The sequence below is a fragment of the Sphingomonas sp. PP-F2F-A104-K0414 genome, assembly GCF_004340945.1.
Lineage (GTDB): Bacteria > Pseudomonadota > Alphaproteobacteria > Sphingomonadales > Sphingomonadaceae > Sphingomonas.
Map to the genome: position 1 here is coordinate 338,933 of NZ_SLYD01000003.1, position 113,034 is coordinate 451,966.

General features: G+C 66.3%; 106 protein-coding genes and 1 pseudogene (2 of these 107 only partly in view). 47 read left to right on the forward strand and 60 right to left on the reverse strand.

Features of this window, described 5'->3' with window-relative positions:
* The 6 genes from C8J46_RS08745 to C8J46_RS08770 all read left to right on the forward strand — a co-directional run.
* Positions 1-85 carry the end of a F0F1 ATP synthase subunit A gene (locus tag C8J46_RS08745; protein ID WP_132738253.1) on the forward strand. It extends 674 nt beyond the left edge of the window, so only the last 85 of its 759 coding nucleotides appear in the window; its start codon lies beyond the left edge, outside the window; the stop codon is at positions 83-85.
* A 58-nt stretch (positions 86-143) separates the two neighbouring features.
* Positions 144-371, forward strand: a complete 228-nt coding sequence (locus C8J46_RS08750) for a F0F1 ATP synthase subunit C (protein ID WP_055873230.1) — start codon at positions 144-146, stop codon at positions 369-371.
* A gap of 54 nt (positions 372-425) precedes the next feature.
* Complete coding sequence (locus C8J46_RS08755; RefSeq protein ID WP_132737615.1) at positions 426-920, forward strand: ATPase; 495 nt, start codon at positions 426-428, stop codon at positions 918-920.
* Positions 913-1,530 carry a hypothetical protein gene (locus C8J46_RS08760; protein ID WP_132737618.1) on the forward strand — a complete coding sequence of 206 codons (618 nt, stop codon included), beginning with the start codon at positions 913-915 and terminating at the stop codon, positions 1,528-1,530. Before C8J46_RS08755 ends, C8J46_RS08760 begins: the two co-directional genes overlap by 8 nt.
* Before the next feature lie 210 nt (positions 1,531-1,740).
* A complete protein-coding gene (locus C8J46_RS08765; protein ID WP_132737620.1) occupies positions 1,741-2,061 on the forward strand; it encodes an SMR family transporter in 321 nt (106 codons plus the stop codon).
* A 428-nt stretch (positions 2,062-2,489) separates the two neighbouring features.
* Entirely contained in the window at positions 2,490-5,306 is a 2,817-nt protein-coding gene (locus tag C8J46_RS08770) for a TonB-dependent receptor (protein ID WP_132737623.1), read from the forward strand.
* A gap of 185 nt (positions 5,307-5,491) precedes the next feature.
* Here the strand turns inward: C8J46_RS08770 and C8J46_RS08775 are convergent, their stop codons facing one another.
* Positions 5,492-8,239, reverse strand: coding sequence for a [protein-PII] uridylyltransferase (locus C8J46_RS08775; RefSeq protein ID WP_132738256.1), 2,748 nt, complete (start codon positions 8,237-8,239; stop codon positions 5,492-5,494).
* A gap of 91 nt (positions 8,240-8,330) precedes the next feature.
* On the opposite strand from C8J46_RS08775, the gene C8J46_RS08780 reads away from it, so the two are divergent.
* Complete coding sequence (locus tag C8J46_RS08780) at positions 8,331-9,620, forward strand: homoserine dehydrogenase (RefSeq protein WP_132737625.1); 1,290 nt, start codon at positions 8,331-8,333, stop codon at positions 9,618-9,620.
* Positions 9,621-9,878: 258 nt separating this feature from the next.
* Here C8J46_RS08780 and C8J46_RS08785 read toward each other — a convergent pair whose 3' ends face one another.
* From C8J46_RS08785 to C8J46_RS08805, 5 genes are all read right to left on the reverse strand, one after another.
* Positions 9,879-10,349, reverse strand: coding sequence for a hypothetical protein (locus C8J46_RS08785; RefSeq protein ID WP_132737627.1), 471 nt, complete (start codon positions 10,347-10,349; stop codon positions 9,879-9,881).
* Positions 10,350-10,375: 26 nt separating this feature from the next.
* Complete coding sequence (locus C8J46_RS08790; RefSeq protein ID WP_132737630.1) at positions 10,376-10,795, reverse strand: hypothetical protein; 420 nt, start codon at positions 10,793-10,795, stop codon at positions 10,376-10,378.
* Positions 10,796-10,823: 28 nt separating this feature from the next.
* Entirely contained in the window at positions 10,824-11,159 is a 336-nt protein-coding gene (locus C8J46_RS08795; RefSeq protein ID WP_132896124.1) for a hypothetical protein, read from the reverse strand.
* A gap of 55 nt (positions 11,160-11,214) precedes the next feature.
* On the reverse strand, positions 11,215-11,646 hold the full coding sequence (locus tag C8J46_RS08800) for a CoA-binding protein (RefSeq protein ID WP_132737632.1): 432 nt from the start codon (positions 11,644-11,646) through the stop codon (positions 11,215-11,217).
* Between the two features lie 98 nt (positions 11,647-11,744).
* The gene (locus C8J46_RS08805; protein ID WP_132737635.1) at positions 11,745-12,695 is read right to left on the reverse strand and encodes an Mrp/NBP35 family ATP-binding protein; all 951 of its coding nucleotides are present in this window, start codon (positions 12,693-12,695) and stop codon (positions 11,745-11,747) included.
* Positions 12,696-12,765: 70 nt separating this feature from the next.
* Here C8J46_RS08805 and C8J46_RS08810 point away from each other — a divergent pair, with 70 nt between their 5' ends.
* The 5 genes from C8J46_RS08810 to C8J46_RS08830 all read left to right on the forward strand — a co-directional run bounded on the left by C8J46_RS08810 (position 12,766) and on the right by C8J46_RS08830 (position 19,595).
* Entirely contained in the window at positions 12,766-13,902 is a 1,137-nt protein-coding gene (locus tag C8J46_RS08810) for a protease modulator HflK (RefSeq protein WP_132737638.1), read from the forward strand.
* Positions 13,899-14,765, forward strand: a complete 867-nt coding sequence (locus C8J46_RS08815; RefSeq protein WP_243643288.1) for a protease modulator HflC — start codon at positions 13,899-13,901, stop codon at positions 14,763-14,765. Before C8J46_RS08810 ends, C8J46_RS08815 begins: the two co-directional genes overlap by 4 nt.
* Positions 14,766-14,867: 102 nt before the next feature.
* Positions 14,868-16,424, forward strand: coding sequence for a Do family serine endopeptidase (locus tag C8J46_RS08820; RefSeq protein WP_132737640.1), 1,557 nt, complete (start codon positions 14,868-14,870; stop codon positions 16,422-16,424).
* Positions 16,425-16,535: 111 nt separating this feature from the next.
* Positions 16,536-18,179, forward strand: a complete 1,644-nt coding sequence (locus C8J46_RS08825; protein ID WP_132737643.1) for a helicase HerA-like domain-containing protein — start codon at positions 16,536-16,538, stop codon at positions 18,177-18,179.
* Positions 18,180-18,350: 171 nt separating this feature from the next.
* Positions 18,351-19,595, forward strand: coding sequence for a M20 family metallopeptidase (locus tag C8J46_RS08830; protein ID WP_132737645.1), 1,245 nt, complete (start codon positions 18,351-18,353; stop codon positions 19,593-19,595).
* A 150-nt stretch (positions 19,596-19,745) separates the two neighbouring features.
* On the opposite strand, the gene C8J46_RS08835 is transcribed toward C8J46_RS08830, so the two are convergent.
* From C8J46_RS08835 to C8J46_RS08845, 3 genes are all read right to left on the reverse strand, one after another.
* Entirely contained in the window at positions 19,746-20,828 is a 1,083-nt protein-coding gene (locus C8J46_RS08835) for a serine hydrolase (protein WP_243643289.1), read from the reverse strand.
* Positions 20,829-20,976: 148 nt separating this feature from the next.
* Positions 20,977-22,554, reverse strand: coding sequence for an L-aspartate oxidase (gene nadB, locus C8J46_RS08840; RefSeq protein ID WP_132737647.1), 1,578 nt, complete (start codon positions 22,552-22,554; stop codon positions 20,977-20,979).
* Positions 22,551-23,489: an ABC transporter ATP-binding protein gene (locus C8J46_RS08845; protein ID WP_132737650.1), complete on the reverse strand. Its 939-nt coding sequence runs from the start codon at positions 23,487-23,489 to the stop codon at positions 22,551-22,553. The genes nadB and C8J46_RS08845 overlap by 4 nt, the downstream gene beginning before the upstream one ends.
* 273 nt (positions 23,490-23,762) lie before the next feature.
* On the opposite strand from C8J46_RS08845, the gene C8J46_RS08850 reads away from it, so the two are divergent.
* Both C8J46_RS08850 and tldD read left to right on the forward strand, forming a co-directional pair.
* Positions 23,763-23,996 (forward strand): zinc-finger domain-containing protein, encoded by a 234-nt coding sequence (locus C8J46_RS08850; protein ID WP_031393477.1) that lies wholly within the window; start codon positions 23,763-23,765, stop codon positions 23,994-23,996.
* 18 nt (positions 23,997-24,014) lie between these two features.
* Positions 24,015-25,442, forward strand: a complete 1,428-nt coding sequence (gene tldD, locus C8J46_RS08855) for a metalloprotease TldD (protein WP_132737652.1) — start codon at positions 24,015-24,017, stop codon at positions 25,440-25,442.
* Here tldD and C8J46_RS08860 read toward each other — a convergent pair.
* Entirely contained in the window at positions 25,439-25,729 is a 291-nt protein-coding gene (locus tag C8J46_RS08860; RefSeq protein WP_060523792.1) for a CcdB family protein, read from the reverse strand. The genes tldD and C8J46_RS08860 overlap by 4 nt on opposite strands.
* Positions 25,730-25,975, reverse strand: coding sequence for a type II toxin-antitoxin system CcdA family antitoxin (locus C8J46_RS08865; protein ID WP_132737655.1), 246 nt, complete (start codon positions 25,973-25,975; stop codon positions 25,730-25,732).
* 49 nt (positions 25,976-26,024) lie between these two features.
* Here C8J46_RS08865 and C8J46_RS08870 point away from each other — a divergent pair.
* Both C8J46_RS08870 and C8J46_RS08875 read left to right on the forward strand, forming a co-directional pair.
* A pseudogene (locus tag C8J46_RS08870) lies at positions 26,025-26,586 on the forward strand (pyridoxamine 5'-phosphate oxidase family protein).
* A complete protein-coding gene (locus tag C8J46_RS08875) occupies positions 26,583-26,780 on the forward strand; it encodes a DUF2007 domain-containing protein (protein ID WP_132737658.1) in 198 nt (65 codons plus the stop codon). Before C8J46_RS08870 ends, C8J46_RS08875 begins: the two are co-directional and overlap by 4 nt.
* A 207-nt stretch (positions 26,781-26,987) precedes the next feature.
* Here C8J46_RS08875 and C8J46_RS08880 read toward each other — a convergent pair whose 3' ends face one another.
* The 15 genes from C8J46_RS08880 to C8J46_RS08950 form a co-directional block, all read right to left on the reverse strand.
* Positions 26,988-28,316: a sorbosone dehydrogenase family protein gene (locus tag C8J46_RS08880; protein WP_132737660.1), complete on the reverse strand. Its 1,329-nt coding sequence runs from the start codon at positions 28,314-28,316 to the stop codon at positions 26,988-26,990.
* A gap of 289 nt (positions 28,317-28,605) precedes the next feature.
* Positions 28,606-29,199 carry an outer membrane beta-barrel protein gene (locus C8J46_RS08885; RefSeq protein WP_132737663.1) on the reverse strand — a complete coding sequence of 198 codons (594 nt, stop codon included), beginning with the start codon at positions 29,197-29,199 and terminating at the stop codon, positions 28,606-28,608.
* Positions 29,200-29,274: 75 nt separating this feature from the next.
* Entirely contained in the window at positions 29,275-30,171 is an 897-nt protein-coding gene (locus tag C8J46_RS08890; RefSeq protein WP_132737665.1) for a hemolysin family protein, read from the reverse strand.
* Between the two features lie 8 nt (positions 30,172-30,179).
* Positions 30,180-30,689: an rRNA maturation RNase YbeY gene (gene ybeY, locus C8J46_RS08895; RefSeq protein WP_132737668.1), complete on the reverse strand. Its 510-nt coding sequence runs from the start codon at positions 30,687-30,689 to the stop codon at positions 30,180-30,182.
* A gap of 9 nt (positions 30,690-30,698) precedes the next feature.
* Entirely contained in the window at positions 30,699-31,094 is a 396-nt protein-coding gene (locus C8J46_RS08900) for a type II toxin-antitoxin system VapC family toxin (RefSeq protein WP_132737671.1), read from the reverse strand.
* Positions 31,091-31,345 (reverse strand): type II toxin-antitoxin system VapB family antitoxin, encoded by a 255-nt coding sequence (locus tag C8J46_RS08905; RefSeq protein WP_132737674.1) that lies wholly within the window; start codon positions 31,343-31,345, stop codon positions 31,091-31,093. Before C8J46_RS08905 ends, C8J46_RS08900 begins: the two co-directional genes overlap by 4 nt.
* 50 nt (positions 31,346-31,395) lie before the next feature.
* The gene (locus tag C8J46_RS08910) at positions 31,396-32,400 is read right to left on the reverse strand and encodes a PhoH family protein (protein WP_132737677.1); all 1,005 of its coding nucleotides are present in this window, start codon (positions 32,398-32,400) and stop codon (positions 31,396-31,398) included.
* Positions 32,401-32,780: 380 nt separating this feature from the next.
* Entirely contained in the window at positions 32,781-34,097 is a 1,317-nt protein-coding gene (miaB, locus tag C8J46_RS08915; RefSeq protein WP_132737680.1) for a tRNA (N6-isopentenyl adenosine(37)-C2)-methylthiotransferase MiaB, read from the reverse strand.
* 298 nt (positions 34,098-34,395) lie between these two features.
* Complete coding sequence (locus C8J46_RS08920; RefSeq protein WP_243643290.1) at positions 34,396-35,100, reverse strand: lysophospholipid acyltransferase family protein; 705 nt, start codon at positions 35,098-35,100, stop codon at positions 34,396-34,398.
* A 13-nt stretch (positions 35,101-35,113) separates the two neighbouring features.
* On the reverse strand, positions 35,114-35,536 hold the full coding sequence (locus C8J46_RS08925; RefSeq protein ID WP_055873135.1) for a Fur family transcriptional regulator: 423 nt from the start codon (positions 35,534-35,536) through the stop codon (positions 35,114-35,116).
* 74 nt (positions 35,537-35,610) lie between these two features.
* Entirely contained in the window at positions 35,611-36,099 is a 489-nt protein-coding gene (locus C8J46_RS08930) for a GNAT family N-acetyltransferase (RefSeq protein WP_132737686.1), read from the reverse strand.
* The gene (tsaB, locus tag C8J46_RS08935) at positions 36,099-36,728 is read right to left on the reverse strand and encodes a tRNA (adenosine(37)-N6)-threonylcarbamoyltransferase complex dimerization subunit type 1 TsaB (RefSeq protein ID WP_132737689.1); all 630 of its coding nucleotides are present in this window, start codon (positions 36,726-36,728) and stop codon (positions 36,099-36,101) included. Before tsaB ends, C8J46_RS08930 begins: the two co-directional genes overlap by 1 nt.
* Before the next feature lie 149 nt (positions 36,729-36,877).
* Complete coding sequence (locus tag C8J46_RS08940) at positions 36,878-37,471, reverse strand: malonic semialdehyde reductase (RefSeq protein ID WP_132737692.1); 594 nt, start codon at positions 37,469-37,471, stop codon at positions 36,878-36,880.
* A complete protein-coding gene (locus C8J46_RS08945) occupies positions 37,471-38,043 on the reverse strand; it encodes a NifU family protein (RefSeq protein WP_056050182.1) in 573 nt (190 codons plus the stop codon). Before C8J46_RS08945 ends, C8J46_RS08940 begins: the two co-directional genes overlap by 1 nt.
* Positions 38,044-38,326: 283 nt before the next feature.
* Positions 38,327-39,214 carry an aspartyl/asparaginyl beta-hydroxylase domain-containing protein gene (locus C8J46_RS08950; protein WP_243643291.1) on the reverse strand — a complete coding sequence of 296 codons (888 nt, stop codon included), beginning with the start codon at positions 39,212-39,214 and terminating at the stop codon, positions 38,327-38,329.
* 148 nt (positions 39,215-39,362) lie between these two features.
* Here C8J46_RS08950 and C8J46_RS08955 point away from each other — a divergent pair, with 148 nt between their 5' ends.
* Positions 39,363-42,269 (forward strand): M16 family metallopeptidase, encoded by a 2,907-nt coding sequence (locus tag C8J46_RS08955; RefSeq protein ID WP_132737695.1) that lies wholly within the window; start codon positions 39,363-39,365, stop codon positions 42,267-42,269.
* 155 nt (positions 42,270-42,424) lie between these two features.
* On the opposite strand, the gene C8J46_RS08960 is transcribed toward C8J46_RS08955, so the two are convergent.
* Both C8J46_RS08960 and trmB read right to left on the reverse strand, forming a co-directional pair.
* Positions 42,425-44,209 carry an AMP-dependent synthetase/ligase gene (locus tag C8J46_RS08960; RefSeq protein ID WP_132737698.1) on the reverse strand — a complete coding sequence of 595 codons (1,785 nt, stop codon included), beginning with the start codon at positions 44,207-44,209 and terminating at the stop codon, positions 42,425-42,427.
* Positions 44,210-44,343: 134 nt separating this feature from the next.
* Positions 44,344-45,024, reverse strand: coding sequence for a tRNA (guanosine(46)-N7)-methyltransferase TrmB (trmB, locus tag C8J46_RS08965; protein WP_132737701.1), 681 nt, complete (start codon positions 45,022-45,024; stop codon positions 44,344-44,346).
* A gap of 162 nt (positions 45,025-45,186) precedes the next feature.
* On the opposite strand from trmB, the gene C8J46_RS08970 reads away from it, so the two are divergent.
* Positions 45,187-45,468: a hypothetical protein gene (locus tag C8J46_RS08970; protein WP_132737704.1), complete on the forward strand. Its 282-nt coding sequence runs from the start codon at positions 45,187-45,189 to the stop codon at positions 45,466-45,468.
* Here C8J46_RS08970 and C8J46_RS08975 read toward each other — a convergent pair.
* The 4 genes from C8J46_RS08975 to C8J46_RS08990 all read right to left on the reverse strand — a co-directional run bounded on the left by C8J46_RS08975 (position 45,465) and on the right by C8J46_RS08990 (position 49,100).
* Complete coding sequence (locus C8J46_RS08975) at positions 45,465-45,734, reverse strand: hypothetical protein (protein ID WP_132737707.1); 270 nt, start codon at positions 45,732-45,734, stop codon at positions 45,465-45,467. The genes C8J46_RS08970 and C8J46_RS08975 overlap by 4 nt on opposite strands.
* Positions 45,735-45,788: 54 nt before the next feature.
* On the reverse strand, positions 45,789-46,649 hold the full coding sequence (locus tag C8J46_RS08980) for a helix-turn-helix domain-containing protein (RefSeq protein ID WP_165886496.1): 861 nt from the start codon (positions 46,647-46,649) through the stop codon (positions 45,789-45,791).
* A 199-nt stretch (positions 46,650-46,848) separates the two neighbouring features.
* Complete coding sequence (locus C8J46_RS08985) at positions 46,849-47,439, reverse strand: response regulator (RefSeq protein ID WP_132737713.1); 591 nt, start codon at positions 47,437-47,439, stop codon at positions 46,849-46,851.
* Entirely contained in the window at positions 47,436-49,100 is a 1,665-nt protein-coding gene (locus C8J46_RS08990; protein ID WP_243643292.1) for an ATP-binding protein, read from the reverse strand. Before C8J46_RS08990 ends, C8J46_RS08985 begins: the two co-directional genes overlap by 4 nt.
* Before the next feature lie 180 nt (positions 49,101-49,280).
* Between C8J46_RS08990 and C8J46_RS08995 the strand changes: the two genes are divergently transcribed.
* The 4 genes from C8J46_RS08995 (at position 49,281) to C8J46_RS09010 (ending at position 54,106) form a co-directional block, all read left to right on the forward strand.
* The gene (locus tag C8J46_RS08995; protein ID WP_132737715.1) at positions 49,281-50,087 is read left to right on the forward strand and encodes a hypothetical protein; all 807 of its coding nucleotides are present in this window, start codon (positions 49,281-49,283) and stop codon (positions 50,085-50,087) included.
* Positions 50,088-50,237: 150 nt separating this feature from the next.
* Positions 50,238-50,750 carry a sigma-70 family RNA polymerase sigma factor gene (locus C8J46_RS09000; RefSeq protein WP_132737718.1) on the forward strand — a complete coding sequence of 171 codons (513 nt, stop codon included), beginning with the start codon at positions 50,238-50,240 and terminating at the stop codon, positions 50,748-50,750.
* Positions 50,751-50,801: 51 nt separating this feature from the next.
* Entirely contained in the window at positions 50,802-51,734 is a 933-nt protein-coding gene (locus C8J46_RS09005; RefSeq protein ID WP_165886497.1) for a FecR domain-containing protein, read from the forward strand.
* A gap of 2 nt (positions 51,735-51,736) precedes the next feature.
* On the forward strand, positions 51,737-54,106 hold the full coding sequence (locus tag C8J46_RS09010) for a TonB-dependent receptor (protein ID WP_132737724.1): 2,370 nt from the start codon (positions 51,737-51,739) through the stop codon (positions 54,104-54,106).
* A gap of 142 nt (positions 54,107-54,248) precedes the next feature.
* Here the strand turns inward: C8J46_RS09010 and C8J46_RS09015 are convergent, their stop codons facing one another.
* Positions 54,249-54,734: a hypothetical protein gene (locus tag C8J46_RS09015; protein ID WP_132737727.1), complete on the reverse strand. Its 486-nt coding sequence runs from the start codon at positions 54,732-54,734 to the stop codon at positions 54,249-54,251.
* Between the two features lie 136 nt (positions 54,735-54,870).
* Between C8J46_RS09015 and C8J46_RS09020 the strand changes: the two genes are divergently transcribed.
* Positions 54,871-58,077 (forward strand): autotransporter outer membrane beta-barrel domain-containing protein, encoded by a 3,207-nt coding sequence (locus C8J46_RS09020; protein WP_132737730.1) that lies wholly within the window; start codon positions 54,871-54,873, stop codon positions 58,075-58,077.
* Positions 58,078-58,190: 113 nt separating this feature from the next.
* On the opposite strand, the gene C8J46_RS09025 is transcribed toward C8J46_RS09020, so the two are convergent.
* The 5 genes from C8J46_RS09025 to C8J46_RS09045 form a co-directional block, all read right to left on the reverse strand.
* Positions 58,191-59,591 carry an efflux transporter outer membrane subunit gene (locus tag C8J46_RS09025; RefSeq protein WP_132737733.1) on the reverse strand — a complete coding sequence of 467 codons (1,401 nt, stop codon included), beginning with the start codon at positions 59,589-59,591 and terminating at the stop codon, positions 58,191-58,193.
* 10 nt (positions 59,592-59,601) lie between these two features.
* Complete coding sequence (locus C8J46_RS09030) at positions 59,602-62,778, reverse strand: multidrug efflux RND transporter permease subunit (RefSeq protein ID WP_132737736.1); 3,177 nt, start codon at positions 62,776-62,778, stop codon at positions 59,602-59,604.
* Positions 62,779-62,913: 135 nt separating this feature from the next.
* Entirely contained in the window at positions 62,914-64,092 is a 1,179-nt protein-coding gene (locus C8J46_RS09035; RefSeq protein WP_132738273.1) for an efflux RND transporter periplasmic adaptor subunit, read from the reverse strand.
* Positions 64,093-64,187: 95 nt separating this feature from the next.
* Complete coding sequence (locus tag C8J46_RS09040) at positions 64,188-64,586, reverse strand: hypothetical protein (RefSeq protein WP_132737739.1); 399 nt, start codon at positions 64,584-64,586, stop codon at positions 64,188-64,190.
* Positions 64,587-64,898: 312 nt separating this feature from the next.
* Positions 64,899-65,513, reverse strand: coding sequence for a TetR/AcrR family transcriptional regulator (locus C8J46_RS09045; RefSeq protein WP_132737742.1), 615 nt, complete (start codon positions 65,511-65,513; stop codon positions 64,899-64,901).
* A gap of 144 nt (positions 65,514-65,657) precedes the next feature.
* Between C8J46_RS09045 and C8J46_RS09050 the strand changes: the two genes are divergently transcribed.
* On the forward strand, positions 65,658-67,565 hold the full coding sequence (locus C8J46_RS09050; protein WP_132737745.1) for a gamma-glutamyltransferase family protein: 1,908 nt from the start codon (positions 65,658-65,660) through the stop codon (positions 67,563-67,565).
* A 78-nt stretch (positions 67,566-67,643) separates the two neighbouring features.
* On the opposite strand, the gene C8J46_RS09055 is transcribed toward C8J46_RS09050, so the two are convergent.
* Complete coding sequence (locus C8J46_RS09055) at positions 67,644-68,945, reverse strand: UDP-glucose/GDP-mannose dehydrogenase family protein (RefSeq protein ID WP_132737748.1); 1,302 nt, start codon at positions 68,943-68,945, stop codon at positions 67,644-67,646.
* A gap of 259 nt (positions 68,946-69,204) precedes the next feature.
* On the opposite strand from C8J46_RS09055, the gene C8J46_RS09060 reads away from it, so the two are divergent.
* Both C8J46_RS09060 and C8J46_RS09065 read left to right on the forward strand, forming a co-directional pair.
* Positions 69,205-69,651, forward strand: a complete 447-nt coding sequence (locus C8J46_RS09060; protein ID WP_243643293.1) for a phasin family protein — start codon at positions 69,205-69,207, stop codon at positions 69,649-69,651.
* 254 nt (positions 69,652-69,905) lie between these two features.
* Entirely contained in the window at positions 69,906-70,217 is a 312-nt protein-coding gene (locus C8J46_RS09065) for a PilZ domain-containing protein (protein ID WP_165886498.1), read from the forward strand.
* 275 nt (positions 70,218-70,492) lie between these two features.
* Here the strand turns inward: C8J46_RS09065 and C8J46_RS09070 are convergent, their stop codons facing one another.
* From C8J46_RS09070 to C8J46_RS09110, 9 genes are all read right to left on the reverse strand, one after another.
* Positions 70,493-71,392, reverse strand: coding sequence for an SDR family NAD(P)-dependent oxidoreductase (locus C8J46_RS09070; protein ID WP_132737754.1), 900 nt, complete (start codon positions 71,390-71,392; stop codon positions 70,493-70,495).
* A 97-nt stretch (positions 71,393-71,489) separates the two neighbouring features.
* Positions 71,490-71,837: a hypothetical protein gene (locus C8J46_RS09075; protein WP_132737757.1), complete on the reverse strand. Its 348-nt coding sequence runs from the start codon at positions 71,835-71,837 to the stop codon at positions 71,490-71,492.
* A 128-nt stretch (positions 71,838-71,965) separates the two neighbouring features.
* Positions 71,966-72,658 carry a phosphate regulon transcriptional regulator PhoB gene (gene phoB / locus C8J46_RS09080; RefSeq protein ID WP_055873047.1) on the reverse strand — a complete coding sequence of 231 codons (693 nt, stop codon included), beginning with the start codon at positions 72,656-72,658 and terminating at the stop codon, positions 71,966-71,968.
* Positions 72,658-73,347: a phosphate signaling complex protein PhoU gene (gene phoU / locus C8J46_RS09085; protein ID WP_056489018.1), complete on the reverse strand. Its 690-nt coding sequence runs from the start codon at positions 73,345-73,347 to the stop codon at positions 72,658-72,660. Before phoU ends, phoB begins: the two co-directional genes overlap by 1 nt.
* Positions 73,348-73,362: 15 nt before the next feature.
* Entirely contained in the window at positions 73,363-74,142 is a 780-nt protein-coding gene (gene pstB / locus C8J46_RS09090; RefSeq protein ID WP_132738279.1) for a phosphate ABC transporter ATP-binding protein PstB, read from the reverse strand.
* Positions 74,142-75,440, reverse strand: coding sequence for a phosphate ABC transporter permease PstA (pstA, locus tag C8J46_RS09095; protein WP_132737760.1), 1,299 nt, complete (start codon positions 75,438-75,440; stop codon positions 74,142-74,144). The genes pstB and pstA overlap by 1 nt, the downstream gene beginning before the upstream one ends.
* Positions 75,433-76,809: a phosphate ABC transporter permease subunit PstC gene (pstC, locus tag C8J46_RS09100; RefSeq protein WP_132737763.1), complete on the reverse strand. Its 1,377-nt coding sequence runs from the start codon at positions 76,807-76,809 to the stop codon at positions 75,433-75,435. The genes pstA and pstC overlap by 8 nt, the downstream gene beginning before the upstream one ends.
* 328 nt (positions 76,810-77,137) lie before the next feature.
* Positions 77,138-78,208, reverse strand: a complete 1,071-nt coding sequence (locus C8J46_RS09105; protein WP_132737766.1) for a substrate-binding domain-containing protein — start codon at positions 78,206-78,208, stop codon at positions 77,138-77,140.
* Between the two features lie 46 nt (positions 78,209-78,254).
* Positions 78,255-79,481 carry an ATP-binding protein gene (locus C8J46_RS09110; RefSeq protein ID WP_132737769.1) on the reverse strand — a complete coding sequence of 409 codons (1,227 nt, stop codon included), beginning with the start codon at positions 79,479-79,481 and terminating at the stop codon, positions 78,255-78,257.
* 116 nt (positions 79,482-79,597) lie between these two features.
* Between C8J46_RS09110 and C8J46_RS09115 the strand changes: the two genes are divergently transcribed.
* From C8J46_RS09115 to C8J46_RS09130, 4 genes are read left to right on the forward strand one after another with little or no spacing between them, the layout of a single operon-like run.
* Complete coding sequence (locus C8J46_RS09115) at positions 79,598-80,026, forward strand: hypothetical protein (RefSeq protein ID WP_132737772.1); 429 nt, start codon at positions 79,598-79,600, stop codon at positions 80,024-80,026.
* A gap of 4 nt (positions 80,027-80,030) precedes the next feature.
* The gene (locus C8J46_RS09120) at positions 80,031-80,306 is read left to right on the forward strand and encodes an HPr-rel-A system PqqD family peptide chaperone (protein WP_243643294.1); all 276 of its coding nucleotides are present in this window, start codon (positions 80,031-80,033) and stop codon (positions 80,304-80,306) included.
* The gene (locus C8J46_RS09125) at positions 80,303-81,163 is read left to right on the forward strand and encodes an HprK-related kinase A (RefSeq protein ID WP_132737778.1); all 861 of its coding nucleotides are present in this window, start codon (positions 80,303-80,305) and stop codon (positions 81,161-81,163) included. Before C8J46_RS09120 ends, C8J46_RS09125 begins: the two co-directional genes overlap by 4 nt.
* Positions 81,148-82,137, forward strand: coding sequence for a nucleotidyltransferase family protein (locus C8J46_RS09130; protein ID WP_132737781.1), 990 nt, complete (start codon positions 81,148-81,150; stop codon positions 82,135-82,137). The genes C8J46_RS09125 and C8J46_RS09130 overlap by 16 nt, the downstream gene beginning before the upstream one ends.
* Before the next feature lie 186 nt (positions 82,138-82,323).
* Here the strand turns inward: C8J46_RS09130 and C8J46_RS09135 are convergent, their stop codons facing one another.
* Positions 82,324-82,683, reverse strand: coding sequence for a hypothetical protein (locus tag C8J46_RS09135; protein WP_132737783.1), 360 nt, complete (start codon positions 82,681-82,683; stop codon positions 82,324-82,326).
* Positions 82,680-83,348, reverse strand: coding sequence for an HAD family hydrolase (locus C8J46_RS09140; RefSeq protein WP_132737785.1), 669 nt, complete (start codon positions 83,346-83,348; stop codon positions 82,680-82,682). Before C8J46_RS09140 ends, C8J46_RS09135 begins: the two co-directional genes overlap by 4 nt.
* Before the next feature lie 62 nt (positions 83,349-83,410).
* Here C8J46_RS09140 and glmU point away from each other — a divergent pair, with 62 nt between their 5' ends.
* From glmU to glmS, 3 genes are read left to right on the forward strand one after another with little or no spacing between them, the layout of a single operon-like run.
* A complete protein-coding gene (gene glmU / locus C8J46_RS09145; protein ID WP_132737787.1) occupies positions 83,411-84,790 on the forward strand; it encodes a bifunctional UDP-N-acetylglucosamine diphosphorylase/glucosamine-1-phosphate N-acetyltransferase GlmU in 1,380 nt (459 codons plus the stop codon).
* Complete coding sequence (locus C8J46_RS09150; RefSeq protein WP_132737789.1) at positions 84,787-85,221, forward strand: hypothetical protein; 435 nt, start codon at positions 84,787-84,789, stop codon at positions 85,219-85,221. Before glmU ends, C8J46_RS09150 begins: the two co-directional genes overlap by 4 nt.
* 19 nt (positions 85,222-85,240) lie before the next feature.
* Positions 85,241-87,064, forward strand: a complete 1,824-nt coding sequence (gene glmS / locus C8J46_RS09155) for a glutamine--fructose-6-phosphate transaminase (isomerizing) (RefSeq protein ID WP_132737791.1) — start codon at positions 85,241-85,243, stop codon at positions 87,062-87,064.
* Between the two features lie 155 nt (positions 87,065-87,219).
* Here glmS and C8J46_RS09160 read toward each other — a convergent pair whose 3' ends face one another.
* Positions 87,220-87,822, reverse strand: a complete 603-nt coding sequence (locus C8J46_RS09160) for a DNA starvation/stationary phase protection protein (protein ID WP_132737793.1) — start codon at positions 87,820-87,822, stop codon at positions 87,220-87,222.
* A 188-nt stretch (positions 87,823-88,010) separates the two neighbouring features.
* On the opposite strand from C8J46_RS09160, the gene C8J46_RS09165 reads away from it, so the two are divergent.
* The 3 genes from C8J46_RS09165 to C8J46_RS09175 all read left to right on the forward strand — a co-directional run bounded on the left by C8J46_RS09165 (position 88,011) and on the right by C8J46_RS09175 (position 92,801).
* Positions 88,011-88,925, forward strand: a complete 915-nt coding sequence (locus C8J46_RS09165) for an ROK family protein (RefSeq protein WP_132737796.1) — start codon at positions 88,011-88,013, stop codon at positions 88,923-88,925.
* A gap of 91 nt (positions 88,926-89,016) precedes the next feature.
* Positions 89,017-90,918 (forward strand): GGDEF and EAL domain-containing protein, encoded by a 1,902-nt coding sequence (locus tag C8J46_RS09170; protein WP_132737799.1) that lies wholly within the window; start codon positions 89,017-89,019, stop codon positions 90,916-90,918.
* Positions 90,918-92,801, forward strand: coding sequence for a CHASE4 domain-containing protein (locus C8J46_RS09175; RefSeq protein ID WP_243643295.1), 1,884 nt, complete (start codon positions 90,918-90,920; stop codon positions 92,799-92,801). The genes C8J46_RS09170 and C8J46_RS09175 overlap by 1 nt, the downstream gene beginning before the upstream one ends.
* Positions 92,802-92,821: 20 nt before the next feature.
* Here C8J46_RS09175 and dinB read toward each other — a convergent pair whose 3' ends face one another.
* Positions 92,822-93,904, reverse strand: coding sequence for a DNA polymerase IV (gene dinB, locus C8J46_RS09180; RefSeq protein WP_132737802.1), 1,083 nt, complete (start codon positions 93,902-93,904; stop codon positions 92,822-92,824).
* A 100-nt stretch (positions 93,905-94,004) separates the two neighbouring features.
* Here dinB and C8J46_RS09185 point away from each other — a divergent pair, with 100 nt between their 5' ends.
* On the forward strand, positions 94,005-95,432 hold the full coding sequence (locus tag C8J46_RS09185) for a phospholipase D-like domain-containing protein (RefSeq protein ID WP_132737805.1): 1,428 nt from the start codon (positions 94,005-94,007) through the stop codon (positions 95,430-95,432).
* Positions 95,433-95,653: 221 nt separating this feature from the next.
* On the opposite strand, the gene C8J46_RS09190 is transcribed toward C8J46_RS09185, so the two are convergent.
* The 3 genes from C8J46_RS09190 to C8J46_RS09200 all read right to left on the reverse strand — a co-directional run bounded on the left by C8J46_RS09190 (position 95,654) and on the right by C8J46_RS09200 (position 97,883).
* Positions 95,654-96,355 carry a response regulator transcription factor CtrA gene (locus C8J46_RS09190; RefSeq protein ID WP_055872989.1) on the reverse strand — a complete coding sequence of 234 codons (702 nt, stop codon included), beginning with the start codon at positions 96,353-96,355 and terminating at the stop codon, positions 95,654-95,656.
* A gap of 265 nt (positions 96,356-96,620) precedes the next feature.
* Positions 96,621-96,878: a hypothetical protein gene (locus C8J46_RS09195; RefSeq protein ID WP_132737808.1), complete on the reverse strand. Its 258-nt coding sequence runs from the start codon at positions 96,876-96,878 to the stop codon at positions 96,621-96,623.
* A 111-nt stretch (positions 96,879-96,989) separates the two neighbouring features.
* A complete protein-coding gene (locus C8J46_RS09200) occupies positions 96,990-97,883 on the reverse strand; it encodes a LysR family transcriptional regulator (RefSeq protein ID WP_132737811.1) in 894 nt (297 codons plus the stop codon).
* A gap of 240 nt (positions 97,884-98,123) precedes the next feature.
* On the opposite strand from C8J46_RS09200, the gene C8J46_RS09205 reads away from it, so the two are divergent.
* Both C8J46_RS09205 and wrbA read left to right on the forward strand, forming a co-directional pair.
* The gene (locus C8J46_RS09205; protein WP_132737814.1) at positions 98,124-98,843 is read left to right on the forward strand and encodes a pirin family protein; all 720 of its coding nucleotides are present in this window, start codon (positions 98,124-98,126) and stop codon (positions 98,841-98,843) included.
* Between the two features lie 122 nt (positions 98,844-98,965).
* The gene (gene wrbA, locus C8J46_RS09210) at positions 98,966-99,568 is read left to right on the forward strand and encodes an NAD(P)H:quinone oxidoreductase (RefSeq protein WP_132737817.1); all 603 of its coding nucleotides are present in this window, start codon (positions 98,966-98,968) and stop codon (positions 99,566-99,568) included.
* Positions 99,569-99,617: 49 nt separating this feature from the next.
* On the opposite strand, the gene C8J46_RS09215 is transcribed toward wrbA, so the two are convergent.
* Complete coding sequence (locus C8J46_RS09215; protein WP_132738285.1) at positions 99,618-100,868, reverse strand: arsenic transporter; 1,251 nt, start codon at positions 100,866-100,868, stop codon at positions 99,618-99,620.
* Positions 100,869-100,947: 79 nt separating this feature from the next.
* Entirely contained in the window at positions 100,948-102,096 is a 1,149-nt protein-coding gene (locus C8J46_RS09220) for a metallophosphoesterase (RefSeq protein ID WP_132737820.1), read from the reverse strand.
* A gap of 227 nt (positions 102,097-102,323) precedes the next feature.
* Here C8J46_RS09220 and C8J46_RS09225 point away from each other — a divergent pair, with 227 nt between their 5' ends.
* Positions 102,324-103,604 (forward strand): MFS transporter, encoded by a 1,281-nt coding sequence (locus C8J46_RS09225; RefSeq protein ID WP_132737823.1) that lies wholly within the window; start codon positions 102,324-102,326, stop codon positions 103,602-103,604.
* Between the two features lie 80 nt (positions 103,605-103,684).
* On the opposite strand, the gene C8J46_RS09230 is transcribed toward C8J46_RS09225, so the two are convergent.
* Both C8J46_RS09230 and C8J46_RS09235 read right to left on the reverse strand, forming a co-directional pair.
* The gene (locus C8J46_RS09230; RefSeq protein WP_132737826.1) at positions 103,685-104,380 is read right to left on the reverse strand and encodes an HD domain-containing protein; all 696 of its coding nucleotides are present in this window, start codon (positions 104,378-104,380) and stop codon (positions 103,685-103,687) included.
* A gap of 96 nt (positions 104,381-104,476) precedes the next feature.
* Positions 104,477-105,304: an alpha/beta hydrolase gene (locus C8J46_RS09235; RefSeq protein ID WP_132737829.1), complete on the reverse strand. Its 828-nt coding sequence runs from the start codon at positions 105,302-105,304 to the stop codon at positions 104,477-104,479.
* Between the two features lie 264 nt (positions 105,305-105,568).
* On the opposite strand from C8J46_RS09235, the gene C8J46_RS09240 reads away from it, so the two are divergent.
* The gene (locus C8J46_RS09240; protein ID WP_132737832.1) at positions 105,569-106,597 is read left to right on the forward strand and encodes a helix-turn-helix domain-containing protein; all 1,029 of its coding nucleotides are present in this window, start codon (positions 105,569-105,571) and stop codon (positions 106,595-106,597) included.
* Positions 106,598-106,649: 52 nt separating this feature from the next.
* Here C8J46_RS09240 and C8J46_RS09245 read toward each other — a convergent pair whose 3' ends face one another.
* Positions 106,650-107,528: a LysR family transcriptional regulator gene (locus tag C8J46_RS09245; protein ID WP_132737835.1), complete on the reverse strand. Its 879-nt coding sequence runs from the start codon at positions 107,526-107,528 to the stop codon at positions 106,650-106,652.
* A gap of 93 nt (positions 107,529-107,621) precedes the next feature.
* On the opposite strand from C8J46_RS09245, the gene C8J46_RS09250 reads away from it, so the two are divergent.
* The 6 genes in view from C8J46_RS09250 to C8J46_RS09275 are tightly spaced (at most 5 nt apart) and all read left to right on the forward strand, a layout consistent with a single transcriptional unit that may run on beyond the window.
* Positions 107,622-108,791: an isovaleryl-CoA dehydrogenase gene (locus C8J46_RS09250; RefSeq protein ID WP_207894141.1), complete on the forward strand. Its 1,170-nt coding sequence runs from the start codon at positions 107,622-107,624 to the stop codon at positions 108,789-108,791.
* A complete protein-coding gene (locus tag C8J46_RS09255) occupies positions 108,791-110,386 on the forward strand; it encodes a carboxyl transferase domain-containing protein (RefSeq protein ID WP_132737841.1) in 1,596 nt (531 codons plus the stop codon). Before C8J46_RS09250 ends, C8J46_RS09255 begins: the two co-directional genes overlap by 1 nt.
* Before the next feature lie 5 nt (positions 110,387-110,391).
* Positions 110,392-110,667 (forward strand): barstar family protein, encoded by a 276-nt coding sequence (locus C8J46_RS09260; RefSeq protein WP_165886499.1) that lies wholly within the window; start codon positions 110,392-110,394, stop codon positions 110,665-110,667.
* 2 nt (positions 110,668-110,669) lie between these two features.
* Positions 110,670-112,541 carry a biotin carboxylase N-terminal domain-containing protein gene (locus C8J46_RS09265; protein WP_132737847.1) on the forward strand — a complete coding sequence of 624 codons (1,872 nt, stop codon included), beginning with the start codon at positions 110,670-110,672 and terminating at the stop codon, positions 112,539-112,541.
* Positions 112,541-112,993, forward strand: a complete 453-nt coding sequence (locus C8J46_RS09270; RefSeq protein WP_132737850.1) for a MaoC family dehydratase — start codon at positions 112,541-112,543, stop codon at positions 112,991-112,993. The genes C8J46_RS09265 and C8J46_RS09270 overlap by 1 nt, the downstream gene beginning before the upstream one ends.
* Positions 112,990-113,034: the 5' portion of a CoA ester lyase gene (locus tag C8J46_RS09275; protein WP_132737852.1), read on the forward strand. It continues 798 nt past the right edge of the window; only the first 45 of its 843 coding nucleotides appear in the window; its start codon is at positions 112,990-112,992; the stop codon falls past the right edge of the window. The genes C8J46_RS09270 and C8J46_RS09275 overlap by 4 nt, the downstream gene beginning before the upstream one ends.

Here is a 113,034-nt window from a genome sequence, read left to right on the forward strand (position 1 = left end):
CGAGCTGCTGGTCGCCGCGATCCAGGCCTATGTGTTCGCGTTGCTGACGTCGGTCTATCTGAACGACGCGGTCAATCTCCACTAAGTGGGGCAGCCTTCACCAAGTTTTCCAATACCTAACTGATTTTCAAGGGAGTTTTATCATGGACGCACAAGCAGCAAAGATGATCGGTGCCGGCCTCGCAGCGATCGGCATGGGCCTCGCAGCACTCGGCGTGGGCAACGTGTTCGCACAGTTCCTCGCCGGCGCTCTCCGCAACCCGGGCGCAGCCGACAGCCAGCAGGGCCGTCTGTTCATCGGTTTCGCGGCAGCCGAGCTTCTCGGTCTGCTCGCCTTCGTCACGATGATCATCCTCGTGTTCGTCGCCTAACCACTCGCTGAATTGGCCGGGCGACCGCGCCCGGCCGTTTCACGAAGGACCGACATGCCCCAGATTTCCCAGATAGCCGCTACCTACGCCTCGCAGATCTTCTGGCTGCTCCTAACCTTCGGCATCCTGTATTTCGGGATCGGCAAGGGAATGGTGCCAAAGATCGTGTCCAACGTGGACTCGCGCGAAGGCAAGATCGCCGGCGATCTGGCGGCGGCGGTCGCTGCCCGTGCGCAAGCCGATACGGTCCAGGCGAACTGGCAGGCCGAAATGGACGCGGCGCGCGTCGCGGCGCAGGCCGAGACCGCGGCAGCAGCCAAGCGTGCGGCGACCGCGTTCGAGCAGCAGGTCCACGCGGCCGACGCCGAACTCGCCGAGCGTCTGGGTCATCACGATCTGGCGGTAGCCAACGCCAAGGCCGAGGCACTCTCGAACTTGCAGGGTGTCGCCGCCGAAGCAGCACAGCAATTGGCCGCCAAGGTCGCCGGCCTCCAGGTCAGCCTGGACGCGGCAACCGACGCGGTACGCAGGACGACGGCGCATGGCTAATCCAGATTCGGCCGCAAAGGTCATCCACGGCGAGGGCATGGCGCCCGAGGGTGCGATCGACAACCAGGGCCTCCAGGGTCACACCACTGCGCCCGGCGGCGTCGAGCATGTGCCCGACCCGACCGCGCTCGGCCTGACCTCGACCGGCTGGGTCGCGGTGGCGATGATCGTCGTCATCCTGCTGATGGTCTGGAAGAAGGTTCCGGGCATGATCGGCAAGATGCTCGACACGCGCATCGCCGGCATCCGCACGCAGCTCGACGAAGCCAAGGCGCTCCGTGCCGAAGCCGAAGCGATCCGCACCGAGTACGAGGCGAAGGCCAATACCGCGCACGTCGAAGCCGAAGCCATGAAGGCCCACGCACATCACGAAGCCGCGGCGATCATCGCCAAGGCGAAGGCTGGCGCCGAAGACTTGATGGCCCGCCGCGCGAAAATGGCCGAGGACAAGATCGCCGCCGCCGAACGCGCCGCAATCGCCGAAGTCCGTGCCCGGGCGGCGGATGCCGCGGCGAAGGCTGCCGGTATCCTGATTGCCGAGCACCACGACGCCGCCGCCGACCGCATGATGGTCGACCGCTCGATCTCGGGCCTTAGCCGCCTGAACTAAGCGAGCTAGGGCGGCGATCTGCTCACCTGCTGTTCCCCCGCGAAGGCGGGGGGCCAGGGTTACAAGCGTAATCCTATGGGATCCTGGACCCCCGCCTCCGCGGGGGAACGAAAAAGCGCCTAGCGCGCTAAACCTCTCCAATATTGACGGCCGTCTCTTCCCGGGTTTCCGGCGGCCGAGTCTCCAATCTGAGCCCGTTGGAGAACAACCATGTCCTGGCTCATCCTTGCGGTCGCCGTTGTCACTGAAATCTGCTGGGCGCTCAGCCTCAAATGGGCCGCCACCATCGCCACGTGGCAGGCCTCCAGCGTCCCGATCGTCCTTAGCTTCGTCAACATGGGCCTGCTCGCGCTTGCGATGCGCGGCCTACCCGCCGGCACCGCCTATGCGATCTGGACCGGCGCTGGCGCGATCGGCGTCATCATCGGCGGCGTCATCCTGTTCGGCGACAAGGTCAGCGGCATCCAAGCCTGCTTCATGGCGCTGACCGTGGTCGGCATCATCGGCACCAAGGTCTTCGCGCAGGCCTGACATACCGCGGGGGCGCCCAGGAAGGCCTTCTGCCTGTCCATCTGTCTGGGCCGCCACTGCAGTACGCAAGGCGGCCTTGCGGCTATCCCACACGACTCGACGAGGTGCGTCCACCGAGCGAAGCGGCGGCGGTCGGATAATGCTGCCTGCAAGACTCGGCGCTGGGCCTGCGTAAGATTCGTCGGGGGCGGCCGTTCGAGAGCGATCAACGTCCTGGTCTTCCCATCAGCGCATGCCGACTCATCCACCTGAACAGTTGCGATTTGAAACTAGGGTTTGCTGTCTGCCACTATGTGGCGGTTTGGAGACACAATGTTCAAAAATCGGTTTCCGTATGCGGAAATTGCTAGACGCGAACAGCGTAAGGCCTCTACCTAACGTCCAAACCATAAGTTCGAAAACATTCGAACACTCAGGAGAGAATGCCGATGCGTATGATCGCATATCTGTTGTCCGCCGCAGCAACCACGGCGATCGTCGCCCCGGCATTCGCGCAGGACGTCCCGACCTCGCAGCCCGAAGCGCAGGCGACCGCGACGACGACGTCGGGCACGGCGGCTGGGTCGGTTGATGCGGGGCAAACCCCGGTCGCCGCGGCGCCAGTCTATTCGGGTAACGCCAGCGACATCGTCATCACCGCCACCCGTCGTTCCGAGCGGCTGTCGAACGTGCCGATCGCGGTTTCCGCGGTCGGTTCGGCAGCGCTGGAGAATACCGGCGCGAATGACATCCGTCAGGCCACCCAGCTTGTCCCCTCTCTGCTGATTTCCTCGACTGGCAGCGAGGCCAACGCGTCCGCCCGCGTTCGCGGTATCGGCACGGTCGGCGACAACCCGGGCCTTGAGAGCTCGGTCGCGGTATTCATCGATGGCGTCTATCGCAGCCGCACCGGCTCGGGTCTCAACGACCTCGGCGAAGTCGATCGTATCGAGGTTCTGCGCGGTCCGCAGGGTACGTTGTCGGGCCGCAACGCCACGGCAGGTTCGATCAACATCCTGACGAAGCTACCGTCGTACAAATTCGGTGGCTATGCCGAGGCGACCTACGGCAACTACAACAACGTTCGTATAGCCGGCGGGCTGACCGGCCCAATCATCGCAGACAAGCTCGCGTTTCGCCTCGACGGCGTGTTCGGCAAGCGCGACGGCTATTATTACGACGTCGTCAACAAGACCGATTACAACGATCGCAATCGCTATTTCGTCCGCGGGCAGTTGCTGTTCGAGCCCTCGTCCGACGTTACCGTCCGCCTGATCGGCGACTACACGCACCGCGACGAGAAGTGCTGCGGCGCGGTCTACATCAACACCCAGGAAAAGATCGATCCGACCCCGGGCGTCCCCGGCGATTTCGCTATCAATCCCGCGGGCAACCGCATCGTCCAGGTCATGCAGAGCATGGGTGCGGTTTTCCCGAGCGCGGGCGATCCGTATAATCGCCGCATCGCCAACTCGCCCGGCCGCGCCTATTCGAACGTCACGACCGATTACGGCGGCTCGGGCCAGATCGACATCAACCTCGGCGGCGCCTCGCTCACCTCGATCACGGCATACCGCGAATACAAATCGGGTGGCGCGGGGGATATCGACTACGGCAATCTCGACATTGCCTATCGGCCCGATGACGGTAACAGCTTCCGCCAGTTCCACACCTTCAGCCAGGAAGTCCGCCTGAACGGCTCGCTGTTCAACGACAAGCTCGACTGGCTGGTCGGTGGCTATTACTCGAAGGAAGACCTTGTCGTTGCCGACAATCTGAAGTTCGGCACGCAATATGGCGCGTTCGCCGCTTGCCGCATCGTCGCGACGATCAATCCTGCTGCGGCACTGCGTAACCCGGCCAACCCGGGTTGCCTCAGCGCAGCCGGTCGCGCGGTGTTGTCAGGCCAGGTGCCCGGCACGACGCCAGCCTTCGGTGCGCTGACCAACACGGTGCTCGCCGGCATCGATCGCCTCAGTACCGTCAACAATGTCGGCGACGTCCGTTCGACCTATTATCAGGACAGCGAGAACTACGCGTTCTTCACGCACAATATCTTCAAGCTAACCGACAAGCTGTCGATCACCGGTGGCCTGCGCTACACGCATGAGGCGAAGGATTTCCACGGCGACTTCAACAACAACAACGCAGTCTGCCCGGTCCAGCAAGCCAATCTCAGCCCGCTGCTCGCCAGTGCGGCGGTCCCGGCGGCGGTCAAGACGCTCGTCGGCGGCATCGTCACGCTTACCTGCACAGGCAACTCGACGACTGCGCTCAATGGCCTCGATCTCAATAATGGCTTCAAGGAAGGTGAGTTCACCGGCACCGGCGTGATCTCGTATAAGCCGCGGACCGACACGTTGCTGTATGCGTCCTACTCGCGAGGCTACAAGGCGGGCGGCTATAATCTCGATCGTTCGGATTTGACGGCCAACGTATTCTCGTCGCCGACCAATGCCAGCGCCGCCAATTTGCGGTTCGATCCTGAGACCGTGAACGCGTACGAGGTCGGCCTGAAGTTCACGTCGAAGGATTTCACCTTCAACGTCGCGGGCTTCCGTCAGGAGTTCAAGAACTTCCAGCTGAACACCTTCAACGGCACCAACTTCATCGTCCAGAACATCAGCACCTGCGATACGAGCCTGAACGGTGCGGATCAGGATGCGAGCTCGACGACCGGTGCTTGCACGGGGAAGACGAATTACGGCGTAATCTCGCAAGGTTTCGAGCTTGAAGCCGGGCTGTTCCCGGCGCCGAACTACTCGGTGAACCTCGGCTACACCTACACGAACACGCGCTTCCGCAACAATCTGGTTGGTACCGAAAGCGGCCAGCCGCTCGATGCCGCGCTGTTCCTGCTCTCGGGCAGCAACCTGTCCAATGCGCCGAAGCACACCGTGACCGCGTCGACGGCATGGACACCGGATATCGGCCATACCGGGCTAACCGCGTTGTTCTACGTCGATGGCCGTATGACCAGCGACTACAACACGGGGTCGGACCTGTTCCCGGAAAAGGCACAGGACGGCTTTTTCCTGATGAACGCCCGCGTCGGCATCCGTGGGCCGCAGCAGAAGTGGGCACTCGAGGTCTGGGCGCAGAACCTGCTCGACACCAACTACCAGCAGGTTGCGTTCAACGCACCGTTCCAGGGGGCGGGCAGCCAGGCGCAGACCCAGGCGTTCGGCACGACCGCAAACCAGATCTTCACGTCGTATCTGGCCGAACCCCGCACCTACGGCCTGACGCTCCGCTCGCGCTTCTGATCGGAGGGTTAGGGTAGGAAAAAGCCGGTCCGCACATAGATGCAGGTCGGCTTTTTCATGTCTGTTTCCTCCCCTGCAAGGGGGGGCAGCGCGTAGCGCTGACGGAGGGGGCGCTGCGCTCGATAGCACGATACCCTTCCGTCGCTTGGCGCCACCTCCCCTTGCAGGGGAGGATGAGAAACGCCCTACGCCGCCAAATCTATCTCTTCCCCCGCCGCTGCTGCCAGCAACCTGCGCTCCAAGGTTCTCAACCGAGCAGGCTGGGTGATCCGGTCTCCCGTGAGGTCGGTGATATAAAACGTATCCACAGCCCGCTCGCCATAGGTCGCGACATGCGCTGAGTGGATCGTCACCTTCGACTGGAACAGCGCATTGGCGAGCTGGTTGAGCAAAGCTGGCCGATCGCGTGCATTGACCTCGACTACCGTGAACCGGTTCGACGCCTTGTTGTCGACCAGCGCATTGGGAACGATGTCGAACGCCTCGGCGCGCGTCCGGGGCAGGGGTTTTGCCACTAGCCGATCGGCGAGCTTGCCGCGATTGGCGAGCGCGTCCTCGATCGCGGTCTTCAGGCGCGACAACTGGCCGGTTTCGTCGAACGGCCGCCCGAACGGATCCTGCACGAGGAAATTGTCTACCGCCATCCCGTCGCGCGTGGTATGGATTCTCGCGTCGATGATGTTGCCGCCAGCGACATGGATGGCCCCGGCGATACGGTAAAACAGCCCGGGATGATCGGCCGCGTAGATCGTCACCAGCGTCGCGCCGCGCCCCGGATAGACGTGCGCGTCGATCGCGAGTTGCGCCTCGCCGGTGTTGGCGAGGAAACGCGCATTGTGCGCGAGCACGTCCTCGGGTTCGGCGATCCAGTACGCTTCGGGGAGACGGTGGACGAGCGTTGCAAACGTCGCTTCGTCCCAGCCGAGCGCATCGCGCAGATGCTCCTGCTTGGCGGCGATGCGCTCGGCACGCCCCTTCTGCTTGTGACCGAGGCGAAGGACCTCTTCCGCCGCTTCGTACAGATCGCCGAGCAACTGGCGCTTCCAACCGTTCCACACGCCTGGCCCAACCGCGCGGATGTCGACGATTGTAAGGGTGAGTAGCAGCCGCAGCCGCTCCGGGCTCTGCACCACGTCGCAGAAATCGAGGATCGTCTTGAAGTCGCTGAGATCGCGCTTGAACGCGGTCGCCGACATCAGCAGATGCCAGCGCACCAGCCACGCGACCGTCTCGGTCTCGGCGGGCGTGAGGCCGAAGCGCGGACATAGCCGCTGGGCCACCTCCGCGCCCAAGATCGAGTGATCGCCGCCACGTCCCTTGGCGATGTCGTGCAGCAGGACCGCGACATACAAGGCGCGCCGCGACACGATCTGTTCGAAGATCGCGCTGGCGAGCGGATGCTCCTCCTTCAGCGCACCGCTCTCGATCCGCGCGAGCAGGCCGATCGCGCGGATGGTGTGCTCGTCGACCGTATAGTGGTGGTACATGTCGAACTGCATCTGCGCGACGACGCGTGCGAAATCGGGCACGAACCGGCCGAACACCCCCGCCTCGTTCATCCAGCGCAGCACGAGTTCGGGATCGCGCGGGCTCGTCAGCACGTCGAGAAACAGCGCATTGGCGGTCGGGCTGGTGCGCACGTCGTCGACCAACTTGGCATCCCGCGCCGCGGCGCGCATCGCCAGCGGATGGATCTCGACGCCGTGCTTGTCGGCTAGCTGGAAGATTTCGATCAGGCGTTCCGGATTGGCCTGGAAGAAGTCGTCGCTCGGCAGCGCCAACCGTCCGCGATCGAGCACGAAGCCATTGAGCTTCCGCGGCGAACGGCGGATTGTCGGCAATCCGAAGCGCCGGCCTCGCGCTGCGAACTTCTCGTCGAGATGCGCGAGGAATACGCCGCTGAGCGTGCCGACCGTCTTTGCCTGCAGGAAATAGAACTGCATGAACCGCTCGACCTTCGACTTGCCCGGCCGGTCGGAGAACCGCATCCGGTCGGCGATTTCGCGTTGCAGGTCGAACGTCAGCCGATCCTCGGCGCGACCGGTGATGCTGTGCAGGTGGCAGCGTACCGCCTGGAAGAAATTGTCGGCGCGGTGGAACAGCCGGTATTCGGCCTTGGTGAACAGCCCAACCTCGACCAGTTCGGCGGCGCGTTGGACGTCGTAGATGTATTTGCCGATCCAAAACAAAGCGTGAAGATCGCGCAGGCCGCCTTTGCCCTCTTTGACATTGGGTTCAACGACATAGCGGGTGTCGCCCATCTTGCGGTGGCGCGCGTCGCGTTCGGCGAGCTTGTCGGCGATGAAGGTGCGCGCGGTGTCGGCCTGGACTTCGGTCTTGAACCGGTGCGACGCCTGTTCGTACAGCTCGGTGTCGCCGCAGACGTAGCGCGCTTCGAGCAGCGCGGTGCGGACGGTGACGTCGGCCTTCGCCTGGCGGACCATCTCGTCGAGCGAGCGGCTCGACTGGCCAAGCTTCAGCCCAAGATCCCATAGCGCGTACAGCATCGACTCGATCACGCGCTCAGCCCAGGGCGTCTGCTTGCCGGGGGTGAGAAAGCCGATGTCGACGTCCGAATGCGGCGCCATTTCCGCACGGCCATAGCCGCCGACCGCGATCAGCGTCAGGCGCTCGCCGATCGTCGGGTTGGGCAGGGGGTAGAGCCGCTGCGTGGTGAAATCGAACAGGATGCGGAGCAGCGCGTCGATCAGATACGCCTGCGCGCTCGACGCTTCCAACCCGCGCGACGGATGTTCCACGAGGCGGCGTTCGACCTCGACCCGGCCTTTCTCGAGTGCGGCCTTCAGCAGCGTCGTCGCGTCGCGGCGGAGCGCAGTTGCGTCGACGCCTTCCAGCGCAGCGATGGTTTCGGCGACGGCGCGGCGATCGATGATCGTGCGACGGTTGGGGAGGTGATCGAAGCGGCCGGACATGACGCCCAGATAGGGGCGCAACGCCGATGCGTCATCAGGATTGCGCAAAACGTCTGTGAAACGTAACCGGACGCGCGAGTGGAGGACGAAAATGAGCGAACCATTGCGCGTGGCCCTTGCGGGTCTGGGAACCGTTGGCGGCGGTGTGATCCGATTGCTGGATGCCAACCGCGAGTTGATTGCGCGGCGGGCAGGTCGCGAGATCGAGATCGTCGCGGTCTCTGCGCGCGATCGCGGCAAGGATCGCGGCGTCGATCTGTCGCGGTTTGCCTGGGTCGACGACACGACCGCGCTGGCGAAACAGCCGGGCGCGGATGTCGTAGTCGAGCTGATCGGGGGATCGGACGGACCGGCGCTGACTCTCGCGCGCAGCACGCTGGGGGCGGGGCGGAGTTTCGTCACCGCGAACAAGGCGATGATCGCGCATCACGGGCTCGAACTCGCGCAGGCTGCGGAAACGGCCGGGGTCGCGCTGAAGTTCGAGGCGGCGGTCGCGGGGGGCATCCCGGTTATCAAGGGGCTTCGCGAAGGCGCCGCGGCAAACGAGATCGCCCGCGTGTATGGGATTCTCAACGGGACGTGCAATTTCATCCTGTCGAAGATGGAATCGGAGGGTCGCGACTTTGCCGAGGTGCTTGCCGAGGCACAGGCGCTCGGGTTTGCCGAATCCGATCCGAGCTTCGACATCGACGGTGTCGATGCGGCGCACAAATTGTCGATCCTGGCGGCCGTCGCGTTCGGGACGCAGCCGGCGTTCGACGACGTTGCGATCAGCGGCATCCGGCATCTGCTGGGCGCGGATATCGCCGAGGCGGCGGCCTTGGGCTATCGCGTGCGACTGCTCGGTCTGGCCGAGGCAGGCGCGGACGGGTTGTTCCAGCGCGTGCATCCGCATCTCGTGCCGATCGATCATCCGCTCGCGCACGTGACCGGATCGCTTAATGCCGTCGTCGCGGAAGGCAATTTCGTCGGTCGCCTGCTGTTCCAGGGTGCGGGCGCGGGTGATGGCCCGACCGCGAGCGCGGTGGTGGCCGACCTGATCGACATCGCGCGCGGGGAGTTCGGCCCGCCATTCGCGATGCCGGTGGTGTCGCTTACGGCGGCGCCGAAGGCGGACAGCGGCGAGCGGCGGGGGCGTGCGTATTTGCGGTTCACCGTCGCGGACCGGGTCGGGGTGCTGGCGGAAATCGCGGCGGCGATGCGCGATGCGGGGGTCTCGATCGAGAGCCTGATCCAGCGGGGGGCGATTGCCGATGGCAGCGTGCTGGTGGCGATCGTGACGCATGAGAGCCCGGAGCGGTCGATCGCGCAGGCGCTGGAGAAGCTGCGCGGGTCGCAGAGTCTCGTGGGGCAGCCGATGTGGATGCATATTCTGGATTGAAGGGGCGGTAATGACTGCCACTCCCGTCTAAAAGCGACCACCCCGGCGAAGGCCGGGGCCCAGTTGGAAAGGTCGCAGTAACGGCGCGTGCGCTTCGTTAGCTTCGTCCCCTAACTGGGCCCCGGCCTTCGCCGGGGTGGTGGATAGCAAAGCAGCCTCCACCTTGTTCTCCGCGAAGGCGGGAGTCCAGACTCGGTCCCCGCCTTCGCGGGGAAACACGTGGAGGTCGGTCGTGCTGAAGTGACGCGCTGCGCTACCTTACTTCACCGGCTCATCCAGCACGATCGGCACGCGGTTCGACTTGTCTGGCTTCTTTCGAAACTGCCGCCCGACGTCGCGCACCAGCGCCATGGCGTCCTTGCCCTCGTTATTCTCGCAGCAGCTATGCGGATCGATCAGCGCGCCGATGCCGCGGATCAGCACGACCGGGACCGTGAACAGGTCGACGCCCGTGCATCCGCCCGGCGGACACACCGGCCCGCTATTGTCGAGCGCCGCGCGCGGATCGCCGGTCGGCTGGCGCGGGCGATCCTGCGGCGGGCGTTCGCCGGGCAGTGGCAGACGCTGCTCGGATGTGCCCTTGCCGCCGCAGACGATCACCTCGGTCGGACTCGAACCGGGGCAGGCGGGCGGATTGAGGATCGACCAGCTCTGCGGCGGCGGCGCGACGATCGGTCTCGCCGGGGGTGCCGATGCGGCGACTTGCAGCAGTACCAACAGCAGGATCATTGTGCGCCCCCGTTACGTCGCTTCACCTAGTTCACGGTGCCGACGGGGCCGTCGAGATCGATCGGCACGCGGCCGGTCTTGTCGGGCTTTTTCGCCAGCGCGCTCTTGATCAATCCTACCGCAGCCTTCGCGATCGGGGCGATCGGTGGACCGAAGCCGACCTGGCATCCTCCCTGTCGGGCGGCGCACGGTGTATCTGACAACTCCAGCGCGCGGACGGCGGTGAGGTTGGGGTTCGAGGCAACCGCGTGGTCGGGCGGGCCGCGATCATCGCGCATCGGCAGGCGAGGGGTCGTCGTCGCGGACTTGCCGCAGACGACCACTTCATTGCCGTCCTGCGTCTGCGTGGCGCACGGATCGACGAGGATCGAGAAACGCTCGGGCACGGGCGGCGCAACCGGGGCCGCGGCCACCTGAAGCAGGGCAGATAGAAGTACGGCGATCATACTGGATTCCTATGGCGCGGCGCGGGCCTTACGGCGCGGGCTTGCGGAACGATGTGCCGCCTTCGCCGCCGACCGTCATGGTGACGCCTGCCATCCCGCCGCCGACCTGGAAGGGGCTGAGATCGGCGAGCGGCGAGGTGCGGTGGAGCAGGCGGGTGCGTTCGTCCCTGAGGCTTTCATGCTTGGGATCACCCGCGTCATGGACGACGAACGGCACGCGAAATCGATCGGCGGTCCGCATGCCGCAGACCGTTATGTCTGTCGCATCGACACTGGTCGGGCAGGGGCGCTCGGCGGCCATACGCGCCTTCGCGGTCGCCATCAGCGGGTCTTCGATCAGTATCGATAGCAGCATGACCAGCATCGGCATCTCCCGGACTGACACGCAGACTGGCCGCGATCGTCCGAAGGAGCAAGCGTCATTGCTCGATCTTGGCGACTCCGAGTCGGGGAATGTCGATCGCCGGGCAGCGGTCCATCACAACTTGCAGCCCTGCAGCTTCGGCGCGCGCTGCCGCTTCTTCGTTGATGACGCCGAGTTGCATCCACACGGCCTTTGCACCCGCCGCAATCGCCTGGTCGACCGCTTCACCGGCTGCTGCCGAGTTACGGAAGATGTCGACGATGTCGATCGGGTCGCCCAGCTGCGACAGGTCGCGGAAGACGAACTCGCCGTGGACATGCTCGCCGGTGATCTGCGGATTGACCGGGATCACGCGGTAGCCGTGCGCCTGAAGCTTGGCCATGACACCGTAGGACGGGCGATCGGGGCGGTCGGAGGCGCCGATCATCGCGATCGTCCTAGCACCTTCGAGCAAGGCCTTGATATCGGCATCGGCGGTCAAGGGCATCGATGCCTCCAATGAGGGAAACCTGGTCCGCTCGTACCGTGGCAGAAGGCCACTCGGTACGACCGGTAATCACACAACGTAGATCAGGCCCGCGAGTTTCACAGTTTTCCGAGCCATGCGACGACCTGAGCCGCAATCGGCATGAACACCGTATCGTTGGGATTCGAAGCCGGCGGCGTGCCCGCGTCAGACGCCGTGCGGATCGAGATCGTCAGCGGCACGCGGCCGAGGAACGGGATGCCCAGTTCGCGCGCCGCCGCCTCGGCGCCGCCATTGCCGAACGGGTCCGACGCTTCGCCGCAATGCGGGCAGATATAGCCGGCCATGTTCTCGACCAGACCGATGATCGGGATGCCAGCCTTCTCGAACAGGTCGATCGCGCGGCGTGCGTCGATCAGCGCGAGATCCTGCGGGGTCGAGACGATCACTGCCCCCGCCGGCCGGTATTTCTGGACCATCGTCAGCTGGACGTCGCCGGTGCCGGGCGGGAGATCGAGCACCAGCGTATCGGTCACGCCCCAGTCCGCCTCGACCAGTTGGCCGAGCGCGCCCGCCGCCATCGGCCCGCGCCACGCGATCGCCTTGCCCGGCTCGACGAGCTGGCCCATCGACAGCAGCGGCACGCCGTACGGGGTCGGGACCGGGTCGAGGACCTTGTCCTTCGCGGTTGGGCGCGTGCCCTCGACGTTCATCAGCCGCGGCTGCGATGGCCCGTAGATATCGGCGTCGACCAGCCCGACGCGACGACCCGCGCGCGACATCGCGATCGCGAGGTTGGCGGCGAGCGTCGATTTGCCGACGCCGCCCTTGCCGCTGGCGACCGCGATCAGCCGGCGCGTCGAGCGTTCCGCGGTCACCGCGATCCGCACTTCGGACACACCGGGTTGCGTCGCCGCCATCCGCACGGTCGCCTCCAGCGCATCGCGCGCCTGCGGGTCGAGCCCGGTCGCATCGATGATGATGCCGGCTCGCGCGCCTTCCATCCGGACGGTTGCCCGCTTGCCTGCCACTGCGGCAACCGCCGCCTTTACGCCTTCGATGTCGATCATGCGGGCCAGATAGGGCCGCTAAGGCCGCTTGGCACTGTTTTTCCGCCGCCGCACACCTATAAAGGTTGGTATGACGATCTTCTCGCGCTGGTTCCGGCGCCCCGATATCCTCGCCACCGAAACACCGAAAGGCCCCTGGGGCGGCTCGGGCGACGACGGTAATAGCGGCCCTCGCAATCCCTGGGCGCAACCTCCGGGTGGCCGCAGGCCTGCTGCCAAACCGACCGCGCTCGACGAGTTTCTGCGCAAAGCACGCGGATCGGGCGGCGGCGGTAGCGGCGGCAATGGCGGCTTCGGCGGCTTGCCGTCGGGCGCCAACGCCCGCGCGCTGTGGGCGATCGGCGTCGCGATCATCGCGGTCGTCTGGATCCTGTTCACTTCGGTCCACCAGATCGGTCCGCAACAGCGCGGCGTCGTCACTTATTTCGGTAAATACGCCGGTACGCTCGATCCGGGCGTTCGCCTGACGATGCCCGCACCGATCGCCGACGTGACGGTGGTCGACGTGCAGAAGATCCGCACCGACAATTTTCCCGTCGGGGATGGCGAGAACCTGACGCTGACCGGCGACCAGAACATCATCGATCTGGCGTATTCGGTCCGCTGGGATATTTCCGACCCGCGCGATTACGTGTTCCAGCTTGCCGAGCCGAACGACACCGTCCGCGCCGCTGCCGAGAGCGCGATGCGCGCGGTGGTTGCTACGACGACGCTCGATCAGGCGATCGGTACCGGTCGTACCACGATCGAACAGCGCGTCGCCGAACTGACTCAGCAGATCCTCAACGACTATAAGTCGGGCGTCCGTATCCAGGGTGTTGCGATCAAGCAGGCCGCAGCACCTGCGCGGATCGTCGAGGACTTCAACGCGGTCACCGCCGCGCAGCAGGAGGCGATCGCCAATCTCAACCAGTCGCGCTCCTATGCGCAACAGGTCGTGGCACGCGCGCAGGGCGAGGCCGCGTCGTTCGACAAGGTGTATGAGCAGTACAAGCTCGCGCCCGAAGTGACGCGTCGCCGCATGTATTACGAGACGATGGAGGCGGTGCTCGCCAAGAGCGACAAGACGATCGTCGAGACGCCGGGCGGGGTGGTGCCGTATCTGCCGCTGTCGAACGCCAAGCGCTTGCCAAACCCGGAGGCTGTCCAGTCTACGCCAGCTCCTGCCGCGGCGGCGGCTGCCCCCCAGTCTGGAGCCGATCAGTGAACGCCGTGAGTTTCCGCAATCCGATCGTCGCCGGCATCGTCGCGCTGCTGCTGGTGATCCTCGCCGCATCGACCTTCGCGATCGTCCCCGAGACCAAGCAGGCGGTAATCCTGCGCTTCGGCCAGCCGATCCGCACGGTCAACGCGTGGCAGCCCAACACCGCGTTCGGCCAGACCGGTGCGGGCCTGATCGCGCGCATTCCGTTCGTCGACCGGATCGTCTGGATCGACAAGCGTGTGCAGGATCTCGAACTCGACAACACGCTGGTGCTGTCGACCGACCAGCTTCGGCTCGAGGTCGATGCCTATGCGCGTTACCGGATCGTCGATCCGCGGAAGATGCGGAATGCGGTCGGCAGCGAGGATCGGATTCCCGATCAGCTGCGCCCGATCCTTGGTTCAGCCTTGCGCAACGAACTCGGCAAGCGGCGCTTCGTCGAACTGCTCAGCCCTGAGCGGTCCGAGCTGATGGACAACATCCAGAGGGGTCTCCAGCGCGTCGCCAGCCAGTATGGCGTCGAGATCGTCGATGTCCGCATCAAGCAGGCGAACCTCCCCGTCGGTCTGCCGCTCGAAAGCGCGCTCAAGCGCATGTCGAGCGCACGTCAGCAGGAGGCGATCACGATCCGTGCCGAAGGCCAGAAGCAGGCGCAGATCGTCCGTGCGCAGGCCGATGCGGATTCGGCGAAGATCTATGCCGAGAGCTTCGGCAAGGACGCCGACTTCTACGACTTCTACCGCGCGATGCAGTCGTATCGGCACACGTTCGGCGCGGATGGCGGTACGCCACCGACTGGTTCGACGTCGATCATTCTTTCGCCGAACAACAGCTATCTACGGGAATTCGAGGGCCGCGGGCGTTGAGCCTGCGGAACCTTTGAACCCCTGTTCATATTCAAGCATCATTCAGGACGGTGTGGCTAAGCGCCACCTGTTTCGATTGATGAAACGAGAGGACAACATCTAGTGCGTTACGCCTACGCCATTACCAGTGCTCTTCTCCTCGGCGGCGCGACCGCGACGCTCGCGCTCCAGCCGAGCGGTGCGCAGGTCGCGCAGAACGAACCCGGTGCGATCCAGGCTGTTTCGCCGAAACCCGGCGCGCCGATGAGCTTCGCCGACATGGTCGCGCGGCTCCAGCCTGCGGTCGTCAACATCTCGACCAAGCAGACGATCGTTCAGAAGCAGCAGGCCAATCCGTTCGCGGGTACGCCGTTCGGCGACCTGTTCGGCGGCATGGGCGGCGGCGGCCAGGGCGGCGCGCCGGTGAAGCGCGAAGGCGCCTCGCTCGGCTCGGGCTTCCTGATCTCGCCCGACGGCTATGTCGTCACCAATAACCACGTGATCTCGCCGGGGGCGCAGGGCGCCACGGTCGATTCGATCACCGTGACGCTCAGCGACAAGAAGGAATATGTCGCCAAGGTCATCGGCAAGGATCAGGAATCGGATCTCGCGCTGCTGAAGATCGACGCGGCCAACCTGCCGTTCGTGAAGTTCGGTGATTCGAACGGCGCCCGCGTCGGCGACTGGGTCGTCGCGATCGGCGAGCCGTTCGGCCTCGGCGGCACCGTGACCGCGGGTATCGTCTCGGCGATCAACCGCGTCACCGGCCAGGGCGGCGCGTATGACCGGTTCATCCAGACCGACGCCTCGATCAACCAGGGCAACTCGGGTGGCCCGATGTTCGACCTCAACGGCAACGTGATCGGCGTGAACTCGCAGATCTTCAGCCAGTCGGGCGGCAATATCGGCATCGGCTTCGCGATCCCCGCCGCCGTCGCCAAGCCGATCATCGCGACCTTCATGAAGGGCGGTACGATTGAGCGCGGCTATATCGGTGTCCAGCTCCAGCCGGGTGGCACGATCAATGAAGATACCGCCGCGGCCCTCGGCATCGCCAAGAACCAGGGCGAGCTGATCAACGACGTCACCGCAGGCGGCCCGGCGGCGAAGGCCGGCGTGCGCGCAGGCGACGTCGTGACCAAGGTCAACGGCCAGGTCGTTACCGTCGACCAGTCGCTGTCCTACCTCGTCTCGAACGTGAAGCCCGGCCAGACCGCGCGTCTCGATATCCTCCGCAACGGCAAGCCGGTGGTCGCCAACGTGGTCGTCGTACCGCGTCCGAGCGCCGACAAGCTGGCCGCGACGCTGGGTGGCGATGCGCAGGGCTTCGGCACCGACGACGGTGATGACGGCGACGATTCCGCCACCCCCGCCGCACCGACGGCAGGTGCAGCGCTCGGGATCGGCGTCCAGCCGCTGACCCCGGCGATCGCGCAGGCTGTCGGTGTCGAGACGAACACGCAGGGCGTCGTGATCGCCGTGGTCGCACCGACCAGCGATGCGTTCGGCAAGCTCAAGCGCGGCGACGTCATCATCTCGGTCAACGGCACGCCCGTCCGCACTGCGGTCGACGTCCAGAACGCGGTCAACGTCGCCAAGGCCGCTGGTCGTCCGCAGGTCCTGTTGCAGGTCAAGCGTGGCCGCAGCCCGGCGCAGTTCCTGCCGGTCAAGATCAAGTAATCCACGACCGACACGACTGATGTGAAAGGACCGTCGCTCACCCGAGCGGCGGTCCTTTTTCTTTGCGGCGCGCGGGGTTAGGGTCTGCGCCGGATACAGAGGACGAGACCCATGACCGACGGCATCTTCATCGGCGCGAGCGTGGACGGCAAGCCGCAGACGCTGGAGTTGAAGCGCGCCAACCGCCACGGCCTGATCGCGGGCGCGACCGGCACCGGCAAGACGGTGACGTTGCAGGGGATCATCGAGGGCTTCTCGGCGAACGGCGTGCCGTGCTTCGTCGCCGACGTGAAGGGCGACCTGTCGGGGCTCGCGATGGCTGGTTCGCCGACCGCGAAAACGCATGCGAGCTTCGCCGAGCGCGCCAAGGCGATCGGAGACGATAGCTGGGCCTATGCCGACAATCCGGTGCAGTTCTGGGACCTGTTCGGCGAGCAGGGCCATCCGATCCGCACCACGATCAGCGAGATGGGGCCGCTGTTGCTGTCGCGATTGATGGACCTGAACGAAGTGCAGGAAGGCGTGCTGACGATCGCCTTTCACGTCGCGGACAAGGAGGGGCTGCTGCTGATCGACCTCGACGATCTCCAGGCGATGCTGACCGAATGCGCCGGCCGCGCGGACGAGCTGACGGTGACGTACGGAAACGTTTCGAAGCAGTCGATCGGCGCCATCCAGCGGTCGTTGCTCCAGTTGCGCACGCAGGGTGCGGAGAATTTCTTCGGTGAGCCTGCGCTGGAGATGAACGATTTCATCGGCGTGGATGACCGGGGCAGGGGCATCGTCAACATCCTCGCCGCCGACAAGCTGATGGCCTCGCCGAAGCTCTACGCGACGTTCCTGCTGTGGCTGATGAGCGAGCTGTTCGAGCATCTCCCCGAGGTCGGCGATCCGGACAAGCCGGTGCTCTGCTTCTTCTTCGACGAGGCGCACCTGCTGTTCGACGAGGCGCCGAAGGCACTGTTGGAAAAGATCGAACAGGTGGTTCGCCTGATCCGCTCGAAGGGCGTGGGCGTGTACTTCATCACGCAGAACCCGATCGATATTCCCGACACGGTCGCGGGACAGCTTGGCAACCGGGTGCAGCATGCGTTGCGCGCGTTCACCCCGCGCGATCAGGCGGCGGTGCGCTCGGCGGCTGAGACGTTCCGGGCGAACCCCGGCGTCGACGTTGCGACGATCATCACCGAGCTTAAGGTGGGCGAGGCGCTGGTGTCGCTGCTTCAGGCGGATGGCGCACCGACCCCGGTCGAGCGCACGTTGATCAAGCCGCCCGCGTCGCGCGTCGGCCCGATCACGCCGGCGGAGCGGAAGGTGATGATCGAGACCGACGCGGTCGGCGCCAAATACGATACGCTGGTCGATCGGGAGTCGGCGGAGGAGTTGCTGGCCGCGAAGACGCAGGAGGCGAGTGCTGCTGCCGCTGAGGCCAAGGCGACGACCGAAGCGGAGAAGGCTGCGGCCGTGCAGGCAAAGCTCGATGCGAAGGGGGCGAAAGAGGCGGAACGCGCGCGCATCGCGGACCAGCGCGAGGCGGATCGCCAGCAACGTGAGGCCGACCGCGAGGCGGCCAATTCGCCCTGGACCAAGATGGCATCGTCGGCGACGCGCGCCGCCAGCTCGTCGATCGGCCGTCAGGTCGCCAACGAGATCGGCAAGCAGGTCTTCGGCACCAAGTCGCGCCGGTCGTCGTCGAGCGGTGGTCTGGTCGGCACCGTCCTGCGCGGGGTGTTAGGCGGCCTCTTCCGGGGCTAGACTGCCAGCATGATCGGGGGGCTGCCCCCCCAAACGAACACCACCCCGGCGAAGGCCGGGGCCCAGTTGGCAAGGTTGCTGTAACGGAGCGTCGTCCAACGTTACCGCTGTTCCCCAACTGGGCCCCGGCCTCCGCCGGGGTGGGGCTCAAATGCTAGACAGGAGTTCCCAATGTCCCTCGATTTCGAATCCACCACCGACTGGGCCCCGACCGACTGGACTGCCGTCGGCGAGGACAGCCTCGACGACGCGATTACGCTCCGCCGCGCGATCCACGCCGATCCCGAAGTCGGCCTCCACTGCCCGCGCACGTCGGACAAGGTGAAGGCAGCGCTCGCCGGCCTCCCGCTCGAGATCCGCGAAGGCATCTCCACCACCGGCTTCGTCGCGATCCTGCGCGGTGGCCGCGCGGGCAATGCCGGCGGCAACGGCCGCACCGTCCTGCTCCGCGGCGACATGGATGCGCTGCCGATGCAGGAGGAGACCGGTCTCCCGTTCGCGTCAAAAATCGATGGCGCGATGCACGCCTGCGGGCACGACTCGCATACCGCGATGCTGGTCGGCGCGGCCAAGGCGCTGTGCGCTCGACGCGACGAGCTTCCCGGCACGGTCGTCTTCATGTTCCAGCCCGGCGAGGAGGGCCATCACGGCGCCCGCCATATGATCGCCGATGGCCTGCTCGACTCGCCGTTGCCCGAGGCGGGCTTCGCGCTGCACATCTCGCCCAACATGCCGATGGGCCATGTCGTCAGCCGCGCGGGCACGTTGATGGCCTCGACCGACACGCTGCGCGCTACGATCACCGGGCGTGGTGGTCACGCGGCTATGCCGCACGACTGCCTCGATCCGCTGCCGATCGCCTGTGAGATCGTTACCGCCTTGCAGACCTACGTCGCGCGCCAAGTGGCGGTCACCGACCCGGCGGTGCTGTCGATCACCAAGCTCAACGCCGGCAGCGCGCACAACGTCATCCCGTCGACGGTCGAGATGCTCGGCACGATGCGGACGCTGTCTGAGCGCACGCGCGAACAGGTTCGCGCCGCGTTCATCCGCATGGTCGAGGGCATCGCCGCCGCGCACGGCGCCGTCGGTACGCCGACGATCGAGGAAGGCTATCCGGTCACTGTCAACGACGAACGCGCCACCGACCTGCTGAAGGCGTGCGCGACCGCGATCGGTGGCGAGGGCGCGTATCAGGTGATGCCGCCGATGATGGGCGCGGAGGACTTTTCGTACGTCCTCCAGAAGCTGCCCGGCGCGATGGCGTTCATCGGCGCGGCGCCCGAGGGCAGCGATCCGCGTACCAACCCGCCGCTGCATAATACCAAGATGACGATCGACGAGCGTGTGATGGCGCATGGGATCGCGATGCACTGCGCGGTGGCGGAGCGTTTTCTGGCGAACGGGTTCGACTGAGGGCGGTCCTGTGGGGACGAATGCTCGTCTTACGTCATCCTGACGACAGTCAGGACCCAGAGCTGGATACGGTATCGCCCGTCATCCTGGGTCCTGACTTTCGTCAGGATGACGGTAGGGTGGAGTTCATCCGCCCCGATACCGTTGATCTCAGTTCGAAGGCCGCGTGGTCCCCGCATAATTCGCCACCGCCGCCGCAACCGCCTGGATCAGCCGCTGCCGCTCCGGCATTGGCCTGATCGTATCCCCGATCATCACCGCGATCGCATACCGTCGCCCATCTGGCGCAGTGAGCAGCCCGACGTCGTTGAAGCCGGCATTGCGGCGACCCAGGTCCTGCCCGGTGCCGGTCTTGTGCGCGATCTCCCAGCCGCCGGGGAGCGCCGCACGAAGCCGGGCGCGACCGGTGACCGAACGCCCCATCGTGTCGAGGAGGATCTTGGTCGAGGTCTCCGACAAGATATCCCCCTTCGCCAGCCGCGCAATCGCATCGGCGATCGCGATCGGCGCCGCACCGTCAGGCGGATTGCGGACATACGCATTCAGCGCGGCCTCGCGCACCGCCGGGGACAATCGGTTGCGTGCGGTCATGAAGCCGCCGTTGACGGCGTAGGACGGCTGCCAGACGAGCCCAGCGGTGCCGCTCTGCAACAGCCGCTCGCCGGGCCCGAACCGGATTGCGCCGAGCTGCTTCCGCGCGATCATCGACCGCACCGCCGACGGCCCGCCGACCCGCGCCAGCAACCGGTCGTTCGCGGTATTGTCGCTGTGCGTCAGCGCACGCGTCAGCAGGTCGTTGATCGTGGTGTGATACCCGTCGCCTTTCACCAGCATCGCGATCGGCTGGTGGAACAGCGTCAGATCCTGCGGCCGCACCACGATCGGTTCGTCGAGACGCAGTTTGCCCTGGTCGCGCAGGTCCATCACGGTCATCGCGACCCACAGCTTGCTGACGGATTGCTGTGGCAACAACTGGCGCCCACCTGCCTCGACCGTCCAGCCGTCGTCGACCGCACGCACCGCGATCCCCGCCTTGCCCTGGAATCCGCTCTGCAATTCGGAGATCGCGTTGACCAGGCTCGCCGGCGCGGGACGCAACGCGCGCGGTAGCGGCGGCGGTACCGGGATCGACACGAACCCCTCGGCCTGATGCACCGGCCCGACTGCGGGCGGGCTTGGCCGCGACGCCGATCCGCATCCGGCGAGCGCCATGCCGAACAGGGTCGTGGTCAAAAGACGCTTGAACGCACTCGCGGATGTCATGATCGATGGAACGCCCTGCACTGAAGCATCGACCCTTATCCGTTGATCTGGCGCGCGAAACAGCGGCCAGGCGGCGCTGCGACGAAGCGCGCCGACGGTGCGCCCAATCGCGCGGCGATCAGGGAACGAGAACCGTATCGACCGCCTCCGGCAGCGTCTCGGGATAATCGAGCGTGAAATGCAGCCCGCGGCTTTCGTGCCGGTGCAGCGCGGACCGGACGATCAACTCGGCGGTCTGGAGCAGGTTGCGCAGTTCGATCAGGTCGGGCGTGACGCGGAAATGCTGGTAATATTCGGCGACCTCTTCGTTGAGTAGCTTGATCCGGTGTTGGGCGCGTTCGAGGCGTTTCGTCGTGCGGACGATGCCGACGTAATTCCACATGAAACGGCGGATTTCGGTCCAAGTCTGCTTGATCACGACCTCTTCATCGGAGTCGGTGACGCGGCTTTCGTCCCACGGGCGGATCGGCGGGGGCGGGGGGAGCGTGTCCCAGTTCGCGGCGATGCTGTCCGCCGCCGCTTCGCCGAACACGAAGCATTCGAGCAGCGAGTTGGACGCGAGGCGATTGGCGCCGTGCAGGCCGGACTCGGTGCACTCGCCTGCCGCATACAGGCCGGGAAGATCGGTCTTGCCGTGTTCGTCGATGACGATGCCGCCGCACGTGTAGTGCTGCGCGGGGACGACCGGGATCGGCTGCGTCGTCATGTCGATGCCGAGACCGAGCAGCTTTTCGTGGATGTTTGGGAAATGGTGTCGGATGAACTCGGCCGGCATGTGACTGATGTCGAGATGGACGTAGTCGAGCCCGTAGCGCTTGATCTCGGCGTCGATCGCGCGCGCGACGATATCGCGGGGGGCGAGCTCCATCCGCGCGGGGTCGTAATAGGTCATGAAGCGCTTGCCGGTCGACGGGTTGATCAACCGCCCGCCTTCGCCGCGGACCGCCTCGGTGATCAGGAAATTCTTGACCTCCAGATTGTAGAGGCAGGTCGGGTGGAACTGCATCATCTCCATGTTGGAGACGCGGGCGCCTGCGCGCCACGCCATCGCGATACCGTCACCAGTCGCACCGCGTGGGGCGGTCGAGAACAGGTATGTGCGGCCTGCGCCGCCGGTCGCAAGGATCGTCGCGCGCGCGGTGTAGAGCGCGACGCGTTCGGTCTTGCGGTCGACCGCGTAGACCCCCCAGACGTTGCCCGCGCCCGAATAGCGTTGCTCGTGACGACCGGTAGCGAGATCGATCGCGATCTGGTCGGGGACGAGGGTGATGTTCGGATGTGCTTCGGCGGCCTTCTGCAACGCTTCCTGCACCGCCCATCCGGTCGCGTCGGCGACGTGGACGATGCGGCGGTGCGAGTGGCCGCCTTCGCGCGTGAGGTGCAGCGCGTTGCCTTCGGTCTCGAACGGGACGCCGAGCCGCGTCAGGCGCTCGATCGCGGCGGGTGCGCCCTCGACGACCATCTCGACGATCGCGCGGTCGTTGAGCCCGGCGCCGGCGACCATCGTGTCCTCGACATGGTTCTCGAACGTGTCGCCGGGTTCGAGCACGGCGGCGATCCCACCCTGCGCCCAGGCTGTCGAGCCCTCGTTGAGCGCGCCCTTGGCCAGCACGGTGACCTTGAAGCGGTCGGCGAGATTGAGCGCGGCGGTGAGACCTGCGGCGCCCGAGCCGACGATCAGGATGTCGCTCGTCATGCGTTGGCGGCGCGAGTCAGGCTGAGGAAGACGTCCTCAAGATCGGGTTCCTTGGTCGAGACGTCGACGATGCCGAAGCCGCTGCCTTGGATCGCGGCGAGGACTTCGCCGGCGTTCACGCGGTCCTTCTTGTAGGTGATTTCGAGGGTGCGCGTGCCCTTGAGCGCGATCTTCTGGAAGCAGGCGTTGGCGGGGATGTCGGTCACGTCGCGATCGACGGTGACGGCGACGATCTTCTCCTGCGCCTTGCCGACGAGTTCGCGCGTCGGTTCGTTCGCGATCAGGCGGCCGTTGTTGATGATCGCGATCCGGTCGCAGAGTTCCTCGGCTTCCTCGAGATAATGCGTGGTGAGGACCACCGTCACGCCGGCCTGGTTGAGGCTGCGGACATAGGTCCAGAGTTGTTGGCGGAGTTCGATGTCGACGCCGGCGGTCGGCTCATCGAGGACGAGGACGGGGGGCGAGTGGACCATCGCTTTCGCCACCATCAGGCGGCGCTTCATCCCGCCCGACAGCGTGCGCGCATAGGCGTGCGCCTTGTCCTCCAGATGCACCGCGCGGAGCAGTTCCATCGTGCGGCGCTTTGCCTTGGGCACGCCGTAGAGGCCGGCCTGGATCTCCAGCGTCTCGAACGGCGAGAAGAACGGGTCGAACAGGATCTCCTGGTTGACGATCCCGATCGACGCCTTGGCGTTGCGCGGGTGCTCGTCGATGTCGAACCCCCAGATCGCCGCGCTACCGTCGGTCTTGTTGACGAGCCCGGCGAGGATGTTGATCAGCGTCGACTTGCCCGCGCCGTTGGGGCCGAGCAGGCCGAAGATCTGGCCGCGGGGAACGTCGAACGTCACGTCGTCGAGCGCCCGCTTCGGCGGCGCGGTGCCGACGGGGGCGTAGGTCTTGCAGAGGTTCTTGATAGCGATCGCGGCTTCGGTCATGCCAGCGGCATAGCGGCGCTGGCGGGGCTGGTCATCCCCTCGGGCGTTGCAAAGAAGATTTGTTCACGCGGAGACGCGGAGACGCGGAGGTGTTGCATCCAGCCTGTCGGTCGGCAGACGCAACTATCTGTTCCGCCGTTAGATGATCGGAAGGTCGCTTCGCGACAAGCGCAACACCTCCGCGTCTCCGCGCCTCCGCGTGAACCCATTCTTCCTTCTGGATCACGGGAAGAAGCAATTGCCCGGCCCGCGCACCCTTGCTATCGACCGCGCATGCATCCGCCGCTTGAAACCACCCGCGTCACCCACGCCCGCGTCGCCTGCGACGGCGCCACCGATATTCCCGGCGGTGCAGCGCTCGGCCACCCGCGCGTCTGGTTGCAGATCGACGAGACCGGCTATGTCGATTGCGGCTATTGCGACCGGCGCTTCATCCTGGTTGGCGGCGCTGCCGATGGCGCGGACCAGTCGACATTGCGCGATCACGGGGATGGCGCAGGGCGCTAAGCCGCTTATATCTATCGGATGACGATAGCAGCAGACCCCCGTTCGTTCCTCTACCGCGATACGCTCGACCCCGAGCAGGCGCAGGCGCTGACCGCCAAGGCGCTCGGCAAGGCCGACGACGGCGAGCTGTATCTCCAGTATCGCAAAGCCGAGGCGTTCGGCTTTGACGACGGCAGGCTGAAGACCGCGTCCTACGATACGAGTTCCGGCTTCGGCCTGCGCGCAGTGTCGGGCGAGATGACCGCGTTCGCGCATTCGAACGAGATGACCCCCGCCGCAATCCGGCGCGCAGCCGAGACGATGGCGCTGATCGAACCCGGCGTCGCCGCGAAGGCCGGCCCGCCACAGGGCACCAACCGCCACCGCTACACCGCCGCCGACCCGCTCGACCTCGTACCATTCGCCGACAAGGTAAATTTGTGCCAAACGATCGACGCCGCCGCACGGGCGCGAGATCCGCGCGTCGCGCAGGTGTCGGTCAGCCTGTCGGGAACATGGTCGGTCGTCGAAATCGTCCGGGCAGACGGCTTCGTTGCGACCGACGTGCGGCCGCTGGTGCGTCTCAACGTCTCGATCGTCGCCGAGCAGAATGGGCGACGCGAGACCGGCAGCTACGGCATCGGCGGCCGCTATCTCTACAATGATTTGTTCGAGCCCGAGACCTACAACCGCGCGATCGACGAAGCCTTGTCGCAGGCGCTGGTAAACCTCGACTCGATCGAGGCGCCGGCGGGCGAGATGACGGTGCTGCTCGGCAATGGCTGGCCCGGCATCCTGCTGCACGAGGCGATCGGTCATGGGCTCGAAGGTGATTTCAACCGCAAGGGCACGTCGGCGTTCTCCGGGCGGATCGGCGAGCGCGTCGCGGCTGAGGGCGTCACCGTGGTCGACGATGGCTCGCTCCAGGACCGCCGCGGATCGCTGACGATCGACGATGAGGGCACGCCGACGCGCGAGACTGTGCTGATCGAGGACGGTATCCTCAAGGGCTATATGCAGGACCGCCTCAACGCGCGACTCATGGGCGTCGAGGCGACCGGCAACGGCCGCCGCGAAAGCTACGCGCACGCACCGATGCCGCGGATGACCAACACCTTCATGAAGGCCGGCAACGACGATCCCGCCGAGCTTCTGTCGCGCGTGAAGAAGGGCATCTTCGCCAAGGCGTTCGGCGGCGGGCAGGTCGATATCGTCTCGGGCAAGTTCGTGTTCAGCTGCACCGAGGCGTATCTGATCGAGGATGGCAAGCTCGGCGCCCCGATCAAGGGCGCGACGCTGATCGGCGATGGCCCGAGTTCGCTGACCAAGGTCCGCGGGATCGGCAACGACTTCGCGCTGGACGAAGGCATCGGCATCTGCGGCAAGGGCGGGCAGTCGGTGCCGGCTGGAGTCGGGCAGCCGACGTTGCTGGTCGATGGGCTTACGGTCGGTGGGACGGCGGCCTAAAACCCGGAGATCAACATATCGAGCGCGGCCTTGATCTCGAACTGTGCTGCGTCGAGTGTCGTGACGGTATCTTCGATATCGCGGACATCGATCGCGCGCGCTAGCGGCGTGATCATGGTCAGTGCCGTGCCGTCGATAACGAAGGTTGGCGTAAGCCTCTTGAGTGCGACGGTGTCGGTCGGGCGAAGCGGCACCACGAAGCGGGTCGGCAAATCAGCCAGAAGATCAGACTGGCAATCGATCACCAGAACGTTGCCGCGGACGCGGTAGACGTCGAACTGTGCCATTCAGAGCGACCGCAAATGCGCGAGCGGATCGCCGTTCTTTTCGTACCAGTGGTTCCAGCCCTCGATCGCCTCGCGATTTTCTTCCTTCCAGCGCCGCTCCTGTTCGACTTTCGTTGCCTGCCTGATAGCGTGTTCGCTGATCTGGGAGAGGTTGAGCCCTGCCTCCCGTGCCGCCGCTACGATGCCGGTATCGAGCGACATATTGACCGATTTGCGCTTGCCGGTTGCGATGGGATCATGTTTCATGAGCATAGAGTATGCGCGTCAACGATGCGCGTCAATTCGGAGCCAAACGATGGACTTCTTCCCCGCGCTCACCGACGATCATCGCGCGTTCGTTGCGCGGCAGCCGGTATTTTTCGTTGCGACAGCCGCGGAAGGCGCGAGGATCAATCTCAGTCCCAAGGGCATGGAAAGTTTTTCGCGTACTCGATCCGAAGACGGTCGCGTATCTCGATGTCGGCGGGTCGGGAAACGAGACCAACGCGCATCTGGGTGCGGACGGGCGTATCACGATCATGTTCTGCGCGTTCGACCAGCCCGCGCTGATCTTCCGCATCTATGGCAAGGGGCGTGCGGTGTTGCCGCAGGATGACGGCTGGGCCGAGCTTTACGCGCGGTTCACGCCATTGCCGGGTACGCGGCAGATCTTCGTGATCGATGTCGACGAGGTGCAGACGAGTTGCGGTTGGGGCGTGCCGTTCATGACTTTGGACCGCGAGCGCCAGACGCTGTCGACATATCACGCAGCGCAGACGGGGACCGAGCGGCTGGCGAAATGGGCGGGGCGGACCACGAGCATCGACGGGCTGCCGGTGCGAGTCGCGACCGTGTTGCCGGACTGTGCCGGAGAATGAGCCTCGTCGAACTGGGGCGGTACGGCCGCAACGAGGCGCATATCATCGTCGGGCGGCTCGAGAGCGAAGGCATCCCGGCGATCGCGTTCGATGGTGGGATGTCGATCATGGAGGGTAGCTGGTTGCTGATCCCGGTTCGCGTGATGGTCGACGACGACGATCTGGACGAGGCTAGGGGGATTTTAGCGGGGTGAGCGAGTGCGTTAGGCGTCAGTAAATTGGCGCCAGATTAAGCGAACACTTCTGCGCTCTCCAATAACCGACGGTATCCGTCATGCCGGGCTTGTTCCGGCATCCACGGTTCAGCAAGCTACGTGGGTTCGCGTTTGCGGAACGGTGGACCCCGGAACACGTCCGGGGTGACGGAAAAGGGCAAGACCTTTGCCCGCCTTCCGCCGAGATCAGCCCCCCGCGCTGACCCGCCAGATCGCATTGCCGACATCGTCCGCCACCAACAGGCCACCAGTCTTGTCGGTGATGACGCCGACCGGGCGGCCCTGTGCGTCGCCGTCCTTGTTCAGGAACCCGCTCAGCACGTCGGTTGGCTTGGCATTCGCTGCCGGGAAGCCGGTATCGCCGAACGGCACGTACACGACCTTGTAGCCTGACACCGGCTTGCGGTTCCACGAGCCATGCTCGCCGACGAAGGCGCCATTGGCGAAGCGATCGCCGAGCTTCGCATCCGCGGAGAAGGTCAGGCCGAGCGCGGCGACGTGCGGTCCGAGCGCATAATCGGGGCGCTTCGCATATTGCTGGAGCGCGGGGTTCTTCGGCTCGACGCGGCTGTCGGGATAGCCGCCCCAGTAATACCAGGGCCAGCCGAAGTGATCGCCGAACTCGACCTGCGTCAGGTAATCGGGGGCGAGATCGGAGCCGAGCATGTCGCGCTCGTTGACGACGGTCCACAGCCCGCCCGACTTGGGGTTGATCGCCATGCCGTTGGGGTTGCGCAGGCCCGCGGCGTAGATTCGCCAGTTCTTGTCCTTGGGCCATACCTGCAGGATGTTGGCGCGGTATTTCTCGGCGTCCATGCCGTTCTCGGCGATGTTCGAGGAGGAGCCGACGCCGACGTACAGCGTCTTGCCGTCGGCGGCCGCGATGACGTTGCGCGCCCAGTGATTGCCGCCGGGGTTGAGCTTGATGACGAGCTCGGGTTTGGCGGTGATCTTGGTCGCACCGTCGGTGTAGGGGACGCGGACCAGTGCGTCGGTGTTGCCGATGTAGAGCTGTCCGTCGAGCAATGTCATGCCGAACGGCGAGTTGAGCCCGGCCATGAACACCGACTTCGTTTCCGCAACGCCGTCACCGTTTGCATCGCGGAGCAGCGTGATGCGGTTCGCGGACGGCACGCCGGCGCCGGCGCGGCCCATCAGAACCTTCATCACCGAGCCGGTGATCCCGCCGCCCTCGCGCGGCGGCGAGTTGGTTTCCGCTACCAGCACGTCGCCATTGGGCAGGCGGTACATCCAGCGCGGGTGATCGAGCCCGGTCGCGAACGGCTGGACCTTTAGGCCCGCGGCGGGCGTCGGCATCGCGCCGTTCTGCCAGCCGACAACCTTGGCGACCTTGACGGTCGGGATCGTCTGGATGCGCGGATCGGTGATCTTGGGCAGCTTGCCCGCGACCTGGTCGACCGACAGTTCCGCTGTGTCAGGCCAGGCGACATAGGTGACGCCCGCCGCGATCACTAGCAGGATCAGGCCAAGGACGATAAGGATGTGTTTGCGCATACGGGGAGATTAGGGGGGCGAGGGGGTTGGGGCAATGGTTACGGCAACCTCCCCGTCGCCCCAACGCTCGCCGCGTCCGTCATCCCAACGAAAGCTGGGATATTCATGAGGGAGGTGCGGTGGCCCGAACCGGGAGTTCCCAGCTTTGGCTCGAATGACGGGTGAGGGGGGCTTCCACGGGCGATGCGCTCACAGTGAGCCCCCTCCACCCCGCCGCTGTGCGTCGCGGTCCCCCTCCCCGTGCCGGGGAGGAATAAAAGGCCGCCGGCAATCTCGAACAGGACGGGGATCAGAACCGGATCGGCATGCCCACGAACGCTTGCCACGTCTGGTTGTCGACGTGCTTGACGTCGAAGCGGACCCCGTAACGGCGATCGAGACGGTATTCCGCGCCAACGCCGACGACGAAGCTGCTGCCCCACTTATTCGTGTCGCCGATACCGAGCGCGTCGCGAATACGGTATCTGTTGCCGCCATAGCCGACCGATCCGTACGCCATGAGGCGCGGTGTCAGGACGTAGCCGGCACGCGCCGTGCCCCGAACACCGAACTGGGGCCGTTGTTCGTAGACCAGCGTCTCGAACGTCGCCCTGTTGTCCCGGCCTCCCGTGGTACCCGCAATCTCAAGGCCGAGCCGCCAGTTGCGGGATGCGGCGATGTCATAGCCGGCGAACACGCCGCCACCAAAGCCGCTGGCCTTGTAATAACGATCATAGCTGGCGACGAGCGTGTCGTTCTCGTAGTTCTCGAACTGAAGCACGAAATGGTGTTCGAGTAGTCCTGCCTCGACACCCACCGACGGACCGGTGAAGGGAAGCTCCACTTCCTGAGCCGACACTGGGCTCACTACCATCATCGCTGCCATCACGCCTGCATACTTCATCGCTGATCCCCTTTTTCGAGAAGGAGATCATTGGCCAGCCGCAATGAACCACCGTTTACAGGATAGCGAGATTGATCAGTCTTCGACCAATTCGATCACCGGTGGATGCAGGCGCAGCCGGTTGATGCGGCGCTCGTCCGCGTCGGTGATCTCCAGCTTCCACCCGCTCGGATGATCGACGCACTCGCCGATCTGGGGCACGTGGCCGGCCAACAACGCTGCCAATCCACCTAGCGTGTCGATGTCGCCGTCGACTTCTGCCAGACGCGGATCGATCAACTCCGCCGCATCCTCAAGCTCAGCGCGCGCGTCGGCATCCCAAGCCCCGCCTTCGATCGGCGTCATGAGCACCTGCGGTGCCTCGTCATGCTCGTCCTCGACCTCGCCGACGATTTCCTCGATCAGGTCCTCGAACGTGACGAGGCCTTCAGTGCCCGAATATTCGTCGAGCACGATCGTCAGGTGGACGTGCTTCTGCCGCATGTCGGCGAGCAGATCGAGCGCACCGCGCGACATCGGCGCGTACAGCGGCTCGCGGATCAGCCCCGTGATCGACGTGGGATGCTCGGCACCGGTCGCGAGGATATTGAAGACGTCCTTGATGTGGACCATGCCGATGATCGTATCGAGGTTGTCGCGGTACACCGGCAGGCGGCTGTGCCCCGCCTCGGCGAACAGCTTCACCAAGTCCGCGAACGGCGTGTCTTCCTCCACGGCGATGATGTCCGCGCGCGGCACGCCGACGTCGCCTGCGTCGCGCTCGCTGAAGTGGAGCAGGTTGCGGACCATCTGGCGCTCGAGCGGGGTAAGATCGCCCTTGGCATCGGGGGCGGGATCGCCCTCGTGCCGGTCGATCGCATCCTCGAGCTGGTCGCGAAGGGATTCGTCTTGAGCACCGAAGATCAGGCCCTTGAGCCCGCGCCAGATACTGTCGCTACTATCGCCGTTACCGGCATTGGGGCCATCGGCCATCGTGGTCGTCAGTCCTCTGTTATCAGATAGGGGTCGTGGAGGCCGAGAGCGGCGAGCGCATCGCGTTCGATCTGCTCCATGCCCTCGGCCTCGTCGTCGTCGATATGGTCATAGCCTAGCAGATGCAGCGTGCCGTGCACCATCAGATGCATCGCATGATCCTCGACCGAGATACCGCGCTCGGCCGCTTCCGCGACGCAGACACCGTGCGCGAGGATGATGTCGCCGAGCAGGACTTCGCCATCGTCCGAATTCTGGCTGATCGTGGCGAGCAGATCGGGCTGGACCATCGGGAAGGACAGGACGTTGGTCGGCTTGTCCTTCTGGCGGTACTGCTTGTTGAGGGTGTGGACCTCGTCGTCCGATGCGAGGCGGATCGAGATCTCGACCGTCGCGGTGCTGGTCAGCAACTCGCTATGCGGAGTTCGCTCGATCGCTGCCGTCGCCGCGCGGAGGGCGAGCGCGTCCCAGTCGTGGTCCGGCCAGGGGGCGTCGGAAGAGAGCGCGATTTCGAGCATGCAGGTCCTTCAGGCGAGATCGGTTTGGGCGAAATCATTACCCTTGTAGAGAAGTTCCGCACCATGGGTTTTCGCGCAGGCATAGGCGAAACAATCGCCCATGTTGAGCTTCGCGGGGTGGTTCCCTTTGCCGTAGCGTTCGTGAGCCATGATGGCCTCCCGGGTCTCGATCTCGCCGATCGGGACGAGGCGGAGTGCAAAGTCGACCCTGAACGTCTCGACTTCGGCGTGCGCGACGGCAACGGGAACCTTGCGCTTGCGTGCTACGGCGCGGACCGTTTCCCATAGCGACATCGCCGAGCACAGCACCGCGTCAGCCTGACCGTACCGCTTCTCGAGGGAGAAGGCTTCAGGCTCGCCCGTCATGATCGCAACCATTGCGGATGCGTCCAGGAATGCGATCAATCGTCATCTTCGTCGTTGAGCGAATCGTAGAAGGCCTTGTCCGCTTCCAACCCCGTCGGTTCGCCTAGCGGATGAGCCGCTCGCCAAGCCGCGAATCGATCATGGATACTCGCAAGCTTATCCGTTTCGAGCATACGCTTGCGGTGCAGGAGAGCGTCGTGGACCGCTGCCGTCTTGCTGGTGCCGAGCAGCCCAGCGACCTCACGCGCAAGATCGGCGGTATCGGCGTTCTTGATATAGAGCGATGCCATCGTCCGACTCCGGGGATATCCTGAAGATGTACTCCAGGATATCCCGTGCATCAAGCATCGGTGCCTTCGTAGGCCGCGACGACGCGACCGACGATGGGGTGGCGGACGACGTCGCCGACGGTGAAGCGGCACATCGAGATGCTCTCCACGCCCTCCAGCCGGGTGACGGCGTCCGCGAGACCCGAGGCTGCGACGCCGCCGGGTATGTCGACCTGCTTGGGATCGCCGCAGATCACCATGCGGCTGTTCTGGCCGAAGCGGGTGAGGAACATCTTCATCTGGGCGGGCGTAGTGTTCTGCGCTTCGTCGAGGATCACGAACGCGTCGGCCAGTGTGCGGCCGCGCATGAAGGCGATTGGGGCGACCTCGATCTCGCCGCTCGCGATGCGGCGTTCGACCTGTTCCGCGGGGAGGCAGTCGTAGAGCGCGTCGTAGAGCGGGCGCAGATAGGGATCGACCTTCTCCTTCATGTCGCCGGGGAGGAAGCCGAGGCGTTCGCCGGCTTCGACCGCGGGGCGCGAGAGGATCAGGCGCTGGACGCTGCCGGTGATGAGCTGCTGCACGGCTTGTGCGACGGCAACATAAGTCTTGCCTGTACCTGCTGGCCCGAGCGCGAAGATCATGTCGTTGTTGGCAAGCTCGCGCATGTAGTGCGCCTGCGCCGGTGTGCGCGGCACGATCGTCTTCTTACGGGTTCGGATCATGATCGGCGGGGCGCCACCGCCGCCTGCATCGGCGCGGATGATGCCTTCGAGAACGGGTTCGTCGGCCATTGCGATCGACGCATCGACGAGGCCGGTGTCGACATCCTCTCCGCGCTGGATGCGGGCGTAGAGGTCGTGGAGCACGTCGCGCGCCTTGGCGACCTGTTCGGCGGTGCCCTCCAAGCCGATCTTGTTCCCGCGTGCAGTGATGTAGACGCCGAGGCGGTTCTCGAGCGCTACCAGATTCTGGTCGTACTGGCCGAACAGCCGGACGAGCAATTGGGGCTTGTCGAACAGCAGCTCGACACGGGCGCGGTCACCGGACTGGGCGGGAACGGGTTTACGGCTCATACGGTCCTTTCGAGATGTCAAAGGCTACGCTTGGAAGCGTCGAACCGTAACCTCTGGAAGGAAGATGAGGAGCGGGGCGCCGACCTTCAACCCGCGCCATGACGGCGGGTCGGAAGAGCATCGGATCGCGCGGGCGCAACTGCATCGTGGGGGAGTGTGACAGGGGATTGGGATGGAGGATAGGGTAATCGTGCGGGTCCGCGCGAAGGCTCGAAATCGGTGCCTTGGCGCCTCGGCAGCGAGAGGTCCTCACTGATCCTCCCCGGTAAGGGGAGGTGTCTGGCGCTTGCCAGGCGGAAGGGTGACGCCCTCTCGATAGCGCGGTCACCCCACCGTCAGCCCTTCGGGCTGCCACCTCCCCTATCAGGGGAGGATAGGTTTCAGGCGGCTTCGCGCACGCGTTCGATGCCGGTCAGGGAATTCGGGCCGGCGGCGGCTAGCGTTACCTCGACCAGGTCACCGATCGCGTGGTTACCGATCAAGTGGACCGATTGCAGCCACGGGGACTTGCCGATCAGCTGTCCGGGGAGTTTGCCCGTGCGTTCGAGCAGGACCGTGCAGGTACGGCCTAGTGTAGCGGCGTTGAAGGCGTGCTGGTCGCGGTTTAGCGCAGCTTGGAGACGCTGGAGGCGCTCGTCCATCACGGCTTCGGGGACCTGCTCGACGATCGAGGCCGCAGGCGTGCCGGGGCGGGGGCTGTATTTGAAGCTGTAGGCCTGCGCGTAGCCGACTGCATCGACAAGGCTGAGCGTGTCCTCGAACTCGGCGTCGGTTTCGCCGGGGAAGCCGACGATGAAGTCGCCGGACAGCGCGATGTCGGGGCGGACGGCGCGGACGCGGTCGAGCAGGCGGAGATAGGAGTCGCGGGTGTGGCTGCGGTTCATCGCCTTGAGGACGCGGTCGCTGCCGCTTTGCACGGGAAGGTGGAGGAACGGCATCAGGCTCTCGATGTCGCGGTGCGCGTCGATGAGGCCTTGGGTCATGTCGTTGGGGTGGCTGGTGGTGTAGCGGATGCGCGCGAGGCCGGGGATGCGGTCGAGGTCGCGGATCAGGTCGTGGAGGCCACGCTCGTTTTCCGACCACGCGTTGACGTTCTGGCCGAGCAACGTGATTTCGCGCGCGCCGGCGTCGACCAGCGCCCTTGCCTCATCGACGATCGCTGCGAACGGCCGGCTGATCTCCGCGCCCCGCGTGTAGGGGACGACGCAATAGGTGCAGAACTTGTCGCAGCCTTCCTGCACGGTGAGGAACGCCGAGGGGGCGACCTTCCGCCGGGCGGGGAGCGCGCCGAACTTCGACAGCAGCGGCATGTCGGTGTCGAGCGACGGGGTGCCGGCGGCGGCCTTCGCGACGAGGTCGGGCAGGTTGTGATAGGCTTGCGGGCCGACGACGATGTCGACCTTGGCGCGGGTGAAGATCTCCTCACCCTCGGCCTGCGCGACGCAGCCGGCGACGGCGATCATGGGGGTCTTGCCGGACTTTCGGCGCTGGTCCTTCCGGAGGCGACCGATGTCGGAATAGACCTTTTCGGTGGCGCGTTCGCGGATGTGGCAGGTGTTGAGGACGACGACGTCGGCGTCGACTGCGTCGGCTTGCGTGAGGCCCTGGGCGGCCATCAGTTCGGCCATGCGCTCGCCGTCGTAGACGTTCATCTGGCAGCCGAAGGATTTGACGTGGAAGGTTTTGGGAGGGGACATGCGGGGGCCGTACCAAATTTGTGCGGGCGGGGGGAGGGGGCGTTGCTCCTGCCCGTCACACGGCGCCAACCCTGGAAAGTGCCACCACCCCGGCGAAGGCCGGGGCCCAGTTGGGGGACATTGCTGACTAAGGTCTGCGCTCCGTTACAGCGACCTTTCCAACTGGGCCCCGGCCTTCGCCGGGGTGGCGTTCCTCCGTTGAGAAGCTGGGGAGCCGGTCGCGCCCCTTTTGTTCCCCCGCGAAGGCGGGAGTCCAGACTGGGCCCACGCCTTCGCGGGGGAACACTCTTTGTTCGGGCTACAGCGCTTCCATGCGGCGCCTTGCTTCGGCGGCTATGGCTTTTCGGTCGCCATATTCCGCGGGATCGAACGGTTCTGCGAAGTGCAGCGTCGCGACGAAGCTGCCTTTGCGCTTCAGGACGCGGGCGGCGTGGTGTTGGCCGGGCTCGTCGCCGACCCACGCGAGTTCATCGGTCGCCGCGCCATAATCGATGCGGACCGGTTGCACGCGGACGCTCGGCGGGGGCGGGTCCAGGGCCGCCAGCAATGCCGCCTTGAAAGGGAGGAGCGTCGTGCCGTCTCCCGTCGTGCCTTCGGGGAACAAGGTCACGGGCCAGTCTGCCGCAAGCGCGTCGCGGACCTGGGCGATCTGGGCGGTTACCGCCATGCGGTCGGCCCGCGACACGAAGATGGTGTGGTTGAGTGTGCAGAGCCAGCCGACCAGCGGGGCGCTGCGCAGTTCGGATTTCGCCACGAAGGCGCTGCCGGTTGCGCCGGAGAGCAGCAGGATATCGATCCAGCTCAGGTGGTTCGAGACGAACACGACGTCGTGACGAAGCGGGGTGCCGACCACGCGCACCCGTGCGCCGACGATCCGCGCGACCAGTCCCAGGAACCGCGGCGGCCAAGGCGACTTCCGACCGAACAGTCGCCACGCGCCATGTAACGGAAGCGCCAGAATCAGCGCGAGCAACAGCGCCGCCAGCCGCGCCCCAAATCGCACCCGGCCGATCGGCTCAGTCCTTGCGGGCGAGCGCGACGCCGTAGAGTTCCATGCGGTGATCGACCAGCCGGAAGCCCAGCTTCTCGGCGATCGCCTTCTGCAACTGCTCGAGTTCGGGATCGACGAATTCGATCACCTTGCCGCTCTCGACGTCGATCAGGTGATCGTGATGCGCTTCGGGCGCAGGCTCGTACCGGGCGCGGCCGTCGCCGAAATCGTGGCGGTCGAGGATGCCGGCTTCCTCGAACAACCGGACGGTGCGGTACACCGTCGCGATCGAGATGCCGGGGTCGATCTGCGATGCGCGCTCATAGACCTTCTCGACGTCGGGATGGTCGTCCGCCTCGGACAGCACGCGTGCGATGACGCGGCGCTGCTCGGTGATGCGCAGGCCCTTCTCGTTGCAGAGTGCTTCCAGATCGATCTTGCGCGGCATGTGTCATTCCCTCGTTGCACCCCATGTAGGACGTCCGCGCTGTTGCGAAAAGGGATAGTGACTCGCAATAAGCCTTAGCTGTTGATATCTTTCGAATAGGTGTGTGCGTCATACGCGACGCCGGTCTTGCCGCGGTAATAGGCGCGGCGCTCACCGACCTTCGCGAAGCCGTGTGTAGCATACATCTTGACCGCGTCGTTACCGGCGCGGACTTCGAGATGGAGTTTGGCGATGCTGCCGACCGAGCATTCGGCGATGGCCGCGCGGATCAAGGCGGTGCCGACGCCGCGACGACGATAATCGGGGGCGACTGCGATCAGCAGGAGTTCGGCTTCGTCGGCGACCGACCGGGTCATCGTGAACCCTGCGGGGAAGTCGTCGACGAACGCGAGCGTGAGGTGGACGCCGGTGAGCGCTAGCACGCCGAGGCACTGGCTGCGCGTCCACGCCTCGCCGTAGCGGGGGTCGAATGCGTGAGTCATCAGCGCGTCGACGATCGCGAGATCGCGGGCGTCGCCGGTGCGGAGCGTGACGGTGCGGGTGGTGGCCTGGCGCGTGGCCATTATTTCGGGACCGAGGGTTTGGCGTCGGGCGCGCGGCCGTAGATCGGGCTTGGCGGGAGCGCGGTCAGTTCTGGCGGGAGCAGGATCGCGGAGGCTGCGTCGGGTAGCGCTTCGGTGAGGTCGAGGCTCCCTTCGAACTGGGCATCCAGTGCAGCAAGCCAGCGGACGCCGTTGCCGACCGCACGCCGCCCCGCCAGCGCGGCGAGCGCGGCGGCGGGCTTCAGCGATACCATGTCGGATCGCGGCGACAGATCGGCGGCAAAGGACTGCATGAAGACCTCGCCATGCCCGCCTTCCATGACGACCGCAATATCGTCGGTTAAGCGGTCGGCAAAACCGGCGGCGGCGATGAGCGGGAGCGAGGAGAAGCCGGCGATTTCCGCATCCCAACCGAGTGCTAGCCCGCGGGCTGCGGCGATGCCGACGCGGACGCCGGTAAAGCTGCCGGGGCCGCAATCGACGAGGATGCGGTCGGCGCGGCCGCCGTTGGGGAGCTCGGCGATCATCGGGATGAGCCGTTCGGCATGGCCGCGGCCGACGACTTCGTGCGCACGGGCGAGGACGGCGCCGTCCTCGATGAGCGCGACCGAGCAGGCGGTGGTGGATGTTTCGACTACTAGCGTGCGCATTGTTTATTCCGTCACATCCCAACGTCCCAACGCCCGTCACCCCAGCGCAGGCTGGGGTCTCCCGGTTGGCGAAGGCCCTGGCCATTAACGGGAAGACCCCAGCTTTCGCTGGGGTGACGGCCTTTGGCTAGCGCCGTTGGCTAGCGCGGTCAGGCTATCGTGTTGAACTTCGCGAAATCGGGGCGGGGCGACCGTCCGAAGATCGTCGCGGGGTCGCCGTGGCCGAGCGTCGAGATGAAGTTGGTCCGCACCGCCGGCGTATCGTAGAAGAACGCCGCATCGACCTTGCCCGCGTCGAAGCCCGACATCGGCCCGGTATCGAGCCCGAGCATCCGCGCGGCGATGATGAAATAGGCGCCCTGGAGCGTCGAATTGCGGAAGGCGGACGCCTCGCGCAGTTCGGAGTTGCCGTCGAACCACGATTTCGCATCGGCGTGCGGGAACAGCTCGGGCAGGTGCTCGTGGAAATTGGTGTCCATGCCGATGATCACCGACACGGGGGCTTTCAGGATCTTCGGCTGGTTCTGCGCGCTGCATGCATCGGCGAGCTTCTGCTTGGCCTCGTCGCTGACCACCCAGATCAGCCGCGCGGGGAGCTGATTGGCGGAGGTCGGGCCCCACTTCATCAGGTCCCAGATCGCGTGCAGCTCGGACTCGGCGACCGGCTGGTCGGTGTAGCCGTTGTAGCTGCGGGCCTCGCGGAAGATCGTATCGAGGACGGCGTCGTCCAATTTCTCGCGCATCAGACGGCTCGCACTTCGGTGACTTCGGGGACGTAGTATTTGAGCAGCTGCTCGATGCCGTTCTTGAGCGTGGCGCTCGACGACGGGCAGCCGGCGCAGGCGCCCTGGAGCTGGAGGAACACCTTGCCCTTGTCGAAGCCGCGATAGACGATGTCGCCGCCGTCGTTCGCCACTGCGGGCCGGACGCGGGTGTCTATGAGTTCGCGGATCTGCGCGACGATGTCGGCGTCGGCGGGATCGTCCGACAGCGCGGGCTCGTCCGATGGCACCGAGAAGCCGGCGCGCGCGGGTTTGAACAGCGGCATCGCGGCGGAGAAGTGATCGAGCAGGATCGCCAGCACGTCGGGCTTGAGGTCCGACCAGGCGACGCCCGGCCCCGCTGTTACCGACACGAAGTCACGGCCGAAGAACACGCCGGTCACGTCGCCGAGATTGAAGATCGCCTCGGCCAGCGGACTGGTCTCGGCCTCCTCCGGCGTGGCGAAGTCGCGCGTGCCAGCGTCCATGACGGTGCGTCCCGGCAGGAACTTCAGCGTCGAGGGGTTCGGGGTGGATTCCGTTTCGATGAGCATGCACCGCATGTGGCCCGACGGGCGCGGTGGATCAAGCGCGGAACGGGAAACGGTTTCTTTCGGGGGGTGAGGAGGGGGGACGTTGCGCGGGAGAACATGCTTTGGACGGACCGGGCCTCCCCCAAATCCGTAATCCCTCAAGTCCGTCACCCCGGCGAAAGCTGGGGTATCCCCCTTGGGAAGCGCGTGGCTCGAACCGAGATACCCCAGCTTTCGCTGGGGTGACTGAGTTTGTAGTGGCGACAGAGTTTGTATTAGCGACGGGTTGGCAGGTGGGGTGAACTCAGACGTCCATCGCCTTTACTGCGGCGTTCCAGCTGCCGATGTTGCGGACCGCGTCCTGGACGAAGGCGGAGCGGCGGACGACGCCCAGGAACAGGTCGGCGATCCACTTGCCCGGGTTGCGCAGGGGGCGTTCGAACTGGATCAGCAAGACGACGCGGGTGCCGGTCGTGTCGTTCCAGACCTCGTGCTGATAGGTGTCGTCGAACACCAGCGTCTCGCCTTCCGCCCAGCGCACGACGCGGTCGTGGACGCGCATGCGGACGTCGCCGTCGCGGGGCACGATCAGGCCGAGGTGGCAGGTGATCAGGCCCTTGGTCACGCCGCGATGCTCGGGGATGTGCGTGCCCGGCGCGAGGATCGAGAAGAACGCGCTGTTGAGACCGGGGATGCGCGCGACGGCGGCCGCCGTGTGCGGGCAGCGCGCGAGGCTCTCCTCGATCGGATAGCCGTAGCCGTAGAGGAAGAACGAGCGCCATTTGTCGACTTCGGCGATCGAGCGGTGATCGGGCGAGATCGTCGCGAGGCTGGGGGATGCCTCGCCTTGGAGCGCGACGTGGACCGCCTCGTCGCGGATCGCGGACCAGTTCTCGCGCAGGCCTGCGGTCCAGGCGAAGTCGCGGACGTCGAGCACCGGATCGTTGGCGACCAGCGAGGACGACGCGATCATGCGGTCGAATACGCCGCGCAAATGCTTGCCGACGCGGATGATCAGCGGGCGGTTGGCCTCGGCGACCATCGGCGCGCCGGGTTTGGGTGCGCCGGAGATGACGTTCAGATCGGGCATTCGTGCGCCGCGGCGTACCGCCGGCCCGCCCGATTCCGGCCACAATGAAGACTGCCCCAGTGCATGGCCCAGTTCGTGGCTCAGTTCGGCTTCGACAGTCATCTCTACCCTGTATCCCGGCGCGTTGCGCTGCCGATCCCGTTGTTAGAACACGATATACCGGCAGTGTTGGACGAAATGATGGCATCCGCACGCTCGGTGCTGAGGCAGGGCACTGGCGAGCGACGCCTGCGACCGCTACAGATGCACCATGGTGTCTTTCTCGCGCTTGTATCGCGCTCCCGTCCTGCTCCCCCTCGTGCTTGGGCTGGCCATTCCGGCAAGCGGCCAGATGGCGACGCAACAGGCCGCTTCCACTCCCGCCAAGGAAGTACCGACGCTTCCCGAACTGCCGGGGATCGATACGACCGCGTGGCTCTACAAGGGCAGCGACCTTACGCGGGACCCCGAGTGGAAGTTCGGGACTCTCCCCAACGGCATGCGGTTTGCAGTGCGCAAGAACGGCGTGCCACCGGGCCAGGTGTCGGTGCGCGTGCGGATCGATGCCGGGTCGCTGAACGAGACGGACAGCGAGCGGGGCTTTGCGCATTTCATCGAGCATCTCTCGTTCCGCGGGTCCGAGTACGTGCCGGACGGTGAGGCCAAGCGCGTGTGGCAGCGGTTCGGCGCGACCTTCGGGTCGGACACTAACGCGCAGACGACGCCGACCTCGACCACGTTCAAGCTCGACCTGCCCTCGGCAACCGAGGCGGGGCTCGACGAGAGCCTGAAGATCATGTCCGGCATGATGGAGAGGCCGACGATCACCGACGCGTCGGTCGCAGCCGAGCGCCCGATCGTGCTCGCCGAACAGCGCGAGCAGCCGGGGCCGCAGGTGCGGTTCGGCGATGCGATCCGGGCGACGTTCTTCGCGGGCCAGCCGCTCGCGGATCGCTCGCCGATCGGTAATATCAAGACGCTGGAGGCGGCGACCGGCGCTACGGTCAAGGCGTTCCACGATCGCTGGTATCGCCCTGAGAACACTGTCGTCATCATCTCGGGCGACATGGATCCGGCATTGTTCGGACGGTTGATCGTCAAGAATTTCGCCGACTGGAAGCGCACCGACCCGGTTACGCCTGCGCCCGATTTCGGCAAGCCCGACCCGAAGGCGCCGGTCTCCGCGACGATCGCAGAGCCGGCTATTCCGGCAGTGGTGACGCTCGGCGTGGTGCGGCCTTGGGAGTATAAGGACGACACCGCGATCATGAACCAGAAGCGGCTGGTCGACGTGCTCGCGACGCGGCTCATCAGTCGTCGTCTGGAAACGCGGGCGCGGGCGGGCGGCAGCTTCCTTCAGGCGGGCGTGTCGATCGACGACGTCTCGCGCTCGGCGAACCTGACCAGCGTCAACATCGTGCCGATCGGGACCGATTGGGAAGCGGCGTTGAAGGACGTGCGCGCGGTGATCGCCGACGCGCAGACCAACGCGCCGAGCCAGGCCGAAGTCGACCGCGAGTATGCCGATTTCGACACGATCATGCGGACCAGCGTCGAGACGGCCAAGGTCGAGGCGGGCTCGAAGCAGGCGGACGACATGGTCGGCGCGCTCGACATCCGCGAGACGGTGGCTGGGCCGGAAACCTCGTACAAGATTTTGCAGGACGCCAAGGCGAAGGGCATGTTCACGCCCGCCACGCTGCTCGCGTCGAGCAAGGCGATCTTCGAGGGCACGGCAACGCGCGCCCTTGTCAATACGCAGACGCCTGATGCGGGCGCTGCGGCCAAGCTGGCGACCGCGTTGAAGGCTGACGTGTCGGGTCTCGCCGGCAAGCGTCGCGCACAAGCGGCGGTCGATTTCTCGAAGCTGCCGTCGCTCGGCAAGCCGGGCGTCGTTGCGAGCCGCGAGAAGATTGCCGCGTTCGACATGGAGCAGGTGAACTTCGCCAACGGCACGCGCGTGCTGCTGTTCCCGAACGCGGGCGAGACCGGGCGCGTGTATGTCCGCGTGCGGTTCGGTGGCGGCTATACCGCGATCCCGTCGAACCGGCCGACTCCGGCATGGGCGGGCGATCTTGCGCTGGTTGCAGGCGGTATCGGCAAGCTCGATCAGGGCGATCTCGACCAGCTGACTGCGGGTCGGCGGATCGGGCTCGACTTCGGAATCGACGACGATGCGTTCACGCTGAGCGCGATTACGTCGCCGGCGGATTATGCCGATCAGTTGCGGCTGATGGCGGCCAAGTTGGCGTTCCCGGCGTGGGACCCGGCGCCTGTAGCGCGTGCGCGGGTCGCGGCGCTGGCGGGGTTTGCGGGCTATGATTCGTCGCCCGACGGCGTGTTGTCGCGTGACCTTGAGGGCCTGCTGCGCGCGGGCGATCCGCGTTGGGGGACGCCGTCGAAGCCGACCGTCGAGGCGCTGAATGCGAAAGACTTCCGCGCATTCTGGGAGCCGATCCTCAAGACCGGGCCGATCGAGGTCTCGATCTTCGGCGACGTGAAGACCGAGGACGCGATCGCCGCGGTGGCGAAGTCGTTCGGGGCGATGAAGCCGCGGACGGCGGTGTCGACGGTGGGGGCGCCGGTCGGCTTCCCCGCGCATAATGCGACGCCGGTGATGCGCGCGCATACCGGGCCGGAGAACCAGGCAGCGGCGGTGATCGCATGGCCGACCGGCGGCGGGATCGACAACATCGTCGAGGCGCGGCGTCTCGACGTGCTGGCGCAGGTGTTCAGCGACCGGCTGTTCGAGCGTCTCCGGCAAGCGGCGGGCGCGAGCTACAGCCCCAACGTGTCGAGCCAGTGGCCGGTGGGGATGAACACCGGCGGGCGGATGGTCGCGATCGGGCAGGTCGCGCCGGACAAGGTGTCGTTCTTCTTCCAGATCGCCCGCCAGATCGCAGCGGAACTGGTGTCGACGCCGATCGCGGCGGACGAGCTCGACCGGATCAAGAAGCCGATGGGGCAGTATATCCTGCGTGCCTCGACCGGGAACCAGTTCTGGTTGCAGCAGCTCGGCGGGGCTACGTTCGACCCGCGGCGGATCGCGGCGACGCAGCGGATTGCTTCGGACTTGGTGGCGACGACGCCGGTGGAGTTGCAGGCGACTGCGGCGAAGTATCTGCGGCCGGAGAAGGACTGGACCATGGCCGTCGTGCCGGCTGCGGCGAAGAAGTGACCGCCTAGTCCCTCTCCCCGCCTGGGAGAGGGAGGGAGGAGCCACTTGGCGACGGAAGGGTGAGGGGCTTTGGCGGAGGCGTTGCGAGCCTCACGCCCCTCACCCTCCCACGCGCAAGGGCGCGCGGGCCCCTCCCTCTCCCCGTGGGGAGAGGGTTATTTGTAGAGCGCGTCCAACCTCTCGCCGTAGGCCTGTTTCAGGACGTGGCGGCGGATCTTCAGGCTGGGGGTCAGCTGCTCGTTCTCGATCGTGAACGGGCCATCCGCGAGCACGAACCGCCGCACCCGCTCTGTCACCGTCAGGTCCGCGTTCACCCGCTCGACCGCATGCCCGATCGCCGTCCTGAACTCGCTGTTCTCCGCCAGACGCGCGAAGCTGCACGCGTCGCCGTTGCCCGCGCACCATTCCTGCGTCCATTCCGGGTCGGGCACGATCAGCGCGACCATGTACGGGCGCTTGTCCCCAGCGATCATCGCCTGCGCGATCTCGGGCTGTAGCGTCAGCATCCCCTCGACCTTTTGCGGGGCGACGTTCTCGCCCTTGTCGTTAATGATCAGGTCCTTCTTGCGGTCAGTGATCCGGATCCGGCCGCGGTCGTCGATCTCGCCGATGTCGCCGGTGTGGAGCCAGCCGTCCTTGAGCACTTTCGCGGTCTCGGCATCGTTGCGCCAATAGCCGTGCATGACGAGTTCGCCGCGCACTAGAATCTCGCCGTCCTCGGCGATCCGGACCTCGGTGTCGTTGAGCGGCGGCCCGACCGAGTCCATCCGCACGCCGGCCTTGGGGCGGTTGCAGGAGATGACGGGGGCGGCTTCGGTCTGACCATAGCCTTGCAGGAAGGTGAGGCCGAGCGCTTCGAAGAACAGCCCGACCTCGGGGTTGAGCGGTGCGCCGCCCGAGATCATCGCCTTCAGCCGGCCACCGAACTTCTTCGAGATCTTCGGCTTGAAGAGCGTGGCGACGGCGGCCTGCATCGGGCGGTCGATCAGGCGGAGGCGGCCGGCGTAGCGCTTGCCGCCGATGTCGAGGGCCTGGCGCAGCAGGTAGGCGGAGGCGCCGCCCTGTTTCTCGATCGTCTTGGAGATGCGCGTGCGGAGGACTTCGAACAGGCGGGGGACGACGAACATGATCGTCGGGCGCGTTTCCTCGATGTTCGCGGCGAGCTTTTCCAGGCCCTCGGCGTAATAGATCTGGCCGCCGAGCGAGATCGGGAAATGCTGGCCGCCCGTATGCTCGTACGCGTGGCTCAAGGGCAGAAACGAGAGGAAGACCTCGTCGTCCCAGCCGAAATCCTCCGAGATGACCGATGCGCAGCCAGCGCAATTGTGGAGGATCGCGCCGTGATGCTGCATGACGCCGCGTGGCGCGCCGCCGGTACCGCTCGTGTAGATGATGCAGGCGAGGTCTTCGCGTTCGAAGTCGGCGCGGGCGGCGGCGGTCTCGGGAGCGGTCTGGTGCGCGGCGATCAGCGCGTGCCAGTTGTGGAAGTCGATCCCGGCGGGGACCTTCATGTCCTCCAGCCCGATGACGGTCTGCGCCTGGTTCGACCGGATCACCGCGGGGAGCAACGTCCTGGCCAGCTTGGCGGTCGAGACGATGATCGCGCAGGCGCCGGCGTTCTCGATGATGTGAAGGTGATCGCGCTCGGTGTTGGTGACGTAGGTCGGCACGGTGATGCACCCTGCCGCCATGATCGCGAGGTCGCTGAGGCACCATTCCGGCCGGTTCTCGCTGACCAGCATGACGCGGTCGCCGCGCTTCAGGCCGATTGCGGTGAGTGCGGTGGCGAGGGCAGCGACCTGCCGCGCGGCGTCGGCCCAACTGGTGGAGACCCATGCGCCGCTCGTCTTGGTCCACAGGAACGGCGCATCGCCCTTCTCCGCAGCGCGCGCGAAGAACATCGCGACGAGGTTCGGGAATCGTTCGAGCTGACGGGCCATGATCTCTCCCTGGGCGCAGCGGGAGCCGACGCGCCTCGTTGCGCCCCTTGTAGGCGAGAAGCTTCGCGCCGGACAATCACCGACACCGTCGATCCCGTCCGGCGCTTCAGATGCCCGCTAGGCCCCGTGCGCGGTCAGACCCGGACGTACCGGAAATACCAGACCTCGTGGCCTTGGCGCCGCGCCTTCCGCTCGTACCGCGTTTCGGGCCAATCGTCGGGACGCGTCAGGAAATCGTGCGGCGTCTCTGCCTGCCAGACGAAATCGCGCCGCGCGTTCATGATCATCATCGACCAGCGGCAATAGGTCGGATCGTCGGTGCCGAGCCGGAATTCGGCACCGGGCTTCAGCTTGGCGGCGATCGTGTCGAGCGGACCATGGTTGACCATGCGACGCTTGGCGTGGCGCGCCTTCCGCCACGGATCGGGATGGAGCAGGTACAGCCGGTCGAGGCTGGCATCGGGCAACCGCTCGATCACTTCGAGCGCATCGCCCATGTACAGCCGCACATTGGTCAATTCGCCGTCGCGGATGTGCGAGAGCGCACCGACGACGCCATTGAGGAACGGTTCGCAGCCGATGAACCCGATCTCGGGATTGGCCGCGGCCTGGCCGGCAAGATGCTCACCTGCACCGAAGCCGATTTCGACATGCAGCGGACGGTCTTCGCCGAACAGCATCGCGGCGGTGATCGGGCCCTCTTCGGGCACCGACAGGTCGGCGAGCGTTTCCTCGACGAGCGCGGCCTGGCCGAGGCGGAGCTTATGGCCTTGGCGTCGGCCGTACAGGCGGCGGATAATGGAAGGATCGGTCATCGCCGCGCGCTCTAGCGATCTGCGTGCCGCGCGCAAAGCGCCGTACGCGTGTTTCCGCTCCGATAGCGCCTGCCGCCCTGCGCGAGGTTGCGGTTTCGACGCTGCGGAATTTGCGCGACCGGACTCTGGCGTTGCCGCGATGCTTGCCGTACCGGATGACGGATGGGCGATCTGGATAGGCTGGTTCCATCGGGAATCATCGAACAATGGGTCTATCATCTGCGTCGCCAGCGTGCGCGGGCGGCAGATGCGATCTGGTTGATAGATCAGGGTTTTACTCTGCACGATGGGCATGGCGGCATGCCGCAGCACGATGCCACGGCGCGATGGCGGGCTGAGCAGGAGACCGTGGTCGAGGAAGTGACCGCGTTGCTAGCGCTGTACGACGGAATCAATCTCGGAAAGATCGATGCCGACGCGACGTCGGACCATCTTTCGAGTTAATTGCTGTAACTTTGCCGCATGAGCCACCCCGTGACCTGCAGCGACGAGCTTTGGGGCATCTCCGGGTCGGTCATCGCCACGACGAACTCTGCCGACGCCATCATCTGGAGATGCTGATCGGCGAGTAGGAGATGTGCTGCGCGCGCCGCCTCGGTCTTCGAGCGCTGCGCAAGCAGCTTCTCCTGAACCGCGCGGTCGCGGTGGTAGGCGACCCGATCCTGCCACGCTTCGGCCGTGGTCGGAGGGTCCGACCGTTCACTGGTCATGCTCGTGTCCTCGTCGTTGGACGTTGATCTGGATCATCAATCCCAGCCTTCGCGCTACCGGTAATCCGGGCGGTCGGATGCCGACTTGCCATGAGCCGAGGCATCGATGCGGCGAAGATAGCGCCGCGGCGTGGTCCCCAAAAACCGGTTGGCATCCCGGAGGAAGTGCGATGCATCGAAATACCCAAAATTCGTGATCGTCGCGAAGTCCATTCCGGCCTCCTGAAACCGCTCCAGCGCGGCGATAAAGCGACGCCGCATCAACAGCGTCTTGGGGGGGAAGCCAAACCAGCGCAGCGCAATCCGGCGAAGATTATGCGGCGAGGTCGACAGATGATCGGCGGCCGTCGCTGCATCGTCGACGTCCCCTGCGTCGATCAACGCCGTCAGCTGCGCGATCAGTGCGACGGTCGTGCCATCGAGCGGCGCGATGCCGCGTGCGACCACCGCATCTGCGAGACGCGCTATCGTCCTGCCAGCGATGTCGCCCTTGTTCGTATCGGCGACGTCGTCGAGGCACGTGATCCCCAGGTCGGCCGCGCCGAGGATCCGATCGGCCACCGTTGCGGCGACAACGGGCGTCAGCCGCGACCAGTCGAGCGGACTCAGCGGGATTTCGACCGGCGCCTTGCCATCGATCTGCAACGCGACCGGACGACTCGACGGACCGACGATGGCGACATCGGGCAGCCGATCATAATACCGGTTGCGGATCCGTGCCGAGACCCGCGTCCCTTCCGGGATCACCAGCATCCGCGCGGTTCCGGGCAGGCGCGAGACATCGAACGCACCCGTCGGGCGGTGCCGCACGTTGCCGAGCGCATCGATCCGCGACCGCAATTCGCCCTCCACCGAGCGTGTTGTCATCATCACCCCGTCGACGGCCGTCGTCGAGCGCATCGGAAAAACCAGCATCGTCACATCCCATTCTCGGGTGTGCACGACCAGCGTCGACCACTCCCTGCCAAGGCCAACACTTGATCGAGATTGTACAATGGCGAAATGTCCACGGGTCTCAAATGTGAGACGGGGAGACATGATCGGGTCATCGTAAATCCAGAGTTTTCGGGCGTTTGGCGTAGCGACCCGCTGTCGAACGGGGCCATCCCAGCGCTCACGAAACGAGCGCGATCAATTGCGCCAATCCGTTGGTGCCGGTCTTGGTGACGATCGCGGCGCGGTGGTTCTCGATCGTCTTGATGCTGAGTCCCAGCGCGCCCGCGATCGCCTTGTTGCTATGGCCGCGCACCAGCATGTCGAACACCTGGCGCTCGCGCGTCGTCAGCAACGCGGTACGGCGTGACAGCAGGCGGCGGCTGTTCGACCATGCCACGCCTTCGGCAACCGCGGTCAGCAGGCGATCCTCGTCGATCGGCTTTTCGAGATAGTCGAGCCCGCCATAGCGGCGGACGCTGTCGACCGCGTTGGCGGTGGTCGGCCACGCCGTCATGAACACCAGCGCGACATCCGGATCGAGCTCGCGGACCGCATCGGCAAAGGTGAAGCCATCCATGTCGCCCATCATCACGTCGGAGATGATGCAGGCGGCAGGGTCGCGGGGATAATCGTGCAGCAACGCGATCGGCTCGACGAACGCGCGGGCGGCGTGGCCATGCCGGGCGAGCAGCCGCGCGACGCTGGCCCCCAGATCGGCGTCGTCGTCGAGCACGTACACCGCCGTCGGTCTGGAAGCGATCGAGGTCATGCGGCGTCTCCGGCGAGCGTGCCAACCAGCGGGAGCGTGACGACATGCGCGATCCGCGCCAGTCCACGATCGGCGCGGGACAGCGTGCCGCCATGCGCCTCGACGATCGCCTTCGCCACGAGCGAGCCGACGCCCATGCCCTCATGGACGAGGGGGTGATCGGCACAATGATTGACCACGGCGATCGCAATCCGTTCGTCACGGCGGGTCACCGCGATCTCGACTACGCCGTCGTCGGTAGCCTGCACGGCGTTGCGAACCAGATTGACGAGCGCCTGCGCGATTTCGATCTCCTGCGCCAGCACGGTCCACTCGGGATCGACGGGTGCGACCCGGATCGCGACACCCGCGACGCTTGCCTCGGGCCGGGTCAGCGCCGTGACGGTGTCGAGCAGGGTCCCGATCGGCAACAGCGACGGCTCGTCGACCGCGCGACCGCCGAACCGGCGCAGTCGGCGGACCAGCGTCGACAGCGTCGCGGTCTTGCGTTCGATGAGCCGCGCCGTCTCGGCGATATCGGGATCGGCGTTGCCGCTGATCTCGACCAAATGGCGCGCCTCGATCGCGAGCGTGGACAGCGGTTGGCTGATCTCGTGGATGACCGCGACCGACATCGCCCGCAGCGTCTTGAGCCGTTCGGCCTGGAACAGCATCCGGTCGCGCCGAGCCACCGCAGCAAGCGCGCGCGCTTCGGCATCGGCGAAGCTGCCCGCGAGATACCCGACCACGGCTACCGCGGCGAGGCTCATATGGAGCGCGAGTCGTTGGTCGACGGCCATCGCGCCGGTCGTTTCGGGCAGGACGAGAATCGCGGTGACGACGATCGCGGCCCACGCCGCGGCGCGGCCGAACCGCAGCCCGATCCAGGCGATCGCCAGCAATACCGGCGTCGCCGGGATGCCGAGGCCGATCGTCGCCAGCGTTCCGACTAGCCCGAGCGACACGCCGAGCACCAGCACGGCTTCCGCAATATGCCGGTGCGACGGAAACATTGCAGGCATCGCGGTCCTGCCGCTCGACAGATCGGCGATCCAGAGCAGCGGCGGCGCGATCAGCAGGACGCCGAGCATGTCGCCGACCGCAAATCCGGTCAACGACGCGATCACATCGCGGACATTGGCGACGTTCGTGATGTCGGGCCGCATGATCGACCAGGGCAGCGCGAACGCGACGGCGGCCAGGGGCGCCAGAACGGAGGCGAGTCCGAGCGGCATCGGCGCGGTCGCCAGGCTACCGGTGGCGCCATCGGCAACCCGGCGCACCACAGCGACCGCGATGCCGTATGCGAGAACGGGGCTGGCGACACCGATTATACCGCGTGGCCATTCGGGTTGCGTGAACACGACGACCCCGGTCAGGCACTGGACGATGATCTCGGTGATCGCCGCGGCCGGTGCGAGACGCGCGCCGAACCGCCAGAACAAGGCGAGGCGAACCCCGGCAGCCGGAAACCAGAGCGAATAATAGCCAACCCCGCCCCACAGGACCGCCAGCCGGTGCAGCGCGACGAAGATGACGCCGTATCCTGCCAGCACCAGCCATTCGCGCTCGCGCGGCAACCAGCGTGCCCAACCGTCGCGCGACGGCGCCAGTGCTGCGACCTCGGCAGCATCGGCGCGCTCGGCGGCACGATCGGCGGCGGAAAGGGGAACGGAAGCCATCCCCGCCTCGATACCGCGAACCACGCCGGGCAGAAGTAGGGAAATACCCGGACAGGAGGCCGCCAGCATGACCGGAGGCTGTGTATCGGGGGTATTTCCCGGACTGACGCCGCTGTGCCGCCGCGCTTACCGACGGGGTCCCATCCAGTGTCCGGGAAATGCGATGTCGGCCCACGCACGATGAACTATTACCATAATATCGAGGGTGAACAGATCAGCCCGATGGTCCTGCCGACGATCTCGATCCGCGGCGACGACCTGCTCGGACTGCGGACCGTGAGTACGCCCGGCACGCATGCGCTGGCAAACCTGCGCGTCGACTACCGGCCCACCGACGCCGGCCAGCGGGCGATCGCGCGCGACGGGCATAGCGGGCCGGGGATCTATGCCTGTTTCTGGGACCGGGAGCTTTTCTATATCGGCACGTTTGCCGGTATCGGCCGACCGACCAATGGCAACGTCGCCCGTGACCGCTGGACCAAGCATATCGCGGGAATGAGCTTTCGCGGTCACGGCGTCACGATCGGCGAACGGGCGCTCAACCAGATTGGCGACGACGCGCCGTCCCGCCTCGGCGACCTGCTGTTGGCGGCGGATCGCGCGCGCCTATCGAAGACGGCCGGCGCCCTGCAAATGCACTATGAAAAGTTCCGCTTTGCGGCGCGGCACTGGGACGACTTTGCGCTACTCGACGAAGCGATGCTGGCGCGGTTCGCCTTCGTGTATTTGCGGCCATCGCTGCACGGTCGGCTGGCGGGGATGGACAAGGCTACGCTCGATCCGCACCTCCGCGCGATGGAGCGCGGGATCGTCGCGTTGCTCGATCCACCCTGCAACTGTGGATCGCTCAATCAGGACGGGGCGCCTGGCCCCGGTATCGCCAACACCGCAGAGGCGATGCGACAGGTCATGGATGCGCACCTGGGCGCGGTGCAGAGCGATCATCCGGAATATCGGTTGATGCCGCGCGGATCGCGTAGGATCTAGCCGCTTAACCGGATTTGGGCGGCTCTCGGTGCCTTGCCTCGCAGGTGCGACAGGTCGTGCTCATTGTACGTCCGAGGCAAGCGCGGTACGTCCCGCCGGGAACACGGTGCCGTCGAGCGCCGATCGGCGGCCTAACGACACGGGCGAAACATGGATTCCTCGGGCCTTGAGGCCGTTTTTCTCGCAAACCGCGACGCGCTGCTGCGGTTTATCCGCTCGCTCGGCGCGGCCGATGCGGCCGAGGATCTGCTGCACGAGCTGTGGGTGCGGATCCAGACGGCGCCGAGCGGGCCGATCGCATCGCCGCTCTCATATCTGTACCGGATGGCGAACAACCTGATGCTCGATCGCCACCGCGCGGCGCGGCAGGCGGAGAAGCGTGATCGGGCGTGGACCGAGGCGACGGGTGGCCCCTCGCTCGATCGGTCCGAGGAGCCGTCAGCCGAACGCGTCGTGATCGCGCGCCAAGAGGCGGCGCTTGCGGAGGCGGCGTTGCAGTCGGTCGGCGACCGGGCCGCGCGGATCTTCCGGCGGCACAGGATCGACGGGGTCGAGCAACGCGCGGTCGCCGCGGAGTTCGGGGTGAGCCTCAGCACCGTCGAGGGCGACCTCCGGAAAGCCTACCGCGCGATGATCGATGCAAAGCGGCGCTATGACTCGTGAATCTTCAAGGGCGTACGCGATCGCCTCCGTCTTCGGCTATAGGAGGCCATGATGGCGGAGCATGACGATATCGACGCACGCGCGCTGGACTTGGCGGCGCTGGACTGGGTCGTCCGGACCGGCAGCGATGCGTTCGACGACTGGCCGGCGTTTCAGGCGTGGCTGGAAGCGGACCCGCGTCATGCGGCAGCGTATCATACGATATCGGCCGATCTTGAGGATATGGCGGCCGCCGTACCGCCCATGCAGCCCGCGCCGGTCGTCGTGACGGCCGCGCGCCGCCGCTGGCCGGTCTGGGCCGGCGGGGCGATCGCGGCGTCTTTGGCGCTCGTCGTCGGCTATGAAGCGACCCAGACGAGGGCGCACCCCTATGCGGTCGAGACGGCGGCGGGGGCGATGCGGACGGTGCGCCTCGCTGACGGCAGCAGCATCGCGATGGGCGGTGCGACGCGGTTGATGCTCGATCGCGACGACCCGCGGATCGCGACGCTGGAGCGCGGCGAGGCGATGTTCGTGGTCCGGCACGACGATAGCGATCCGTTCGAGGTAAGCGTCGGCGGCGCGCGGCTGGTCGACGTCGGTACCGCGTTCGACGTGAAGTTCGCACTAGGCGAGACGCGCGTCGCCGTGTCGGAGGGCGCGGTCGATTACAATCCGGGGCGCGAAGGCATCCGGCTCGTAAAGGGGCAGGGGCTGGTCGTGCGCAACGGCACGGCGACCGTGACAGCCGTCGATGTGGCCAGCGTCGGATCGTGGCGCGACAGCGTGCTGGCCTATGAAGGCGCGACGCTGGCGGAGGTGGCGGACGACCTGTCGCGCGCGCTGGGCGTCGACCTGCGCGCCGACCCGACTGTGGCGAAGCGGCCGTTCAGCGGCAGCATCGCGACCGCCAAGCTGGCGGGCGATCCCCGGCTCGCCGCGCCGCTGCTGGGTGTCGCGATCCGCAAGACCGGCGGTCACTGGGTGATGTCCACGCGCTCGTGAGGATGCGCGGATGTCTGGTCGTCGCGGCGCTCGTCGTCGCCGCTCCTGCGCAGGCGGGCCCTCTGACTATCAGAGCGCCGGCGGTCGATTTGCCGGCGGGGCGGCTTGGGGATGCAGTGCTGGCGCTTGGGCGGCAGTCGGGGACGAGCATCGTCGTCGGCGATCCGGCGCTGTGGGCGCGGCGCGTGCCGGCGGTGCGTGGGCGAATGAGCGCGCGCGAGGCACTGGACCGGTTGGCGTCTGCGGTGAATGCGGATGTCGTCGCGGCGGGGCCGGTCGGGTGGCGGCTCGTGACGCGCGCGCCGCGTGTCGTGTCGGTCCGGGCGAAGAGGCCTAAAGTCATTCCGGTTGCCGCACCTGTGGCGGAAGGTGCGGACGTCGTCGTGACCGGCAGCAAGCGCGACGTCAGGTTGCGCGATTTTGCGGGGCAAGTGGCGTTGCTCGATGGCGTCGACCTCGCGCTCGGCGGCGCGGGCGGGACCGAGGCGATCCTGGCGCGGCTCGCGAGCGTGTCGTCGACGCATCTCGGTGCCGGCCGCAACAAGCTGTTCATCCGCGGCATCGCCGATTCGAGCTTCACCGGGCCGACCCAGACCACGGTGGGGCAATATTTCGGCGACCTGCGGCTGAGCTATAATGCCCCCGATCCCGATCTGCGCCTCTACGACATCGCGTCGGTCGAGGTGCTCGAAGGCCCGCAGGGCACGCTGTACGGCGCAGGCTCGCTCGGCGGGATCATCCGCACCGTGCCGAACGCGCCGGAACTGGGCGCGGTCTCCGCGTCGATCGCGGGCGGTCTCTCGGCGACATGGCACGGCGATCCGGGCGCAGATCTTGGGGCGACGCTGAACGTGCCGCTCGGCGAGCGCGTCGCACTGCGCGTCGTCGGCTACGGCGTGAGCGAGGGCGGCTATATCGACAATCCGGTGCTCGACCGGCGCGACGTCAACCGGACTCGGATCGGTGGCGGACGCGCAATGCTCCGGCTCGATGCGGGGAACGGCTGGACCGTCGATCTCGGCGGGATCGGGCAATGGACCAAAGGCGATGACAGCCAATATGCCGATCGCGACGCACCCGCGCTGACGCGGTCCAGCGCGATCGTGCAGGGCTTCTCCGCGGATTACATGATGGGGCAGGTCGTCGTATCGGGCGAGATCGGCGGGCTGAAGGTGAAATCCTCGACCGGGATCGTCCGCCAGACGCTGACCGAACGCTATGATGCGACATTGCCCGAAGGCGAGGCGCGCGTGTTCGCGCAACGCAACGCGACGAGCCTGATCGCGAACGAGACGCGGGTATGGCGGCCGGTGCGGAACGGCTTCGGCTGGGTGGTCGGCGGCAGTTTCACGCATAATCGGACTCGGCTGTCGCGCTCGCTCGGACCGATCGATGCGCCTGCGCCGGTGACGGGCGTGACCAACCGTATCGACGAGGCGACGCTGTACGGCGAGGCGAGCATGCAGCTGGTGCGCGGGCTGACCGCGACGGCGGGCGCGCGCGTCACACGGGCATCGCTGGCCGGGACTGGTGAGGACATCGCGCCGGCGCGGCTGGAGACGGTTGCGCTGGCCCGTGCGCGCGTGACCGCGGACCGGATCGAGACGAGCGTGCTGCCGTCCGCCTCGCTGATCGCCGCGGTGCTGCCGAAATTGTCGTTGTATGGGCGATATCAACAGGGATTCCGTCCGGGAGGCCTCGCGATCGAGAGCGATTTCGTGCGGCGGTTCGAGAATGATCGCGTGCGGACGCTGGAGAGCGGCGTGCGCTATGGGCTGGCAGGGGTCGACAGCGCGTATCTGTCGGCGAGCGTGTCGCACACGATCTGGCAGGATATCCAGGCGGACTTCATCGACGCGACCGGCCTGCCGAGTACCGCCAATATCGGCGACGGACGGATCTGGACGTTCAGCGCGACCGGCGGGTGGAAGCCGGTCGCGGGGCTGACGCTTGACGCGGGCTTCACCTACAATGACAGCCGCGTGACCGAACCCAGCGCCAATCTGTTCGTGGCGCTCGCGCGGATGAGCCAGGTGCCGAACATCGCGCGCTATGCGGGACGGCTGGGGGCGGATTACCGGCGCGATGTCGGCCGTGACCTGGAGCTGCGCGTCTATGGTTGGGCGCGCTATGTCGGTCGGTCGCGGCTGGGCGTGGGGCCCGTGCTCGGCGAGGAGCAGGGGGATTATCTCGATACCGCGCTGACCGCGCGGGTCGGACGAGCGTCGTTGGGGGTAACGCTCGGCGTAACGAACCTGACGGACAGCGTCGGCAACCGGTTTGCGCTGGGAACGCCGTTCCAAGTGGGTAGTGGCCAGATTACGCCACAGCGTCCGCGGACGGTGCGGATCGGGCTGGATGCGGCGTTCTGACGCTGCAATCCTCCCCCGCCAGGGGGAGGTGGCTGGCCCTTGCCAGACGGAGGGGGAGGTAACGATCACATCCGTTGCGCGTCCTCCCCCCCCTCCGTCTCGCTATGCGATCCACCTCCCCCTGGCGGGGGAGGATCAAAGCTCAGACCTTCGCCAGTGCGCGCTGGTCGGCAGGGAGCAGTGCGAGGGCCGTCTTGTAGCAATCCTCGACGTGCGAATTACCAACCAGCTTCATCGCGCCGAAGCTAATCGTCGCAGCCACCGCCGAGCCCGCAAACGGGATGAACTTCGCCATCGATCCGACCGCCACGCGGGCGCCGACGCGACGCAGCAGGGCGGCGACGATGCGCTTGGTCACCATCCGGCCGATCATCGTGTTGCCGAGACTCGACGCCATCACCAGCGCCTGCTGCGCGAGTTGCGGCTCCATCGTCTTCACCTGGTCGTGATCGAGGCCGAAGCGCTTGCTGATCTCGGGCAGCAGCTTGGTGAGCAGGCCGATGTCCGCGACGATATCCGCGCCGGGGATCGGCACGACCGCCGCGCCCGCCGACATCATCGAACGCGTCGTGACGAGACGCTTGCTGTCGTCGCGGATGCGGTCGAGTTCGGCGATAGTGGTGATCATGCTGGCAATTCCCTGAAATTATCGAGCCGATAACGCGCCGCCGCGATCCTGGTGCCGCGCGATAATGCACCGCAGTTCAAGGTTCGCGGACCACGCCTCCGTCCTCTCTTCGAAAACACATCGAAAAGGGTTCCGTATGCGTCGTCTCCTGTTGACCACCACCTGCCTGTTTGCCGTGACGACGGGCGCCCACGCGCAGACCGTCATCGACACCAAGCGGACCGATGCGGTGCGGACCTCGACGATCAAGGCAGGCGCAGCCGACAACCTCAAGATCGTCGCGGCCGGGTCGGTCACGCCGACCAGCGGCACCGCGGTGACCGTCGACAGCGTCAATTCGGTCGTCAACGAAGGCACGATCCAGGTCACCAACGCCGACGGTTCGACCGGCATCCTCGCCAATGCGGGCACCGGCGGCGGCATCACCAACGCCGCGGCGGGCAAGATCATCATCGACGAGAGCTATGCGGCCACCGACACCGACAAGGACGGCGATCTCGACGGCCCGTTCGCAGCAGGCACCGGGCGCACCGGGATCCGCACCGCCGGCGCGTATACCGGCGCGATCGTCAACAGCGGCGCGATCACGATCAAGGGCAACAACTCCGCGGGCATCTGGCTCGGCGGACCGCTGACCGGCGCGTTCACGCATGACGGCCAGACCTCGGTCACCGGCGACGGATCGACCGGCGTGCGGATCGCCGACGTCACTGGAAACGTCCGGCTCGCCGGCACGATCGCGGCGATCGGGCAAGGCGCAGTCGCCGCGCGTGTCGATGGCGACATCGCAGGCGCGCTCGTCGTCCAGGGCGCGCTGGGCTCGACCGGCTATCGGTCGGTCACCGCGCCCGTCGATACCAGCAAGCTCGACGCCGACGACCTGTTGCAGGGCGGCTCCGCGCTGATCGTCGCCGGCAACGTCTCGGGCGGGATCATCTTCGCCGTCCCGCCAAAGGATGCGAGCACCACCGATACCGACGAGGACAAGGACGGGCTGCTCGACAGCGCCGAAGGTTCGGCGGCGATCACCTCCTATGGCGCGGCGCCCGCGGTGCAGATCGGCTCGGCCACGCGTGCGGTCGCGATCGGTGCGGTGGCGGGCTCTGGCACCGGTTTCGGGCTGATCATCGACGGCGGGATCGCGGGGAGCGGCGTCTATGGCGGGGTCGAAGGCACCGGGCTAGCGATCGGCGGGCTCGGTGGCGTGGTGACGATCGCGGGCGGGATCGGCATCAACGGGACCGTGGCGGCTGCGGCGAACGGCGCGAGCGCGACCGCGTTGAAGCTCGGCAGCGGCGCGTCGACCGCTGAGATCCGCAACGCCGGCACGATCTCGGCAGCGGGCGGCGGCACGGCGGCATCGCGCTCGACCGCGGTCCTCGTCGACACCGGCGCCTCGGTCGCGACGATCCGCAACAGCGGCACGATCAAGGCCACCGCGCAAGCCGCCGACGGTACCGCGATCGGCATCCTCGACCGGTCGGGAACGGTGACGCTGGTGGAGAATAGCGGCGGGATCGGCGCAGCGGGTGCGCTCGCCACCTCGGAACGCAACGTCGCGATCGACCTGTCGGCGAACACCACCGGCACGATCGTCCGCCAGACCGCGGTCGCGACCGGTATCGCCGCGCCCGCGATCGTCGGCGACGTGCGCTTCGGCAGCGGCAATGACCTGTTCGACGTCGCCGACGGCACCGTCGCCGGCACCGCAAGGTTCGGCAGCGGCAACAACCGGCTGGCCCTGTCGGGCGACGCGACCTTCACCGGCGCCGCGGTGTTCGGCGCGGGCAACGACGCGCTGACGCTCGCCGGTACGTCGGTCTTCAGCGGCGCGGCGGACTTTGGCGGGGGTAGCGATACGCTGACGCTCGGCGGCACCGCGCGCTTCGCCGGCACGCTCGCCAATGCGCAAGGGCTTGCGGTTGCGGTCAATGGTGGCACGCTCGACATCACCAAGGCTGCGTCGATCGCCTCGCTGGCGGTGACCGGCGGCGGCGTCCTGGCGGTAACGCTCGACAAGACCGGGGGCACCGGCACGATGATCCAGGTCGCCGGCACCGCGTCGTTCGACAAGGACTCGAAGCTCGCGCTGAAGCTCACAAGCGTTGTCGCTGCGGAGGGGCGTTACGTCGTGCTGCGCGCCGGCACGCTGACGGGGGCGGCCAATCTGACCGCGACGACGACCGCCTTGCCGTTCCTCTACAAGGGCAGCATCGCGACCAATACGGGCAACGACCTGACCGTAGACGTGCTGCGCAAATCGTCGACCGAACTCGGTTTCAATCGCTCGCAGGCGTCGGCCTATGATGCGGTCTACAAGGCGCTCGGCAACGACGCGAAGGTCGGCGGCGCGTTCCTCACCATCACCGATGGCGACGCATTCCGGGGCTCGGTCCGCCAGATGCTGCCCGAGCATGCCGGCGGCACGTTCGAGGCGGTCACGATGGGCTCGCGCGCGACCGCCCGCGTGCTTGCCGACCCGCACGGCCCGTTCAAGGACGAAGGCAAATGGGGCTATTGGGTTACGCAGGTCGCGTGGGGCACGTCGAAGAGCATCGCCGACACCGCGGGCTATGACATCACCGGCTGGGGCGTTTCGGCAGGCGCGGAGTACAAGACCGGGGTGGGCAATTTCGGTACTTCGCTCGCGTATCTCAACGGCCAGGATGCCGATGACGGCACCGACAATGAAGTGCGGTCGAACCAATATGAGCTGGCCGGATATTGGCGCGGCCACTGGGGCGATCTTCAGACCAATGCGCGCGTTTCCGGGGCACGGATAGCGTTTGACGGCACCCGCCAGTTCAGCGGCGCGATCGGCAGCGAGGCGGTCGATCGGACGTCCAAGGGCGACTGGAACGGCACGCTATACTCCGCGTCGGGTGGCATGTCGTGGGACGGCGGCAAGGGTATCTTCGTGTTCCGCCCGGTGCTCGCGATCGACTATTACAAGCTCAAGGAGGACGGTTACAGCGAGACCGGTGGCGGCAAGGCGATCGACCTCGTGGTGCGCTCGCGTACGAGCGACGAGTTGGCGGTGACGGCCAGCACGGCGCTGGGGTTGAACTTCGGCGGATTGAGCCCGGACCAGGGCTGGTTCCGGGTCGAGGCCGAGGGCGGTCGTCGCGAACTGGTCGGTGGCGGGCTCGGGGCGACGACGGCGTCGTTCGAGGGCGGGCAGTCGTTCACGCTGACGCCGGAAGAGCGGACCAGCGGCTGGGTCGGCAAGCTGCGTGCGGTCGGCGGCAGCTCGGCGTTCCGGATGGGCGGCGAGTTCGGCGCGGAGCAGCAACAGGGCCGGGTGGCGCTGTCGCTGCGGGCGAGCCTGCAGATCGGGTTGTAGGGCACTTCTGCTCCCCTCCCCTTCAGGGGAGGGGTTGGGGGTGGGGCAGTTCCCCGCGTGAGCCGCCCCGTGGGGAAGCCCCACCCCAACCCTCCCCTGAAGGGGAGGGAGTTTCAGGTTCGCGTCTGCCAGCCACCGCCTAAGGCACGGAACAGGTCGACTTGGGCGCCGGCAATCCGCGCGTCCGCCGCGGCGAGGTCCGTGTCGGTGTCGGCCAGCGTACGTTCGGCGTCGAGGACATCGAGGAAATCGATTTGGCCTTCGCGCTGGCGGGCGCGGGTGATGCGCGCGGCCGTCGCGGCGTTGTCGTGTGCTGACTGGAGCTGCGTGCGGCGATCGAGTTCGCGGGCGTAGTTCGACAGCGCGGTCTCGGTTTCCTCGAGCGCGGTGAGGACGCTGCCGTCGAAATTGGCGAGCGCGCCGCGTGAGTCCGCCTCGGCACCGGCGATCCGCGCGCGGGCCGCCGACTGGTTGAGCGACCAGTTCAGCAGCGGCCCGAGCAGCCAGCGGATCGGCCCGCCGGTGAAGATGTCGCCGACGCTGAGTGCGGTCGAGCCGATCGAACCGCCGAGCGAGATCTGCGGATAGAGCTGCGAGGTCTGCACGCCGATCCGCGCGGTGGCGGCAGCGAGCCGGCGTTCGGCAGCGTGAACGTCGGGGCGGCGGGCTAGCAACATCGCACCGTCGCCGATCGGGATCGGCTGGTCGAGGCGGGGCGTGGTGGTGCGCGCGCCAGCGGTCGCGGGCAGGTCCTGCGGAGAGCGGCCGGTGAGCGTGGCGAGGCGGAACAGTGCGGCTTGTCGTTCGGCTTCGATCTGCGGGATGATGGCGGCGCGCTGGTCACGCAGGGCTGCGATCCGGACCTGGTCGAGGCGGGCTGCGCGACCCGCGTCGACGCGCTTGCCGGTCAGCGTATTCGACTTGTCGAGCAGGTCGACGATCCGCCGGGCGACGGCGAGGCGTTCGGCGGACGAGGCTGCGTCAACATAGGCGCGGGTGGTGGCGGCGACGATCGAGACGCGGACGGCGTCCGCATCGGCCTGCGCGGCGCCGACGTCACCGCGGGCGGCTTCGACGTTGCGGCGGACTCGGCCGGCGAGATCGACTTCGTAGCTGACGTCCAGGCCCACGTCATAGGTAGCGCGCTCGCGGTCGAGACCGGGCAGGTTCTGGAGTTGCGAGGTGCGCGCGTAATTGCCGCTCGCGCCCGCGTTCACTTGTGGCTCGCGGTCGGTCTTCGCGCCGCGCAACGACGCGCGGGCGCTGTCGAGGCGGGCGACTGCGACACGGAGGTCGGTGTTGGCCGCCAACGCATCCGCGACAAGGCTGTCGAGGACCGGGTCGCGGTACATCCGCCACCAGTCGTTGTCAGGCGCGGTCGTGACGGTGGCTGCGTTGGCGGTGACGAACGACGCCGCCGCTTTGGGTGGGGTGATCGGCGCGACATAGTCGGGGCCGGCGGCGCACGCGGCGAGCGTCAGCGCCGAGAGGCTCGCGAGGAGGGCGGACTTCATGATGCTGGTCCTATTCGGCTGGCTGAAGGGTCGGCTGGGCAGCTGGACGGCGGCGTTCGAACCGCAGCGCCAGCGCCCGTGCGACGACATAGAAGGTGGGGGTGAAGAGCAGCCCGAACCCGGTCACGCCGATCATCCCGAAGAACACCGCGGTGCCGAGCGCCTGGCGGAGTTCCGCACCGGCACCGGTCGCGATCACCAGCGGCACCGCGCCGAGGATGAACGCGAAGCTCGTCATCAGGATCGGCCGCAACCGGTCCTTCGCCGCGCGGACCGCGGCCTCGACCGGGGTGAGGCCGTCCTGTTCCTCGGCCTGCTTGGCGAACTCGACCACCAGGATCGCGTTCTTCGCCGCCAAGGCAATCAGCACGACCAGGCCGATCTGCGTGAGGACGTTGTTGTCCATGCCCCGCAGGTTCACGCCGGTCATTGCGGCCAACAGGCACATCGGCACGATCAGGATGATCGCGAGCGGCAATGTCAGGCTCTCGTACTGCGCGGCGAGCACGAGGAAGACGAACACCACCGCCATGCCGAAGACGAGCGCGGCGGTGCTGCCGGCGGCCTTTTGCTGGTAGGCGATGCCGGTCCATTCATGCGCGTAGCCGGCAGGGAGCGACGCATCGGCGAGCTTCTCCATCGCGACCAGCGACTGGCCCGAGGAATACCCCTTGGCGGTGTCGCCATCGACCTCGACCGCGGGGAAGAGGTTGTAGCGGACCACGCGGTACGGGCCGGTCTTGTCCTTGAACGTCGAGACCGAGCCGACCGGGACCATCTGGCCCGAGTTCGAGCGCGTCTTGAGGTTGGCGATGTCCGCGGTGGTGTTGCGGAACGGCGCGTCGGCCTGCGCGGTGACGCGGTAGGTGCGCCCCAGCAGGTTGAAGTCGTTGACGAATGCCGAGCCGAGATAGACCTGCAACGCCTCGAACACGCGCTCGGGTGGGACGCCGAGGAGGTTGGCCTTGGCGCGGTCGACGTCGGCGAAGATGCGCGGCGTGGCGGTGTCGAAGAACGTGTAGATCTGGGCGAGACCCTTGGTCTGGTTCGCCTGGCCGATCAGCGCGTAGCTCGTCTTGCCGAGGTCGGCGTAACCGTGGCCGCCCTGGTCTTGCACCATCAGGCGATAGCCGCCGGCCGAGCCGATACCCTGGATCAAGGGTGGCGGGACGATCAGCAGGCGCGCTTCGGTGATGTCTCCGGTCGCCTTCTGCGATTCCGCCATGATGCTGGCGAGCGTGACGCCGAGCTTCTTGCGTTCCTCGAAGCTCTTCAGCGGGATGTACGCGGCGGCCGAGTTGGGGGCGAGCGTCTGCGAGGGGCCGTCGAAGCCTGCGAGCATCACCGCGCCCTTGACGCCGGCGAGCGGCAGGATGCGTTTCGCGACCTTCTGCATGACCGCGTCGGTGCGCTCGACCGACGAGCCCGGCGGAAGCTGGATGACGGTCAGGAAGTAGCCTTGGTCCTGTGCGGGAACGAAGCCGGACGGCGTGATCGTGAATACGCCTACGGTGACCGCGATCAGTGCGGCATAGGCGATCATCATCCGCTTCGGTGCAGTGACTAGGCGCGCGGTGAGGCGGGCATAGCTCTCGCTCATTCGCTCGAACCCGCGGTTGAAGGCATCGCCGGCACGCCGCACGGTACGGGTCAGGCGGTTGCCGGAATCGGCAGGGGCGGTCGGCTTGAGCAGCATCGCGGCGAGCGCCGGCGACAGTGTCAGCGAGATCAACAGCGAGATGATCGTCGCGGTCGAGATCGTCACCGCGAACTGGCGGTAGAACGCGCCGGAGAGGCCGGTGAGGAACACGGTCGGGATGAACACCGCGCACAGCACGAGCACGATCGCGACGAGCGCACCCGAGACTTCGTCCATCGACGTACGCGCCGCCTCCAATGGGGAGAGTCCGTGCTCGAGGTTGCGCTCGACATTCTCGACCACGACGATCGCATCATCGACGACGATGCCGATCGCGAGGACGAGGCCGAACAGCGAGAGGTTGTTGAGGCTGTACCCGGCGGCGGCGAGCACCGCGAAGGTGCCGATCAGCGAGACCGGGATCGCCACGATCGGGATGATCGCCGCGCGCCATTTCTGCAGGAAAACGAGGATCACCAGTACCACGAGGACCATGGCCTCGAACAAGGTGTGCTTCACCGCGTCGATCGACTGGGCGATGAACTCGGTCGGGTTGTAGATGACCTTGTATTCGAGGCCCTTGGGGAAGCGCTTCGACATGCTCTCCATCTCGGCGGTGACGGCCTGCGCCGCGCCGAGTGCGTTCGAGCCGGGGCGCTGGAAGACCGCGGCGATGACCGTGGGCTTGCCGCTGAGATAGGTGTTGGCGCCGTAATCCTGCGCGCCGAGCTCGACGCGGGCGACGTCCGAGACGCGGACCTGGCGGCCTTGTGCGTCGGTGCGGATGACCACGTCGGCGAACTGCTTGGGATCGGTCAGGCGGCCCTGCGTCTCGACGTTGAGCTGGAACGCGCTGTTGCCCTTGTCATAGGGCGGCTGGCCGAGCGTGCCGGCGGCAACCTGGACGTTCTGCGCACGCAGCGCGGCGACGATCTCGCCGGCGGTGAGGTCTAGCGCGGCGGCGCGGCCGGGGTCGATCCAGATGCGCATCGAGTAATCGCGCGCGCCGAACAGCTGCACGTCGCCGACGCCGTCGATACGGCTGAGGCGATCGCGGACCTGGGTCAGCGCGTAGTTGGAGATATAGCCGCGATCGAGCGAGTTGTCGGGCGAGACGAGGTTCACCACCATCAGGAAGTCGGGCGACGTTTTCCGCGTGACGACGCCGAGACGCTGGACGTCTTCGGGCAGGCGCGGGACGGCAACCGCGACGCGGTTCTGGACGAGCACCTGCGCGGCATCGAGGTTGGTGCCGATCTTGAAGGTGACGGTGATCGTGACCTTGCCGTCACCGGTCGATTGCGACGACTGGTACAGCATGTTGTCGACGCCGTTGATCTCCTGCTCGATCGGCGCGGCGACGGTTTCGGCGACCGTCTCGGCGGAGGCGCCGGGATAGGTCGCGCTGACCGTGACGGTTGGGGGGACGATGTCGGGATATTGCGACACCGGCAGCGTCATGTAGGCGATCGCACCGACGATCGTGATGATCACCGCGATCACGCCCGCGAAGATCGGCCGGGTGATGAAGAAGCGCGAGAAGCGCATGGGAATTTCCTCGGTAGAGGGAGGCGGGCACGCGCCAACACCACCCCGGCGGAGGCCGGGGCCCAGTTGGGCGAACCGCAATGATGAAGTCGAAACGCTATCCCACCTGGGCCCCGGCCTTCGCCGGGGTGGTGGTTACTTCGCGAGGGTGGCTTCACCCGAGATGGGCTGGACGGAGGCTGGCGCCGTCGTACCCGAGGCCACCAAAATCCGGCCGGCCTTTGGCGCAACCGTCGCACCCGGCATTGCCATCTGAGTCCCCTGGATGATGATCCGGTCGTTCGGCCCGATCCCCGAGCGCACGATGCGGAGGCCATCGACGACCGGCCCGAGCTCGACCGGCTTCTGGCTCACGACGTTCTTCGCATCGATCGTCAGCAGGACCTTCCGAGCCTGATCGGTCTGCACCGCGTCGTCGGGCACCAGCAGCGCCTGCCGCGTTCCCGCACTCGCGAGACGCATGTTGCCGAACATCCCCGGCGTGAGGAAATACCCCGGGTTGGCGAGAACCGCGCGACCGCGGATCGTGCCCGAGCGCTGGTCGAGGCCGTTGTCGGTAAAGTCCAGTTTGCCCTTCCAGCGATGCTCGGTCTCGTCCTGCAACTGGATTTCGACCGCCGCCGGCGTCGCGCCGGGCTGCCGTGCGCGCTGCGTCTTGAGGTACAGCGCCTCGGAGCCGTCGAACGTGAAGTAGATCGGGTCGAGCGCGTTGATCGTCGTCAGCACCGTGCCGCCGGTGCCTTCGCCGCCCGCGACCTGGTTGCCGGCATCGACACGGCGATCGGAAATGCGACCGCCGATCGGTGCGCGAACCTGGGTGAAGCCGACGTCAAGCGCGCGAGCGCGTTCGCGAGCCTGCGCCGCAGCGAGTGCGGCCTGCGCTGCTTCGAGCCGACCGCGCAGGGCGTCGACTTCGCCTGCCGAGACCGCTTCATCGGCGACTAGCCGCTGTGCGCGACCGAGGTCAGTCCGCGCTAGCGACAAGGCGCTGCGTGCACTGGCGACGTTGGCGTGTGCCTCGGCCAGAGCCGCGGCGAACGGTCGCGAGTCGATCGTGAAGAGCAACTGCCCCTTGCTGACGATCTCGCCGTCGCGGAAGTGGATGCCGGTGACTTCGCCTGCAACGCGTGGGCGGATCTCGACCGTACGGCTCGGTGCGAAGCGGCCGACATAATCGTCCCATTCGCTGACCTGCCGCACCAGCGGCGACGCGACCGTGACGGAGGCGGGCGGGGGTGCCGCCATCGCCGCGTCGGGATGATCGAACAGCTTCACGCCCACCGCGCCGAGCAGCGCGATCGGCACAAGCACCATCGCGCCGCGCTGCCACACCGGCCGTCGGTGACGGTCCGCGGGCGGCGACGACACGACGTCGGCGTCGTTCGCGGCCGTGATCGTGGTAAGTTGGTTCACGCTGCGATGCTCCGCTTCTGCTGGATGCCGACGCGCATGCCGGTCACGCTCTCGACGAGCGTTTCGATCTGTGCCTCGGCAAAGCCGGCGGCGAGGAAGCCCTGGATCTCGGCCATCGGCAGCGCGAAGCCGCGGCGCCAGGCGTACACCGCCATCCGCCGCAGAGCCTCGAGCCGCGGGTCGGCGAGCCGCGACGCGGTGCTGAGCCCGAACAGGCTGCCCATTGCGCGTGACATGCGGCTCGGGCCGGAAAGGCTGCGCAACGTGTCGCGCTTGGCGAGCGCGATGACGCTCCATTCCAATGCCGAGAAACCGGTCGGGGCAGGGGTGGCCACCGTCTGTGTGCGGCTGGTGACGGGCGAAGCGAACATGTTGTCGAGGTCGAGATAAGCCATGGGATTGTCCCCCTTTTGATCTTGGGCAAGCGCTGGCCTTCGTCGGTGGACGGTCCACCGACGTCAGCTGGTCGCGAGGCGTGCGCGGTCGTTGCCGGCACATCACCGTGCCGCGCTTGCCCGCTTGGAATTTTACGAAGGTTCGGCCGAAGCCTTAGGTTTGAACCGTGGTCATGGGTTGGTGTCCCCGGTTGCCCCATCCGAAGTAGGAGAGAGCTTCGATACCAGTCGGTATATAAACCTGGGGTTCATCTAGTCAACAGACTTTTGTACCGGCCGGTATTTTTTCCCGCAGCGCGGTAGAAACCGTGTCTATTTGGTCGGCCACATCAGCATGCTGGTCTCGACGAGCTGTTTCAACTCGACGCAGGTTGCACCCGATCCCGCCTGGATCGAGAGCCCCTGCATGATCGCGAACAGGTAGCGCATCAGCGCGTGCGATTCGAGGCCTTCAGGGAACTCGCCCGCCGCCTTGGCTTCGTCGAACCGCTTCATCAAAGCGGCCTCGGACGACGCGCGGCGCTTCGCGACTTCGGCCTTGATGGGCTCGGCTTCGGCGCTGCACGCAACGCTGCTGATGACGCTGAGACACCCCTTGGGATCGCAGGTGCTCATCTGCATCTGGAGAGCGCCCCGAAGGAGGTTTTCCGCTACGGCACGCGCCGTCGGTGCGGCCAGCGCAGACGTCATGTAGGCGAGCTTCTCACGCTCGTAGAGGTCGAGCGCCTTGTGAAACAGCGCCTCCTTGTTGCCGAACGCCGCATAGAGACTGGGCTTGGTAATGCCCATCTCCGCGGTCAGTTCGGCCATCGACGCGCCTTCATAGCCGTTGCGCCAGAACACGCGCAACGCACCCGCCAGCGCTTCGTCGAGATCGAACTCGCGGGGGCGGCCCTTGGGGGCGGTGAGCGTGCAAAGCCTATTCATACCGGTCGGTATATAGGGACGCACGGCGAAACGTCCAGCGAGTAGAGCGCTTTGGGCTCGGCTCTGCTCAGCGGGAGGAGCAGGCACGGGGTTGCCGTTCCGATCACCGCAGGCGAGGATACGCGCCTGTCAGGGGAGTAGATCATGCAACGTCGGACTTTCATCGCGGCTTTGCCCGCCGCTGCGCTGCTGCCGGCGATGTCGGGAGCGCAGACCGGCACGCGAGGCACGCCGGGTAGTCAGGGCGCGCAAGGACCGGGGCAGGGTGGTGCGCCGCAACCCGCAACTGCCGCTGAAGCCCCGTTGCCGCCGGTGTGGAACGCCGGGCAGGACCGCTTTATCCGGCCGGACGTACATGCCGGCGATCGCCCGGTCGGCGCGAGCTTCGCGTCGCGCACCGCAGCTTACGGCTTGAACGGTGCGGCGGGAACCGCGCATCCGCTGGCGACGCAGGCGGGGATCGACATCCTCAAGCGCGGCGGCTCGGCGGTCGATGCGGCGATCGCGATCAATGCGTGCCTCGGGTTTCTCGAGCCGACGTCGAGCGGGATCGGCGGCGATGCCTATGCGATGATCTGGGATCCGAAGCTGAAGAAGGTCGTCGGGCTCGCCGGGTCGGGCAAGAGCCCGCGCGGCCTGAGCTTGGAGACGGTACGGGCGCGAGCGAAGAACGGTGCGTTGCCGGCACTGGGTGCGCTCAGCGTCTCGGTGCCCGGCGCGGTCGATGCGTGGTGGCAGATGCACCAGCGCTACGGCAAGCTGCCCTGGGCCGACCTGTTCCAGCCGGCGATCGCGCATGCCGAGGCGGGCGCGCCGGTGCCCGACATCATCGCTTATTATATCCGCCGCAGCCTGGTTGCGTTCCAGCGGCCCGGCAACGGGCTCGAGGAGGTCGCCAACGCGCTGCGCACCTATGGTATGGCGGACGGCAAGGGACCGGCGCTGGGGCAGGTGTTCCGCAACCCCGATCTCGCGCGCACCTATCGCGCGATCGCCGCGGGGGGTCGCGATGCGTTCTATCAGGGCGATCTGGCGCGGGCGGCCGACCGGTATTTCAAGCGGATCGGCGGGTGGCTGCGGTACGAGGATCTTGCCGCGCATCGCTCCGAATGGATCAAGCCCAACCAGACCGACTATCGCGGGACGACGGTCCATGCGCTCGGCGCGAACACGCAGGGGCTGGCGACGTTGCAGATGCTCAACATCCTCGAACGCTTCGATTTGAAGAAGGCGGGGTTCCAGTCGGCGCTGTCGATCCACCTCCAGGCCGAGGCCAAGCGTTTGGCGTACGAGGACCGCGCGCGGTATTATGCCGATCCGCATTTTTCGAAGCAGCCGGTCGAATGGCTAATCTCGAAGGAATATGCGGCCGAGCGCGCGAAGCTGATCCGGCCCGACCGGATCCTGACGCCGGTCTATCCGGGGCAGGCACCGAGCCGTGGCGACACCACCTATTTCAGCTGTGCCGACAAGGACGGACTGATGGTGTCGATGATCCAGTCGAATTTCCGCGGCATGGGATCGGGGCTGGTGGCGGACGGGCCGGATGGACGGACGTTGGGCTTCATGTTCCAGGATCGCGGGCAGCTGTTCAGCCTGAAGGACGGCCATCCCAACATCTATGCGCCGGGCAAGCGGCCGTTCCAGACGATCATTCCGGGGTTCGCGACGCGCGGGGGCGATCCGTGGATGAGCTTCGGCGTGATGGGCGGCGACATGCAGCCGCAGGGGCAGACGCAGATCATCGTCAACCGCGTCGATTACGGGCTGGAAATCCAGTCGGCGGGGGATTCACCGCGCTGGCATCACGAGGGATCGTCGCAGTCGATGGGCGAGGATTCCGCGGGGCTGGGGCCGACCGGGTTGCTCAGGCTGGAAAGCGGCGTGCCGCTGGCGACGCGGAAACGGCTGGCCGAGATCGGTTGGACGATCGGCGATCCCGATGGTGGGTTCGGGCGCTACGAATGCGTCGAGCACCGCATGGATGGACCTACGCGAGTCTATGCGGCGGCGAGCGAGATGCGCGCGGATGGGTGTGCACTGGCGTATTGAGGCAGCTTGTGTCCCCGCGAAGGCGGGGACACAGACTGGGCTCCCGCCTTCGCGGGAGAACAATTCAGGTTTAGCGACTTAGCGCCCCACGGCCGTATATGCGAAGCCGGCCTGTTCGACGTCGGCGCGCTGATACACGTTGCGGAGATCGACCATTACCGGCGCCGCAAGCAGCCCCTTCAACCGGGGGAGATCGAGCGCACGATACGCGTCCCACTCGGTCACGATCACCACCGCGTCGGCGCCGTCGGCCGCATCATAGGCGTCGGTGCAGTATACCAGATCGGGCAGCATCGCCTTGGCCTGCTCCATGCCTTCGGGGTCATGTGCACGTACCGTCACGCCCGCATCCGCCAGTGCGGTCGCGATCGCCAGGCTCGGAGCATCGCGCATGTCGTCCGTGTTCGGCTTGAAGGTCAGACCCAGCAGCGCGACCGTCTTGCCGCGCGGACTATCGCCGAGCGTCGCCAGCACTTTGCGCCCCATCGCGCGCTTGCGGCTGTCGTTAACCTTCACCACCGCTTCGACGATGTGCACCGGCGTCTGATAGTCCTCCGCGGTCTTGAGCAGTGCCAGCGTGTCCTTGGGGAAGCACGAACCGCCATAGCCCGGCCCGGCGTGAAGGAATTTCTTGCCGATCCGGTTGTCGAGCCCGATTCCGCGCGACACGTCCTGGACGTCGGCGCCGACCGCCTCGCACAGATCGGCGATCTCGTTGATGAAGGTGATCTTGGTCGCCAGGAACGCGTTGGCGGCATATTTGATCAGCTCGGACGTGCGCCGGCCGACGAACAGGATCGGCGATTCGTTGAGATATAGCGGGCGGTAGACGTCGCGCATGACCTGCTTTGCCCGTTCGTCCTCGGTGCCGATGACGATCCGGTCGGGGCGCTTGAAATCGCCGATCGCGGCGCCTTCGCGCAGGAATTCGGGGTTCGAAACGACCGCGACGTCGATGTCGGGCCGCTTCTCGCGCAGGATCGCCTCGACCCGGTCGCCGGTGCCGACGGGCACGGTCGACTTGGTCACGACCACGGTCGGACCCGTGATAGCCGCCGCGATTTCCTCGGTCGCGGCAAAGACATAGCGGAGATCGGCATGCCCGTCGCCGCGTCGCGACGGCGTGCCGACGGCAATGAAGATCGCATCCGCGCCCGCTACCGCACTGGCGAGATCGGTCGTGAAGGTAAGGCGGCCAGCGGCGACGTTGGAGGCGACGAGCAGGTCGAGCCCGGGTTCGAAGATCGGCATGCGGCCGGCATGAAGCGCGTCGATCTTGGCCTGATCCATGTCGACGCAGCAGACGTCATGCCCAAAATCCGAGAAGCACGCGCCGGAAACGAGACCGACATACCCTGAACCGATCATTGTGATGCGCATATTCACGTTCCTCGAGACCCGAGCTCCCTATTGGGATAAACGAGTGGGCATGCAAGCGACCTGCGGGTGACTTGTAAGGACCGGGGCAGGAGGGCGGCGACGGATTTGCCGGTGGGGACATCGGTGCCGATGCCAGGGCCGGCAGCAAAGGCCGTGCGGATGAAACGCGCCTTTGGAGACCCGCCGTGATCGCGCAACCAAACGCCGCGGCGCCGGTTGATCTCACATCATTATCCTTCACCGCAAAAGGAGCGATAGCATGGCCGAGGACATCAAGAGCGCAATCGACGAGGGCGTTGCACAGAACAAGGCGGCGACGGACCGCGCCGCCCGCGCCGCCAAGGATGCAACCGACACGATGCAGGCTGGCGCAGAGCAGGCTCGCAACGCGTTCTCCGAGAAGGTTCTCGATCCAGCCAAGCGCGCCGGTGAGGCGATGAAGGAGTCGGGCGGGAAGATCGCCGAGGGCGGCGCGACGATCGGCAAGACGATGATCGATCAGGCCGAGCAGAATGCGCGCGAGGCGTTCGCGGCGATGCGCGAGGCGGCCAGTGCGAAGGATCTGACGCAGGTCATGAAGATCCAGGGCGATTACCTCCGCGAGCAGAGTCAGCGCAGCATGAGCCAGGCGCGGGAGATCGGTGAGATGATCATGAAGTTCGGCAAGGACGCGGTCGCACCCTTGCGCGGCGACGGCCCGAAGTGACGGATCGCGGATCTGGCACTAGGCGCCGATGATCTGACGGGCGGCGGCCAGTGTCTGTCGGGGTGGAGCGGCGTACGGACGAGCAAGAACGCCGCCGCTCCGATAAGAAGACGGAGTAGTGGACCGCCAGCCTTGAAGTTTTTCTCCGCCGGTGTTGCACCCGCCACGGCAACGCGCGATTGCGACGGTGCGTAATTATCGAGTGGAAGATGGATCGGGCCGTTCCCTTATCGCGAGCTACGCGAACCAGTGTGATGCTCAAGGCCGATGTGTTTCGGCTCAATCACAGCGCCGCTGAAAGTCATCGCGTGACCAATATCTCGGAAACCGGGATCTGCATCGTGCAGCCGGATGGCCTCGTGGTGGGTAGCGTAGTGGTCGTCGCGATCGGCCAGGTCCAGTCGGCCCCCGCGGACGTCGTCTGGGTGCGAGGTGGACTGGCGGGATTGAAGTTCCATACGCCGATCGACGTCGCGCGCGCGCGATCGCGGCGGGGTGCTGACGAAAAGGTCACGCCGCCTGCCGCGGGCTGGCTTGCGGAGTTGAACAACCCCTACGAGCGGTAGCCGATACGTTCGCCTCGCTGGCTTTCAGGTCAGTACCTCGTGCGTTCCCAGGGCCGGTGCGAGCTCACCCACAACCCGTCATCCCAGCGAAAGCTGGGATATCCCCGTGATTACGGGTGCGTGCTGCCACACAAATATCCCAGCTTTCGCTGGGATGACGAGTTGAGGGTCGATTGACGGGCTTTGGGTCGATTGACGAGTTGTGGGTCGATTGACGATTTGGAAGGCCCCGGGGGGAGCAGACAGGCCGTGCGGCCCTACCGCCCCCGCGCCCGTCACCGCCCCTGGAGCTTCCCCAGGATGCTCATCGACTGTTCGGAGCCCGACTGCGGCACGATCTCGCCCGCGCGGTCGATGATCGCATCCCAGTGCGCCGCGACGCCCTCGACCGACAGATCGTCGCCGGTCAGCAGCTTGCCCTGAGTCAGCGTGACGTACGCAGCTTGGAACACGCCCGCGCCGGCACCGACGATCATGTTGGTCGGCGCGTCCTCCGACACCAGGAATACCGCGGCGGGCGCGACCTTGTCGGGGGAGAACGCCTTGAATGCTTCCTCGGGGAAGATGTCCTGCGTCATCCGCGTGCCCGCGGTCGGGGCGATCGTGTTGACCTTGATGTTGTTCTTGGCACCTTCGATTGCGAGCGTCTTGGTCAGGCCCGCAAGCCCGAGCTTTGCCGCGCCGTAGTTCGCCTGGCCGAAATTGCCGTAGAGACCGGTCGACGACGCGGTCATCAGGATGCGGCCGTAATTCTGGCTGCGCATCGTGTCCCATACCGCCTTGGTGGCGTTGGCGGAGCCGTTGAGGTGGACGTCGACGACGAACTTGAAATCCGCCGGTTCCATCTTGGCGAAGCTCTTGTCGCGCAGCACGCCGGCGTTGTTGATCAGGACGTGGACGCCGCCCCATTTCTCGGAGGCGCGGACAACCATCTCGACCATCTGGTCGTAGTCGGTGACGCTGCCGCCGTTCGACATCGCTTCGCCGCCGGCCGCCTCGATTTCTTCGACGACCTTCAGCGCAGCGTCTGAGTGGCCGGTGCCGTCGCGGGCGCCGCCGAGATCGTTGACGACGACCTTCGCGCCACGGCGGGCGAGCTCGAGCGCGTATTCGCGGCCCAGACCGCCGCCAGCGCCGGTGACGATCGCGACGCGGCCCTCAAAACCTATAGACATGGAAAAGGCGCTCCTCTCTTATCGTTGGAGCGCCTTTCCTAGAACGTAAAGCTGGCTACGCAAGCGGCAGGATCACCTGCCGCCAGCGCCTGGCCGGTTACTTGCCGCCGCGGTTGCGGCAGCCGTCCTTCACCGTCTTCGAGCACACCGGATACTCGGCGGGTGCTGGCGTCGGCGGCGTCACAGTCGGCTGACCGAACGTCACGCGGCCTGCGCCCGGTGCCATCGGTGCGGCTGCCATCGGTGCCGCAGCCTGATCGGCCGGGGCCGCCATTGCGGGGTCAGCAGGCGCTGCAGGATCGGCGGGTGCAGCCTGATCGGCCGGGGGTGCCTGCATCGCGGGATCGGCCGGTGCGGTCTGCGCGGCGGGATCTGCCGGCGGCGTCGTCTGGGCGATCACGGGCGACGCAAGAAGAGCGGCAGCGGCGAGAAGGATGGACTTCATATGAATCTCCTAAATGGGTGCACCATTTTGGTAGCGCGACGTCTGAACGCACTAAGTCGCGCTTGGGTCCTTCGTTTCGCATCCGATTCCATTCGTCCCGCCGCTAGACCCATAGCGGGACAGAGTCCTCAGCCCCCCGTATCGAGTGAATAGCCTGCCGAACGGACGGTGCGTATGATGTCCGGGCGCTCGCCGACGTTGATCGCCTTGCGCAGTCGCCGGATGTGGACGTCGACCGTGCGGCTCTCGATATCCGAGTCGTGGCCCCACACCGCATCAAGCAGGCGTTCGCGCGAGAATACCCAGCCTGGATGCTCGAGGAAATGCTTGAGCAGCCGAAACTCGGTCGGTCCGAGCGAGACGACTTCGCCCGAGCGACGGACCTTGTGACCGACCGTGTCCATCTCGATGTCGGCATAGCTCAGCGCTTCACCCGCAAGGGCAGGGCGGACCCGGCGCAGTACGGCCCCGACGCGCGCGACCAGCTCTCGCGGTGAGAACGGCTTCGTCACGTAATCGTCCGCACCGGTTTCGAGGCCCCGCACGCGATCCTCTTCCTCGCCGCGTGCGGTGAGCATGATGATCGGCACGTTCTGCGTCTCGGGCGCACGGCGCAGGCGACGACACACCTCGATCCCCGACAGCCCCTCGACCATCCAGTCGAGCAGGACGATGTCGGGCACCTTCTCCTTGGCGAGCAGCAACGCCTCCTCGCCGTCGGGGGTATGCGCGATCTCGAAATCCTCGCGCTTGAAATGCCAGACCAGCAATTCGGCGAGGGCGGCGTCGTCCTCGACCAGCAGCATCTTTGCGCGTGCCATTATGCCTGCTCCTTCTTTATGCCGCGTTCGCGATCGACCATCTGCGTGCCGGTCGCGGCGAAATAGACCATCTCGGCGACGTTGGTGGCGTGGTCGCCGATCCGCTCGAGGTTCTTGGCGACGAACAGCAGATGCGCGACCTGGCTGATCGTCTTCGGGTTCTCGACCATGTAGGTGACGAGCGTTCGGAAGATGCTGTCGTAGAAATCGTCGAGCGCGTTGTCGCTTTCGACCACCCGCACCGCCTCTTCCGCATCGCGCGCGGCAAACGCGTCGAGCACGTCGTGGACCATCTCGCTCGCCATCCGGCCCATCGCGGGGAGGATCGAGATCGGCTCGATCCGGTGCTCGCTCTCGATCATCGGCACGCGCTTGGCGATGTTCTTGGCGTAATCGCCGATCCGCTCGACGACGCCCGCGATCTTCAGCGCGGCGACCACCTCGCGAAGATCGACCGCCATCGGTGCGCGCAGCGCGATGATCCGCACCGCGAGCCGCTCGACTTCCGCCTCGATGACGTCGATCTGCTTGTCTGCGACGCGCACCTGTTCGGCGAGCGCGAGGTCGTTGCGTTGCAGCGCCTGCATCGCCTTGTCGATCGCGTCCTCGGCAAGCCCACCCATCTGCGAGATCAACCCGCGGAGCTCGCCGATGTCGTTGTCGAAGGCCTTGACCGTATGCGTGTTCATGGTCGTTTCCCCCACTCAGCCGTAACGGCCGGTGATGTAATCCTTGGTCCGCTCTTCGCGGGGATTGGTGAAGATGTCCGAGGTGTTGCCGTATTCGACCAGCGTGCCGAGGTGGAAGAACGCGGTCTTCTGGCTGACGCGCGCGGCCTGCTGCATGTTGTGCGTGACGATCACCATCGCATAGCGGCCGCGCAGTTCGTGGATCAGCTCCTCGATCTTGGCGGTCGCGATCGGATCGAGTGCCGAGCACGGCTCGTCCATCAGGATGACCTCCGGATCGACCGCGATCGCGCGCGCGATGCAGAGCCGCTGCTGCTGGCCGCCCGACAAGGCCGTGCCGCTGTCCGAGAGGCGATCCTTGACTTCGTCCCACAGGCCCGCACGCCGCAGGGACTTCTCGACGATCCGGTCGAGATCCGCCTTCGCGCCGGCCAGTCCGTGGATGCGCGGGCCATAGGCGACGTTCTCGTAGATCGACTTCGGGAACGGGTTGGGTTTCTGGAACACCATGCCGACGCGGGCGCGGAGCTGCACCACGTCCATGTCGGGCGAATAGATGTCCTGGCCGTCGAGCTTGATCTCGCCGGTCACGCGCGCGCTCGCGACGGTGTCGTTCATGCGGTTTAGCGTGCGCAAGAAGGTCGACTTGCCGCAGCCGGACGGGCCGATGAATGCGACCACCTCGTCCTGGTCGACGTCGATCGAGACGTTGTCGATCGCCAGCTTGCTGCCGTACGCGACGGAGACGTTGCGCGCGGTCATTTTCAGGACCGGCGTCTTGGGTTTGGAATTCATCACCAGCGTGTCTCGAATCGGTTACGGAGGTAGATCGCGACGCCGTTCATCGCGAGCAGGAAGACGAGGAGGACGATGATCGCCGCCGACGTCTTTTCGACGAACCCGCGGCTGACCTGATCGGACCAGAGGAAGATCTGGACGGGCAGCACGGTCGCCGGATCGTTCAGGCCCGACGGCGGCGCGGCGATGAACGCGCGCATGCCGATCATCAGCAGCGGTGCGGTCTCGCCCAGCGCACGCGCCATGCCGATGATCGTGCCGGTGAGGATGCCGGGCAGCGCGAGCGGCAGGACGTGGTGGAAGACGACCTGAACCGGCGATGCGCCGACGCCGAGGGCGGCATCGCGGATCGAGGGCGGGACCGCCTTGATCGCGTTGCGCCCGGCGATCACGATGACGGGCATCGTCATCAGCGCGAGCGTCAGGCCACCGACGATCGGCGCCGATCGCGGCATGCCGAACGTGCCGAGGAATACGGCGAGCCCGAGCAGGCCGAAGATGATCGAGGGAACTGCCGCGAGGTTGTTGATCGACACCTCGATCAGGTCGGTCCAGCGGTTCTTCGGCGCGTATTCCTCGAGATACAGCGCCGACAACACGCCGATCGGGAAGGCGAGCAACAGCGTAACCGCCATCGTCAACAGCGATCCCTTGAACGCGCCCCAGATTCCGACGCGGGTGGCGTCGGTCGAGTCGGCGTAGGTCAGGAACCCGGCATTGAAGCCGCGCGACACCGCGCCGCGGGCGTTGAGGCGTGCATAGGTCGCCTCCGCCTCGGGCGTGCCGACGCCCTTGGCGGCGACGTCGATCGGGCTGGAGACGGGGACTTCGAACACCGTCCTGCGCTGGAGCAGCGACGGGTCGGCCTTGATCGCATCGCGGACCACCGCCCACGCGCCGTCGGACAACAGGTTCGCGCCGTCCTTGCCGTAGGCGGTGCTCGCGGCGGCCAGCACTGTGCCTTCGAGGCCCGCGCCGGCGAGCGCGAGATCGGCGCCGCGTCCGACCAGCCGCGAAGGCGCGATCGGGAGTTTTGCCGCCGCGAGATCGACCGGCAATGCGACGCGCGTCTCGACGAACCCGCTCGCGCCTTGGCTCAGCATCGAGAACAGCAGGAAGGCGAGGAATGCCGCGGACATCCAAACCGCGGCGAGCCCGGCGAAACGGAAGCGGCGCTCGGACGCGTAGCGACGCTTGATCCGCGACTGCATCGCCTGCGTCGTCCAGTCGGTCGGCACGCGGCGCACCGGCTCCGCGGTGCTGGTCGGCAGGGGGGTGACGAGCGTGTCAGTCATAGGCTTCGCGGTACCGTTTGACGACGCGGAGCGCGACGATGTTGAGGAGCAGGGTGACGACGAACAGGGTCAAGCCCAGCGCGAACGCGGCGAGCGTCTTGGGGCTGTCGAACTCCGCCTCGCCGGTCAGCAGGTCGACGATCTGCTTGGTGACCGTCGTGGTGCTGGCGAACGGGTTGAGCGTCAGCGTCGCGACGCCGCTCGCTGCCATGACGACGATCATGGTTTCGCCAATTGCGCGCGACACGGCCAGCAGCACGCCGCCGACGACACCGGGGAGGGCTGCCGGGAGCAGCACGCGGCGGATCGTCTCGGACGAGGTCGCGCCCATCGCGAGACTACCGTCGCGCATCGACGAGGGCACCGCGGCGATCGAGTCATCCGCCATCGACGACACGAACGGGATGATCATGATGCCCATCACGAGCCCCGCGGCGAGCGCGCTTTCGGACGACGCCCAGCTGATCCCGATCGACACCGCGAGATCGCGCACCGCGGGCGCGACCGTCAGTGCCGCGAAATAGCCGTAGACGACGGTCGGCACGCCCGCGAGCATCTCGAGGATCGGCTTCATCCATTTGCGCGTGGTCGGCTTGGCATATTGCGTGAGGTAGATCGCGCTCATCAGCCCGAACGGGATCGCGACGATCATGGCGATCACCGCGCCGATGAAGAACGTCCCCCAGAACAACGGCACCGCGCCGAGCGACGCGCCCGGATCGCGCGCGTCGATCACCTGCGGGCTCCAATGCGTCCCGAACAGGAAGTCGGTGATCGGCACGACCGAAAAGAACCGCACCGATTCGTACAGCAGCGAGGCGACGATCCCGACCGTGGTCAGGATCGCGATCAGCGATGCGCCGAGCAGCATCAGCATGACGACCCGCTCGATCTGCGTCCGCGCGCCGAACCCGGGTTTGACGCGGGTAAACGCGAACGCGCCGCCGGCAAAGGCGAGCAGCAGCGCGGCGGCGGTGGCGATCCAGTCGTAGCGCGATTGCGCGGCGGCGTAGGAGGGGGCGAGCGTCTGCGCGAGTCCGTGGAAGGCGCCGAAGCTGCGGCCCTCGGCGAGGCTGCGCGCTTCGGACAGGATCGAGGCGCGGTCGAAGCCGGGTGGGGGGAGCTGGATCGCCGCCGGGGTGGCGAGGACCGCATCGGTGACTAGCGCGGGCGACGTCACCGACCACACCACGAGGAATACGAGCGGCGGGATCGCGGTCCACAGCGCGACGTACCAGCCGTGATGCGACGGCAGCGAACTGAACCTAGCAGTGCTGCCGGCACGGAAGCGGGTGGCGCGGACGCGCGCGGTGAGCCAGCCGATGAGACCGAGGCCTGCGACGAGGAAGAGGAGAGCGATGGCGGACATTATGCTTCTCGCCCGCCATGATTGGTTGCGAGCATACGCACCACCTCACCGGCCGCCACCCCGGCGAAGGCCGGGGCCCAGGTGGAAAGGTCGAGGTAACTATGCGCATCGCCAACCAATGCAACGGTGCCCAACTGGGCCCCGGCCTTCGCCGGGGTGGCGGCGGTCGCTGGGGTGGTTGCCCTGTTGTGTGAACCAAACGTCACCAAACCCCCGTTCCCCCGCGGACGCGGGGGCCCAGCTAAGTTCCGATATCGAGCTTGGCCCCTGGACCCCCGCTTTCGCGAGGGAACCGAAAAGAAGGCGGGCGTAGTGAACAGGAAACCGATCACGACAACACCGCCGGATCCAGCACCGTCTCGTTCGCGATGATCGCCGCCGACCGCGCCTGGACCGCGGCCGGCGCCGCGATCAGCCCGCGCTTCACCAGCGGCCCGCTCGCACCCCAATTCGCCGCATACAGCTTCAGCAAGTTTCGCAATCCCGGAATGGCGGTCAGATGCGCCTTCTTCACATAGATATACAGCGGCCGAGACCCCGGATACGCATTGTCCGCGATCGTCGCATAGGTCGGCGCGACGCCCGAGATCGACACCCCGTTCACTGCGTCCTTATTCTCTTCGAGATAGCTGTACCCGAACACGCCGATCGCATTCGGGTTCGACTGCAGCTTCTGGACGATCAGATTGTCGTTCTCACCCGCATCGACATACACCCCGTCCTCGCGCACCCGCGTACACAGCGCCTTGTGGGCCTCGGGATCGGACTTCGCGAGCGGCTTGGCCGAGGGATCGCTCGCCTCGCACCCCTTGGTCAGGATCAGCTCGGCGAGCGCATCGCGCGTGCCGCTCGTTGCGGGCGGGCCGTAAACCTGGATCGGCACCGCGGGCAGCGCCGGGTTCACATCGCGCCAAACTCGCGCGGTGTTCACCTTGCCGCCCGGATTGGCGGCCAAAGCCTTGTAGAGGTCGGTCGGCGTCAGCTGCATCTTCGGGCCGTTCTTCGCCTCGGCAAAGGCAATGCCGTCGATCCCGACCTGGATTTCCATCACGTCGCGCACGCCGTTCTCGGCGCAGCTCTTATATTCGCTCGCCTTCATCCGCCGCGATGCATCCTCGATATCGGGGTGCGCCGCGCCAATCCCTGCGCAGAACAACTTCATCCCGGCGCCCGTGCCCGTCGATTCGATCACCGGTGCCTTCGCATCGGGATCGTTGGCGACGAGCTGTTCGGCGATCATCGTCGTGAACGGATAGACCGTCGAGGACCCGACCGCGGTGATCTGGTCGCGCGAGCCTGCACCGCCGCCGTTCGCCTGATCGACGCACGCCGTCAGAGCGCCCGTCACCGCCCCCAACACTCCTAGAAGAACGAACCGCTGCACCAGAATTCCCGTCATGCACCGGCCTTAGCGGTACTTAAGGCGATCCTGTGTGACAGTTGCGTTACCCTTTTATGACACCGCCTTTTGCCACCACGCCGCTTGGCGGCAGAATGACCGACACGGTGGTGCCGACGCCGACCTGGCTGGCGATATCGAGCCGCCCGCGATGCCGCTCGACGATGTGCTTGACGATCGCGAGGCCGAGCCCGGTGCCGCCTAGCGACCGGCTGCGGCCTGCATCGGCGCGATAGAAGCGCTCGGTCAGCCGCGGAATATGGACTGCCGCGATCCCGTCGCCCTCGTCGCGGATCGAAAGGCGGATCATGCCGGCATCGTCGCGTTTCAGCGCGATCGTCACCGGCGTCCCCGCGCGACCGTATTTCATCGCGTTGCCGATCAGATTGTGGAGCATCTGCGACAGCTGGACGCGGTCGCCCGATACCGCCGGCAGGTCCGAAGCGATCGTCGCGACCAGATCCTGCCCGCGATCGCCCGCCGCGTCGGCCAGTTCCTCGCGCGTGTCCTCGACCAATTGCGCGAGATCGACCGCGCTGTCGGGCAGGCGGAACTTCTCCGCCTCGATTCGGCTCAGCGAGATCAGATCCTCGACCAGCCGCTGCATCCGCCGCGCCTCGTCGTCCATCACCTTGAGGAAGCGCGCGCGCACGTCCGCATCTTCCCCCGCCTCGTCGCGCAGCGTCTCGATGAAGCCGAGGATTGACGCGAGTGGCGTGCGCAGCTCGTGGCTCGCATTGGCGACGAAATCGATCCGCATCCGCTCGGCGGCGTAATTGCCGGTCTGGTCGACGAGGTGGACGATCCGCTGGCCGTCCGATGCCTCGCTCAGCCGCATCTCCCAGCGCTGGTCGCGCGTGCCGAGCCCGACCAGCTCGATCGGCCGCTCGCCGTCGATCGGTCCCGGTGTTCCCAGTCGTTCCGCCGCCGCCGGATGCCGGATCGCGACGCGCGCATCCTCGCCGAGGATATGCGCGCCGAGCAACGTCCGCGCCGCGCGGTTGGCAAGCGTCACGCGCCCGTCCTGTACCAGCAGCACCGGCGCGACGATCGCATCGAGCACGTCGTCGAGCACGGACGGCGCGGTATGCGCCGCATCGTCGGGGGCAGGCGCCTCGTCGCCAGTCCCTGCCGCGACCAGCGCGGCGGCGATCCCGCCGACCACCGCGACGATCGCACCCTGCACGTCGCGCGTAATCGCGAACACGCCGATCGATGCGACGACGACGACGACGATCGCCCAGAAGGTACGCAGGCCAAATCCCGACAGCATTGTAATCTCCAGGGCGCACAGACTGGGCGCTCGCCCGTCCTAGTTCGGTACGGTCGGCGCGGCTATATTGTCAGCGCTTCAGGATTGTGAAAGGGCTGCACTATAGCAGGGGCATCATGGACGATACGCGATTCACTCAGGACCCGCCTAACCCGGATGCCGCCGCAAGCGCCGACGTGCCGTCGCGGCGGCGCGTGCTGGCGCTCGGTGCGGTGACGGCCGGTGCGGTCATGTCGATCCGGCCCGCGCTCGCGCAGACCGCGGGGTCGGTACTGAACTGCGAAATACCCGTCCCCGATGCGAGCCGCGCAGGCAGCTACATCGATGCCGATGGCAAGGTCGTTCCCGCGCGTACCAGGGGGGCGTTTCCCTCGTCACCACGTCCGTTCAAGGGCGAAGAGGTCAAGCGCGCGATGGCCAATGGCAGCACGCTGCCCGGGACCGACTCCGAGCGCAGCCGCGCCTATGTCAAATATATCCGCCGGTTGCAGCGTGGCCAGGGCGGCTTCACCTGTTTCGCATCGCTGCAGATGCCGCGCGGCTGAGGCCGTGGATAATGCGGTCTATCGCGCACCGCCGAGCGATGGCCTGCTGATTGCACCGCTCGACGAGTTTACCGCGGTCTATCACCGGGCGTCGGGGATCACGCATCTGCTGACCGATCCTGCACCGCAGATCCTTGCCGCTGTGCAGGATGGCGCGCAATCGCTCGATGCGCTGCTCGTGCATCTCGGGCGCGACTATGATCTGACTGACGGCACCCGCGAGACTTTGGCGGCGCGGCTCGAGGAACTGGTGGAGGCCGGGCTGGTCGAGCGCGCATGAGGCATGCCTTCTCCGTGCGGATCGGCCCGGTCGGCTTCCGCATCGGTTCGGACTGGCGCGCGCCGATCGCACACCTCGAGACGCTGTACCGCGATTATCCCAAGCCGCCGGACGGCGTGCCCGACTTCACCGTGCGCCTGTTCGCGCGTCGGCCTTGGCGGCGTTTCCTTCGCCCGTCGGTCGAGATCGGCGGTGATTACATGCTGCCCGAGGCTGCCCCGCTGCCGTTGCGGCAGGGGCTGCTCGCCGCCGAGATGGCGATGAACCTGCAGATGGCGCTGGGCGCGCGGCGGTATCTGTTGCTGCATGCGTCGGCGGTCGAGCGCGACGGGCGTGCGCTGTTGATGACCGGCGTTTCGGGGGCGGGCAAGTCGACGCTCGCGACGCTGCTGGCGGCGAAGGGCTGGCGGTTCATGGGGGACGAGTTCGTGCTGCTCGATCCAGCGACCGGGCTGGTGCACGCGTTTCCCCGGCTGATCAGCCTGAAGAACGAGGGGATTGCCGCGGCCGAGGCGGCATGGCCAGAGGCGCGGATGGGGCCGCTGCTGCGCGCGACGCCGAAGGGCGACATCCGCCACATGGTTCCCGATGCGCGGGCGATCGCGGCGATGGACGTGCCTGGGCGGCCGGCGTTGCTGGTATTCCCGCGCTACGGGTTCGCGCCCGAGACGCGGTCGGTCCAGCCCGGCGAAGCGTTCGTGCGGATGACGCAGGCCTCGACCAACTATGTCGCGCTCGGCGAGGCGGGGTTTCGGGCCTTGACCGGGCTGATCGCCGACGTGCCCGCGATCGCGGTGGATTATCCCGATGGGCCGGGCGCGATCGAGCAGGTCGAGGCCTTATGGGCGGACCTGTGACCGACGCCCGAATGCTCGCGCGGGCGCTGGCCGATCCGTCGAGCGTTGTCGGGCTCGGTGCGGAGGGGTGGACCGCGTTGCTGGCGATGGCGCGCGCGGAACAGTTGATCGGGACACTGGCGCTGCGGCTCGACGGTCTGGCGATGCCGAACGCGGTGAAGGCGATACTCGCCGACGCGCGGGCCGCCGCGGAGCACGGCAGGCGCGCGGCGCTGTGGGAAGCGGAGATGGCACGGCGCGCGCTCGCCGCGGTCGACTGCCCGGTCGTGCTGCTGAAGGGCACCGCGTTCGTCGCGGCGGGATTGTCGGCGGGGCAGGGGCGGTCGATAGGCGATCTCGACATTTTGTTGCCGCGCGCCTCGCTCGATGCGGTCGAGGCGGCGTTGCTCGCGGGGGGGTGGGAATGGGTGAAGCCGGACCCGTATGACGACGTCTATTACCGCCGCTGGATGCACGAGCTCCCGCCGCTGATCCACCGCGATCGCGATCGGATGATCGACGTCCACCACACGATCCTGCCGCTGACCGCGCGGATCACGCCCGATGCAGGGATGCTGATTGAGGGGAGCGTGGCGCTGGAGAACGGCCTGCGCACGCTCTCCTCCAACGGTATGATCGTCCACGCAGCGGCGCACCTGTTCGCGGACGGTGATCTGGCGGGCGGGTTGCGCAACCTGTGGGACATCCGCTGTCTGGTCGACGAGTTCGGGACCGATGGGCTCGGCGCGAACGCGCTTCATCATGGTCTGCACCGGGAGGTGGCGCGATCGCTACGGCTGGCCGATGCGCTGTTCGGCGAGGGCCGCACGAGCGGTATCGATCGCCTCTACATCCGCCGCCTTACCGCGCGCGACGGCTGGGGCAGGCCGACGCGCCCGCTGACCCGGTTCGCTTTCTATGTCCGCTCGCACTGGCTGCGCATGCCCCCGGCGATGCTCGCGCGGCATCTCTGGATCAAGTTCAGGAAGGGGTGAGCCTGGCTGCTATCCGTCTTCGCAGACGCCACAACCGCTTCCTCACTCGGCACCTCGTCCCCTCCTGACGTCACCCCAGCGAAAGCTGGGATCTCCCCGTTTGGCGAGCGACGGTGGCCTGCACGATGATACCCCAGCTTTCGCTGGGGTGACGGCAGGAGGGCGCGGCTGTGACTTCGGGGATACCTAAGGCAATCGCGCGCCGCGCCCGCGCCGGGCCGCCCAGACAATCAGCAACACCAACGTGATCGCCAGCGTATCGGCGATCCAGTCGTGGATGTCGCAATCGCGGTGCAGCGACGGGATCGACTGCAGCACTTCGATCAGCGCACCGAGGAACGACAGCCGCTCGCCGATCCGGAACAGCCGTGCGGTCGGGAACGAGAGCGCCGCCAGCAACGCCATCGTGGCGAACGCGAGCATATGCTCGAACTTGTCGCCGAACTGGTCGGTCGGCATATGCGGCGGCTTCGGCAGCAGCGCCATCGTCACCGCGAACACCACCGCCAGCACCAGCGCGATGCGCGTGAGCAGCGTCCGGCTCATGCGCCGAGCCTTTCCAGCGTCGGCAGCAGTTCGTCGTAGCCATCGATCACCGCGTCGGCGCCAAGCTCGGCGACCGGCTGCATCAGGAAGCCGAAGCTGCACGCGATCGTCGGCAACCCCGCCGCCTGTCCGGCCTGGATGTCGAAGACCGAATCGCCGACGAACGCGGCGCGGCCACCGCCACACAGCTTCACCATCGCATGGATCGGCATCGGCGAGGGCTTCGACTCGGTCAGCGTGTCGCCGCCGAGGATACACGCGAAACGCTCGGTCAGCCCGAGTTCGGCGAGCACGGTCCGAGCGAACCGCTCGATCTTGTTGGTGACGATGCCGAGCGTCACGCCCTTCGCCGCCAGGGCGTCGAGCGCCTCGATCACGCCCGGATACGGTCTGGTATGCACGCAGATATTCGCCTCGTAGTAAGCGAGAAGCCTGGCATGCAGCGTGTCGAGCATCGCCTCGTCATAGCCGCCGGTCGCAGTCAGGCCCTGTTTGAGCATATGCCGCGCGCCGCCGCCGATCATCGGCTTGACCTGCTCGACGGTAAGCTGTGGGCGATCGACCGAGGCGAGCGCATGATTGACCGCGGCGGCAAGGTCTCCACTGGTGTCGAGCAGCGTGCCGTCGAGGTCGAACCCGACGATATCGAATAAAAAATGCGTCATTGCACGGGGGCCTGCCAGCGACGCTATGGAATTGGCAAGGCTTTCGTGGCAGCGATCCTTCCATGACGACGCATTCCAACGACCAACCGTTTCCGGTGCATCCGATCGCGGTAGTGATCCTCGCGGCCGGCAAGGGCACGCGGATGAAATCGGACCTGCACAAGGTGCTTCACCCGATCGCCGGGCGGCCGATGCTGCTGCATCTGGTTGCAAGCGCGGCGACATTGCACCCCGCGAAGACGGTCGTCGTCACTGGGGCGGGGCGCGAGCAGGTCGAGGCGGCGGTCGCGCCACACGGCATCGCCACCGCGCTCCAGGCCGAACAGCTCGGTACCGGCCATGCGGTGGCGCAGGCCCGCGCGGCACTTGCCGGGTTCGAAGGCGACGTTCTGATCCTTTACGGCGACGTGCCGCTGGTCACCGCCGCGACGATGCAGCGGATGATCGACCGATTGCACGGCGACGATATGCCTGCGGTGGTCGTTCTCGGCTTCCGCCCCGCCGATCCCGGCGCCTATGGTCGCGTCATCGCCGACGCTGCGGGCCGGATGGACCGAATCGTCGAGTATAAGGACGCATCGGAGGCGGAACGCGCGGTGACGCTCTGCAATTCCGGACTGATGGCGGTGCGTTCGACAGACCTCTTCGCGTTGCTCGACCGGCTCGGCAACGACAATGCGGCGGGCGAACATTACCTTACCGATATCGTCGAGCTTGCCGCCGCCGCAGGCCGTTCGTCCGCCGTCATCGAAACCGGCGCGGACGAAGTGGCCGGCGTCAACAGCCGTGGCGAGCTCGCCGGCGTCGAGGCTGCCTGGCAGACGATGCGTCGCGCACAGGCGATGGCGGACGGCGTGACGCTGATCGCGCCCGACACCGTCTGGTTCGCGCACGACACGCAACTTGGCCGCGACGTGGTGATCGAGCCCAACGTCGTGTTCGGCCCCGGCGCGCGGATCGAGGACGGCGCGACGATCCACGCGTTCAGCCACGTCGAAGGCGCCACCGTCGGCAAGGGTGCCAATGTCGGCCCGTTCGCGCGCCTGCGCCCCGGCGCGGAACTGCACGCGGATGCCAAGGTCGGCAATTTCGTCGAGGTCAAGAAAGCCGTTATCGGCGAGGGCGCGAAGGTCAGCCACCTCACCTACATCGGCGATGCGGACATCGGTCCGGGCGCGAACATCGGCGCGGGGACGATCACCTGCAATTACGACGGCTATTTCAAATACCGCACCGTCATCGGCGAGGGGGCGTTCATCGGCTCGAACTCGGCCTTGGTCGCGCCCGTGAATATCGGCGCCGGTGCGATCGTCGCAGCCGGCTCGGTGGTGACCGCCGATGTCGAGGCCGACGCGCTCGCGCTGGTCCGCCCCGAACAGATCGCCAAACCCGGCTGGGCGGCGCGTTTCCGTGAGAGAATGCTTGCAAGGAAGCGGGCATGAGGATCGTCGCACCGGCGCTACTCGCAGCGTTGGCAGGGTGCGCCACGCCTCAGATTTCGCGCGATGCGGTAGTGCCGATGGTCGCGATCGAGCGGGCCGCGGCGCTGGCCCCCGGTGCGTATCCGGGCGTCTTCGTCATGACGGTGCGTGCGTCAGGACGACAGGGATCGAGCCTTTATCTCAATTCGGAAACCGACTATCGCGACCCGCGCAACCTCTCGCTCGAGGTTCGACCGATCGCGCAGGCGCAGCTCGAAAGCCGGCTCGGTACCCCCGTCGACACCGCGTTGCAGGGGCGGACGATCCATGTCGACGGCGAAGCCCGCCGGGTACGGATCAACTTTACCTACGACGGCCGCCCGACCGGCAAATATTATTATCAGACCCATGTTGTCATCGAGCGGGGCGAACAGCTCCTCTCGGTCGACTGAACGAGAACGGACAGGCGTTATGTGTGGCATCGTTGGAATTCTGAGCGGCGACGACGTCGCGGGCCGGTTGCTCGACGGCCTGAAGCGGCTCGAATATCGCGGGTATGACTCGGCGGGTATCGCCACCGATAATGACGGCGCGATCGAGCGTCGGCGCGCGTCGGGGAAACTCGTCAACCTCGCGAACGAACTCGCCGCGCATCCGCTGCCGGGCAAGACCGGGATCGCCCATACCCGCTGGGCGACGCATGGCGGCCCGACCACCAACAACGCGCATCCGCATGCGACCGGCGAAGTCGCGGTGGTCCACAACGGGATCATCGAGAACTTCAAGCCGCTGCGCGAAGAGCTGACCGCGCGTGGTCGCGTGTTCACCAGCGAGACCGATACCGAAGTCGTCGCGCATCTGGTCAGCGAGAAGGTCGAGGCGGGAATGGATCCGGTCTCCGCCGTCCGCGACGTGCTGCCACGCCTGCACGGCGCGTTCGCGCTCGCGATCCTGTTCCGCCAGCATCCCGACCTGCTGATCGGTGCGCGTCTCGGCTCGCCCTTGGTTGTCGGCCACGGCGACGGCGAGATGTACCTCGGCTCGGACGCGCTCGCGCTCGCGCCGCTGACGCAGCGGATCGCGTATCTCGACGAGGGCGACTGGGTCGTGCTCACGCGTGACGGCGCCCAGGTCTATGACCGCGACAACGCGCCCGTCGAGCGAGCGATCACGATTTCGGGCGTCACCGGCGATGTGATCTCGAAGGGCAACCACAAGCACTACATGCTCAAGGAGATTTACGAGCAGCCGATCGTCGTCGCGCAGACGCTGCGCTCGTATCTCAAGCGGATGGAGGGCGAGGTATCGCTGCCGATCCCCGAGTTCGATCTGTCGAGCATCAAGCGCGTGACGATCGTCGCGTGCGGGACGAGCTTCTATGCCGGCATGGTCGCCAAATACTGGTTCGAGCAGTTCGCGCGCGTTCCCGTCGATCTCGATGTCGCGTCGGAATTCCGGTACCGCGCGCCGGTGATGGAAGACGGCGGCTTGGCGCTGTTCATCTCGCAGTCGGGCGAGACCGCGGACACGCTGGCCGCGCTGCGTCACGCCAAGGCGGAGGGGCAGAAGATCGCGGTCGTCGTCAACGTGCCGACCAGCTCGATGGCGCGCGAAGCGGATCTGCTGCTGCCGACGCATGCCGGGCCGGAAATCGGCGTGGCCTCGACCAAGGCGTTTACTTGCCAGCTTGCCGTGCTGGCCGCGCTTGCCGCAAACCTGGCGCGCGCGAAGGGGCTGCTGACGCGGGATCAGGAGCGCGAGATCGTCCGCCACCTCGCCGAGGCCCCTGCCGCACTCAACGGCGCGCTTGCGTATGACGAGGCTATCGAGGCGATGGCGCACAAGATCGCGAGCGCGCGCGACGTGCTGTATCTTGGCCGCGGCACGGATTACCCGCTGGCGCTCGAAGGCGCACTGAAGCTGAAGGAAATCAGCTACATCCATGCCGAGGGCTATGCCGCTGGCGAGATGAAGCACGGACCGATCGCGCTGATCGACGAGCATGTCCCGGTCATCGTCATTGCACCGTCGGGGCCGCTGTTCGAAAAGACTGTCAGCAACATGCAGGAAGTCATGGCACGCGGCGGCAAGGTCGTGCTGATCTCGGACTATGACGGGATCCAGGCGGCCGGCGAAGGCTGCATGGCGACGATCACCATGCCCAAGGTCCACCCGCTGATCGCGCCGCTGGTCTATGCGGTGCCGGTGCAGCTACTGGCGTATCACGTGGCGGTGCTCAAGGGCACGGATGTCGACCAGCCGCGCAACCTCGCGAAGAGCGTCACGGTCGAGTAGCGTACGCGAGCATTTAAATCCTCCCCCGCATGGGGGAGGTGTCGCCGGAGGTGACGGAGGAGGAGGAACGCGCAACAGCGGTAATTCCTTTCCTCCCCCTCCGTCAGGCTGGCGCCTGCCACCTCCCCCTTGCGGGGGAGGATTGCAACATCGCCTTACTTGTCGCTGCGGACGAGTTCAGTCTCGGCGAGATGTTCGGCCAGGAACCACACTTGCGGCTCGTGCGTGCGGATGATGTTGCTCACCAGCAGGTCGTTGGTGCCATCGTCACCGGACTCGTCGGCGGCTTCCGCGCCCTCATGCGCCTGGCGCAAGATGATCTCGTGCGCTTCGAGCAGGCGTGCGAGCTGCGTCGGGACATCCTCGCGGCCCTTGGGCGGGCGGGGGATCGTCGTCATCTCGGCGACGTCGTGCGCCATCGCGATCGAGATGCCGCCAAGCGCCATGATCCGTTCCGCAATGAGATCGACCAGCGCAGCCTGCTCCTCGTAATGTTTGTCGAGCAGCAGGTGCAGTTGGTAGAAGGTGGCGCCCGACATCTGCCAATGATGCTTCTTGTACATGTCGCGGATCGTCATCGTATCCGCGAGTACCTGGTTCAGCGTCGCGACGCTCTGCGCGCGGGCGTTGTCCTCCAGCGCGATCGGCAGGCGCTTGAGCGTGCCGTAAGGCTGAATCTCGCGGTATTCGACCTTGTACTGCGGCTGCGCCTCGACCGACGTATCGAGCTTGGGCAATTTTGCGGGCTTCTTCGCCATCGGGAAATTCCTGTCTGTTGACGTAAACCGAACTCGTTGAACGCACGACTGCGCGGATCGACTGCGAACGAATTGTCCGCTCACAGTGATCGCGTTCGGTGGGCTTAGCACCATTACCCGTCGGCGCCCCCTTGACTGTGTGGCGTCCACAAAGGAAGCGGGCCGCCGCAACGTGTTGGGAGTTTGTGATGACGGAAGCACCTCTGGTCGCAGGTATCGAACTTGGCGGGACCAAATGCATCTGTATTCTTGCGCGCGGGCCCGACCAGATCGAGGAAACCGTGCGTATCCCGACTACCCGGCCCGACGAGACGATGGCGGCGATCGAAGCCGTGCTCGACCGGTGGAGCGGGTTCGTCGCGATCGGCATCGCCAGCTTCGGTCCGGTCTCGATCGATCGGCATTCGCATGATTACGGCCACATCACCTCGACCCCCAAGCCGGGCTGGGCGGGCACCGATGTCGCAGGGCGGTTGCAGCGCCGGTACGGCGTGCCGACCGGCTTCCACAGCGACGTCGTCGGCGCGGCGCTCGCCGAGGCGTTCTGGGGCGCGGCGAAGGGGCTGCCCGATATCGCGTACGTGACCGTCGGTACCGGCGTCGGCGCGGGGTTGATCGCCAACAACCGCCCGGTCGACGGGCTGACGCATTCCGAGCTCGGCCATATCCGGCCTGCGCGGTTCCACGGCGACGACTGGATCGGCAATTGCCCGTTCCACGGCGCCTGCATCGAGGGGCTCGTCGCCGGTCCGGCGATCGCCGCACGGATCGGTCATCCTGCGGACGAGGCACCGGCCGAGCATCCGGTCTGGGACGGGGTCGCCGATGCGCTGGGGCAGCTGTGTCACACGCTGGTGCTGACCGGGATCCCGCGACGCATCGTGATGGGCGGCGGTGTGATGGGCGCGTCGCACCTGTTCCCCCGCGTCCGCGCAGCGATGACGCGCAGCCTGGGGGGCTATATCACGCTGCCCGAGGTCGCGTTGACCGATACGTTCATCGTACCGCCTGCGTTGGGCAACAATGCCGGGCCGCTCGGGGCGATCGTGCTCGGCGGACAGGCGCTCGGCCATCAGCTGGAAACGTCGTTTACGGCGTCTTAACCGTACCTCGTTACCGCTTCGTAGCAAGAACTGGAGGCACGTATGCCATCGCTGGACGGCGACGGTCGTGTCTCACGAGGAGCGGTTTCCGATGCGCATTCTGATCGTGGACGACGAGCCGCCGATGCACGACAGCTACCGGCGTAGTTTCGCCGGGCCACGATCGCGTACCGGGTCCGCCTTGGACGCGATGGCGGTCGAGCTGTTCGGCGACGACGGCGTCGATGCGACCGACGATGCGCCCCCGTTCGTACTGACCTATTGCGACCAGGGGCTCGACGCGGTCGCCGCGATCGAGCGGGCGGTGGTCGACGATGAGCCGTTCGCGGTTGCGTTCATCGACGTGCGGATGCCGCCGGGAATCGATGGCCGCGAAACCGCGAAACGCATCCGCGCGCTCGATCCGGACATCAACATCGTCATCGTCACCGGCTATTCGGATTTCTCGCCGATCGAGATCAGCAAGGTCGCCGGCCCCGCCGACAAGATCTTCTACATCGCCAAGCCATTCGAGGTTGCCGAGATTTTGCAGACCGCGACCGCGCTCGCGCAGCGCTGGCGGAACGATCGTGATCTGGCGACGGCGCGCGACCTGCTCGCGGCACAGGTCGTGCAACTCGAGGAACAGGGTGCCGAACTGGCGGCGAACGAGAGTCGCGCGCTGCACATGGCGACGCACGATTCGCTGACCGACGCACCCAACCGGCTCGCCTTTTTGCGGGCGCTGGCGGCACGGACGCGCGACGAAGGGCTGTTCGCCACCGTGATGATCGATCTCGATCGTTTCAAGCTGGTCAACGACACGCTCGGACATCTCGCCGGCGATGCGCTGATCCGCGAAATCTGTGCGATTCTCAATCAGGCTGCGCCCGAGGGAGCGATCGTCGCGCGGCTCGGCGGCGACGAGTTCGGGATCCTGTTCGAGACGCCGGGCGAGGCGGCGGCGGTGATGGCCTGCGAACTGATCGTCAGCGCGTGCTCGGTCAGTCTGCAGGTGTTCGGCAATTCGGTGCAGGGTGGGGCCTCCGCCGGACTGGTCGTGACCGCGGGCGGGCAGGGCGGCGATCCGATCGACGTGATCCGCCGTTCCGACCTTGCCCTCAACGACGCGAAGCGCGGCGGGCGCGGCATCGTCCGGCTGTTCGACGAGAGCATGGACGAAGGCATCCGTTTTCGCCGTCGCGTCGAATCCGGTCTCGGCCAGGCCATCGAAAGGGGCGAACTCAGCCTGGTCTATCAGCCGATCGTCTCCCGCGATGCGATCGAGGTGGTCGGGTTCGAGGCGCTGGTCCGGTGGAATACACAGGAATATGGACTGATGAGCCCGGCGATCTTCATTCCGATCGCGGAGGAATCGAACCTCATCCACGAACTTGGTGACTGGGTGCTGGGCGAGGCGCTCGACGTGCTGAAGCAATGGCCTGGCCAATATGTCTCGGTGAACTTTTCCCCGCGCCAGTTTCGTCGCCACAATTTCGTCGGGCACATCATGAAGAGCGTTCAGCGCGCTGGCATCGCGCCGGCGCGGCTGCAGATCGAGATCACCGAAACCGCGATCTTCGACGATGCGGAGCGCGCCGCCGAAACGCTCTACAAACTGCGGCAAATGGGCTTCCGGATCGCGCTCGACGATTTCGGCACGGGCTATTCGAGCCTCTACAATATCCGCAAGTTCGCGCTCGACTGCCTCAAGATCGACAAGTCGTTCATCGATGGCATGGGCCGCGAACGCGAAAGCGCGGCGATCGTCCATTCGATCATCCATCTCGGCCGCGCCCTCGGCCTCGGCGTCATCGCGGAAGGCGTCGAGACCGAGGCGCAGGTCCAGGCGCTTCGCCTCGCCGGCGCGAGCCATATGCAGGGGTATTTCTTCTCGCGCCCGGTCACCGCCGATCGCGCGCTCGAGATGGCGCTGACCGGCACGGTCGACGGTAGCGACGACGTGTCCAACGACGACCACAAGATTCGCCAGACGTTCGGGATACGCGGCTAATGCCGTCTGCCGCGATGGGCCGGCTGCCGCCTGTTCTGGGCCGGCAGTTCGGACGCACGCGGACACGCTCGTCGCTCGGTGCCAAGCTGGTGATGATCATGACCGCGGTCGGGCTGGTCGCGACGATCGCGATCACGCTGCTGCTCGCCAGCATCATCACGCCCAGCTTTACCCAGCTCGAAGACAAGGCGACCGCCGCGCAGGTCGCGCGGGCGCGCGCCGCTGTATCGGACTATGCCGCCAACGTCGAAAATGCGGTGCGCGACTATGGCGACTGGAACGGCAGCTATGCCTACATGGCCGACCCACGCGCCGGTTTCGATCGCGAAAGCCTTTTACCGCAGGCGATGTACGAGATCGGTGTCGACGGCATGGCCTATGTCAGCCCCGCCAATAGCGTCGTGATCGCCCGCTGGCGCGATGCGGCTGGTAGCATGCAGGCGAACATCCGGCGTCAGCAACTGACGACGATGATCGCGCGAACCGATCTTGCCACGGTGCTTGGCCGGCGCAGCTCGGGACGGTTCTATGCCCGTATCGGCGACTCGGTGGCAGCGATCGGCGTTGCCCGCGTCCGTCGTTCGGACGGTAGCGGCACTCCGCGCGGCTATGTCCTGATGGCGCACGTGATGACGACCGAGCAAGCGTCCAGGGTACTGCGGGCCCGCGCGCAGATCGACACCACAGCGCCCGGCAATGCCGTCGCCATTGCCGCCGGCCCCACGAAGCTGACGATTGCGGTGCCAATGATCGGGGCCGATGGTCATGCCGTCGCCAGCGCGCGGTTCAGCGTCCCCCGCGATGTCTCGCTGTTGGGGCGGCGCATGCTGCTGCTCGCGGTTGTCGGCTCGACCATGTTGCTCTTGCTGGTACTGGTGATGCTCCGGCGGATGATCGAGCGGCTCGTGCTGCGCCCGCTGCACCGTGTCGAAAGCCACATGCAGCGGGTGCGGGCATCGGGTTCGCTGGCGCTGCTGGAAGAGGACGGCCGGCGCGACGAGGTCGGTTCGCTCGGCAGGAGCTTCAATGCGATGCTGCGTCAGCTGAAGGACCTGCGCGAGCAGATCGAAGTCCAGTCGTTCGACCTGGGACGGAGCGAAAGCGCGGTCGCGGTCATGCACAACGTCCGCAACGCGTTGAATCCGATCAGCACGATCCTCAGCCAGGGGATTACGCAGTCCGCCGCGGTCGACCGGACGACGATCGATCGTGCGATCGCCGAACTCGCGCGCGGCGACATACCCGATGCACGTCGCCGCAAACTCAGCATGTTCGTCGCGGCCGCGATCGACGCCGAAACCACCGATCGCGAGACCATGCGCCGCGAACTGGCGATTGGCCGCGAGGCGATGGCGGATGTTCTGGAAATCATCGGCCAGCAACAACGCGCCGCGCATGAACGCCCCGCGCTGGAGGTGTGCGACGTCAGCGACATCATCGCCCGAAATGCAACGATCGCGCGCTATTCGCTGGACACCTCGATCGCGTTCAGCTTTCCCGCGGGCCCGAGCCCGGTAATGGCGAGCCGGGTCATCCTCAGTCAGGTGATCGGCAACATCTTCGGCAACGCGGTCGAATCGATCGTCGCGCGCGGCACGGGCAGCGGATCGATCGTGGCGACCATCACCGAAACGGAGGGCCGAGTCACCGTGGCGATCCGCGACGACGGCGAAGGCTTTTCACCCGAAGCCGGGGCGATGCTGTTTCAACGCGGCTTCTCGACGCGCGCGCACAAGTCGGGTGGGCTCGGGCTACACTGGTGCGCGAATTCGATGGCTGCGATGAAGGGAACGCTGCGGTTGGAAAGCGACGGGCCAGGGCTTGGCGCTGTCGCGCTGCTGACGCTGGATGCGGCCGATGCAGCGATCTCCAACGCGGCGTAGCGCGTTCCGGCCCGAACAGGTCACAACAGGCTTGGTTGCACCTCGTCGTCGTCGCCCATGATTCCGGACAGCGTCAGGCCGAGCAGCCGCACGCCGTCGGGTACCGGCAGCTGCGCCATCAGCAGTTCGAGTCCCGCCGCCAGGAACGCCGCCTTGTCGGTGACCGCAGCCTGCGACGACCGGGCGCGCGTAATGGTGCGGAAATCGGCGTGGCGGAGTTTTAGCGTGATCGTGCGCCCCCGCGTCCCGTGTCGTTCGATCCGCACCCACGCCGCATCCGCCACGCGGTGAAGCGCCGCGCGGAGGTCTTCCGCGGTGGTCAGGTTGGTCTCGAACGTGCGCTCCGCCCCAACCGACTTGGCCGCCCGATCGACCCGCACCGGGCGATGATCGATGCCGCGTGCCGCTCCGTAGAGATAGTCCGCATAACTTCCGAAATGCGCCTGGAGGAACGTGAGGCTCTGCGCGAACAGGTCGGCGCCGGTGAGGATCCCCAGCCGCTCCATCTTCTGCGCGGTCACCGGTCCGACGCCGTGGAACCGCTTGACCGGCAGCGACTGGACGAACGCAGCGCCGCGTTTGGGGGTGATGATGCACATCCCGTCGGGCTTGTTCTGGTCCGAGGCGAGCTTGGCGATGAACTTGTTGTAGCTCACCCCGGCCGACGCGGTGAGGCCGGTATCCGCCTTGATCCGGGCGCGGATTTCCTCCGCGATCGCCGCTGCGGTGCCGAGGCCGCGGATATCCTCGGTCACATCGAGATACGCTTCGTCGAGCGACAGCGGTTCGACCAGCGCGGTGTAGTCGGCGAAGATCGCGCGGATCTGGTCGGAGACGCCGCGGTACACGTCGAACCGCGGCGGCACGAACACCAGGTCGGGGCAGCGCCGGATCGCGGTTACGGAGGGCATCGCGCTGCGCACGCCGAATGCACGCGCTTCGTAGCTTGCCGCCGCGACCACGCCGCGCGCACGCGATCCACCGACCGCCACCGGTCTGCCCTTCAGCGAGGGATCGTCGCGCTGCTCGACCGACGCATAGAAGGCATCCATGTCGACATGGATCACCTTGCGCTGTGCGGGAGGCTGGGTAGGAGGAAGCATCAGCGCGTTAGATAGGCGCGTGAGGGGCGGCGATACAGGGTGCATCCGCAACCAATCGCGCGGCCGCGGGTACTGCCGACGGGCAAACGAAGGGACGCGAATGCAGGTCGGGACGGAATGCTGGCGGGTCGAACGCGCCGAACAGATGGCGGTCATCGTCGATGCGGAGAAGTATTTCCGCACCGCGCGCGTCGCCATGATTGGGGCCAAGCGCCGTATCCTGTTGATCGGCTGGGATTTCGACGCCCGCATCGAGCTCGAACCCGGTGTTGCGCGGCCCGGCGAACCCAAGAAGCTCGGTGAATTCATGCTGTGGCTGGTCGAGCGCGAGCCTGAGCTCGAAGTGTTCGTGCTGCGCTGGGATACCGGCGCGATCAAGTCGCTGTTCCGCGGTTCGACGATCTTCACGATGATGAAGTGGATGAAGCATCCGCGCATCCATACCAAGCTCGATGGGCATCATCCGACAGCGGCGTCGCATCATCAGAAGATCGTCATCATCGACGATGCGCTGGCGTTCTGCGGCGGGATCGACATGACCGGCGACCGCTGGGACACGCGCGATCACCGCGACGACGAGCCGCACCGCGTCCAGCCTTCCGGCAAGCCATACAAGCCGTGGCACGACGCGATCAGCGCGGTGCAGGGCCCGATCGCGCATGCGCTGGGCGAGCTGTTCCGTCGCCGTTGGCATCTTGCGGGCGGGATGAAGATGGCGGCAGGCAAGCCAGGCGGGAAGAGCTGGCCCGAGGGGCTAGAGGTCGATTTCCACGACGTCGACGTCGCGATCGCGCGCAGCGAACCCGAAATGTCCGACCAGGAGCCGGTCTACGAAAGCGAGGCGCTGTTCCTTGGCCAGATCGCCCGCGTAAAGCGGCATCTGTACATCGAGAGCCAGTATTTCGCGTCGCGGAAGATTGCCGAGGCGGTCGCCAAGCGGCTCGGCGAAGCCAACGGCCCCGAGATCGTCATCATCAACCCGACCACCGCGCAAGGCTGGCTCGAACCGATCGCGATGGATACCGCACGCGCGCGGCTGATGGAGGCGCTGCACCGGCGTGATACCTATAACCGGCTGCGGATGTATCATCCGTACACCGCGGGGGGCGAGGCGATCTATTGCCATGCCAAGATCCTGATTGCCGACGAGGACGTGTTCCGGCTCGGCTCGTCGAACATGAACAACCGCTCGCTGCGGCTCGATACCGAGTGCGACCTCGCGATCCGCGCCAGCGACGAAGCGACGTCGCGGGGCATTGCGGCGATTCGCGATGGGCTGATCGCGGAACATCTCGGTGTGGAGGTATCGGTGGTGACCGATCTGATCGCCGAGACGGGCTCGCTGATCGAAACGATCGAGCGGCTGCGCGGCGAGGGCAAGACGGTGCGGCCCTATGAGGTGCCCGATCTGTCGTCGGTCGAGGAGTGGCTCGCCGACAACGAGGTGCTCGATCCCGAGGGGCCGGAGGAGATGTTCGAATCGCTCAGCAAGCGCGGGCTGTTCCGGCGGTTGCGGCGGAAGAAGTAGGGCAGCGCCTAATCCTCCCCCGCAAGGGGGAGGTGGCACCGAAGGTGACGGAGGGGGAGGCCTGCGCAACCCCTGTTCCGTGTCCTCCCCCTCCGTCTGGCAAGGGCCAGCCACCCCCCCTGGCGGGGGAGGATAAGTTTGGAGTCCGCCCCCCCCAAACACGCAAAAGGCCGCGGCACCCCCCGGTACCGCGGCCTCTAGCGCTCCCGAAAACTGGGGAGTTACGCGACCTGTGCTTCGAGCACCTCGTCAGGTTCGCGCAGCACATAGCCGCGACCCCAGACGGTCTCGATGTAATTCTCGCCATCGCACGCCAGGCTGAGCTTCTTGCGCAGCTTGCAGATGAACACGTCGATGATCTTCAGTTCGGGCTCGTCCATCCCGCCATAAAGATGGTTGAGGAACATTTCCTTGGTCAAGGTGGTGCCCTTGCGGAGCGAGAGCAGCTCCAGCATCGCATATTCCTTGCCGGTCAAATGGACACGGCTGCCATCGACTTCGACCGTCTTCGCGTCGAGGTTGACCGCCAGCTTGCCGGTGCGGATGACCGACTGGCTGTGCCCCTTCGAACGGCGTACGACGGCGTGGATACGCGCGACCAGTTCCTCGCGGTGGAACGGCTTGGTGACGTAATCGTCGGCGCCGAAACCGAAGCTGCGCACCTTCGAGTCCATCTCGTTGACGCCCGACAGGATCAGCACCGGCGTCGACACGCGCGCGACTCGCAGGCGCTTGAGCACGTCATAGCCGTGCATGTCGGGCAGGTTGAGGTCGAGCAGGATGATGTCGTAATCATACAGCTTGCCCAGATCGAGGCCTTCTTCCCCGAGATCGGTGATGTAGACATTGAACCCTTCGGTCGTCAGCATCAGCTCGATAGCCTTCGCCGTGGTCGGCTCGTCCTCGATCAGCAGCACCCGCATGCGTCGTCCCCTTTTCGCGAGACCGCCCGACACCCCATGTCAGCAGCTCGACTTCGATTTATTAACCACACAACATCTGAAGGCAAAAGGTTAATTTCGAACTAAGGCTCGCGGCCCTGTACGGTGGCGGGCCAAATCGAAGCGCACTTTGGTGCAGGGGAAATGTAGCCGCCCGGCGGATCGGCACTGCAGTGAGGTTGCCGAACAATTCCAGGCGAGCCCGCACGGTGACGCGAAACGTGCCGCGACATCGGCAATTATTTCATCAACCGCGTGCCGTCTGTCGGTCGACGTCATGGCGAGTCGTTTCGCTGAGCGTCGCGTAGACCGATGCCTGATCAAGATGCGCCCGACGTTGGGAGAGGGTCTCGGCAGTCGCGGCGGCATTGAGCTCCGCGTCGGCCAGCCGCTCATAGTCGGCGGCGGTAACGATGGTGGACAAGGAAAATCTCGATCGCTGGCGGTTGCGCGCATATCGACGCTCGGCGCCGACGTCGATTTGAAGCGACGCCAGGAACGGCACGTCACAGCATAAGGATGCCGATCTGACCCGGAGTGAGCTCTGGGCCGCGTCAGGGCGAGCCGGGGCCGGGACGAGTCGCGCCGCTGAATCGCAGCCGCGCATGCTGTGCGTTCAGAGCGGGTCGCGCAGTCGCCGCGTCAGGAACTCTATCAGCGCTTCGACACGGGCTGGGCGGAGCGGACTGGGCGGGGTCAGAAGATGTAACCCGATCGGGGCAGGCGCCCAGTCGCACAGGATCGTTGTGAGCGCGCCCGTGGCGAGATACGCGTCGATGATGAAATCGGGAAGTCGCGCGATGCCCAGCCCTGCGACCAACGCCGGTATGATCGCCTCGCCGCTGTTGGCGGTCAACGGCCCGTGCGCGCGCACCGAAACCTCCGCGCCGCCTGGGCCCTGAAAGCGCCAGGGTCCGACGACGTTGGAATAGCCGAACAGCTTGTGTTCGCCGAGTTGCGCGGGATGTGTCGGCGTACCATGGGCTTCGAGATAGCGCGGCGCTGCGACGAGATGCGCCTGGATCGTGCACAGCCTGCGCGCGCGGAGCGAACTGTCGGGCAGTTCGGCGATGCGGAGCGCGACGTCGAACCCTTCGGCGACGATGTCGACGCGCGCGTCCGACAGATGCAGGTCGACCTCGATCCTCGGATGCGCGGCGAGGAATTCGGCGAGCAAGGGCGCGACGTTGGTGATGCCGAAGCTCATCGGCGCGGCGAGGCGGACGCGGCCGGTCGGCGCGCTGGCCGCATCGTTGGCGGATTCCTCCGCAAGCCGCGCTTCGGCGAGGATGCGAGCGGCGTGCTCGGCGAGCGGCTTGCCGGCCTCGGTCAGCGCGAGCCTGCGCGAGGTGCGGTGGAACAGCGACTGGCCGAGATGCGCCTCCAGCCGGGTGATCGCCTTCGACACGGTCGCCTTGCTCAGCCCGATCGCATCGGCGGCGGCGCTGAACGAGCGATGCTCGACGACGCTGGCGAAGATCGCCCAGGCTTCGAGATCGGGCAGGCGCATAAGGAGGGCTCCGCAAACATCATAAGTGTACCACCCCGGCGAAGGCCGGGGCCCAATTGGGAGACGGCGATAACGAAGCGCAGTCCTCCGTTATCTCGACCTTTCCAATTGGGCCCCGGCCTCCGCCGGGGTGGTTGATCTGACCGACGCTACGCTAGCACCGAAACGATCGGTTTCCAGCGTTTCTATTTACGTTCCTATCGCCGCGCTTATCTTGGCTGCAACCAGTGGAGACATTTCATGACGACCACGACGATGACCAAGATCGACCGCCGCCCCTTCGAAAGCCTCGGCCATGCCGATCATGGCTGGCTGAATGCGCGCCACCATTTCTCGTTCGCCAGCTACTATGACCCCGCGCGGATGGGCTGGGGCGCGATCCGGGTGTGGAACGACGACCAGATCGCCGCAAATTCGGGCTTCCCGCCGCATCCGCACCAGGACATGGAGATCATCACCTATGTCCGCAGCGGCGCGATCACGCATCAGGATTCGCTCGGCAACAAGGGCCGCACCGAGGCGGGTGACGTTCAGGTGATGAGCGCGGGCACTGGTGTTCGCCATGCCGAGTATAACCTCGAGCCCGAGACGACGACGATCTTCCAGATCTGGATCGAGCCGTCGCGCAAGGGCGGCTCGCCGAGCTGGGGTGCCAAGCCGTTCCCGAAGGGCGAACGCTCGGGCCAGTTCGTGACGCTCGCGAGTGGGTTCGAGGGCGACGGCGATGCATTGCCGATCCGCGCGAATGCCCGTGTCCTGGCGGCGACGTTGAAGGCCGGCGACAAGGTCGACTATGCGATCGGCGAGGGGCGGCACGCGTATCTGGTGCCCGCGACCGGCGCGATCACGATCGGCGACGAAGCGTTCGGCGCACGGGACGGTGCGGCGCTGCTGGGCGGTCAGACTGTCACGATCACGGCACAGGATGATGCCGAGATCGTTCTGGTCGACTCGGAATAAACTCGCGCGGCGACCTAACCGTCACCCCAGCGAACGCTGGGGTATCCCGGTTCAGGCCGCCGCACTCGCCTCATGAAGACCCCAGCGTCCGCTGGGGGGACGGACTTTCCAGGAGACTGACAATGACCAAGGTTCTCGTGCTGTATTACTCGTCCTACGGCCATATCGAGCAGATGGCGGATGCCGTCGCCGAGGGCGCGCGCGCCGGTGGTGCCGAGGTCGATATCCGCCGCGTCGCCGAAACCGCGCCGCAGTCGGTAGTCGAAGCCGCGCACTTCAAGACCGACACCGCGCATGCCGAGATCGAAGGCCCCGCCGCGCTAGAACAGTATGACGCGATCATCGTCGGCGCACCGACCCGCTTCGGCCGGATGCCCGCGCAGATGGCGCAGTTCTGGGACACGACCGGTGGCCAGTGGTTCTCGGGCGCGCTGATCGGCAAGGTCGGCGGCGCGTTCACCTCGACCGCCAGCCAGCATGGTGGGCAGGAAACGACGTTGTTCTCGATCATCACCAACCTGATCCATCACGGCATGACGATCGTCGGGCTCGATTACGGCTTCCAGGCGCAGATGGGCGTCGACACGGTCAAGGGCGGCTCGCCCTACGGTGCGACGACGATCTCGGACGGCGACGGCAGCCGCATGCCGAGCAAGGAAGAGCTCGATGGCGCCCGCTATCAGGGCAAGCGGATCGCCGAGACTGCGGCCAAGCTGAGCGCCTGATATAATACGCGACGCGGGCGGCAACGCCCGCGTCGTTTCACGCCTGCGATCAGCCGATCAGCAGACGCGCACCCAGCGCGGCGAACAAGGCCGGTGGCATGACCACCGCGCCAACCTTCAGGAAGCGCCAGAAGCCGACATCCTCGCCTTCGCGACGGATCGCGGTGAGCCACAGGATCGTTGCCAGCGAACCGGTAATCGACAGGTTCGGCCCGATGTCGACGCCGATCAGCAACCCGTCGGTGACGATCTGCGGGACGTGCGCTTGGCCCAGAGTGGTGCTGGCGATCAGTCCGGCGGGCAGGTTGTTCATCAGGTTGGATCCGAACGCCAGGATCGTCCCGGCAACCCCGGCCGTTGCGGCAGGCGAATTGGCGGCACCTGCCGCCAGCCAACGCGCAAGCATCGCGATCACGCCGGTGCTCGCCAGCGCCTCGACCAGTACGAACAGCCCCGCGACGAGCGGCAGCACCGCCCACGACACCGATCGCAGCGTCGTCACCGGCGATTTGCGGCCACCGATGCAGATCGCCGCGGTGGTCGCGATGCCCGCCAGGCACGTCGGCAGCCCGAGATCATAGCCGCGGGCCGACGCGACGATCAGCAGCACCGCGGTCGCGACGATCCCGCCGAGCGCGACCAGTCCGCCAAGTGGTAGCGTGGTGGTTTCTACGTCGGTCTCGTACGTGCCCCCCAGCCGCTCGCGCTCGACCCAGCGCAACATCGCGAACGTCACGCCGATCGCCATTACCGACGGCAGCGCGAACGACGCCATCCACGCGCCGAGCGTCGGCATCTGGCCACCGTACAGAACGAGATTGGCGGGGTTCGAGATCGGCAGCACGAAGCTTGCCGCATTGGCGATCAGCGCGCACGCGAACAGCATCGGCAGCGGATCCGCCTTCGCCTTCTTCGCCGCGGCATAGACCGCCGGCGTGAGCACGACCGCGGTCGCATCGTTCGACAGGAACGTCGTGACGACGATGCCGACGCCGAACACCAGCGCGAACAGCCGGCTGGTCGACCCCTTCGCCATCCGCACGGCGTGCACCGCGACCCAGTCGAACAACCCTTCCGCGCGCGCCACCTCGGACAGCAGCATCATGCCGATCAGGAACAGATAGACGTCGCCGCCCTTCAGCACCGCGGTCCACGCGTCACCGATCGGCAGCAGGCCGAACACGATGAGCACGACCGCGCCGGTCACGGCCCACACCGCTTCGGGAAGCTTGAACGGCCGGGTAATGACGCCGAACGTCGCGATGAAGCAGATTGCCCAGATCGCGTACCGGGCCACCATGTCGGGGTGTGTCACGTATGGGGTACCCCGTTAGAAACCATCGGTCGTGCGGCTGGAGCATGTCCGCTTGTCATGCGGATCACCAGTCGAGGCCGTTCTTGTTCGGGCCACGCTGCGCACCGTCGATCCCGCGCTCGGGCCATGCGCCGATGGCGTGGACGTCGCGGCCGAGCGCGGTCGGCGGATTGCGCTTGAGACGCGGTGGTCCGGGGCGGTCGGCGGGCCGCGGCGCGCGGACAAGAATCTCGATCACGTCTGTGCCGCCATCGCTACGGACTGTCAGCCGGTGGAGACCATCGGCGGCATCGTCGATTGTCGCCTCCCACAGCCCCGCTTCGTTGCGCGTCATCGCGACCGCGACGCCATCGTCGAGCCGGGCGAAGGCTTGGGTCGGGGCAGGGTGGCCGAAGATCTTGGCGCGAACGACGAAGGACCCGTTCGGAACTTGGCCGAGATGATCCAGATCGGTGATCAGGCGACGATCGGCTGGCGCGGTGATCTGCACCAAGGGCCAAGGATCGTCGATCGCCTGGAACCGCCAACTCGGCACGCCGTCGTCGAGCGTCACGACCGAGAATCCCGGTGCGCCCTCTTCGATCTGGCCGGTCGAACGGGTGGCGCCATAGACGACGCGGCCGTCGTTGAGCAGCTCGTTGTAATGCGTGTGGCCGGTGTCGACGAACGCGACGCGGTGCGCGGCGAACAGCCCGGCAATCCCATCCGGATCGTCGCGCAGATCACCCGGATAGGCGTGCATGAAGACTACGCTGCGCAGACCGGCGGCGGTCGCGGCGCTTAGTTCGCGTTCGATCCACCGCCGCTGGTCGGGGTCGATCCGGAAGTCGGGGCCGCCGTCCCCGGCGGAGACTATATCAAGGAATAGGCAGCGATAGCCGTTCATCGTGACGGCATAGGGCGCCAAGTTGGCCGTGATCGCATGCATCGCGGTCAGGTCGCCGGGTTCGAAATCATGATCGCCTGCCAGCACATGCCAAGGAAGCGACAGCCCGGTCATTGCGTCGGCGATCCGCGCATATTGGTCGTCCGTCCCGTGATTGGCATTGTCGCCCGGCAGGAATGCGAAATCGACGGCGCTGCCCTCAGGCCCCCGACCCATATGCGCCTCCGCCGTCGCCACGAGTGCGCGAAATCGCGACAGTCCTTCATACCCATCGGCGTCGTCGACATGCAGGTCGCCAAAGTGAATCCAGGTCAGGTATCCTTCCATTATAGTTGCTTTCAAGTCATTTCTGCCGTTCGCAGCCAAGCGCAACGATGAAGGCATCGTTCCGTGACATTTTCTTCATGATTTGAACCTGAACCTGCTCGTTCAGTTTCGGTTTAACCTAAGAGATCATTGGAAAAAAGCAGATCGTATATATTCTTAGGCATCGGAAACTTTGCCGCCAGCCAGATCTTTAGCGCTCGACGAACAGCGACTTCGAAGGACTCTTGATGGCCACTACCGCGGACAAGGCGCCCGAAACCACAAGTGGAAGCGGGCAGTCCGGCAAGGTCCCCACGCGGACCCTCGACGCGCTGAACTTCTTCCTGGCCGACGTCCGCGATGGTCTCGGGCCGTATCTGGCGATCTACCTGATCGCGGTGCGTGGGCCCGCGCATGGCTGGAACGAGGCGACCGTCGGTGCGATCCTGACGATCGCCGGGATCGTCGGGCTGATCTCGCAGACGCCGGCCGGCAGCCTGATCGACCGCGCCAAGAACAAGCCGCGGATCGTGATGATCGCCGCCCTGCTGGTGACGCTCAGCAGCATTTCGCTGCCGGTCGTCAGCGGCTTTACCGCGGTCGCCGTCACGCAGTCGATCGCGGCGATCGCCGGCGCGGTGTTCGCCCCCGCGATCTCGGCGATCACGCTCGGGCTGGTCGGACCCAAGCTGTTCGCCAAGCGCGTCGGCCGCAACGAGGCGTTCAACCACGCCGGCAACGCGGTGTCGGCGGCGCTGGCTGGCGTTCTAGCGTGGAAGTTCGGCCCGGTCGTCGTGTTCTGGCTGATGGGCGGGTTGACCGTGGCCAGCATCATCAGCGCGTCGCGCCTGAAGAACGAGGATATCGACAACGCGGTCGCGCGCGGGCTCGATTGCGAACCCGACGAGGGTGACGAGGATTGCGAGCAGCCGAGCGGGTGGAAGGCCTTGCTCGAGAACAAGCCGCTGATGATCTTTGCGCTGACCGCTTTTCTGTTCCACCTTGCCAACGCGGCGATGCTGACCTCGGTCAGCCAGCTGCTCGCGCGCACCGTCGGCAAGGATCAGGCGACCTCGCTCACCGCCGCATGCATCGTCGCGGCACAGCTGGTGATGGTACCGGTCTCGATCGTGGTCGGTCGCAACACCGATCGCTGGGGGACCAAGCCGCTGTTCCTGGTCGCCTTCGCATTTCTCGCCGCGCGCGGCGCGCTCTACACCGTGTCGGACAATCCATGGTGGCTGGTCGGCGTCCAGGCGATGGACGGCGTCGGCGCAGGAATCTTCGGCGCGCTGTTCCCGGTCGTGATCGCCGACCTGACCAAGGGCACCGGCCGCTTCAACGTCAGCCAGGGCGCGGTGGCGAGCGCGCAGGGGCTCGGCGCGGCGCTGTCGGCGACCCTGGCGGGCGCGATCATCGTCTGGGCGGGCTATACCGCCAGCTTCCTGACACTCGCGACGATCGCCGCGCTGGGGCTGGGGCTGTACGTGGTGGCTATGCCCGAGACCAAGGAGACGCGCGCGTCCTAAACGTGGATCGCGGCCGGCTTCGCGCCTCAGCGGCCTGACCCGCGTGTCCGGATCGTAACGAGAGCCCTGAGACGGGGCGGCTATTCCGCAAAGGGGCCGGCGGCGATCGCATCCACCCATGACGGTGCGTGGTAATCGGGGAGATAGCGGTCGCCGAAGTCGCGGATAAAGGTGTCGTAGGTCGATTCCGGTTGGGTCGTCGCCATGGCGATTGCACAACTGGCGAACTCGGTCTTGAAGTGGAGCCGCGGGACCGCGTCGATCACCGCGGCGATCTCGGCCGGATCCAGCGTGGCATAGTCGGCGGTCCCGAAATCCACGCCGATGCCGCGCGACGACAAGGCGACTTCGGTCTCCTTGAACAGGCTGATCGAGTGGGTGACGTGCAGCGCGATCCCATCCCATACGAGCTGCGCGCGGCGATCATCGAATCCCAGGTCGCGCACGAACGCGCGCGCGACGTTGGCGCCGTTGACCTCGAATCGGTGCGGGCCCTTACCGTGCGCGGTAAAGCCCAGGTCGTGGAGCAGGGTGGTCACCGCGACGATCTCGGCGTCGAACGGTTCGTTGCGCCGCGCGCCGATCTTGGCCGCGAATATCCAGGATCGGGTGACGTGGTTGAACAGCACCGGTGACATGCGATCACGTGCGAAGTCGAACGCCTTCAGGATTGCCGGTGTCTCAGTGAGATCGGCGAACCGGGCGCGTAGCTGGCCGTGCGATAGCGGGTCGGATACGACCGCGAGGATCGCGGCGTCTGGCAGGGTCAAGGACATGGCGAGTCTCCCGCGCGCCCGCGCAACGCGGCGGCGTGATGGACGAACAGGATCTATCGGTTGGCGGACGGGGGAATAACCCGTCCGCCGTCCCGCTCAGCTACGGATGAACGCCAGGATATCCGGGTTCAGCACATCGGCGTGGATCGTTGCCATGCCGTGCGGATAGCCGGGATAGGTCTTGATCGAGCCGTTCTTGAGCAGCTTGACCGCCATCCGCCCGGTCGTATCGATCGGGCAGACCTGGTCGTCCTCGCCGTGCAGGATCAGCACGGGCTGGTCGATCGATTGCAGATCGGCGGTGAAGTCGGTGTCGGCGAACGCGGTGATGCAGTCATATTGCGCCTTGATGTCGCCGACCATCGCCTGCCGCATCCAGTTGGCGGAGACGGCGGGCAGGATTTTGGCGCCGGCGCGGTTGAAACCGTAGAACGGGCCGGTCGCGAATCCGTTGTAGAAGTCCGCGCGATTGGCGGCGGTGCCGGCGCGGATGCCGTCGATCGCCTCGGGAGGCACGCCATTGGGGTTGGTCGGCGACCGCGTGAGCCGCGGCGGGATCGCGCCGATCAGCACCGCCTTGGCGACGCGGCCGTTGCTGCCATATTTCGCGACATAGCGGATCGCCTCGCCACCGCCGGTCGAGTGACCGATGTGGATGGCATTGCGCAAGCCCAGATGCGCGGTGACCGCCGCGACGTCGGCGGCATAGGTATCCATGTCGTTGCCGCTGGATGCCGGGCTCGACCGGCCATGCCCGCGACGATCATGCGCGATCACGCGATAGCCCTGCTGCGAGAAGAACATCATCTGCGTGTCCCAGTCGTCGCCACTGAGCGGCCAGCCATGATGAAACACGATCGGCTGCCCCGCGCCCCATTCCTTGTAGAAGATTTCGGTGCCATCCTTGACGGTGATCGTGCTCATGGTCTTGTCTCCTGCAGCGTGTTGACCGTGTTTCAGCGGACCGGCCATGCTTTCACCACCAAGCGCGAGCGCGGATATGATCGCGGTTCCCAAAAGAATATCGCGACGCGACCCACTGAGAAGTGGCTGTATTCCTGAATGCTTGGGCGTCGGCATGGTGTGATCCCCGAATAGTGTCGGCGTGTTGCCGCCATGGGTGTATTAACTTGCATCTATTACGGGCGTGACGGGCCGAACTGACAAAACGCGGGGGAAAACTGACAAATGACGACCCGAACCATCATCGCGCCCCGACCCGTGGAGATCGCCATCGTCGTGCGGGACAAGGTCATGCTCGGTATCGTCCACGGGCTGACCGACCTGTTCCGGATCACCGACGATCTGAGCCGGATGCGTCTGGGCGTGGATGCGCCGGTCGTTCGGCTCAGCCACTTCGCCGATACCGGCGCCGGCGGGATCATGCGGACCTTCGATACGGTCCCCGACGCGATCACAGTTACAGGCGCAGCTATCCAACCGGACATGCCTAGCGTCATCATCATTCCTCCGTGCGAGACCGCTGCGCTGGGTATCGAGACCGACCGCAAATGGTCGGACTGGCTCACGGCGCGTCATGCGGCGGGGGCGGTGCTAGGATCGATCTGTGGCGGGACGTTCCTGTTGGCGCAGACGGGGCTGCTCGACGGACGTCGCGCCACCACGCACCTGATCTGCGCACCCGATCTGGCGACGATGTTCCCCACCGTGCAGGTCGATTTCGACGCGTTGCTGACCGAGGAGGACGACCTGATCACGGTCGGCGGGGTGATGGCATGGACCGACCTCGGGCTCGTCGTCGTCCGGCGCTTGCTGGGTGCTGTCGCGATGATGGAGACCGCGCGCTTCATGATGATCGATCCGCCGGGGCGGGAGCAGCGCTTCTACAGCACCTTCTCGCCCGAGATGGGACACGGCGATGCCGCGATCCTGAAGACGCAGCGGCATTTGCATGCGCGCGGCCCGCTCAAGGCGAGCGTCACCGACATGGCTGGTTGGTCGGGGCTCGAATTGCGTACGTTCGCGCGGCGGTTCCATGGGGCCACGGGATTGCGGCCGAACGAATATCACCAGCGCCTGCGGATCGAAAAGGCCCGGGAGATGCTGGAGACGACGACGACGCCGATCAACCAGGTCGCGTATGATGTCGGGTATGGCGATCCGGGGTCGTTCCGCCTGACATTTTCCAAACTGATGGGGTTGAGCCCGCGGGACTATCGAAAGCGATTTGGTCACACCGCTGGCTTGCAGCCCTGAACGCCAATGTATGGTCGCACGGAACGGGACATGGTGCGCGACCTGCCGATAGTCAGCGCGTTTCGTCGGGATGAACCGCTGCGACCAGCGCCGTGATCGTGGGGGATTGCGCGAGCTCGTTCGGGTCGGCGTGCGGGGCGAAGACGAGGCCGATGTCGCGGGTGAAGTCGAAGCCCTCAAGATGTGCGCGGACGATGCCGGGCTCGCCGAAACAGTCGGGCATCACCGTGATGCCGAGGCCGGCGCGGACATAGCTCAGCGCCTTGTCGTCGCTGGTCGTGCGCGACGCGAACACCGGGCGCACGCCCCGCGTCGTAAAGAAGCGGCTGGTCTCGGGCAGCAGTTCGCAGTGGCGACGGACGATCATCGGATCGTTGCCGAGTTCCTCTGCACGGATCACGTCGCGACCCGCGAACGGGTGCGCGGTGCCGAGAGCGAGGCTGTAGCCCTCGGTAAAGAGCCGTTGGCTGGCGTAATCGTCGCCATCGCGCAGTAGCATCAGCGCGACGTCGATCCGGCCGCGTGCGAGCCGCTCGCGCAGGTCGCGCTCCTTGCCCTCGACGATCTCGATCTGGCTGCCTGCACCGCGCGACCGATGCTCGCGCATAAAACCCTCGATCCAGCGGCGCGGCGTCGTCGCCAGCACGCCGAGCCGCAGCGTCTGCTGGGTTGGCGTGCCGATCACCTCGCGCTCGGCAGCGGCGAAGGTCGCCTCGATCGTGCGGGCATGGGAGACCAGCCGCGCGCCGGCATCGGTCAGCGCGACGCGCCGGTTGGTGCGGTTGAACAGCGGGTGGCCCAGCGCGGTTTCGAGCTTGGCGATCCCGACCGACAAAGTAGGCTGCGACACGTTGCAGGCCGCCGCCGCCCGCGAGAAGTTGCCGGTATCGATGACGGATAGGAAATACCGCAGATGATAGCGATCGATCATAGACATTATCTATAGCGTTGATCGCGATCTTTCAATTTTCCAGCGATCGGGCGATCCCGTACATGGTCGGCAAAAGATCGACAGGAGATGATGATGGCAGACCTGAATTTCGGGCTCGGCGAGATGGCCGACACGATCCGCGACACCACGCGGCGGTTCGCGCTCGACCGGATCGAGCCGATCGCGGCGCGCATCGATGCCGAGGACAGTTTTCCCCGCGAGCTATGGCCCGAAATGGGCGCGCTCGGGCTGCATGGCATCACCGTCGAGGAAAAGGATGGCGGGCTCGGGCTTGGCTATCTCGAGCATCTGATCGCGTGCGAGGAGATCAGCCGGTCGTCCGCATCGGTCGGGCTCAGCTATGGCGCGCATTCGAACCTGTGCGTCAACCAGATCCGCCGCTGGGGGTCGCCCGAGCAGAAGGCGAAATACCTGCCCAAGCTGATCTCCGGCGAGCATGTCGGCAGCCTTGCCATGTCGGAAGCGGGCGCGGGCTCGGACGTCGTGTCGATGAAGCTGCGCGCGGACAAGGTCGATGGCGGCTGGCGGCTCAACGGCACCAAGTTCTGGATCACCAACGCGACCTATGCTGACACGCTGGTCGTGTACGCCAAGACGATCCCCGACGCCGGATCGAAGGGCATCACCGCGTTCCTGATCGAGAAGGATTTCGCGGGCTTCTCGATCGGGCAGAAGATCGACAAGGTCGGGATGCGCGGATCGCCGACTGCCGAGTTGGTGTTCGACGATTGCTTCGTGGCGGAGAGCCAAGTGATGGGCCCGCTCAACGGCGGCGTCGGCGTGCTGATGTCGGGGCTGGATTATGAGCGCGTGGTGCTGTCAGGCATCCAGCTCGGGATCATGCAGGCCTGTCTCGACGTGGTGCTGCCCTATGTTCGCGAGCGGAAGCAGTTCGGGCGGCCGATCGGCGAATTCCAGCTGATGCAGGCGAAGATCGCGGACATGTACGTCGCGCTCAATTCGTCGCGTGCGTACGTCTATGCGGTCGCCAAGGCGTGCGACGCGGGCCAGACGACGCGGTTCGATGCGGCGGGGTGTATCCTGCTGGCGTCCGAGAACGCGGTGAAGGTCGCGAACGAGGCGATCCAGGCGCTGGGCGGTGCGGGCTATACCAAGGACTGGCCGGTCGAGCGCTATTGGCGCGACGCCAAGCTGCTCGATATCGGTGCGGGGACGAACGAGGTCCGCCGGATGCTGGTCGGGCGCGAGCTGATCGGCCACGACGCGCCTAAGGCCCAGTAATGCCGACGCTCACGACACAGGTCGATGCGACGTCCGAGGCGTTCCAGGCGAACGCCGCGCATAACCGGGCGCTGGCGGAGACGCTGCGCGCAACCATCGCGAAGACCGCCTTGGGTGGGTCGGAACAGCATCGTGCGCGGCATGTGTCACGCGGGAAGCTGTTGCCGCGCGACCGCGTCGAGCGGTTGCTCGATCCGGGTTCGCCGTTCCTGGAGGTCGGTGCGCTGGCGTCGAACGGCATGTACGACGACGGCGCCCCCGGTGCGGGGATGATCGCCGGGATCGGTCGCGTGTCGGGGCGCGAGTGCATGATCGTCGCGAACGACGCCACCGTGAAGGGCGGCGCCTATTATCCGATGACCGTGAAGAAGCATCTGCGCGCGCAGGAGATCGCGCGCGAAAACCGGCTGCCGTGCATCTATCTGGTCGACAGCGGCGGCGCCAATCTGCCGCATCAGGCGGAGGTGTTTCCCGACCGCGATCACTTCGGCCGGATCTTCTTCAACCAGGCGCAGATGTCTGCCGAGGGCATCGCGCAGATCGCCTGCGTGATGGGAAGCTGCACCGCGGGCGGTGCCTATGTGCCGGCGATGTCGGACGAGAGCGTCATCGTCCGCAACCAGGGCACGATCTTCCTCGCCGGGCCGCCGCTGGTGAAGGCGGCCACGGGCGAGGTGATCTCGGCCGAGGAACTGGGCGGCGCGGAAACGCATGGCCGCAAGTCGGGCGTGGTCGATCATGTCGCGGAGAATGACGAGCACGCGCTGCTGATCGTCCGCGATATCGTCGCGACGCTCAACCATCCGAAGACCGTCGACATCGAGATCGCCGCGCCGCGCGCGCCCAAATACGATCCGGCGGAGCTGTACGGTATCGTGCCGCAGGACGTTCGCGCACCCTATGACGTGCGCGAGGTGATCGCGCGGATCGTCGACGGCTCGGAGTTCCACGAGTTCAAGGCGTTATACGGCACCACGTTGGTGTGCGGATTCGCGAAGATCTGGGGCATGCCGGTCGCGATCCTCGCCAACAACGGCGTGTTGTTTTCGGAGTCGGCTCTTAAGGGCGCCCATTTCATCGAACTCGCCTGCCAGCGCCGCATCCCCCTGCTGTTCCTCCAGAACATCTCCGGCTTCATGGTCGGCGGCAAATACGAGGCGGAGGGGATCGCCAAGAACGGCGCCAAGCTGGTGACCGCGGTGGCGACCGCGTCGGTGCCCAAGATCACGGTGTTGATCGGCGGCAGCTTCGGCGCGGGCAATTACGGGATGTGCGGGCGTGCGTTTGCCCCGCGTTTCCTGTTCACCTGGCCCAATGCGCGTATCTCGGTGATGGGCGGCGAGCAGGCCGCGAGCGTGCTGGCGACCGTCCACCGCGACGCGGACAGCTGGACGCCTGAGCAGGCCGAGGCCTTCAAGGCGCCGGTCCGCCAGAAATACGAGGACGAGGGCAATCCCTATTACGCCACCGCGCGGCTGTGGGACGACGGTATCATCGACCCCGCGCAGACCCGCGATGTGCTCGGTCTCGCCCTTTCCGCCACGCTGAACGCGCCGATCCCCGAGCGCGCGCAGTTCGGCCTGTTCCGGATGTGATGGGCATGGACCTGACCATCGACGGCGCGACGGTTGCCGACGAGGCCGCCTTCCATACGCTGATCCGCGAGGCATCGGGCGTTGAGTGGTATGGCGGCAGTCTCGACGCGTTGTTCGACCTGCTCGTAGCCGTCGTCGCGCCGCCGATCCGCCTGCACATCGTCAACGCCGCAGCAGCGCGCGCGACGATCGGCGCGCGGTTCGACCGTATCGTCACCGTCATCCTGGACGCGGTCGCCGAACGTGGCACCGACGCCGTCGCCCTGCGACTGGAGAGTTAAGCATGATCCAGAGTCTCCTTATCGCCAATCGCGGCGAGATCGCCCGCCGCATCATCCGCACCGCACGACGGCTCGGCATCCGCACGATCGCGGTGCATTCCGACGTCGACGCCGGCATGCCGTTCGTGCGCGAGGCCGACGAGGCGGTGTGCATCGGCACCGCGGCGGCGACCGACAGCTATCTGCGGCAGGACCGCCTGCTGCAGGCGGCGCGCACCACCGGTGCGGAGGCGATCCACCCCGGCTACGGCTTCCTGTCGGAGAATGCCGAGTTCGCCGAGAGCGTGATCGCTGCCGGTCTTGTGTGGGTCGGTGCGCCGCCCGCCGCGATCCGCGCGATGGGGCTGAAGGACGCCGCCAAGGAGCGGATGATCGCCGCGGGGGTGCCCGTCACGCCGGGTTATCTCGGGGCGGACCAGTCACCTGAGCGCCTGCAAGCAGAGGCCGACGCGATCGGCTATCCGGTGCTCATCAAGGCAGTGGCGGGCGGCGGTGGCAAGGGCATGCGCAAGGTCGATGCCGCGGCCGACTTCGCCGAGATGCTGGAGAGCTGCAAGCGCGAAGCCGCCGCGTCGTTCGGCAACACGCAGGTGCTGATCGAGAAATACATCCTCTCGCCGCGCCACATCGAGGTGCAGGTGTTCGGCGATACGCACGGGCAGGCGGTCCATCTGTTCGAGCGCGACTGTTCGCTGCAACGCCGCCACCAGAAGGTGATCGAGGAAGCCCCCGCACCCGGCATGGACGATGCGACGCGCGCCGCGGTCTGCGAGGCGGCCGTGAAGGCGGCGCGTGCGGTCGACTATGTCGGCGCGGGAACGATCGAGTTCATCGCCGACGGATCGGACGGCCTGCGCGCCGACCGGATCTGGTTCATGGAGATGAACACCCGGCTCCAGGTCGAGCATCCGGTGACCGAGGCGATCACCGGGCAGGACCTGGTCGAGTGGCAGTTGCGCGTCGCGAGCGGCGAACCTCTGCCGAAGCGACAGGACGAGCTGTCGATCACCGGCTGGGCGATGGAAGCGCGGCTTTATGCGGAGAACCCGAGCACGGGGTTCCTGCCGTCGACCGGCCCGCTCGACCGGCTGCGCTTTCCGGACGGCGTCCGGATCGACAGCGGTGTCGAGCAAGGGGGCGAGGTCACGCCCTATTACGACCCGATGATCGCAAAGCTGATCGTCCACGGCGCGACCCGCGGCGAAGCTGCAGCCAAGCTTGCGTCGGCGGCGCGCGGCACGCAGGTCTGGCCGGTCAGGACCAACGCCGCCTTCCTCGCGCGTGCCGCGGCGCATCCCGATTTCGTCGCGGGGCGGGTCGATACCGGGTTCATCGAGCGTCATGTCGATGCGCTGATCCCGGCGGCAGAGCCTTCGCCGGCTGTGCTGGCGGCGGCGGCGGCGGCGATCCTGCCTGCCGTGACCGGCGATCCCTGGACCAGCCTGCGTGGGTTCCGCACCAATGCGGCGCCGTCCTCGCAGGTCGCAGTCGAGGTCGCGGGCAAGCCGTATCTGGTGACCGGCGACCAGGCGTCGGCGGCGGTCGTTGCGGACGGCGTGCTGTTCCTCGACGGCGAGGCGTGGCCGTTCGGTCCGCGCCGTGCCGACCACATCGCCGGTGCGGGCGAGGGCGATGGCGCGATCCTGGCGCCCATGCCAGGCCGGGTTATCGCGGTGCTGGTCGAGGCCGGGCAGGCGGTGACCAAGGGCCAGCGGATGCTGGTGCTCGAGGCGATGAAGATGGAGCAGGCGTTGCTCGCGCCGTTCGATGGCGTCGTCGCGGAACTGAAGGTAACCGAAGGCGCGCAGGTATCCGAAGGCACGATGCTCGCGCGCATCGACAAGTTGGTGCCGAGCAACGGGGAGAGCGAATGATGGCCGGGCGTTTCTACGACGACTGGGCGGTCGGCGACACGATCGTCCACGAAATCCGTCGCACCGTGACCGAGACCGACAATCTGCTGTTCACGGTGATGACGCACAACCCGCAGCCTTTGCACCTCGATGCCGAGGCCGCGCGCGCGAGCGAGTTCGGCCAAATCCTGGTCAACGGTACCTTCACCTTTGCGCTGATGGTCGGGCTGTCGGTGGGCGACACCACGCTCGGCACGCTGGTCGCCAACCTAGGCTACGACAAGCTCGTGATGCCGAAGCCGGTGTTCATCGGCGACACGCTGCGCGCCGAGACCGAGGTGCATGCGCTCAAGGAGAGCCGGTCGCGACCCGATGCGGGGATCGTCACGTTCGCGCACCGCCTGCTCAACCAGCGCGACGAGATCGTGTGCCAGTGCCTGCGCAGCGCGCTGATCAAGCGGTCGCCGGCATGAGGTTGCGATCGCTGCTGTTCGTGCCCGGCGATCGGCCCGAG

Excerpts from the sequence above, each read along its gene's own strand:
- C8J46_RS09010 (WP_132737724.1), top strand. The coding sequence starts at position 51,737 with ATGCGCGGATGTCTGGTCGTCGCGGCGCTCGTCGTCGCCGCTCCTGCG.
- C8J46_RS09270 (WP_132737850.1), top strand. The coding sequence starts at position 112,541 with ATGGCCGGGCGTTTCTACGACGACTGGGCGGTCGGCGACACGATCGTC.
- C8J46_RS09035 (WP_132738273.1), bottom strand. The coding sequence starts at position 64,092 with ATGGTGCTTGTGCCGATCGCGCTGCTCGGCGCGGTGGGCGTGAAGCTG.
- C8J46_RS09060 (WP_243643293.1), top strand. The coding sequence starts at position 69,205 with ATGGCCGAGGACATCAAGAGCGCAATCGACGAGGGCGTTGCACAGAAC.
- C8J46_RS08805 (WP_132737635.1), bottom strand. The coding sequence starts at position 12,695 with ATGATCGACATCGAAGGCGTAAAGGCGGCGGTTGCCGCAGTGGCAGGC.
- C8J46_RS08790 (WP_132737630.1), bottom strand. The coding sequence starts at position 10,795 with ATGATCGCCGTACTTCTATCTGCCCTGCTTCAGGTGGCCGCGGCCCCG.
- C8J46_RS09250 (WP_207894141.1), top strand. The coding sequence starts at position 107,622 with ATGGCAGACCTGAATTTCGGGCTCGGCGAGATGGCCGACACGATCCGC.
- C8J46_RS09220 (WP_132737820.1), bottom strand. The coding sequence starts at position 102,096 with ATGGAAGGATACCTGACCTGGATTCACTTTGGCGACCTGCATGTCGAC.
- C8J46_RS09105 (WP_132737766.1), bottom strand. The coding sequence starts at position 78,208 with ATGACGGGAATTCTGGTGCAGCGGTTCGTTCTTCTAGGAGTGTTGGGG.
- C8J46_RS09040 (WP_132737739.1), bottom strand. The coding sequence starts at position 64,586 with ATGGCTTATCTCGACCTCGACAACATGTTCGCTTCGCCCGTCACCAGC.
- C8J46_RS09045 (WP_132737742.1), bottom strand. The coding sequence starts at position 65,513 with ATGAATAGGCTTTGCACGCTCACCGCCCCCAAGGGCCGCCCCCGCGAG.
- C8J46_RS09020 (WP_132737730.1), top strand. The coding sequence starts at position 54,871 with ATGCGTCGTCTCCTGTTGACCACCACCTGCCTGTTTGCCGTGACGACG.
- C8J46_RS09015 (WP_132737727.1), bottom strand. The coding sequence starts at position 54,734 with ATGATCACCACTATCGCCGAACTCGACCGCATCCGCGACGACAGCAAG.
- C8J46_RS09185 (WP_132737805.1), top strand. The coding sequence starts at position 94,005 with ATGCAGGTCGGGACGGAATGCTGGCGGGTCGAACGCGCCGAACAGATG.
- C8J46_RS08785 (WP_132737627.1), bottom strand. The coding sequence starts at position 10,349 with ATGATCCTGCTGTTGGTACTGCTGCAAGTCGCCGCATCGGCACCCCCG.
- C8J46_RS09235 (WP_132737829.1), bottom strand. The coding sequence starts at position 105,304 with ATGAGCACGATCACCGTCAAGGATGGCACCGAAATCTTCTACAAGGAA.
- C8J46_RS09260 (WP_165886499.1), top strand. The coding sequence starts at position 110,392 with ATGGACCTGACCATCGACGGCGCGACGGTTGCCGACGAGGCCGCCTTC.
- C8J46_RS08845 (WP_132737650.1), bottom strand. The coding sequence starts at position 23,489 with ATGACCGAAGCCGCGATCGCTATCAAGAACCTCTGCAAGACCTACGCC.
- C8J46_RS09110 (WP_132737769.1), bottom strand. The coding sequence starts at position 79,481 with ATGCTGTCGGGATTTGGCCTGCGTACCTTCTGGGCGATCGTCGTCGTC.
- C8J46_RS08750 (WP_055873230.1), top strand. The coding sequence starts at position 144 with ATGGACGCACAAGCAGCAAAGATGATCGGTGCCGGCCTCGCAGCGATC.
- trmB (WP_132737701.1), bottom strand. The coding sequence starts at position 45,024 with ATGACCGATCCTTCCATTATCCGCCGCCTGTACGGCCGACGCCAAGGC.
- C8J46_RS09125 (WP_132737778.1), top strand. The coding sequence starts at position 80,303 with ATGAGGCATGCCTTCTCCGTGCGGATCGGCCCGGTCGGCTTCCGCATC.
- C8J46_RS09150 (WP_132737789.1), top strand. The coding sequence starts at position 84,787 with ATGAGGATCGTCGCACCGGCGCTACTCGCAGCGTTGGCAGGGTGCGCC.
- C8J46_RS09205 (WP_132737814.1), top strand. The coding sequence starts at position 98,124 with ATGACGACCACGACGATGACCAAGATCGACCGCCGCCCCTTCGAAAGC.
- C8J46_RS09215 (WP_132738285.1), bottom strand. The coding sequence starts at position 100,868 with ATGGTGGCCCGGTACGCGATCTGGGCAATCTGCTTCATCGCGACGTTC.
- C8J46_RS08960 (WP_132737698.1), bottom strand. The coding sequence starts at position 44,209 with ATGGCCCGTCAGCTCGAACGATTCCCGAACCTCGTCGCGATGTTCTTC.
- C8J46_RS09240 (WP_132737832.1), top strand. The coding sequence starts at position 105,569 with ATGACGACCCGAACCATCATCGCGCCCCGACCCGTGGAGATCGCCATC.
- C8J46_RS08770 (WP_132737623.1), top strand. The coding sequence starts at position 2,490 with ATGCGTATGATCGCATATCTGTTGTCCGCCGCAGCAACCACGGCGATC.
- C8J46_RS09200 (WP_132737811.1), bottom strand. The coding sequence starts at position 97,883 with ATGCGCCTGCCCGATCTCGAAGCCTGGGCGATCTTCGCCAGCGTCGTC.
- C8J46_RS09255 (WP_132737841.1), top strand. The coding sequence starts at position 108,791 with ATGCCGACGCTCACGACACAGGTCGATGCGACGTCCGAGGCGTTCCAG.
- C8J46_RS08825 (WP_132737643.1), top strand. The coding sequence starts at position 16,536 with ATGACCGACGGCATCTTCATCGGCGCGAGCGTGGACGGCAAGCCGCAG.
- C8J46_RS09050 (WP_132737745.1), top strand. The coding sequence starts at position 65,658 with ATGCAACGTCGGACTTTCATCGCGGCTTTGCCCGCCGCTGCGCTGCTG.
- C8J46_RS08955 (WP_132737695.1), top strand. The coding sequence starts at position 39,363 with ATGGTGTCTTTCTCGCGCTTGTATCGCGCTCCCGTCCTGCTCCCCCTC.
- C8J46_RS08890 (WP_132737665.1), bottom strand. The coding sequence starts at position 30,171 with ATGGCCGATGGCCCCAATGCCGGTAACGGCGATAGTAGCGACAGTATC.
- C8J46_RS09130 (WP_132737781.1), top strand. The coding sequence starts at position 81,148 with ATGGGCGGACCTGTGACCGACGCCCGAATGCTCGCGCGGGCGCTGGCC.
- tldD (WP_132737652.1), top strand. The coding sequence starts at position 24,015 with ATGACGATAGCAGCAGACCCCCGTTCGTTCCTCTACCGCGATACGCTC.
- C8J46_RS09140 (WP_132737785.1), bottom strand. The coding sequence starts at position 83,348 with ATGACGCATTTTTTATTCGATATCGTCGGGTTCGACCTCGACGGCACG.
- C8J46_RS09055 (WP_132737748.1), bottom strand. The coding sequence starts at position 68,945 with ATGCGCATCACAATGATCGGTTCAGGGTATGTCGGTCTCGTTTCCGGC.
- C8J46_RS08950 (WP_243643291.1), bottom strand. The coding sequence starts at position 39,214 with ATGACTGTCGAAGCCGAACTGAGCCACGAACTGGGCCATGCACTGGGG.
- C8J46_RS08995 (WP_132737715.1), top strand. The coding sequence starts at position 49,281 with ATGAACTATTACCATAATATCGAGGGTGAACAGATCAGCCCGATGGTC.
- C8J46_RS08755 (WP_132737615.1), top strand. The coding sequence starts at position 426 with ATGCCCCAGATTTCCCAGATAGCCGCTACCTACGCCTCGCAGATCTTC.
- C8J46_RS09165 (WP_132737796.1), top strand. The coding sequence starts at position 88,011 with ATGACGGAAGCACCTCTGGTCGCAGGTATCGAACTTGGCGGGACCAAA.
- C8J46_RS08850 (WP_031393477.1), top strand. The coding sequence starts at position 23,763 with ATGCATCCGCCGCTTGAAACCACCCGCGTCACCCACGCCCGCGTCGCC.
- C8J46_RS08860 (WP_060523792.1), bottom strand. The coding sequence starts at position 25,729 with ATGGCACAGTTCGACGTCTACCGCGTCCGCGGCAACGTTCTGGTGATC.
- C8J46_RS09160 (WP_132737793.1), bottom strand. The coding sequence starts at position 87,822 with ATGGCGAAGAAGCCCGCAAAATTGCCCAAGCTCGATACGTCGGTCGAG.
- wrbA (WP_132737817.1), top strand. The coding sequence starts at position 98,966 with ATGACCAAGGTTCTCGTGCTGTATTACTCGTCCTACGGCCATATCGAG.
- phoB (WP_055873047.1), bottom strand. The coding sequence starts at position 72,658 with ATGGCACGCGCAAAGATGCTGCTGGTCGAGGACGACGCCGCCCTCGCC.
- C8J46_RS09190 (WP_055872989.1), bottom strand. The coding sequence starts at position 96,355 with ATGCGGGTGCTGCTGATCGAGGACGAGCCGACCACGGCGAAGGCTATC.
- C8J46_RS08925 (WP_055873135.1), bottom strand. The coding sequence starts at position 35,536 with ATGCCGCGCAAGATCGATCTGGAAGCACTCTGCAACGAGAAGGGCCTG.
- C8J46_RS08910 (WP_132737677.1), bottom strand. The coding sequence starts at position 32,400 with ATGAGCCGTAAACCCGTTCCCGCCCAGTCCGGTGACCGCGCCCGTGTC.
- C8J46_RS08765 (WP_132737620.1), top strand. The coding sequence starts at position 1,741 with ATGTCCTGGCTCATCCTTGCGGTCGCCGTTGTCACTGAAATCTGCTGG.
- C8J46_RS09170 (WP_132737799.1), top strand. The coding sequence starts at position 89,017 with ATGCGCATTCTGATCGTGGACGACGAGCCGCCGATGCACGACAGCTAC.
- C8J46_RS09025 (WP_132737733.1), bottom strand. The coding sequence starts at position 59,591 with ATGAAGTCCGCCCTCCTCGCGAGCCTCTCGGCGCTGACGCTCGCCGCG.
- C8J46_RS09265 (WP_132737847.1), top strand. The coding sequence starts at position 110,670 with ATGATCCAGAGTCTCCTTATCGCCAATCGCGGCGAGATCGCCCGCCGC.
- pstA (WP_132737760.1), bottom strand. The coding sequence starts at position 75,440 with ATGACTGACACGCTCGTCACCCCCCTGCCGACCAGCACCGCGGAGCCG.
- C8J46_RS08780 (WP_132737625.1), top strand. The coding sequence starts at position 8,331 with ATGAGCGAACCATTGCGCGTGGCCCTTGCGGGTCTGGGAACCGTTGGC.
- C8J46_RS08940 (WP_132737692.1), bottom strand. The coding sequence starts at position 37,471 with ATGCGCGAGAAATTGGACGACGCCGTCCTCGATACGATCTTCCGCGAG.
- C8J46_RS08795 (WP_132896124.1), bottom strand. The coding sequence starts at position 11,159 with ATGCTGGTCATGCTGCTATCGATACTGATCGAAGACCCGCTGATGGCG.
- dinB (WP_132737802.1), bottom strand. The coding sequence starts at position 93,904 with ATGCTTCCTCCTACCCAGCCTCCCGCACAGCGCAAGGTGATCCATGTC.
- C8J46_RS08905 (WP_132737674.1), bottom strand. The coding sequence starts at position 31,345 with ATGGCATCGCTCTATATCAAGAACGCCGATACCGCCGATCTTGCGCGT.
- C8J46_RS08970 (WP_132737704.1), top strand. The coding sequence starts at position 45,187 with ATGGGCGATCTGGATAGGCTGGTTCCATCGGGAATCATCGAACAATGG.
- C8J46_RS09000 (WP_132737718.1), top strand. The coding sequence starts at position 50,238 with ATGGATTCCTCGGGCCTTGAGGCCGTTTTTCTCGCAAACCGCGACGCG.
- C8J46_RS08810 (WP_132737638.1), top strand. The coding sequence starts at position 12,766 with ATGACGATCTTCTCGCGCTGGTTCCGGCGCCCCGATATCCTCGCCACC.
- C8J46_RS09230 (WP_132737826.1), bottom strand. The coding sequence starts at position 104,380 with ATGTCCTTGACCCTGCCAGACGCCGCGATCCTCGCGGTCGTATCCGAC.
- C8J46_RS09135 (WP_132737783.1), bottom strand. The coding sequence starts at position 82,683 with ATGAGCCGGACGCTGCTCACGCGCATCGCGCTGGTGCTGGCGGTGGTG.
- C8J46_RS09225 (WP_132737823.1), top strand. The coding sequence starts at position 102,324 with ATGGCCACTACCGCGGACAAGGCGCCCGAAACCACAAGTGGAAGCGGG.
- glmU (WP_132737787.1), top strand. The coding sequence starts at position 83,411 with ATGACGACGCATTCCAACGACCAACCGTTTCCGGTGCATCCGATCGCG.
- C8J46_RS08990 (WP_243643292.1), bottom strand. The coding sequence starts at position 49,100 with ATGGCTTCCGTTCCCCTTTCCGCCGCCGATCGTGCCGCCGAGCGCGCC.
- glmS (WP_132737791.1), top strand. The coding sequence starts at position 85,241 with ATGTGTGGCATCGTTGGAATTCTGAGCGGCGACGACGTCGCGGGCCGG.
- C8J46_RS08830 (WP_132737645.1), top strand. The coding sequence starts at position 18,351 with ATGTCCCTCGATTTCGAATCCACCACCGACTGGGCCCCGACCGACTGG.
- C8J46_RS08775 (WP_132738256.1), bottom strand. The coding sequence starts at position 8,239 with ATGTCCGGCCGCTTCGATCACCTCCCCAACCGTCGCACGATCATCGAT.
- phoU (WP_056489018.1), bottom strand. The coding sequence starts at position 73,347 with ATGAACACGCATACGGTCAAGGCCTTCGACAACGACATCGGCGAGCTC.
- C8J46_RS09115 (WP_132737772.1), top strand. The coding sequence starts at position 79,598 with ATGGACGATACGCGATTCACTCAGGACCCGCCTAACCCGGATGCCGCC.
- C8J46_RS08800 (WP_132737632.1), bottom strand. The coding sequence starts at position 11,646 with ATGCCCTTGACCGCCGATGCCGATATCAAGGCCTTGCTCGAAGGTGCT.
- C8J46_RS09065 (WP_165886498.1), top strand. The coding sequence starts at position 69,906 with ATGCTCAAGGCCGATGTGTTTCGGCTCAATCACAGCGCCGCTGAAAGT.
- C8J46_RS09070 (WP_132737754.1), bottom strand. The coding sequence starts at position 71,392 with ATGTCTATAGGTTTTGAGGGCCGCGTCGCGATCGTCACCGGCGCTGGC.
- C8J46_RS08875 (WP_132737658.1), top strand. The coding sequence starts at position 26,583 with ATGAGCCTCGTCGAACTGGGGCGGTACGGCCGCAACGAGGCGCATATC.
- pstC (WP_132737763.1), bottom strand. The coding sequence starts at position 76,809 with ATGTCCGCCATCGCTCTCCTCTTCCTCGTCGCAGGCCTCGGTCTCATC.
- C8J46_RS08945 (WP_056050182.1), bottom strand. The coding sequence starts at position 38,043 with ATGCTCATCGAAACGGAATCCACCCCGAACCCCTCGACGCTGAAGTTC.
- C8J46_RS08980 (WP_165886496.1), bottom strand. The coding sequence starts at position 46,649 with ATGCTGGTTTTTCCGATGCGCTCGACGACGGCCGTCGACGGGGTGATG.
- C8J46_RS09175 (WP_243643295.1), top strand. The coding sequence starts at position 90,918 with ATGCCGTCTGCCGCGATGGGCCGGCTGCCGCCTGTTCTGGGCCGGCAG.
- C8J46_RS09075 (WP_132737757.1), bottom strand. The coding sequence starts at position 71,837 with ATGAAGTCCATCCTTCTCGCCGCTGCCGCTCTTCTTGCGTCGCCCGTG.
- C8J46_RS08930 (WP_132737686.1), bottom strand. The coding sequence starts at position 36,099 with ATGGCCACGCGCCAGGCCACCACCCGCACCGTCACGCTCCGCACCGGC.
- tsaB (WP_132737689.1), bottom strand. The coding sequence starts at position 36,728 with ATGCGCACGCTAGTAGTCGAAACATCCACCACCGCCTGCTCGGTCGCG.
- C8J46_RS08880 (WP_132737660.1), bottom strand. The coding sequence starts at position 28,316 with ATGCGCAAACACATCCTTATCGTCCTTGGCCTGATCCTGCTAGTGATC.
- C8J46_RS08885 (WP_132737663.1), bottom strand. The coding sequence starts at position 29,199 with ATGAAGTATGCAGGCGTGATGGCAGCGATGATGGTAGTGAGCCCAGTG.
- C8J46_RS08985 (WP_132737713.1), bottom strand. The coding sequence starts at position 47,439 with ATGACCTCGATCGCTTCCAGACCGACGGCGGTGTACGTGCTCGACGAC.
- C8J46_RS09245 (WP_132737835.1), bottom strand. The coding sequence starts at position 107,528 with ATGATCGATCGCTATCATCTGCGGTATTTCCTATCCGTCATCGATACC.
- miaB (WP_132737680.1), bottom strand. The coding sequence starts at position 34,097 with ATGTCCCCTCCCAAAACCTTCCACGTCAAATCCTTCGGCTGCCAGATG.
- ybeY (WP_132737668.1), bottom strand. The coding sequence starts at position 30,689 with ATGCTCGAAATCGCGCTCTCTTCCGACGCCCCCTGGCCGGACCACGAC.
- C8J46_RS08975 (WP_132737707.1), bottom strand. The coding sequence starts at position 45,734 with ATGACCAGTGAACGGTCGGACCCTCCGACCACGGCCGAAGCGTGGCAG.
- nadB (WP_132737647.1), bottom strand. The coding sequence starts at position 22,554 with ATGACGAGCGACATCCTGATCGTCGGCTCGGGCGCCGCAGGTCTCACC.
- C8J46_RS08865 (WP_132737655.1), bottom strand. The coding sequence starts at position 25,975 with ATGAAACATGATCCCATCGCAACCGGCAAGCGCAAATCGGTCAATATG.
- C8J46_RS09005 (WP_165886497.1), top strand. The coding sequence starts at position 50,802 with ATGGCGGAGCATGACGATATCGACGCACGCGCGCTGGACTTGGCGGCG.
- C8J46_RS09030 (WP_132737736.1), bottom strand. The coding sequence starts at position 62,778 with ATGCGCTTCTCGCGCTTCTTCATCACCCGGCCGATCTTCGCGGGCGTG.
- C8J46_RS08760 (WP_132737618.1), top strand. The coding sequence starts at position 913 with ATGGCTAATCCAGATTCGGCCGCAAAGGTCATCCACGGCGAGGGCATG.
- pstB (WP_132738279.1), bottom strand. The coding sequence starts at position 74,142 with ATGAATTCCAAACCCAAGACGCCGGTCCTGAAAATGACCGCGCGCAAC.